The sequence below is a fragment of the Streptomyces sp. NPDC058864 genome, from assembly GCF_042742985.1.
GTDB lineage: Bacteria > Actinomycetota > Actinomycetes > Streptomycetales > Streptomycetaceae > Actinacidiphila.
Window position 1 is genome coordinate 81,758 of record NZ_JBHYMQ010000015.1, and the last position, 82,822, is coordinate 164,579.

Genomic DNA, 82,822 nt, shown 5'->3' on the forward strand with positions numbered 1-82,822 from the left:
TACCAAGGTTGCCCACACGCCGCCCCCCCCGACTCACACGGCCCCCACCCACCGCAGCCGCCCCACCGCGTCACACCCCCCGTGCCGGGTTTCCGGCCCCCCCGGGGCGCGGGGGGACACCGCTGTCCGGGGCCGGGGCTCACGTACCTGCGTGCGGGGCAAGGGCCGTGCGGGGGTGGTTTTCCACAGGCGTCCGCCCGGTGCGCGGGGAGGGGCCGGGCACCGCCATACTGGACACATGGCCGTGCAGATCAACCCCAGTATCCTCTCCGCCGACTTCGCGCGCCTCGCCGACGAGGCGCGGGCCGTCGAGGGCGCGGACTGGCTCCACGTCGACGTGATGGACAATCACTTCGTCCCCAACCTGACGCTCGGCGTGCCGGTCGTGGAGTCGCTCCACAAGGCGACGGAGACCCCGCTCGACTGCCACCTGATGATCGCCGACCCGGATCGCTGGGCCCCGGCCTACGTCGAGGCGGGCGCGGGCTCGGTCACCTTCCACGTGGAGGCGGCCGCCGCTCCCGTGCGCCTCGCCCGGGAGATCCGCGCCAAGGGCGCGCGGGCCTCGATGGCGCTCCGGCCGGCCACGCCCGTCGAGCCCTACGAGGACCTGCTGCCCGAGCTCGACATGCTGCTGATCATGACCGTGGAGCCGGGCTTCGGCGGTCAGGCCTTCCTCGACATCATGCTGCCCAAGATCCGCCGCGCCCGGAAGCTGATCGACAAGCACGGGCTGGACCTGTGGCTGCAGGTCGACGGGGGTGTCTCGGCCTCCACCATCGAGCGCTGCGCCGAGGCCGGCGCGGACGTCTTCGTGGCCGGTTCCGCCGTCTACGGAGCCGAGGACCCGGCCGAGGCGGTACGGGGGCTGCGCAAGCAGGCGGCGGCCGCCTGCGCGCACTGACCGCGCACTGCCCACTCCGTGGGCACCGTACCCCGGTACTCCGGAGTACGTGCGAGGATGAGCGCGGAGCCGATCAGATGGGCAACTGGGGAGAGAACGTGACCACAGGCCGCACCGGGGTGCGCATGGGCCCCGGCGAGATGGTCCAGGCGGCGGCGATGGCTCGCCGCTTCTACTTGGAGGGAAAGTCCAAGATCCAGATCGCCGAGGAGTTCGGCGTGAGCCGCTTCAAGGTGGCCCGGGTCCTGGAGACCGCCCTCGAACGTGACCTCGTGCGCATCGAGATCAGGGTCCCGGCGGAACTCGACGCCGAACGCTCCGACGCCCTGCGGGCCCGCTACGGCCTGCGGCACGCCGTCGTCGTCGAGTCGCCCGCCGACGAGACCGACGGCCCCGACCCGGAGAACCTGGGCGCGGTCGCCGCGCAGCTGCTCGGCGAGCTGGTCAACGAGGGCGACGTGCTCGGCCTCGCCTGGGGACGCTCCATCATCACCATGGCCAACGCCCTCGACCGGCTGCCGCCGTGCACGGTCGTCCAGCTCACCGGCGTGTACGACGCGGGCACCGCCGACCGCGGCTCGGTCGAGGCGGTCCGCACCGCCGCGGCCGTCTCCGGCGGCGAGGCCCACCCCATGTACGCCCCGATGGTGCTGCCCGACCCGGCGACGGCGGCGGCACTGCGCGCCCAGAGCGGCATCGCGGCGGCCATGAGCTACTTCGACAAGGTCACCGTGGCCGTGGTGTCCATCGGTTCCTGGGCGGCCGGCATCTCCACCGTCCACGACGCCCTGACCGAGGCCGAGCGCGAGCACTACGCCTCCCTCGGCGTCGCCGCGGAGATGTCCTCGCACCTCTTCGACGCCGAGGGGCGGCTGGTCGGCCGCGACCTGGGCGAGCGCTGCATCACCATCGAGGCGGACCGGCTGCGCCGCATCCCCGAGGTCCTCGCCATCGCGGGCGGCCTGCGCAAGGCCGCCGCGGTCGACGCCGTGCTCCGCTCCGGTCTGGTCACCAGCATCGTCACGGACACCGCCGCCGCCGACTACCTGCTGGAATCCACCGCGCCCATGCCGCGTCCCGCCCTCGACCGCGCCGACCCCGAGGCGGCCCCGGGCGCGTAAGGCCCCGGCGCCGTCGCCGCGCGTGCCGTGCGCGGCCGGTGCCCCCGGCTGTGACAGCATCACCGCATGCCGACCGGGCCCGCCCGCCGCCTCCTCGCGATCACCGTCGCTCTCCTGGGCGCTCTGGCGCTGCTGCTCACCGGCTGTTCGCTGCCGTCGGCCGGTACATCGCCGGCGGAACCGGTGCCCACGGTGGCCGCCGGCACCCTGCCCGCCGAGGCCCGGGAGACGCTCCGCCTGATCGACGCGGGCGGCCCCTTCCCGTACGCGAAGGACGGCACCGTCTTCCACAACTTCGAGGGCAACCTGCCGTCACGCCCGAGCGACTACTACCACGAGTACACCGTGCCGACCCCGGGTGCGCCGGACCGCGGCGCCCGCCGCATCGTCACGGGAGCGGGCGGCGAGATCTACTACACCGACGACCACTACAAGACCTTCAGGGCGGTCCGCAGATGACGGCAACGGCGGTGCTGGACCTCCACGGGGTCACCACCAAGAGCGCGTTCATGGACCGCAGCGCCGAGCAGTTGAGGCTGCCCCACTGGTTCGGCCGCAACTGGGACGCGCTCTACGACTGCCTCACCGACCTGCCGGACCCCGCGCAGGGCGGCCTGCGCCTGGTCGTCCGCGGGTGGCAGGAGTACGCGCACGCCGAGCCGGGGGAGTGGGAGACCGCCCGCCGGGTCCTCGCGGACGCCGCCGCCTTCCACGATCCCGCCGGGCTCCGCTTCGAGGTCGTCTTGGAGGAAGCTACGAGCAACCCTTCGTGAGCACCGGAGTTTCCTCCGTGTTCCTTCCGGCTCCGACCGTGCAAAAATGAAGTACGTGCGTTTCCTCAATGATGCAAAGCCTCCGTACGACCTGACGTACGACGACGTGTTCATGGTCCCCAGCCGCTCGGCGGTGGGTTCCCGCCAAGCGGTCGACCTCTCCGCCCCCGACGGCACCGGCACCACCATCCCGCTCGTGGTCGCCAACATGACCGCCATCGCCGGCCGCCGCATGGCCGAGACCGTCGCCCGGCGCGGAGGGCTGGTCGTCATCCCCCAGGACATCCCGATCGAGGTGGTCACCGACGTGATCACCTGGGTGAAGCAGCGGCACCTCGTGCTCGACACCCCGATCGTGCTCGGCCCGCACGCCACCGTCGCCGACGCCCTCGCGCTGCTGCCCAAGCGGGCGCACGGCGCCGCCGTCGTCGTCGAGGACGGCCGACCGGTCGGCATCGTCACCGAGCACGACCTCACCGGGGTCGACCGCTTCACCCAGGTCTCCGTGGTGATGTCCAAGGACCTCCTGCTGCTGCCCGCGGACATCGACCCGCGCGAGGCCTTCAACCGCCTGGAGGACGCCAACCGCAAGCTGGCCCCCGCCGTGGACGCGGACGGCAGGCTGGTGGGCATCCTCACCCGCAAGGCGGCGCTGCGCGCCACCCTGTACACCCCGGCCACCGACGCCGGCGGGCAGCTGCGCATCGCGGCCGCCGTCGGCATCAACGGCGACGTCGCGGGCAAGGCCAAGCAGCTGCTCGACGCGGGTGTGGACACCCTCGTCGTCGACACCGCCCACGGCCATCAGGAGAGCATGATCCAGGCCGTGAAGGCCGTCCGTGCCCTGGACCCGCAGGTGCCGGTCGTGGCCGGCAACGTCGTCTCCGCCGAGGGCGTCCGCGACCTGATCGAGGCCGGTGCCGACATCGTCAAGGTCGGCGTGGGCCCCGGCGCGATGTGCACCACCCGCATGATGACCGGCGTGGGCCGGCCCCAGTTCTCCGCCGTCCTGGAGTGCGCCGCCGAGGCCGCCCGGCACGGCAAGCACGTCTGGGCCGACGGCGGCGTCCGGCACCCGCGCGACGTCGCCATGGCGCTCGCCGCCGGCGCGTCCAACGTCATGATCGGCTCCTGGTTCGCGGGCACCTTCGAGTCGCCCGGCGACCTGCAGCAGACCGCCGACGGCCGGCCGTACAAGGAGAGCTTCGGCATGGCCTCCGCCCGCGCCGTGGCCAACCGCACCAGCGAGGAGTCCGCGTACGACCGCGCCCGCAAGGGGCTGTTCGAGGAGGGCATCTCCACCTCGCGGATGTTCCTCGACCCGGACCGCCCGGGTGTGGAGGACCTGATCGACTCGATCATCGCGGGCGTCCGCAGCTCCTGCACCTACGCCGGGGCGGCCAACCTCGCCGAGTTCGCCGACAAGGCCGTCGTCGGCATCCAGAGCGCGGCCGGGTACGCCGAGGGCAAGCCGCTGCACGCCAGCTGGCAGTAGCCGGCCACCCCGCCCGGGCGCCCCCTCCGCGGCAGCGGGCGGGGCGCCCGGGCGCGAGGACGGCGCCGCGCGGGAACGGACTGCCGCCCCGACACGATCACCCGGGAGTGCTCGGCGGGAGGGACGGCGATCGGCCTCGTAGTCTGTTGCGCGTACGGAGCGAACGGCATGCGCCGTTCCCAGCTCGCTCGCGAAGAGAAGTGACCCACCCCCAGTGCGACTGAACGAACTCGACGAACGCATCGTCCACGCCCTCGCCGAGGACGCCCGCCGCTCCTTCGCCGACATCGGCGCCCTCGTCGGGCTCTCCGCCCCCGCCGTCAAGCGCCGGGTCGACCGGCTGCTGGCGGAGGGCGCCATCACGGGCTTCACCGTCCGCGTCGAACCCTCCGCGCTGGGCTGGGAGACCGAGGCGTTCGTCGAGCTGTACTGCCGGCACAACACCTCGCCCGAGGACATCAGGCGCGGCCTGTCGCGCTACCCGGAGGTGGCGTCCGCCTCGACCGTCACCGGTGAGGCGGACGCCGTCGTCCAGATCTACGCCGCCGACGTGCGCCACTTCGAACGTGTCCTGGAGCGGATCGCCGGGGAGCCCTTCGTCGAGCGCACCAAGTCCGTCCTGGTGCTGTCGCCGCTGCTGCGCCGCTACTCGGGAGCGCCGGACCAGCCGGAGGGGTGACCGGGGGTACGCCCACCGGGCAAGGGCCGGCCGAGCGCCCCCGCGCAACGAATCTCCGCCGCCGGGCCCCCTCGCGCAACGAATCGGCGGTCGGTGCGCAACAGACGCGTCTTGTCGCCGCGAGGCCCGGAATCGTACCGTCGAGGCAGACCCGGAACACGCTTCCCACCAGGCGAAAGAGGCTCCATGGCGCCGCTGCGCACCGCGCTGTACCAAGGCCCGAGCGGCGTCCCCTCCTCGGTGGACGACAGCCTGGCCGCGCTCGACGCCGCCGCACGCCGCGCGTCCGCCGCGGGAGCCCGCCTGCTCGTCACGTCCGAGATGTACCTCACCGGCTACGCCCTCGGCGACGCGGTCCCGGGCCTCGCCGAGACGGCCGACGGTCCCGCCGCTGCCCGGGTCGCCCGGATCGCCGCCGAGCACGGCCTCGGCATCGTCTACGGCTACCCCGAGCGCGACGGCCGCGGCGTCTTCAACTCCGCCCAGCTGATCGGCCCGGCCGGCGAGCGCCTGGCCAACTACCGCAAGACCCACCTCTTCGGCGACTTCGAGCGCACCTGGTTCACCCCCGGCGACGACGCCGTCGTCCAGGCCGAGCTCGACGGCGTCCGGATCGGCCTCCTCATCTGCTACGACGTCGAGTTCCCGGAGACCGTGCGGGCCCATGCCCTCGCCGGCACCGAACTGCTCGCCGTGCCCACGGCGCTGATGCGCCCCTACGAGTTCGTCCCGCAGACCCTGGTGCCGGCCCGCGCGTACGAGAGCCAGCTGCACATCGCCTACGCCAACCGCTGCGGCCCCGAGGGCGCCTTCGACTTCGCGGGACAGAGCTGCCTCGCCGGACCCGACGGCGCCGTGCGCGCCCGGGCCGGAGCCACCGAGGAGCTGGTCGTCGCCGACGCCGACCCGGAGCTCCTGCGCGCCGTCCGCGAGGACACCCCCTACCTCGAGGACCGCCGCCCCGAGCTCTACCGCTCGCTGGGCTGATCCCGATCCCTCCCCCCGTCACCGCCCCGCATCACCGCTTCACAGCCAGGAGAACCACGCCATGACGTCCACGGTGCCCACCGCGGTCCACGACGAGCAGCACCCCGAGGTGCGGTCGGCGCCGCCGATCACCATGTTCGGCCCGGACTTCCCGTACGCGTACGACGACTTCCTGGCGAGTCCCGCGGGCCTCGGCTCCATACCGGCGACCGACCACGGCGCCGAGGTCGCCGTCATCGGCGGCGGCCTGTCGGGCGTCGTCGCCGCGTACGAGCTGATGAAGATGGGCCTCCGGCCCGTCGTGTACGAGGCCGACCGGATCGGCGGCCGGCTGCGCACCGTCGGCTTCGAGGGCTGCGACGAGAACCTGACCGCGGAGATGGGCGCGATGCGCTTCCCGCCGTCCTCCACCGCCCTGCAGCACTACATCGACCTGGTGGGCCTGGAGACCAGGCCGTTCCCCAACCCGCTCGCCCCCGAGACCCCGTCGACCGTCGTCGACCTCAAGGGCGAGTCCCACTACGCCGAGACCATCGACGACCTGCCCCAGGTCTACCGCGACGTCGCGCACGCCTGGAACGCCTGCCTGGAGGAGGGCGCGGACTTCTCCGACATGAACCGCGCCATGCGCGAGCGCGACGTCCCGCGCATCCGCGAGATCTGGGCGAAGCTCGTCGAGAAGCTCGACAACCAGACCTTCTACGGCTTCCTCTGCGACTCCGAGGCGTTCAAGTCCTTCCGGCACCGCGAGATCTTCGGACAGGTCGGCTTCGGCACCGGCGGATGGGACACCGACTTCCCCAACTCCATCCTGGAGATCCTGCGCGTCGTCTACACCGAGGCCGACGACCACCACCGCGGTATCGTCGGCGGCAGCCAGCAGCTCCCGCTGCGGCTGTGGGAGCGCGAGCCGGGCAAGATCGTCCACTGGCCGCACGGCACCTCGCTGAAGTCCCTGCACGGCGGCGACCCCCGCCCGGCCGTGACCCGGCTGCACCGCACGGCGGGCAACCGGATCACCGTCACCGACGCCGACGGCGACATCCGCACCTACCGCGCCGCGATCTTCACCGCGCAGAGCTGGATGCTGCTCAGCAAGATCGACTGCGACGACTCGCTCTTCCCGATCGACCACTGGACGGCGATCGAGCGCACCCACTACATGGAGTCCAGCAAGCTCTTCGTCCCGGTCGACCGTCCGTTCTGGCTGGACAAGGACGAGCAGACCGGCCGTGACGTGATGAGCATGACGCTCACCGACCGCATGACCCGCGGCACCTACCTGCTGGACAACGGCCCCGACGAGCCGGCCGTGATCTGCCTGTCGTACACGTGGTGCGACGACAGCCTCAAGTGGCTGCCGCTGAGCGCGTCCGAGCGCATGGAGGTCATGCTCAAGTCGCTCGGCGAGATCTACCCGAAGGTCGACATCCGCCGGCACATCATCGGCAACCCGGTGACCGTGTCCTGGGAGAACGAGCCCTACTTCATGGGCGCGTTCAAGGCGAACCTGCCCGGCCACTACCGCTACCAGCGGCGCCTGTTCACCCACTTCATGCAGGACACCCTCCCCGAGGACAAGCGCGGCATCTACCTCGCGGGCGACGACATCTCCTGGACCGCGGGCTGGGCCGAAGGCGCCGTCCAGACCGCGCTCAACGCCGTGTGGGGCGTCATGCACCAGTTCGGCGGCGCCACCGACCCGACCAACCCGGGCCCGGGCGACCTCTACGACGAGATCGCGCCGGTCGCGCTCGACGAGGACTGACCCGCCGCCCCTCAGCGGCCCAGCGGGGTCAGCAGGAAGCGCCCGACCAGCCCGACGCCCGCGTCGAGCTTCTCCGCGAACTCCTCGTACACCTCGGGCAGTCCGCGCAGGGACCACAGCACGCGGGACGCGGCCCACGCCGCGTCCCGTGCGCGTTCCAGGCTCCACGAACCGGCGAGATGGGTCAGCGGGTCGGCGAGGTCCAGCAGGTCGGGGCCCGGCATCAGCTCCTCCCTGACGCGTTCCTCCACCGACGTCAGCAGATCCCCCACGTGGTCGAAGTCCCGCTCCAGGGACGGCGGTTCGCACTCCAACGCCGCGCAGGTGTCCACCACCGCGAGCGCCAGGTCGTGCCCCACGTGCGCGTTGATCCCGGCCAGCGCGAACTGCAGTGGGCGGATGCCGCGGTGCCCGCGCAACTGCAGCAGCGGACGCCAGCAGGCCGGGACGGCACGGTCGTCGGGCGCGCCGTCGACCGCCCGCAGGTAACGGGCGGCGAAGCGGGCGGCCAGCACGGCGGCGGCGGTGGGATCACCGAAGCCGCCCGCCGCCAGACGTCCGTCCAGTTCCTCCGTCACCGACAGGTAGACGCGGTTGAACACGGCCACCCCGTCCCGCGGCGGGAGTGCCGAGCCGAGCGCGCGCATGCGCGCCACCACCTGGCCCACGCCCACCGGGGCCGGCCGCCGTGCCGTCGTCATGCGCACAGCGTCCCAGCAGGTCGGGCGGTGTGTGCGGCACGGCGGCCGTGCCGTCCCCGGATCGGGTGAGTCAGAGCGCGCCCGCGTCGCGGGCCGTCCACACCGACGGATACTGCGGGCGGAACCCCAACTCCTCCCGGATGCGCAGGTTCGACACCACGCCGTCCCAAGGATCGGCCGACGCGCGCTCCGCCATGCCGCCGGGGACCTCCACGCCGTTCAACCAGTGCAGCTCCACCGCCGACACCGGCGCGTCGTCGGCGATGTTGTAGATCCGGCCCCCGATACCGGGTGCCCGCAGCAGCCGCAGCAGGCCCTGGGCCACATCCGCGTGGTGCACCATCTGCAGCCGCTGGTGCGCAGCCCAGCCGCCCGCCCAGCGCAGGGACTGCGCCAGGTGCGGATCGCCGTCGCCGTACACGAAGGCCAGCCGGCCGATGCGGACGTCCAGGCCCAGCTCGCAGTGGAGCTCCAGCAGCCCCCGCTCGGCCTCCGCCTTCGACGCGGGGTAAGCGCCCCACATCGGGCCGCCCGGCACGCTCGGATCGTCCTCCACCAGCGGACGGCCCCGGCCCGCGCCGTACACCAGGTTCGTGCTCGCCTGCACGAAACGGGCGGCCCCGGCCCCCGCGGCGGCCCGTGCCAGGGTGAGCGTCGCATCGCGGTTCACCGACCGGGTGCCCTCGGCGGCGGTGTCCCGGAACGCCGCCGCCAGGTGGACGACCGCGTCCACGCCCGCCAGGGCCTTGCGCACGTCCTCCTCGTCCCGCAGGTCCCCGGTCGCGACCCGCGCCCCCAGCCGGGCGAACCCCTCGCCCCGCTCCGCGTCCCGCACGAGCACCCGCACCTCCTCACCCGGGCGGAGCCACTGCAGCAGCCTCGGCACGAAGCGGCTGCCGACCCGACCGGTCGCCCCCGTCACCAGCGTCAGCATCCCTCGGTCCCCTCTCCTCGTCTTCAGGCGACCAGGTTGCGGCCGGCCCCTGCAGCGCGGGAGAGACCTCCGCATCCGGGGACCGACACTCCCTGGATAAGGTCCGGGACCGGCGAGATGCTTGAAACATGGACATCAACCGCGCGCAGCTCGCCGACTTCCTGCGCCGCAGCCGTGCCCGCCTCGCCCCCTCCGACGTGGGCCTGGCCGTGGGCACCCGGCGGCGCACCCCCGGGCTGCGCCGCGAGGAGGTCGCCCAGCTCGCGGGGATGTCCGCGGACTACTACACCCGGCTCGAGCAGGCACGCGGCCCCCGGCCCTCCCGGCAGATCCTCGGATCGCTCGCACGGGCGCTGCGCCTTTCCGAGGACGAACGGGACCACCTCTTCCACCTGGCCGGCGAGGAACCGCCCCGTGACGTCCGTGACACCGGTGGCCCGGGCGGCTCCCCGGGCCACGTACGGCCCGGACTGCTGCTGGTCCTCGACCGGCTCGACGACACCCCGGCCCAGGTCGTCAGCGACACGGGCGACGTCCTCGCGCAGAACGCGATGGCCGCCGCGCTCGTCGGCGACGCCGCCTCCCGGCCGCCGGGGGAGCGCAACCTCGTCCGCCGCTTCTTCCTCGACCCGGCGGCGCGCGAGCTGTTCCCTCCGGGGGACCGGGCGGAGCACGCCCGGCGGCACGTCGCCCACCTGCGCGCGGTGCTGGCCGCCCGGCCGGAGGACGCGCGTGCGGCGGCGCTGGTGGGGGAGCTGCGGGGCAGGAGCGCGGAGTTCGCGTCGCTCTGGGACGAGCACGTGGTCGCCGTGCGGCGCGCGGACGTGAAGCGGTTCCAGCATCCGGTGGTGGGGCTGATGGAGCTGGAGTGCGAGGTGTTGCTCAGTGCGGAGCATGGGCAGGGGTTGATCGTTTACACGGCGCGGCCGGGGAGCGAGTCGTACGAGCGGTTGAGGCTGCTTCGGGTTGTGGGCCTGCAGGATCTTGCGGTGCGGGGTTGAGTGCGGGTGGGTTGTGGTTGCGGGTGGGGTTCTTTTTCCCGCCCGCCCTCCCGTTGCCCCGGTCGGTCAGTGCGGGTCTGCGCTCTGTCCGGCTGTGGGTCGGTGGCGCGCCGGCGCACGTCCTCAGCGCTCGCGGATTCGCCGGAACATTCCGTCCCGGGTCCGCCGCTCGTCGCTTCCGGGCGCACCCCGCCACACCCCCTCCTGTTGAGTGGGCGCATGACGGCCGGAGGGGGGTGAAGAGGCAATCCGGGGTCACCCCGGACCGCTTCATCCCCCCACCGGCCGTTAGCCGACCGCCTGCCCTCCCCCGTCCTTGGGCCGGGTCGGTGAGGAGGCAATCCGGGGTCACCCGGACTGCTTCATCACCCCCCACCGGGCGTTGGTCGCCGACGATGCGGAGGGGGTGGGGTCGGAGGGGTGGGCGTTCTGGACGCTGACGTGTATTTGTTGTGCGGCAGAGCGGCGCCCATTCGGATTGCCCGCCATGCACATAAATATGCGGTACAGAATGCCCACCCCGGAGGCCCCGCCCCCGGCCCACTAAGGAAACCGGGCGCCGACCCGCACCAACCGTCCCGGGGCCACGGGAGGGCGGGCGGGGAAAAAACCGCACCGAAACCACAACGCACCCGCACACACGCAGGCGGCCCCGGGAATCGCTAGTGGGTCCACTCGTCGCGGGTCAGGGCGTATTCGACCTCCCCGTGTTCCGCCCCCGGCAACGCCTCGTCCCACTCCTCGTGGAAGACCCGCACGAACGAGAGCCCCGCCTTCTCCATGACCCGCCGCGAGCGCGCGTTGACGGACATCGTCTCCGCGTAGACGCGCCGCGCACCGAGGTCGGTGAAGGCCTTGCGGACCAGGGCGCGGGAGCCCTCCGTGGCGTAGCCGCGGCCCCAGGCGGCGCGTCGCAGGCGGTACCCGAGTTCGAGGTCGTCGGCGGGGCCGCCGGGGCGGGGGGTGAGGGCGAACCAGCCGACGAAGTGCCCGGTGGAGAGTTCCTCCGCGGCCCAGACCTGGGAGCGCGCGAAGCGGGGCAGCACGTCGTGCCGGATGACGTCCGACGGCGTCGGGCGGCCGTTGCCGAGGTAGCGCATGACCTCGGGGTCGCTGTCGAGCGCGACGAGCAGTCCGGCGTCCGCGTCGGAGTCGGTGAAGTGCCGCAACCGCAGCCGCCCGGTCTCCAGGAAGATCCGCATGGGCGGCACGCTAGGCCTGCGGGGTCGCCGCCGCCACGGGTTTGCGGTCGTGCTCCACGGAGACCGTGCCCGCGCTGCGGAGCACGCCCGCGCCGACGGCGAGGGCCGCGGCCAGCACCGTGACGAGGCCGAAGGAGATCTGCAGGGAACTGGCCTGCGCGATGGAGCCGATGGCGGCGGGTGCCACCAGCCCGGAGGTGTAGGTGACCGTCGCGACGCCCGCGATGGCCTGGCTCGGGTTGGGTCCGCTGCGCCCGGCCGCCGCGAAGCACAGCGGGACGACGACGGCGATGCCCACGCCGATGAGGGCGAAGCCCGCGATGGCGGTGATCTGGTTGGCCGCCGTGGCGACGAGGACACCGCCCACCGTGGCGAGCAGGCCGCCGAAGCGTACGGTGCGGACCGGGCCGAAGCGGCGCACGACGAGGTCGCCCAGGAGGCGGGACACGGCCATGGTGCAGGCGAAGGCGGTGTAGGAGGCGGCCGCGACGCCGGGGGAGGCGCCGGCGATGTCGCGGAGGTAGACCGCGCTCCAGTCCATGCTGGCGCCCTCGGCGAAGACGGCGCAGAAGCCGATGGCGCCGATGACCAGGGCGGCGCGCGGCGGCAGGGCGAAGCGCGCGGGGGCTTCCTCCGTCGCGGACGGCCGCAGGTCGAGCACGCCGGCGCAGGCCACCAGGCCCAGCACGACGAGCAGGGCGGCACCGATGGCGAGGTGGACGCGCGCGTCGAGTTCGGCGTGGGCGGCGAGGACGCCGAAGAGGGAGCCGAGCAGCGTGCCGGCGCTCCACATGCCGTGCAGCCCGGACATGATCGAGCGGCCGAGGCGCTCCTCGACCTCGACGCCCTGGGCGTTCATGACGACGTCGGCCATGCCGGCCGAGGCCCCGTAGACGAACATCGCCCCGCACAGCCAGCCCAGTCCCGGTGCGAGGGCGGGCAGCGCGAGTGAGGCGCACCACAGGCCCAGCAGGAGGCGCAGCGCGTTGCGCATGCCCATGCGGTGGGCGACGCGGGCGGCGAGCGGCATGGCGACGGAGGCGCCGAGGGCCGCGAAGACCAGGGCGAAGCCGAGTTGGCCGGCGCTGAGTCCGGCGTGCTCCTGGATCCAGGGCACTCGGGTGGCGAAGCTGCCGGTCACCGCGCCGTGCACGGCGAACACCGCTGCGACGGCGAGGTGGGCGCGCCGCAGTCTCGGATCGGTCTTCCCCGTCGGGGTCGTCGGCATCGTCGGCATGTTCCCTCCCAGTCTGGTCCCGCCCCGGCTCTCGGCATAAATTATCAGGCAGGTTTCCTGAAAGATAGACTGCCTTCGGCCACGGTCCACGGCCGGCCCCGCTCCCGCCCGCTCTCGCACCCGCGCGACGGCTTCTGGAAGGATCCGTCCATGACCGCCATCCGATCCCACGCCGGGCGCACCGCGTCACCCCGCACGGCCCGGGCGATCAACGACCGGCTGGCGCTGGAACTGCTGCAGCGCGAGGGGCCGTTGACGGCGGCCCAGCTCAAGTCCCTGACCGGGCTGTCCCGTCCGAGCGTCGCCGACCTTGTCGAGCGGCTGCAGGAGTCCGGGCTGATCGCGGTGGTCGGCGAGACGGGAGCGGACCGCCGCGGCCCCAACGCGCGGGTGTACGGGATCGTCGCCGACCGGGCGCAGCTGGCCGCCTTCGACGTCCGCACCCACAGCGTGGCCATCGAGGTGGCCGACCTGCTGGGGAACGCCATCGGCAGCGCCGTCCTGCCCGTCGACCCGTTCGGCGATCCGCAGCGCACGGTGCGGCGCTCGGTGGCGCTGCTGGAGCGGACCGCGCGCACCGCCGGTGCCGGGGCGCTGCACACCATCGCGGTTGGCGCGCCCGGTCTGGTCGACCCGGCCACCGGCGAACTGCGTGCCACGGGGCAGCTGCCGGCCTGGCACTCGGCGCTCGTCGCCGAACTGCGCAGGCGGCTGTCCCTGCCGGTGCTGCTGGAGAACGAGGTGAACCTCGCGGCCGTCGCCGAGCGGCGCCTGGGCTCGGTGCGCGACCGCGAGGACTTCGTCCTGCTGTGGCTGGGCCACGGGGTGGGCGCCGCTGTGGTGCTGGGCGGGGTGCTGCGGCGCGGCGCCTCGGGCGGCACGGGGGAGATCGGCTTCCTGCCGGTGCCGGGGACCTTCCAACTGCCGACGGCGAGCGGGTGCGAGGGCGGTTTCCACTCGCTGGCGGGCAGCGCGGCGGTGTGCGCGCTGGCGCGCTCGCACGGGATGCCGGTGTCCGGCGAGGACGACGCCGAGGCGGCGGAGGCGGTGGTGACGACCGCCCGGGCGGGCGGCAAGCAGGGCGAACTCTTCCTCGACGCGCTGGCCGACCGGGTGGTGATCGGGGTGGCCGCCGTCACTGCCGTCCTCGACCCCGGCTGCGTCGTCCTGGGTGGCGAGGTGGGGCGGGCGGGCGGCGCGGACCTGGCCGCCCGGGTCGAGGAACGGCTCGCGCGGATGTCCCCGCTGCCGACCCAGGTGCGGGCGGGCACCGTCGTGGGCAGCGCGGTGCTGCGCGGCGCGGTGCTCTCTGCGATGGACGCCGCGCAGGACGCCCTGTTCACCCCCGAGGTGTGACGCGCGGCACGTCCGGACAACCGCCCTTTCACCGCCGGACGTTCACGGGTCCCGGCACGCGGCCCGACCGTCCGCGTGACGCCGCATCGCGCACGCGGTCCGCTCGGGCGTCAACGGCAGCTCACCTGGGCGCTGTTGGCCGGAATTCGCGATGACGGCGCGCGGGGCCCGCACCGGCGGACCGAACCCGTGTGAGCCAATCCACAGCAATCCCTTGCGTCCGCAAGGAACGTTCATGGCAGACTGGTGGGGCAGTACCAGTGACGTTCAGCGCACTCCGGGGTCGGTGAAAATCCGAACCGGCGGTTACAGTCCGCGACCCGTCCGCATCCAGCGGCCGGTTGACCAGGTGAAATTCCTGGACCGACGGTTAAAGTCCGGATGGGAGGCAGTGCGCGGCGGACGGGCATCGGTACACCGCCGTCGGCGGCAGCGCGGGTGCGTGTCCCCCCGGACAACGGGTGACACGGACGGGTGCCGCCCCAACCGGCCGCGGTGGTCCCCGAGCCTGATGTCCGCTCTGTGTTCCGCACAGCCCCGGAGTCCGTGCCCTATGAGGCAGGAGGACCCGGTGGCAACACCCGGTGAAGCCGACGCGATGCGCCGGGCCATTGAGCTCGCCGCGCGCGGCCTGGGCTCGACGAGCCCCAACCCCGTCGTCGGCGCCGTGATCCTCGACGCGGACGGCGAGATCGCCGGCGAGGGCTGGCACCAGCAGGCCGGCGGCCCCCACGCGGAGGTCCACGCCCTGCGCGCGGCCGGCGACGCCGCCCGCGGCGGCACCGCCGTGGTCACCCTCGAGCCCTGCAACCACACCGGTCGCACCGGTCCCTGCGCCCAGGCCCTCATCGCCGCCGGCGTCTCCCGCGTCGTCTACGCGGTCGCGGACCCGACCCCCGCGGCGACCGGCGGCGGCGCCACGCTGGCGGCGGCCGGGACCGACGTGGAGAGCGGGCTCCTGGAGGCCGAGGCCGCGCGCGGCAACGAAGTGTGGCTCACCGCCTCCCGCGAGCAGCGGCCCTTCGTGCTGTGGAAGTACGCGAGCACCCTCGACGGGCGCATCGCCGCCGCCGACGGCACCAGCCGCTGGATCAGCTCAGCCGCCTCCCGAGCCGACGTGCACCGGCTGCGCGCCGAGTCCGACGCCGTCGTCGTCGGCTCCGGCACCCTGCGCGCCGACGACCCCCACCTCGCCGTGCGCGGCGTGGAGGGCACCTTCACGCAGCCCCTGCGGGTCGTCGTCGACACCAACGCCAAGATCACCCCCGGCGCCCGGGTGCTGGACGGCACCGCCCCGACCCTGGTCGCGGTCGCCGAGGACACCGACACCGCGCATCTGCCGGGCGTCGACGTGGCCCGCCTGCCCCGCACCGGCAGCGGTGTCTCGGTCCCCGGTCTGCTCGCCGAGCTGTACGGCCGCGGCGTCCGCTCCGTGCTGCTGGAGGGCGGCCCGACCCTCGCCGGCGCCTTCGTCGCCGCCGGGGCCGTCGACAAGGTCGTCGGCTACCTCGCACCGGCCCTCCTGGGGGCCGGACCCGCGGCCCTGGGGGACGCGGGAATCACCACCATCGCCCACGCGTTGCGGCTCGACGTCGCCGAGATCGAACGCATCGGCCCCGACCTGCGTATTACTGCCTACCCGAGCCGCACTGAGGAGAACTGACGTGTTCACCGGAATCGTCGAAGAGCTGGGCGACCTCGTCGCCGTCGAGGACCTGGGCGACGCCTCCCGCTTTCGTCTGCGTGGTCCGGTCGTCACCGAGGGCGCCAAGCACGGCGACTCGATCGCGGTCAACGGGGTGTGCCTCACCGTCGTCGACACCGCGGACGGCGAGTTCACCGCCGACGTGATGGCCGAGACCCTCAAGCGCTCCAGCCTCGGAGCGCTGCAGCCCGGCAGCCGGGTCAACCTGGAGCGTCCCATGGCGCTCGGCGGCCGCCTCGGCGGCCACCTCGTCCAGGGCCACGTGGACGGCACCGGCGCGGTCATCTCCCGCACCCCCGCCGAGCACTGGGAGATCGTGAAGGTCTCGCTCCCGGCGGAGCTGTCCCGCTACGTCGTCGAGAAGGGCTCGATCACCGTCGACGGCATCAGCCTCACCGTCGTCGAGGCCGGCCCCGACTTCTTCTCCGTCAGCCTGATCCCGACCACCCTCGCCCTCACCACGCTCGGCTTCAAGCAGCCCGGCGACCCGGTGAACCTGGAGGTCGACGTGATCGCCAAGTACGTCGAGCGGCTGTACGGGGAGCGGGCCGGCGCGCCGAAGGGGGCTCCGGCGGAATGAGCGCCCTCGACACCCTGAACAGTGTCGCCTTCTCCGCCTTCGGTGAGCACTTCAAGTGGACCGACGTGGTCGGCAACGGCCTCGGTCTCGCCGGGCTCGCGCTCGGCTGGCGCCGCTCGGTGTGGGCCTGGCCGGTCCAGCTGCTGTCCGGCGCGGTGCTGGTCGCCGCGTACTGGTCGGCGCAGCTCACCGGCGGCGTCGGCAAGCAGCTGCTGGTGATCGGCGTCGCCGTGTGGGGCTGGTTCCAGTGGCGCCGCGGCGTCCGGGACGGCGGCGAGATCCGGGTCCGCTTCGCCACCTGGCGTGAGCGGGGCGTGCTGGTCGCCGGTACGGCTGCCGGACTGTTCGGGGTCGTCGGCCTCTTCACCCTCTACCCGTCGCTGTCCTGGAACCCCTGGCCGGACGCCTACATCTTCGTCGGCACCGTCGCCGCGATGGTGGCCATGGCCAGGGGCTGGGTCGAGTTCTGGTTCGCCTGGCTCGCCGTCGACGCGGTCGGCGTCCCGCTCGCCTGGAACAGCGACCTGAAGTTCTCCGCGCTCGTGTACGTCATCTACTTCGTTCTCGTGATCGCCGGCTTGTACGCCTGGTGGCAGCAGACCCGGGTCCCGCGGCACGGCGGGCCCGTCCCGGAAGGAGCGGCCGCATGACCACCGCACTGCACTCCCTCTACGTGGCGGAGGACGCCCCGATCGTCCTCGACCCCGTCGAGCGGGCGATCGCCGACATAGCGGCCGGCCGGCCCGTCGTCGTCGTGGACGACGAGAACCGCGAGAACGAGGGCGACCTCATCATCGCGGCGGAGAAGGCCACCCCGGAGATCGTCGCCTTCATGATGACCGAGTGCCGTGGTCTGATCTGCGTGCCCATGGAGGAGCACGACCTGGACCGGCTCGACCTGCCGCAGATGGTGGACTCCAACACCGAGTCCATGCAGACCGCGTTCACCGTCTCCGTCGACGCGAGCGGCGCCCACGGCGTCACCACCGGAATCTCCGCCGCCGACCGGGCGACCACCATCCGGCTGCTGGCCTCGGGCGGTTCCACCGCCGGCGACTTCGTCCGGCCCGGCCACGTCTTCCCGCTGCGCGCCAAGTCCGGCGGTGTGCTGACCCGCAATGGCCACACCGAGGCGGGCGTCGACCTGGCCCGGCTCGCCGGGCTGCGCCCGGCCGCGGCCATCGTGGAGATCGCCAACGAGGACGGCACGATGGCCCGCCTCCCGGAACTCGTCCACTTCGCCCGCAAGCACGGCCTCGCCATCATCTCCATCGAGGACCTGGTCGCCCACCGCCGCACCTCGGAGCCGACCGTGCGCCGGGAGGCCGAGACCCGGCTGCCCACCGCCTTCGGCGACTTCCGCGCCTACGGCTACCGCAGCACCGTCGACGGCGTCGAGCACATCGCGCTCGCGGCCGGCGAGATCGGTGACGGCGAGGACGTACTCGTCCGCGTCCACTCCGAGTGCCTCACCGGGGACGTCTTCCACTCGCTGCGCTGCGACTGCGGACCGCAGCTGCAGGCCTCACTCGAAAAGGTGGCGGCCGAGGGCCGGGGCGTCGTGGTCTACCTGCGCGGCCACGAGGGCCGCGGCATCGGCCTGATGTCCAAGCTGCGCGCGTACGAACTGCAGGAGCGCGGCCGTGACACGCTCGACGCCAACCTGGAACTGGGACTGCCCGCCGACGCCCGCGACTACGGCGCCGCCGCGCAGATGCTCGACGACCTCGGCGTGCGCTCCCTGCGCCTGATGACCAACAACCCCGACAAGACCGACGCCCTGGAGCGGCACGGCCTCAAGGTCGTCGAACGCGTCGCCATGCCGATGGCGGCCGGCGAGCACAACCTGCGGTACCTGCGCACCAAGCGGGACCGCATGGGCCACGACCTGCCCTGGCTGGACCCGGCCCCCACCGGCGCCTGCGCCGGCCAGTAGGTCCCCCGAAGAAGCACCACGACACCCCGCACCATCCGAACCACCAGAACAAGAACGAGCAAGGAGAAGACCGACGTGAGCGGTAAGGGCGCCCCCGAGCTGACCGTGAAGAACTGCGGTGACCTGCGTGTGGCCGTGATCGCGGCCCAGTGGCACGAGCAGGTGATGGGCGGGCTGGTCGACGGCGCGCTGCGCGCGCTGAGCGACCTGGGCATCGACGAGCCCACCCTGCTGCGCGTGCCGGGCAGCTTCGAACTGCCGGTCGCCGCCAAGGTGCTGGCCAGCCGCGGCTACGACGCGGTCGTCGCCCTCGGCGTCGTCATCCGCGGCGGCACACCGCACTTTGAGTACGTCTGCCAGGGCGTCACCCAGGGCCTGACCCAGGTGTCGGTCGACACCGGCGTGCCGATCGGCTTCGGCGTGCTCACCTGCGACACCGAGGAGCAGGCCCTGGACCGCGCCGGACTGCCCGGCTCGAACGAGGACAAGGGGCACGAGGCCGTCACCGCCGCGATCGCCACCGCGACCGTCCTGCGTTCAGTATCCGAGCCGTGGCGCTGAGGTAGGGGCACTTCCGCGTAGGGTGGGGACCATCATGGCCAAGAAGACATTCGAGGAGCTCTTCGCCGAGCTCCAGCACAAGGCCGCCACCGGCGACCCCAGCACTTCCCGCACCGCCGAACTGGTCGGCAAGGGAGTGCACGCGATCGGCAAGAAGGTGGTCGAGGAGGCCGCCGAGGTGTGGATGGCAGCCGAGTACGAGGGCGCCGACCGCACCGCGGAGGAGATCTCCCAGCTGCTCTACCACCTGCAGGTGATGATGGTCGCCCGGGGCATCGCCCTCGACGACGTATACGCTCATCTCTGAGCGGATCATCACCGGCCGGCCCCACCCCGCGCGCCGCCCCACGCCCCCTCCCACCCACATCCCGAGATACGAAGGAACGTCTCCATGCTGCGCATCGCCGTCCCCAACAAGGGTTCACTGTCCGGACCTGCGTCGGCGATGCTGCATGAGGCCGGCTACCGCCAGCGCAAGGACTCCAAGGAACTCGTCCTCGTCGACGGCGAGAACGACGTCGAGTTCTTCTACCTGCGCCCGCGGGACATCGCCATCTACGTCGGCTCGGGCCGTCTCGACATCGGCATCACCGGCCGCGACCTGCTGCTGGACTCCGGTGCCAACGCCGAGGAGATCCTGCAGCTCGGCTTCGCCCGCTCCACCTTCCGCTACGCCACCACCCCCGGCGGCGTGAGCGACGTGAAGGAGTTCGGCGGGAAGACGGTCGCCACCTCCTACCCGGAGATCGTCAGGAAGCACCTCGCGGACAACGCGGTGGAGGCCTCCGTCGTCCGCCTCGACGGCGCCGTCGAGACCTCGATCCACCTCGGCGTGGCGGACGTCATCGCCGACGTCGTCGAGACGGGCACCTCGCTGCGCAACGCCGGCCTGGAGGTCATCGGGGAGTCGATCCTCGACTCCGAGGCCGTGGTCATCCGCCGGGCCGGCACCGGCGGCGAGGACGCGGCGGCCGAGCCGAAGGTGCAGCAGTTCCTGCGCCGTCTGCAGGGCGTCCTGGTGGCCCGCCGCTACGTGATGATGGACTACGACATCCGCGTCGAGCACGTCGAGCGGGCCATCGCCCTCACCCCCGGCCTCGAGTCGCCCACGGTCTCCCCCCTGCACCACGAGGGCTGGGTCGCCGTCCGCGCCATGGTGCCCAGCCGCGAGGCCCAGCGGATCATGGACGAGCTGTACGACCTCGGCGCCCGGGCGATCCTCACCACCGGGATCCACGCGTGCCGTCTGTGACCTCGCGCACCCCGTCCACCGTGCCCGCCGAGCTCCCCGGGCTGCCCGTCACCTTCCGGCCCGCCCGCACCCGCGCGGTGCTGCTCGGCCTGGGTGCCGGGCTGCTCACGGCCTTCGTCGTGATCGCCGTCCTGCTTCCCGCGGACGGCGCACGGCCCTGGCACACCTCGGACCGGATCTGGATCGTGCTCACCGGACTGCTGGTCGCCGGGGTGCTCGCGCTGCTCAGCCGCCCCCGGGTGACCGCCGACCGCGACGGTGTGACCGTCGTCAACCTGACGACCCGGCGCCGGCTGGAATGGGCGCAGGTCCTCCGGGTGAACCTGCGCGTCGGCGACCCGTGGGTCCACCTCGACCTGGCGGACGGCACCAGCCTGGCGGCCATGGGGATCCAGCCCGGGATCGGACGCGCCCGCGCGTTGCGCGACGCGCGGGCCCTGCGGGCCCTCGCGGAGGCGTACGGTACCGGCAAGCCGACGGCGCACTAGACCTGCCGCCCCGGCCCGTTTCTTCATTACCCTGGAACCTTCGCAACGACCCGAGGAGTGACACCCAATCCCCGATGGACGGATCGTCCGGTAGTACCTGCGCCGCCTCTCCCCCCCGACATATGGGAGCGGCGGCATGAGCGCCCCGTTGCTGCTGCTCGCGGCAGCCTTCGTCCTGATCCTCGCGAACGGCTTCTTCGTCGCCGCCGAGTTCGGCCTGGTGACCGTCGAACGCCCGGCCGCTGAGCGCGCCGCCGCCGAGGGTGACCGCAGGGCCCGCAGCGTCGTGGAGGCGCTGCGCAAGCTGTCCTTCCAGCTCTCCGGCACCCAGCTCGGCATCACGATCACCTCGCTGGTGGTCGGCATGCTGGCCGAGCCCGCCCTCGCCGACCTGTTCGCCGGACCGCTCACCTCGGTGGGCGTACCCGAGGGCGCGGCGCCCGCGGTCGCCGTCGTGATCGGCATGATCCTCGCCTCGGCCGTCCAGATGGTCATCGGCGAGCTCGTACCGAAGAACTGGGCGGTGTCCCGTCCGCTGGAGGTGGCCCGGTTCGTGGCCGGTCCTCAGCGGGCCTTCTCCGCCGTGTTCCGGCCCGTCATCGAGGCCCTCAACGCCGCCGCGAACCGCCTGGTGCGGACGCTGGGCGTGGAGCCCGCCGAGGAGCTGGCCTCCGCGCGGACCCCCACCGAGCTGGTCTCGCTGGCCCGTCATTCCGCCCGTGCCGGGGCCCTGGAGCAGGACACCGCGGACCTCTTCGTCCGCACCATCTCCCTGGGCGACCTCACCGCGGAGAACGTGATGACCCCCCGGGTGCGCGTCAGCGCCCTGCAGGACACCGCCACCGCCGCCGACGTCCTCAACCTGACCCGGGCCACCGGGCTGTCCCGCTTCCCGGTCTACCGGGAGCGGCTGGACGACATCGTCGGCATGGCGAGCCTGAAGGACGCCCTCGCCGTCCCGGCCCACCTGCGCGACCGCACACCGGTCGGCAGGGTCACGGTCGCCCCGCTGCTCGTCCCGGAGACGCTGCCGGTGCAGCCGCTCCTGGAGCAGCTGCGCCGCGAGCAGCCGATCGCCGTGGTCGTCGACGAGTACGGCGGCACCGCAGGCGTCGTGACCCTGGAGGACATCGTCGAGGAACTCGTCGGCGAGGTGCGCGACGAGCACGACAGCGCCGACCTGCCCGAGCTGGCGGCCGTCCCCGCGGAGAACGGCAACCCGGCCTGGGACGCCGACGGCGGCTGCCGTGTCGACCTGCTGGAGCGCATAGGGCTCGAGGCCCCCGAGGGGCCGTACGAGACGGTGGCCGGCCTCGTCGCCGACCTCCTCGAACGCATTCCCGAGCCCGGGGACACCGCGGTGCTTCCCGGCTGGGAGCTGCGGGTGCGCGAGGTCGCGCACCACCGTGCCGAAAGGGTTCGCCTGGTACGCGTCGGGTTCGAGGAACCCGAGGACGGGCAGGAGGGCGAGCGATGAGCTTCCTGCAGCTGTTCTTCGCCGGCCTGCTGGTGCTGGGCAACGGCTTCTTCGTCGGCGCCGAGTTCGCCCTGGTCTCCGTACGGCGCAGCCAGATCGAGCCGCTCGCCGGCACGCAGCGCAGGGCCCGTACGGTCCTGCACGGACTGGAGAACCTGCCGCAGATGATGGCGGCGGCCCAGTTCGGCATCACCGTCTGCTCCCTGACGCTGGGTGCGGTCGCCGAGCCGACCGTCGCCCACCTGCTGGAGCCGGCCTTCGAGGCGATCCACCTGCCCGAGGGGCTGATCCACCCCCTCGGCTACGTCATCGCCCTTGCCGTCGTGGTCTTCCTGCACCTGGTCATCGGCGAGATGGTCCCCAAGAACCTGGCGATGGCCGCGCCCGAGAAGACCGCGCTGTGGCTCAGCCCCGGACTGGTCGGCTTCGCACGTCTGTTCCGGCCGGTCATCGCGGTGCTCGGCTGGTGCGCCAAGCTCGTGCTCCGGCTGTTCCGGGTCGAGCCCAAGGACGAGATCGACGCGGTCTTCACCAGCGAGGAGCTGACCGTGCTCGTCGAGGACGCCCGGCAGGCCGGACTCCTCGACGACGACGCCCAGGAGCGGCTGGAGGACGCGCTGGAACTGGGGACCCGCCCGGTCACGGACGTCCTGCTGTCCCCGGAGGAGCTGGTGACGGTCGACGCGTCCGTCACCCCCGCCGAGGTCGAGGAGCTGACCGTGCGCACCGGTTACTCGCGCTTCCCGGTGGCCGGACCGGAGGGCGCCTACCTCGGCTACCTCCACGTCAAGGACGTCCTCGACCTGGAGGACACCGGCCGGCCCGTCCCGGCGCGGCTGTGGCGGCCGATGGCCACCCTCCGTGCGGAGCTGCCGCTGGACGACGCGCTCACCCAGATGCGGCGGGCCGCGTCGCACCTGGCGGCGGTCGCGGACTCCGCCGGTCGCGTGCTGGGGCTGGTCGCGCTGGAGGACGTGCTGGAGATGCTGGTCGGCGAGGTCCGCGATCCGGCGCACCGGGAGGTCCCGGAGCCCGCGGCGACGGTCGCCGCCCCGGCCGGCGAGGAGGCCGGCGAGGTCGCCCGGTCGCCGCGCGTGATGGCGAGCTGACACGGCGAACCCGTGCGAGTGGGGTCCGGGCCGCAGGTGCCCGGGCCCCTCTCGCGTCGTTCACTCCAGGGGCTCGGGCGGCGGCAGTCCGGGGCCGCGGCCCGACAGCACCTCGCCGTAGGCCTGCATGAGGTCGGGCAGCCGCAGCGTGCACAGGTCGTCCCGGGAAGGCTGTCCCGCGTAGCCGGACAGCCGCAGGTCGCGGTAGGCGCAGCTCTTCTCGTACAGGGTGCGCAGGAAGCGGCCGTTGCCCAGCTCGTCGATCCAGCCCTGGTCGACGACGTGGCCGCTGATGGCGAGCAGCTCCTCCAGGGCCTCGTCGTCCCAGCGGTCCCCGTTGTCTGCCGCCAGGACCTCGCCGATGCTGGTCAGCTCGTGCGGCCGGTAGCTGGGGAAGTCGACCCGGGTGGTGAAGCGCGAGCCGAGGCCGGGGTTGGCCGCCAGCAGGCGGTCCATGCCCTCGGGGTAGCCGGCGAGGATGACGACCAGGCGGTCGCGGTTGTCCTCGGCGCGCTTGAGCAGGACCTGAAGTGCCTCGTCGCCGTAGGCGTCGCCCTTGCTGTAGCCGGAGTTGGACAGCGCGTACGCCTCGTCGACGAAGAGCACCCCGCCGAGTGCGGAGTCGATCAGCTCGTTGGCCTTGACGGCCGTCTGGCCCAGGAACTCGCCCACGAGGTCCGCGCGTTGCGCCTCGACCAGATGGTCGCCGCCCAGCAGGCCGAGGGCGTAGAAGACCCGGCCGAGGATGCGCGCCACCGTCGTCTTGCCGGTGCCCGACGGCCCCGAGAAGACGAAGTGCCGCTTGGGCGGCTGCACCGGCAGGCCCTGCCCCGACCGCAGCCGTGCCATCCGCAACTGTGCGGACAGCGCCCGCACCTGGCGCTTGACGGGCTCCAGGCCCACCATGCGGTCGAGTTCGGCCAGCGCCTGGGAGAGCAGCACCGGGTCCGGTGCCGTGACCGGGACCTGCGGCAGGACGGCGGAGACCGGCGGGATCGCCTTCTCCCGGATGTCGTCGTCGATCGGGCCGACCGCGCCCAGCGGGTCGTCCAGGATGGAACCCGCGCCGAGGCCGCCCGGCATGGCGGCCGCCCCGGCCCTGGCGTCCAGCGGATCGGGGTCGGGCGGCAGCGTCTCGGGCCCGGTCTGGCCGTAGCCCAGCAGGGTGACCGGGGCGAGGTCGGCCGTCCCGTCGGTGAGGCCGTCGGACTCGTCGATGGCGGCGAGCCGCGCGGCGGTGTCCATGAACGCCGGGTCGATGCGGTGTACCGCCTGGTACAGGGGGAGCGCGGCGGCGGTGCGGCCGGTGCCCTCGTAGGCGCGGGCCAGCCAGTAGCGGAGCTCCTTGCGCTGCGGCTGCTCGCTGCGGCAGCGCATCAGCGCCGTCGACAGCAGGGGCTCGGCCTGCCCGTACAGCTCCAGCCGGACCCGGGCCATGCCGCCGAACAGCCCGGCCTCGATGCCCAGTACCTGGTCGCCGAGGAGCGGTTCGGTGTTCCGCACCAACTGGTCCCAGTCCTTGACCAGATAGGCCCGGCAGGCGTGCAGGAAGCGGACGTGCGGATCGGTGTCGATCGGCGGGCACTCGGCAAGGGCCCGGTCCAGCTCCGCGATGTGGCGGCCGTCGAGCCAGTGCGAGGCGTGCGCGAGCAGCAGGTCGCGGCGGGTCTCCAGCACCGGCTGGACCCACCAGCCCAGCCAGTACCAGGAGTTCATCGAGCGGCGGTGCGCGCTGCGCTGCTCGCCGAAGCGATCGCGGTGCCGGTGCATCTGCAGCAGCGCGGTGGAGGTGTCGGCCCGCAGCGCGTGCAGCCCGAGCCAGGCGTCCGCCATGCCGGGGTCGAGGCGGACCGCGGCGCGGAACTCCTCCTCGGCCTGGGTGTAGGCGCCCATGGTGTAGGCCTCCACGGCCCGTACCCAGGCGAGATCGGCGGGGGCGCCCGAATGCTCTGTGCCGAAGTCCATCAGGTCCCCACCAGCCGTTCCCCCCGGTGCCGCCCGCCTTACGCCGCTCCAACCAGGTTACGTGAAGCGGGAGTTGGTGCCAGGTAGGCGCAGCCTTCCCAGGGCGGCGCACCCGTTGGCATGGTACCCGCGCAGGCCCGGTGCGCCGTAGAGCGACGCGGACGGTGACGTTGGGTGAGCAATTCACTGCCGTACGGGGCCGGTTCACCCGTCGTGGGCAGAACGAAGCCCCCGGTCACGGGGGAACAACCGGGGGCTTCGCGTCTGAGGCGCGGTCGACGATGACCGCGCATTGAGAACGTAAGTCCTGTACGGCCCCCCGGTCAAGCCGCCTTGACGCACCTCTCGGGCGGCCTCCGGGCGCCCGCGGCGCACCGGCTTCGAGTGGTCACGGTCAGTGACGGAGAGTGCCGGTGAGCGGAGTCCCGGCGGGCTGTGCGCTCAGCTCGTAGCCGTCCGGACGCTGGTGGACCAGCAGGTCCGCGAAGGGCCTGGAGGGGTCGGCGGCGAAGTGCGCGTCCTGCGCCCGCATCCAGCCGGCCCAGAACCCGGCCAGCGCGGGGCCGTCCCGGAGCTCGCCGCGCTCCCGTGCGGTCTCCCGCGACACCTCCACCCAGAGCAGGCTCGCCAGCCAGGGGCGCAGCTCGCGACGGCCCACGCCCACACCCTCCAGCAGGACCACGGGGGACGGCGGCACCTCCAGGATCGTCGCGAACCGCCGCGCCACCCAGTCGTACTTCGCGGGCCGGGCCGTGTCGCCGCGGCGCAGCGGCTCCAGCACCTGCTCGCGCAGCCGTCCGGTCCACTCGAACAGTTCCTCGTGGGTGGCCAGGTCGTCGAGGTGGAGGACCGGAGCGCCGTCCAGCGCGGCGGCCAGTGCGGCGGCGAAGGTCGTCTTGCCGGCTCCGGCGTGGCCGTCCACGGCGACCAGGCGCACGGGCCCGCAGGAGGGCGGCAGGGCGAGCAGCCGGGAGGCGAGCGCGCGAAGCGCCCCGGGGGTGGTGTGGTGGTCCATCGGGGCCAGCCTACGACCTGGGCCGACGCAAGCGACTGCGGCGGGTGCCAGGGGCGTCTACGGTAAGAGTCGTGACCGACTCCGCAGCATCCCTGTACCCGCCGGAGCGACTCGAGCTCGCCCGCAAGGCCGCCGCCGACGCGGGACTCGACGCGCTCCTCGTCTCGCCGGGCCCCGACCTGCGCTACCTCACCGGCTACCACGCCCATCTCACCGAGCGCCTGGTGTGCCTGGCGCTGCCCGTGCTCGGCGACCCCTTCCTCGTCGTGCCCCACCTGGAGCGGCCCGGGGCAGAGGCCTCGCCGCTGGGCGCGCTCGGCGTCGAGGTCGTCGGCTGGGGCGAGACCGAGGACCCGTACGCCCTGGTCGCCGGACGGCTGCCGCGGGGGGCCTCGCGGGTGGCCGTCGACAACCACATGTGGGCCGAGAAGGTGCTCGCCTTCCGCGCCGCCCTCCCGGGTGCCGAGCAGAGCCTGGCCGGCGACGTGCTGCGCGAACTGCGGATGCGCAAGTCGCCCGCGGAGACCGAGGCGCTGCGCCGGGCCGCCGGAGCCATCGACCGGGTGCACCGCCGCATGGGGGAGTGGCTGAGGGCCGGGCGCACCGAGCGCGAGGTCGCCCGGGACGTCGCCGACGCCGTCATCGAGGCCGGGCACGTCACCGTCGACTTCGTCATCGTCGCCTCCGGCCCGAACGGCGCCAGCCCCCACCACGAGGTCTCCGACCGGGTGATCCGGGACGGCGACCCGGTCGTCGTCGACATCGGCGGCACCACGGAGGAGGGCTACTGCTCCGACTCCACCCGCACCTACGCGGTGGGTGAACCGCCCGCCGAGTTCCGCGAGATGTACGAGGTGCTGCGGAGCGCCCAGCACGCCCAGACCGAGGCCGTCCGCCCCGGGATCACCGCCGAGGAACTCGACGCCGTCGGGCGGGACGTCATCGCCGCGGCCGGATACGGCGAGCACTTCATCCACCGCACCGGGCACGGCATCGGGCTGGAGACGCACGAGGAGCCGTACATCGTCGCGGGCAGCTCCCGTCCGCTGGAGCCGGGCATGGCCTTCTCCGTCGAACCCGGGATCTACCTCCCGGACCGCTTCGGCGCCCGCATCGAGGACATCGCCGTCTGCACGCAAGAGGGCGGGGAACGGCTCAACCAGACCTCCCGGGACCTGGTCGTCCTGTCTGTTTAGTCCGATGTGTTGACGCCCGGTACGGCAGGGGGGTATTCCGTACACGCGACGGTGTGCGCGGCGCGTACGCCGCGCGCGGCGCACACGGCGCGTCAGGGGCCCAGCAGGAAGCGGCAGTCGGGGGGCCGGGCATGTTCGACGACGGGCATGACTTCGGGGTGCGGCAGTGGACGGTCGGCGGCACGACCGTGGTGGAACTGACGGGGGAACTCGACCTGTGCGCCGGCGTGCGCGCGGTCGCGCGTCTGGACGAGGTCACCGCCGGGCCGCGGCCTGACGTCGTGGTGGACCTGCGAGGGGTGAGCTTCATCGACTGCAGCGGTCTGTCGGCGCTGATCCGGGCGCGGAAGCGGGCCCTCGACCGCGGCGGCCGGTTCGGCATCGTGGGCGGCAGCCCCTGCGTGCTGCGGCTGTTGCGGCTCACCCGGACGATCCGGGTCTTCACCGTCCACGACGACCTGGCCTCCGCGCTGGTCGCGGCGGGTGCCCCCGATCCCCCCGCGACGGACGGCGCCATAGCGTGAGCTCAGCGGGGCAGCGGCGCCAGCACGATCCAGACCTGGCCGCGGGCGAAGTTCACCGGCTGTCCGTCGGGCGTGGTGAAGTGCGTGCCCCCGGCCGCGTCGGGCCGTGACCACCTGGCGTCGTACGCCTTGCCGTCGCGCAGCACCTCCGCACGCCCGGTGCCGACCGTCTCGCTGTAGGGGGAGGTGTTCCCCCAGCGGTCGTGGAAGCCGGAGGGGCGGACGGCGACGTACTGGACGACCACCGTCGGCGCGCCGAGCCTGCCGCCGTCGCTCGTGGTGGCCGGGTCGCCGTCGAACGAGACCAGCCAGCGGTCGTCCCCGGCCGACCAGTGCAGGCCCACCGAACCGTTCGGGTAGCGCACGGTGCGGTCGCGCTCCGGGGTGCCGCCGGCCGGCGTGGCACCGAAGCGGAAGCCTATGTCGCGGGCGGCGGAGGCGTCCGGGGCCGAGGCGAGCAGGCGTTCCGGGGTGGCGTACAGGTTGTGCGGGGCGGGACGCGAGCCGTCGCGCGTGTAGGCGCCGGGAGCGTGGGCGGGGGAGACGTCGTGCACCGGCGCCGCCGCGACCACCGGCAGCAGTCTGGACTGCGCCCCGGAGAAGGCCAGGGCCGGGCGGCCGAACTGGCGCAGCAGTTCAAGGTCCGACTCGCGGGCGCTCCGTACCGGGCCCACCCGGTCGGGCAGTTGGGAGGAGAAGACGGCGAGCAGACGGGTGAGACCGGACTCCACCTGCTCCACGTACACCAGGTCGGCCCGGTCCAGGCCGGTGTGCGGCCGGGCGGGCCCCACGTTGTCTATCTTCACCGCGAGCACGGGCCCTCCGGTACCCCCCGTCAGCCCGGTGAAGGGCGACCGCGCGACCGCGCTGCTGCCGGGAGCCGAACCCGTCGTCGTGGGGGAGGGCCTGCTCGGCGTCCGCTCCGGGCCGCCACAGCCCCGGCCGACCAGGACGACGGCGAACACCGCCAGCACGACCAGGAGCGCCGCTCTCGCGGGACGTCCGGGTGCTCGGGCCACGACGGCCACCCCCGTGCTGCATGGATATGCTGCCTACGGAAAAGTCAATTGCCGAACCGCTGTGCGTATTCCTAGTATCCGCCACATGGAGCCGGTACCCCAGACGGCGGACGCGACCGCCTTCCTCGCGGCGGACGAGGTGATCGACCACGACCACCCGCTGGTCCGGGCGACCGCCGCCCGGCTGCGGGCGGAGGCCCCCGATCCGTATGGCTATGCTGAAGCGGCCTACACCTTCGTCCGGGACGACATCCCGCACTCCGCCGACTCCGGCGACCCGCGCGTCACCTGGCGTGCCTCCGACGTCCTGGAGCAGCGCACCGGCATCTGCCATGCCAAGGCCCACGCCCTGACCGCCCTGCTGCGGGCCGAGGGCATCCCGGCGGGGCTGTGCTACCAGCGGCTCACCGAGGACGACGGCACGGATCCCGTCGTCCACGGGCTCGTCGCCCTGAAGCCGCCCGGCCACGACCACTGGGCCCGGCAGGACCCGCGCGGCAACAGACCGGGTCTCGACGCCCGGTTCTCCCTCCGGGAGGAACGACTGGCCTGGGTGCCGCGGCCCGCACTCGGCGAACGCGACTACCCCGGCCTGTACGCCACGCCGCCGTCCGTCGTCCTCACCGCCCTGCGGCGGGCCGTCGACCGGCGGCACCTGTGGCGGCTGCTGCCCACCGCCCTGACGGACCAGGACGGCCGATGACCTCACCCATGCCCCCGTCGGCCGCCGAACGGGCCCTCGCCGAGGGCGCACTGCCCCGGAGGAACGCGCAGCCCACCTGCGGGAGTTCAGCCGCGGCGCCCGGTCACTCCGCCGCCGCGGCGCGCTCCTGGGCTGCGACGTCCTCGGCCGTGGGTGCGGTGCCGCCCAGGTGCGCGGGCAGCCACCAGTGGTCGTTGGGGCCCGAAGGGCGCCCGGTGTACACCCGCTGCGCGTCCTCCAGCAGCTCCTGGACCCGCAGCCGCAGCCGCCGGGTCAGGGCGCCCGGCTTCTCGTCCGCGTGGGGCGTCATCTGCTCGCCCACCCGGATGGAGATGGGGAAGCCGTTGCGGCCCAGCTGCCGCGGCTGGCCCTTGGTCCACAGCCGCTGCGTGCCCCACAGGGCGACCGGCAGCAGCGGCACGCCCGCCTCCATCGCCAGGCGCGCGGCACCGGACTTGAAGGACTTGAGGGTGAAGGACTGCGAGATGGTCGCCTCGGGGAAGACCCCGATGATCTCGCCCGAGCGCAGCGCCGTCAGCGCGTGCTTGTACGCGTGCATGCCCTCGGAGCGGTCCACCGGGATGTGCTTCATGGCCCGCATCAGCGGACCCGACACCTTGTGCCGGAACACCGACTCCTTCGCCATGAAACGCACCAGTCGCTTGGCCGGGAGCGCCGTCAGCCCGGCGAACACGAAGTCCAGGTATCCGATGTGGTTGCTCACGAGCAGCGCGCCGCCCTTGCGTGGCACGTGCTCGGTGCCGGAGATGTCGAAACGCAGCCCCTGCACCTTGAACATGGTGCGGGCGAAGCCGATGACGGGCGGGTAGACGAGTTCGGCCATGGCTGGGGCCCCTTCTTCGTAGGGGGTGGCCCCCGGCGGAAGTTACGCGGCCGTAGGTTTCCGGCCGCGGGCTGATCGTGCCCGGTAAACGGGTGCCGTGTCATCCCGCGTGCCCGTCGTGTGGCGAGATTCTCGTCACGTCACCCGGTCGTACGACGCAGCAACAGGTACATCTCGCATCCGAGGCAGTAGCCGAACACCGCGTTGAGGAAGGCCGCCGCGAGCGCGCAGGCCGTCGCCGCCAGACCCAGCCAGGCGAAACCCGCGGCGTGGCCGGCGAGCCCGACGACCGCGAACGCCAGCCCCACCGCCTGCGCGAAGCGCGGCGGCGCCGGGTCCTCGGTCTCGGCCGGCGGTCCCAGCCGGGGCCGTACCGCCACCCGGTACAGCAGGCCGTACGGTGAGTTCTGCACACCCGCGGCGGCGCCCACCGCGAACACCAGCGCCTGGACGGCCAGCAGCCAGGCACTGCCGGTGACGAGGACGACGGCCAGGACCACGGCGGTCAGGCTTGCGCCGAAGCGCGGTCCACGGGCATCAATGGCGTGAGAACTCATGGGGGCCATGATTCCGGAACGGACAGCGTCCGGACCCCCGGGAATCATGGCGGTCCTGTGAACGCTGCACAGCAGGGAGGACGGAATTGACCGGGTTGGTGGTGTGCGTCGCCGTGCTCGTGGCGGCGGGGATCTTCGGCATCCTCCACAAGCGCAGGGACGGAAGGGTACGGGTGCGGGACAAGGACGCGGAACATCAGCTGACGGCGGGTGAGATCGGCGCGGAACTCGGCGAGCGGGCAACGCTCCTCCAGTTCTCGACCGCATTCTGCGCGCCCTGCCGGGCCACCCGACGCACCCTGGACGAGGTGGCCGGCATGGTCGACGGGGTGCGGCACGTGGAAGTCGACGCCGAGGCCCACCTCGACCTGGTCCGCCGGCTGGGGATCGTCAGGACGCCGACCGTGCTCGTGCTCGACGCCCGGGGCAACGTCGTGCGGCGGGCGTCGGGCCAGCCGCGCAAGGCCGACGTCATCGCGGCGCTCGGCGCGGCGGTGTGACCCGCGCGCGGTGTATGACCCCGGTCCCACCTGACGGGGCGCCCTTGACGCGGCGCCGCCCTGATCGTCAGTCTGACGCCATGTCGCGAGACCTCCTTCTGTACTCCCGCTTCGACGTCGACCTCGGTCGGCACGCGAGCGCCCGCTGTCACGCCCGTTGAGTGCCCAGGACCCCGCACCCCTCCGGCTCGACAGCACGACGAAGGACAACTCCATGACCGCCTCTCCCGACCTCGGCACGCCCGCCGCCGGCTCCCTGGGCGCCGTGCCCTCCTCGATCCCCGCACCCGCGCCGGTTCCCCCGCCCTCGCCGCCCGCCGTGACCGACGCGTTCGACTCGACCGCCTTCCGCGCCGTTTTCCGCCGGCACGCCGCCGGGGTCGCGGTGATCACCGCGGCCGGCGGCCGCCCCGCGGGCTTCACCGCCACCTCCCTCACCTCGGTCTCCGCCGAGCCGCCCCTGCTGTCCTTCGGGATCAGCAGCACGGGTTCGGCCTGGCGGACCATCGCGGACGCCACCCATGTGGGCGTGCACATCCTCGGAGAGCACCAGGAGGAGGTGGCCGCCACCTTCGCCCGCAGCGGCGCCGACCGCTTCGCGCCGCCCACCGCGTGGGGACCGGGCCCGTACGGAGTACCGCTCCTGGAGGACGTTCAGGCCTGGCTGGTCGCCCGCGTGCTGGCCCGGATACCCGCCGGTGACCATCGCATCGTCGTCGCCCAGGCCGTGGCGGGCGCCCCCCAGGGCGAGGCGGCGCGCCCGCTGCTCTACCACCACGGGCGCTACAACGCGCTGCGCCACTGAACCCCTGCGCCGGATCCTCCGCGGGGCTCCCCGCGTCGGCAAGGTCACAGTGCGCCGCCCTTGCCCGCCGGGACCCCGAGGGCTGTACTGGTGAGTAATATTTCTGCCGGAGCGCCGTGCGTCCCGGCGGGGAGCCGCCGTCGAAGGCGCCTATGCTGCCTTCACAAGGGCAGTTGACGTACCCATGCAGCAGTAGGAGAGCAGCGTGAGCTTGAGGATCGTTGTCGCGGTGAAGTACGTGCCGGATGCCACGGGGGATCGTCATTTCGCGGGGGATCTGACGACGGATCGGGATGCGGTGGATGGTCTGCTGTCCGAGTTGGATGAGTATGCGGTGGAGCAGGCGCTGCAGATCGCGGAGGCGTCGGATGACGCCGAGGTGACGGTGGTGACGGTGGGTCCGGAGGATGCGAAGGACGCGTTGCGCAAGGCGTTGTCGATGGGTGCGGACAAGGCGGTGCATGTCGAGGACGGGGGTCTGCACGGCAGTGATGTGATGGGGACGTCGCTGGTGCTGGCGAAGGCGGTCGAGCATGTGGGGTTCGATCTGGTGGTGACGGGGATGGCGTCCACCGATGGGACGGCGGGTGTGGTGCCGGCGTTGCTGGCGGAGCGGTTGGGTGTGCCGCAGGTGACGTTGCTGTCGGAGGTGGGGGTCGAGGGCGGCGTGGTGTCGGGTCGCCGTGATGGTGACTCCGCGAGCGAGCTGCTGGAGGCGTCGTTGCCGGCGGTGGTGTCGGTGACGGACCAGTCGGGTGAGGCGCGGTATCCGTCGTTCAAGGGGATCATGGCGGCGAAGAAGAAGCCGGTGGAGTCCCTGGACCTGTCCGACCTGGGTGTCGATGCGGGGCAGGTGGGTCTGGCGGGGGCGTGGTCGACGGTGGATGAGGCGTCGGCGCGTCCGCCGCGGTCGGCGGGTGTGATCGTGAAGGACGAGGGCGAGGGCGGCAAGCAGCTCGCGGAGTTCCTCGCGAGCCAGAAGTTCATCTGATCCGCTTGTCCGTCTGTTTTCCGAGGAGTTTGAGTTTCCATGGGTGAAGTCCTGGTCTACGTGGACCATGTGGATGGTGCGGTTCGCAAGCCGACCCTCGAGCTGCTGACGATCGCGCGTCGGTTGGGTGAGCCGGTGGCGGTGGCGCTGGGTGCGGGCGCGGAGGCGACCGCGGGTGTGCTGGGTGAGCATGGTGCGACCCGGGTGCTGGTCAATGACGCGGCGGAGTTCGCGCAGTATCTGGTGGTGCCGAAGGTGGACGCGCTGCAGGCGGCTGCCGCGGTGGTGAGTCCGGTGGCGGTGCTGGTGCCGTCGTCGGGTGAGGGCAAGGAGATCGCGGCGCGGCTGGCGTTGCGGCTGGGTTCGGGCATCATCACGGACGCGGTGGATGTGGTGGCGGGTCCTGAGGGTCCGGTGGCGACGCAGTCGGCGTTCGCGGCGTCGTTCACGACGAGGTCGCGGGTGACGACGGGCACGCCGGTGATCACGGTGAAGCCGAATGCGGCGCCGGTGGAGGCTGTTTCTGCCGCGGGTGCGGTGGAGGCGCTGGCGGTGTCCTTCGGTGCGCTGGCCTCCGGCACGAAGGTGGTGTCGCGTACGGCGCGGGAGGCGACGGGGCGTCCGGAGCTGACGGAGGCGGCGATCGTGGTGTCCGGTGGGCGGGGTGTGGGTGGTGCGGAGAGTTTCTCGGTGATCGAGGAGCTGGCCGATTCGCTGGGTGCGGCGGTCGGTGCCTCCCGCGCCGCGGTGGACGCGGGTTGGTATCCGCACACCAATCAGGTGGGTCAGACGGGTAAGTCGGTGTCGCCGCAGTTGTATGTGGCGGCGGGGATCTCGGGTGCGATTCAGCACCGGGCGGGTATGCAGACCTCGAAGACGATCGTGGCGGTCAACAAGGACCCGGAGGCGCCGATCTTCGAGTTGGTCGACTACGGCGTGGTCGGTGATCTGTTCCAGGTCGTGCCGCAGCTGACCGAGGAGGTCGTGGCCCGCAAGGGCTGACCCCCGGCCCCCGTCCGGCAGCACACGCACCGGAGCCCCGTGACGCCCCCACCGGCACCACGGGGCTCCCGGCGTTCCACGGGTCGTTGACGGTGCGAAGGGGAGGGCGTTAGCTTCCCTTCAACGATTTGTTGAAGACCGGGAGGTGCCCGATGGCGCAGAACGAGACGGTCCGCACATCGCTCGGCGACGGGGTACGGCGGGACATCGGCGCCTCGCTCGCCGCCGTCGACGCCGAACTCGCCCGCCGCTACCCCGGCGACCCCGGCACGCGGCAGCCCGTGCACACCGTCTACGTCCCCGCCGACGCCTTCGCCGCCGACACCGTGCGCACCTGGGGCGACCGCGCCCTCGCCGCCCTGGACGAGCACGCCCCCGACGCGGAGCGGTTCGCAGCCGTGCTGGGCCTGTCGCCGGAACTCGCCGCGCCCGTCCACGACCGCGTGCGGGCCAAGCTGCTGCGCGAACCGGTCGAGGACCTGCGGATCGACTTCGAGGACGGCTACGGACCCCGGCCCGACGCCGAGGAGGACGCCGCGGCCGCCCGCGCCGCCCGGATCGTGGCCGGCGCCGTCGCGGACGGGACCGCGCCCCCGTACGTCGGCATCCGTATGAAGTGCATGGAGGCCGCCGTGCGCGACCGGGGCATCCGCACCCTGGACGTCTTCCTCACCGGCCTGATGGAGGCCGGCGGACTACCCGGCGGCCTGGTCCTCACCCTGCCCAAGGTCACCTTCCCCCAGCAGGTGGCGGCGTTCGTCCGGCTCGCCGGGGAGCTCGAGAAGGCGTACGGACTCCGGGCCGGACGTCTGGGGTTCGAGATCCAGATCGAGACCACCCAGTCCATCCTCGGGCCCGACGGGACGGCCACGGTGGCCCGGCTGATCGACGCCGCCGAGGGCCGGGTCACGGGCCTGCACTACGGGACCTTCGACTACAGCGCCGCCTGCGGGGTCAGCGCGGCGTACCAGTCCATGGACCACCCGGTCGCGGACCACGCCAAGGCCGTCATGCAGGTCGCGGCCGCCGGTACGGGCGTGCGGCTCTCCGACGGCTCCACCAATGTGCTGCCCGTCGGCCCCGGCCCCCGCGTCCACGAGGCCTGGCGGCTCCACTACGGCCTGGTCCGCCGCTCCCTGGTCCGTGCGTACTACCAGGGCTGGGACATGCATCCCGCCCATCTGCCCACACGGTACGCCGCGGTCTACGCCTTCTACCGCGAGGGCCTGGACGCGGCGGCGGCCCGGCTCGCGGCGTACGTCGCCAAGGCCGGCGGCGACGTCATGGACGAACCCGCCACCGCCCGGGCCCTGAGCGGCTACCTGCTGCGCGGACTCGACTGCGGCGCCCTGGACTTCGCGGAGGTAGCCGCGGCCACCGGGCTGACCCGCGCCGACCTCGACGCCCTCGCGGGCCGGACCCCCGGCGTCTGAGGACCTCGCGCGAAGACGTCCGGGCCGGCCCCCGCGGGGGCCGGCCCGGACGTCCTGCCGAGACGGACGGTCAGACGAGGTCGAACCGGTCGAGGTCCATGACCTTCGCCCACGCCGCGACGAAGTCGGTCACGAACTTCGCCTTCGCGTCGTCGCTCGCGTAGACCTCCGCGAGCGCGCGCAGCTCGGAGTTGGAGCCGAAGACGAGGTCGGCACGGGTGCCGGTCCACTTGACCTCGCCCGTGACGTTGTCACGGCCCTCGAAGGTGGACTGGTCCTCGGAGGTCGCCTTCCAGGACGTGCCCAGGTCCAGCAGGTTGACGAAGAAGTCGTTCGTCAGCGAGCCGGGGGTCGCGGTGAAGGCGCCGTGGGAGGACTGCCTGTGGTTCGCGCCCAGGACGCGCAGACCGCCGACGAGGACCGTCATCTCGGGGGCGCTGAGGGTGAGCAGGTTCGCGCGGTCGAGCAGCAGGTACTCGGCCGGCAGGCGGTGGCCCTTGCCCAGGTAGTTGCGGAACCCGTCGGCGGCCGGCTCGAGCGCGGCGAAGGACTCCACGTCCGTCTGGTCCTGCGCGGCGTCCACACGGCCCGGCGTGAAGGGCACCTCGACCGGGTGACCGGCGTCCGCGGCGGCCTTCTCGACGGCGGCGGAACCGGCCAGCACGATCAGGTCGGCCAGCGAGATCCGCTTGTCGCCGGACTGCGCCGCGTTGAAGGACTCCTGGATGCCCTCCAGGGTGCGCAGCACCACGGCGAGCTCGTCGGGGTCGTTGGCCTCCCAGCCGCGCTGCGGCTCCAGACGCACGCGGGCGCCGTTGGCGCCGCCGCGCTTGTCGCTGCCGCGGAAGGAAGAGGCCGACGCCCACGCGGCGGACACCAGCTGCGACACGGTCAGGCCCGAGGCGAGGACCTGCTCCTTCAGGGCGGCGGCGTCTGCGGCGTCGACCACCTCGTGCGTGCGGGCGGGCAGCGGGTCCTGCCACAGCAGGGTCTCGGACGGGACCTCGGAACCGAGGTAACGCACGACCGGGCCCATGTCGCGGTGGGTCAGCTTGAACCACGCGCGGGCGAAGGCGTCCGCGAACTCGTCCGGGTTCTCCAGGAAGCGCCGCGAGATCTGCTCGTAGACCGGGTCGAACCGGAGCGAGAGGTCCGTGGTCAGCATCGTCGGGGCGTGGCTCTTGGCGGAGTCGTGCGCGTCGGGGATGGTGCCCGCGCCGGCACCGTCCTTCGCCACCCACTGGTTGGCGCCGGCCGGGCTGGTCGTCAGCTCCCACTCGTAGCGGAAGAGGTTCTCGAAGAAGCCCATGCCCCAGCGGGTCGGGGTGCTGGTCCAGGTGACCTCGAGACCGCTGGTGATCGCGTCGGCGCCCTTGCCGGTGCGGTAGGTGCTCCGCCAGCCGAGGCCCTGCTCCTCCATCGAGGCGGCCTCGGGGTCGGCGCCGACGTTGTCCGCCGGGCCCGCGCCGTGGGTCTTGCCGAAGGTGTGGCCGCCGGCGATGAGGGCGACGGTCTCCTCGTCGTTCATCGCCATCCGGCGGAAGGTCTCACGGATGTCGCGGGCCGCGGCGATCGGGTCCGGGTTGCCGTTGGGGCCCTCGGGGTTGACGTAGATCAGGCCCATCTGGACGGCGCCGAGCGGGCTCTCCAGCTCGCGGTCGCCCGTGTAGCGCTGGTCGCCGAGCCAGGTGGACTCGGGGCCCCAGTAGACGTCCTCCTCCGGCTCCCAGACGTCCTCGCGGCCACCGGCGAAGCCGAAGGTCTCGAAGCCCATCGACTCCAGCGCGACGTTGCCGGTGAGGATCATCAGGTCGGCCCAGGAGATGCTCTGGCCGTACTTCTTCTTCACCGGCCACAGCAGGCGGCGGGCCTTGTCGAGGTTGCCGTTGTCCGGCCAGCTGTTGAGCGGGGCGAAGCGCTGCTGGCCGGCGCCGGCGCCGCCGCGGCCGTCGCTGATGCGGTAGGTGCCCGCGCTGTGCCAGGCCATGCGGATCATGAACGGGCCGTAGTGGCCGAAGTCCGCCGGCCACCAGTCCTGCGAGGTCGTCAGGACCTCGAGGATGTCCTGCTTCACGGCCGCGAGGTCGAGGGCCTTGAACGCCTCGGCGTAGTCGAAGTCCTCACCGAGCGGGTTCGCCACCGCGGGGTTCTTGGCGAGGATCTTCAGGTTCAGCCGCTCCGGCCACCACTGCCGGTTTCCCCCGCCCTGGGTCGGGTGCGGGGCGCGCCCGTGCGCGACGGGGCAACCGTTCACACCCTCCGTCTTGGGGTCTGTGACGATCGCTTCGTGGTTCTCAGACATGGGAATCCTTCCGGACCTGGCGGATCATGGTGCTCAGGACTGCGGGCCGTCGGACGCGTTCGGGTGGGGGCCGACGCGGTGAGCGCGCGGGGGCCTCACCGGCGGCACGACAGGGGGAGAGGGGTGCCGGACCGGCTGCGGCAGTGCGACGCGGGTGCCCGTAACTTCCAGGCGGCACCGCGCGGCTGCTCGGCGGTGGTCCCGTCACGTCTCTCTCTTCTGCCGTACTGGAGTCTTCCTGTCCCTTGGCTGGCGCCGGAACCGATCCTACGATGGACACAGTCCAAGTCAAGAAGAGCGTCAATTCCATATGCAATCAGAACCCGGACGCGTCCACGGGGTGAATTCCGGACGTCCACCGAGCTGAATGGGTGAGCAGACATGAGCGACCTGCTGGAGCGACTGCGCGGGCGCGGCTGGCGCATGACGTCCCAGCGGCGTGTCGTCGCGGAGGTCCTCGACGGCGACCACGTGCACCTCACGGCCGACGAGGTGCACGCCCGCGCCGCCCGGCTGCTGCCCGAGATCTCCCGGGCGACCGTCTACAACACCCTGGGCGAACTGGTCTCCCTCGGCGAGGTCATGGAGGTCTCCACCGACGGCCGCGCCAAGCGCTACGACCCCAACGCCCACCGTCCGCACCAGCACCTGGTGTGCTCGGGCTGCGGCACCGTCCGCGACGTCCACCCGACCGGTGACCCGCTGGCCGACCTGCCGGACGCGGAACGCTTCGGCTTCACGCTCTCCGGGGCCGAGGTCACCTACCGCGGCCTGTGCCCGTCCTGCGCCTGAGCGCGTCACCCGGAGGAGCGGCGGCTACCGGTCCGCGGCGGGGTCGAGTCCGAGACCGCGCAGCCACAGCATCTGCTCGTACGGCTGCGAGTCGCGTCCGCCGCCGTGGTCCCCGAACCGCCACACCGTGATGTCCTTGGGCCCCGCGTAGCGGTTGTACGCGGCGAACACCGTCGACGGCGGGCACACGGGGTCCATCAGGCCCACGCTGAACAGCGCGGGCGCAGTGGCGCGCGGCGCGAAGTGGACGCCGTCGAAGTAGTCCAGGGTGCCGAAGAGCCGTTCGGGGTCGATGCGCCGGTGTACGCCGAGGTACTGGGCGAGCTCCGGGTACGGGCCCTCGGCGGCGGTCTCGGCGCCCCGCCGGAAGTGGCAGAGGAACGGCACGTCGACCAGGGCCGCCGCGACGGCCTCGCGGGCCAGCCCGGCCACCGCGAGGGCGAGCCCGCCGCCCTGGCTGCCGCCGGAGACGACGACCCGGCTCGCGTCGACGGCCGGGTGCGCGCCCAGCGCGTCCACGGCGCGCACGCAGTCCGTCATCAGGCGGCGGTAGTAGTAGTGCTCGGGGTCCTCCGCGCCGCGGGTCATGAACCCGCCGACGTACTGCGGACCGGGCGTGGGGTCTGGGTCGGGTGTGTCGTGGCCCTGGCCGCGGGAGTCGACCACCAGGTGGGCGTAGCCGGCGGCGCTCCACAGCAGGTTCTCGTGGTGCAGTCCGCGCCCGCCGCCGTAGCCGATGTACGTGACGACCCCGGGCAGCGGCCCGGCCGCACCGCGCGGCAGCAGCAGCCAGGCCGCGACCGGCTGGCCTCCCCAGCCGGGGAAGCGCACGTCGAACACCTCGACCGTGGCCAGCGGCGAGTCGACCCTGCGGTACTCCGCCGGTTCGGTGCCCGCTTCGCGGGCGGCGGTCAGCGTCTTGGCCCAGAAGGCGTCGAAGTCCCCCGGCTCGGGGATCTGCGGGGCATAGCGGCGCAGTTCGTCCAGCGGCAGGTCGGTGAGCGGCATGACCGGTATCGAATCGTTTCACGGGACGGGCTGTCAACGGTCGTCCGGGGTCTGCGCGTTGTCGGTCCCGCATGGGATGGTGTCGTCGTGGAGGAGATCGGCCGGGAACCGGCGCCCCGCTCGCCGGTGACGCGCGCCATGCTCAGGGCGGGTGCCGTCACCGTGCTCGCCGCTCTCGCGGCCGGACCGGGAAGTGCCGTGCCCGTCACGGCGGTTCCGCTGAGCCGCAGCGCGGTCGAGGCGGAGCTCGACGCGGCGGCGGAGCAGGCCGGCGTGCACAGGTCGCAGTACACCGTGATGGGCTTGACCGTGACCACCGACAAGGAGTCCGACCGGCCCAGCGAGCAGTGCATGCTTGCCTGGGCGGCCGCCGAGGGAGCGGGCGAGAGGGAGTACGCCGCCGTGACGGCGGTCCTGCGCGAGCACGGGTGGACGGAGTGGCGCCGGGAGAACAGCCCCGGCGGTGGTACGTACGTCAACCTCGGAAAGGGCGGATGGACGGTGACGGCCGCGTACGACGGCGGGCCGGGGTCCTTCACCTCGCTGACCTTCACCGCCATGGCACATGCCTGCTGACGGGCCGGGCACGGCCAGCCCGCGCCACCCGGCCGGCCACGGCGCCCCGGCGACGGACACCGACCCGCTCGTGCCCGTACTCGCCGGCATCGTCGTGGACGTCGTCCACTCCCTCGACACCTGCGGGGACGACGAGGTCGCCCCTGACGTCGCCGTGCGGACGGCGGAGCACGCCGGGTGGGTGCTCGGCGCACTGCCGCCCCGGGAGCGCGCCCGGTTCCTGCGGGTGCTCGACGACCTGGCCGCGGCCGAGCCGGACCCCGCGCGGCGCCGCGCCCTGGAGTCCTTCGGCTTCGCCTGCGGGCTCGTCGTGGAGGAGCCGTCCTGATCCCCTGCCGCGCCGCTACGGCACGGGCGGAAGCTCGCCCGAGCCGCGCGGGATCAGCCGGCAGGGGAGCTCGACCCGCTTGGGGGCGCCCGCGACGCCGTCGAGCCGCTGGAAGAGCAGGCCGGCCGCGGTGCGTCCGAGCTGCCCGGGGTCCTGGGCGACGACGGTGACCGCGGGACGCAGCAGGTCAGCGAGCTCGAAGTCGTCGAAACCGACGAGGGCGACCACGCTGGGCAGGTCGGCGAGGACCCGCACCGCGGTCACGGTGATCCGGTTGTTGCCGGCGAACAGGGCGGTGACCGGCTCGGGACCGCTGAGCATGGACTCCACGGCGGCGCGGACCCGGCCGGGGGCCGTCGGCCCGCAGGAGACCCAGCCCTCGTGCACGGCGAGCCCGGCGGCGTCCATCGCCTCCCGGTAGCCCCGCAGTCGCTCGGCGGCGGTGTGGATGCGGGGGAGGTCGCCGATGAAGCCGATCCGCCGGTGCCCGTGGGCGATGAGGTGGGCGACCCCCTCGCGGGTGCCTCCGGCGTTGTCGCTGAGTACCACGTCCGCGTCGATGCCGCCCGCCGGGCGGTCGACGAAGACGGTCGCGACGCCGGCCGCGATCTCCGGTTCGAGGTAGCGGTGGTCCTCGCTGGCGGGCACGATGACCAGCCCGTCGACACGCCGGGCGCAGAAGGCGAGCGCCAGTTCCTGCTCGCGGTCGGCGTCCTCGGCGCTCGATCCGGTGAACAGCAGCGTCGAGTGCGCCCGTGCCAGGTCCTCGACGGCCCGGCTGAGCGGGGAGTAGAAGGGGTCGGCGAGGTCCTCGAGGACCAGCCCGATGCTGGCCGTACGGCCCTTGCGGAGCAGCCGCGCGCTGTCGTTGCGGCGGAATCCGAGGGCGTCGATGGCCGCCTGGACACGCGAGATCGTGTCCTCGGTGACGCCCGGTTCCTCGTTGACGACACGCGACACCGTCTTCAGGCCGACACCGGCCCGGGCCGCGACATCCTTCATGGTGGGGCGGGCGGTGCGCGGAATATCGGTCACGCCGTGATCCTATGGGCTGGACAACGTTGTCAACAAAGGGCGACACTACGCCCATGCCGTTCGAGAGCTCTGCCGAGTCCATCGTCCCGCCGTCGGGTGCCGCCGGTGCGGGTCCGCTGATCGCCGCCGTGGACATCGGCGGCACCAAGATCGCGGGTGCCCTGGTGGACGCCCGCGGCGAGTTGCTCGTACGTGTGCAGCGCCCGACACCGGCCGACCGGGACGCGGCGACGGTGATGGGATCGCTCGCGGAGGTGCTGGCCGGGCTGCGGGAGTCCGCGGGCTGGCCGCGAGTGGTCGCGGTGGGCATCGGCAGCGCGGGGCCGATCGACGCCTCGCGCGGCACGGTGAGCCCGGTCAACATCGCCGGCTGGCGGGACTTCCCGGTGGTCGCCCAGGTCGGCGAGCGGGTCGGCGGGCTGCCGGTCGTGCTCACCGGCGACGGCATCGCGATCACCGCGGCCGAGCACTGGCAGGGCGCGGCCCGCGGGCACGACAACGCGCTGTGCATGGTCGTGTCGACCGGCGTCGGCGGCGGTCTCGTCCTCGGCGGCAAGCTCCACCCCGGCCCGACCGGCAACGCCGGGCACATCGGCCACATCAGCGTGGACCTGGACGGGGACGTGTGCCCCTGCGGGAGCCGCGGCTGCGTCGAGCGTCTGGCCAGCGGGCCGAACATCGTCCGGCGCGCCCTGGAGTCCGGCTGGCGTCCGGCCCACGGCGAGGAGTCCGACGCCGCCGCCGTCGCCAGGGCCGCCCGCGAGGGCGACCCCCTCGCCCTCGCCTCGTACGACCGCGCGGCTCAGGCACTGGCCGCGGGCATCGCCGCGACGGCCACCCTGGTGGAGATCGACCTGGCCGTGATCGGCGGGGGTGTCGCGGGCGCGGGCCCGCTGCTCTTGGAGCCCCTCCGCGCGCACATGCGCCGCTACGCCACGCTGTCGTTCGCGTCCGGGGTGAAGGTCGTCCCCGCGGTGCTCGGCACCGACGCGGGCCTGGTCGGCGCGGCGGCCGCCGCGGCGCAGGCGCTGCGGCTGGAGGCCTTCGCGACCGGCGCCTAGCCAGGAGCCTGCGGAGGGGAGCCTGCGGAGGGGGCCCTCCGTTCGCCCGCTCTCCGACGGGCCCCGTCAGGGCCCGGTGGGCGGGGCCCGTTTGCCGGCCTGCTCGGCCCCCGGGGCCGAGCGTGGGGCCCGGTCCGGGCGTCCGCGCCACGGCGGTGTCGCGGGTGGCCGTGAAGCCGGTCTCCCTGCACCCCGGTGTCACCCGGATGGGCGTCGTCATGCCGGACAGTGCGACGGGACCGTCGTCGCGCTGCAGGTGCGCTTTCCGCGGGACCGGGAGCGGGTCGGGTCCATGTCCCTGGTGGGTCGTACGGGCTCGACGGGGACCTGGCCCATCCGCCGGCCGCACGCCGCCCGCCGCTCGTCAGGTGCCCGGTCGGTGCCCTCTCGCCGCCTCGGCGAGTGCCGCGTGGTCGTGGTGGTCGCGGGAGGCGTCGACGAGGCCGTCGCGGACCGGACGACCTGCACGGTGGCGCCGAGGTGGGTCCCTGTCGCCCCCAGCGGCGCGGATCTCGTGGTCGAACTCGGCGATCACGACCTCGGGGTCGCCGGTGTCGTGGACGACCGGGCCCGGTCACGCGCAGCCGCAGCCGCAGCCGCAGCCGCAGCCCCGTGCCTGCCGCGGCGGCGAAGCGGCGGCCGATCGCCTCGCGGCCCTCGACCGCCCGCACCGACCGGGCGCGCTCCTCGGACGGCACCGACGCACGGTTACGGCCAGGTCCGCCCCGCGCGCACGATGGCGCCTGGGTGGCCGACGTACCGAACCGGCTGACCCGCCGCGTCGTGGGGTGAGGGACCGTCATGTGCTCAACGGTGCGGGCGTTCACGTTGGGTGCTGTTGGGGATTGTTGGAAGGCCCATAACAATTGTTCGATATCTCGTCAGCACCCTTGACATGCCCGGGTCATGGGAGTGGGATCGCAACGCTCGCGTTCGGATGTGTTCAGTTGCACCCTCTGAGGAGCAGCACATGGCGCAGACATCGACCAGCGGCACCGCCGCCCGCAACGACGCAGAGACAGCAGCGCACCGCATCTCCCGCCGCACCCTGCTGCGCGGCGCCGCCCTCGGGGCCGGAGCGGTCACCCTCCCCTCCCTGCTCGCCGCGTGCGGCGGCGGACCGGGGGGCGGCGGTGCGATCACGCTCGGCTCCAACGCCTCGGACGCGGTGCCCCGCAAGGCGTACGCGGACGTCTTCGCCGCCTACGAGAAGAAGTCCAAGAAGAAGGTCAAGGTCAACACCGTCGACCACAACACCTTCCAGGAGAACATCAACCGCTACCTGCAGGGCCACCCGGACGACGTGTTCATGTGGTTCGCCGGGTACCGCATGCAGTTCTTCGCGCAGAAGGGCCTGCTGTCCGACATCAGTGACCTGTGGAAGGGCTTCGACGGGTTCTCGGACGCGCTGAAGGCCCAGTCCACGGGCCAGGACGGCAAGCAGTACTTCGTCCCGCTGTACTACTACCCCTGGGCCGTCTTCCACCGGAAGAGCGTCTTCCAGGAGCACGGCTACGAGGTCCCGAAGACCTTCGACGAGTACCGCGCGCTGGCCGGGCGGATGCAGAAGGACGGCATCGTCCCCTTCGCCTTCGGCGACAAGGACGGCTGGCCCGCGATGGGCACCTTCGACTACCTGAACGTACGGGCGAACGGCTACGAGTTCCACGTCTCCCTGATGGCGGGCGAGGAGTCCTGGACCGACCCCAAGGTCAAGCAGGTCTTCGACCTTTGGCGCGGACTGATGCCCTTCCACGACAAGGGGGCCAACGGCCGCACCTGGCAGGAGGCGGCGCAGAGCCTGGCGCAGAAGAAGACCGGCATGGCGGTCTTCGGGCTGCCCCACCCGGGCCAGCAGTTCCCCGAGGCCGACCGGGACGACCTCGACTTCTTCCCGTTCCCGGAGATCGACCCGCAGTTCGGGCAGGACACCGTCGAGGCGCCGATCGACGGATTCCTGATGTCGCGCAAGGCGCGCGACGAGGAGGGGGCCGAGGACCTGCTCACCTTCCTCGCCACCCCGGCCGCCGAAGAGGCGTACCTGGCAAGCGACCCGAACAACGTCGCGGTCAACGACGGTGCCGACACCTCCTCGTACACACCGTTGCAGAAGAAGGCCGTCGAACTCGTCTCGGGCGCCAGGAACATCTCCCAGTTCCTGGACCGCGACACGCGGCCGGACTTCGCCTCCACCGTCATGATCCAGGCGATCCAGAGCTTCATCAGCGAGCCGGACGACATCGACGGACTGCTGCGCCGGATCGAGTCGCAGAAGAAGGACATCTTCGCCTCGGAGTAGAGCCGGGCGCGGGGAAGGACCGGGCGCGGGGAAGGACCGGGCCGGCACGACACCGACCGAAGGCGAGGAGGGCACCTGTGCCGCAGAACGACGCGCGGCGCGCCCGGCGGCGGGGACCGCGGAGGCTGACCTCCCGTGACCTCGCCGTCGTCGGCGTGCTGCTGGGGATTCCCGTCCTGCTCGACGTGGTCCTGATCTGGGGACCGACGCTGGCCTCCGTGGGCCTGTCCCTCACCTCGTGGGACGGCATCGGGGACGTCAGGTGGGTGGGGCTGAAGAACTACGACTCGCTCTTCACCGACTACCCGCCGTTCTGGCCCGCCGTGCGGCACAACCTGCTCTGGCTGGCCTTCCTGGGCCTGGTCGCCACGCCCTTCGGGCTCTTCCTGGCCGTCCTGCTCGACAGACGGATCCGCTTCGGCCGCTTCTACCAGAGCACGCTCTACCTGCCGGTCGTGCTCTCGCTGGCGATCGTCGGCTTCATCGCGCAACTGGTCTTCTCACGCGACCAGGGCGCCCTCAACGCCGTCCTGGGCGGCACCGACGACCCCACCGACTGGCTGGGCGACCCGTCCCTGAACATCTGGATGGTCCTGCTGGCGGCGGGCTGGCGGCACACCGGCTACGTCATGATCCTCTACCTGGCCGGGCTGAAGTCCGTGGACACCTCGCTGAAGGAGGCCGCGGCGATCGACGGCGCCGGCGAGGTGCAGACCTTCTTCCGGGTCGTGCTGCCGACCCTGCGGCCGGTGAACGTCATCGTCGGCGTCATCACCGTCATCGAGGCGCTGCGGGCCTTCGACATCGTCTACGCCGTCAACAAGGGCCGCAATGGGCTGGAACTGCTGAGCGTGCTGGTCACGGACAACATCATCGGCGAGGCGAGCCGGATCGGCTACGGCTCGGCCATCGCGGTCGTCCTGCTCACCGTCTCCCTGGGCTTCATCGTCACGTACCTGGTGCAGGAGCTGCGCGAGGAGAGGAAGTCATGACCGTCGCCGCCACCGCACGACCCGCCGGGGAGCGGCCCGAGCGGTCCCGGCCGCCGGCTCCCGCGGGCCGGGCGCCGCGCCGGGTGCGTCCCGCCCGGCTGGGTCTGCACGCCTTCCTGGCCGTCGTGTCGCTCGCCTTCCTGGCGCCGCTGCTGCTGGCCGTCTACGCCTCCCTCCGGCCGTACGAGGAGACGGCCCGGGACGGCTACTTCTCGCTGCCGCACCATCTGTCCCTGGACTACTACCGGCAGGCCTTCTCCGACTCGGGGATGAGCAGGTACTTCCTCAACTCCCTGGTCATCGCCGTGCCGGGGGTGCTGCTCACGCTGTTCCTCGCGTCCTTCACGGCCTTCGCGATCGCCAGGCTGCGGCTGCGAGGACGGGTCTTCCTGCTGATCATGTTCACCGCGGGCAACCTGCTGCCGCAGCAGGTGATCGTGACGCCGCTGTACGTGCTGTTCAACCGGATCCCGCTGCCGTACTGGATGTCCGACTCGATGTCGGCGTACGACTCCTACTGGGCCGTCATCTCCGTCCAGGTCGCCTTCCAGATCGGCTTCTGCGTCTTCGTGCTGGCCAACTACATGCGGACGCTGCCGCTGGAGATCCTGGAGGCCGCGGTCGTGGACGGCGCCGGGGTGTGGACGCAGTACTGGCGGATCACCCTCCCGCTGTGCCGGCCTGCCCTCGCGGCGCTGGCCACGCTGCAGTTCACCTGGATGTACAACGACTTCCTGTGGGCCCTGGTCTTCATCTCCGACGGTGACAAACTGCCGGTCACCTCGGCGCTGAACAACCTGCGGGGCCAGTTCTTCACCGACTACAACCTGCTGGCGGCCGGTTCGGTGCTCGTGGCGCTGCCGACCGTGCTGGTGTTCATGCTGCTGCAGCGGCAGTTCATCGCCGGACTGACCCTGGGGGCCAACAAGGGCTGACCACCGTGTTCCCGGGTGCCGAAGCCACCGGTATGCGCCGATGGCCGGGTCTGCGCGTTTGCCGACGCCGATGATCCGGGCAATTCGTAGGGGGCTACCGGGCTACGGAAGAGGGGGCACCGTGATCGTCTGGCTCAACGGCACGTTCGGCGCGGGGAAGACCACTGCGGCACGCGAACTGCTCGACCTGCTGCCGGGCAGCGTGCTCTACGATCCGGAACTCATCGGCAGCGGGCTGCGGCTGATGCTCCCGGAGAAGCGGCTGGGCGAGGTCTCCGACTACCAGGAACTGCCCGCGTGGCGGCGGCTGGTCGTCGACACCGCCGCCGCGCTGCTCGCCGAGGTGGGCGGGGGACCGCTGGTCGTGCCGATGACCCTGCTCCGGCAGGAGTACCGGGACGAGATCTTCGGCGGGCTGGCGGCCCGCCGGATCACCGTGCGGCATGTGCTGCTGCACGCTGAGGAAACGGTTCTGCGCGAGCGGATCGACCAGCGCGCCGAGATCCCGGGCGACGCCGAGGCCAGTGCGGGCATCCGCACCTGGTGCCTGGACCACCTGCCGGCCTACCAGGAGGCACTGCCCTGGCTCACGGCGGACGCCCACGTCGTCGACACCGCGGGGATCGCCCCCCGTACGGCGGCAGAGCGGATCGCCGAGGCGATACGGGAGGGCGCGGGTTCCTGCGACATCGTGCAGACCCCGGAGCCCACCGCCGAGACCCTGGCGGCGGGCGTGCTGCTCTTCGACGAGGACGACCGGGTGCTGCTGGTCGACCCGACCTACAAACCCGGCTGGGAGTTCCCCGGAGGGGTCGTCGAGCCCGGTGAACCGCCCGCCCGGGCCGGCATGCGGGAGGTCGCCGAGGAACTGGGCCTGCGGCTCCCCGCGGTGCCCCGGCTCCTGGTCGTCGACTGGGAGCCGCCGCTGCCGCCCGGGTACGGCGGTCTGCGGCTGCTGTTCGACGGCGGGCGGCTGCCCGCGGCCGACGCCGAGCGCCTGCTGCTGCCCGGCGCCGAACTGCGGGGCTGGCGCTTCGCCACGGAGGACGAGGCCGCCTCCATGCTGCCGCCCGTCCGGCACACCCGGCTGTGCTGGGCGCTGCGCGCGCGCGAGCGGGCCACCGTGCTCAACCTGGAGGCCGGGGTGCCGGTGGGCGGCTGAGCGGGGGCGGGCGCCTCCGGGCGGCCGCCCACCGGGCTCAGAGCGCCTTGGCGGCGTACTTCTGCAGGAAGAGGGCCTCGGTGAGCGAGAGCTTCTCCAGCTCCTCGGGGGAGACGCTCTCGTTCACCGCGTGGATCTGGGCCTCGGGCTCGCTCAGGCCGATCAGCAGGATCTCGGACTCGGGGTAGAGCGTCGCCAGGGTGTTGCAGAGCGGGATGGACCCGCCCATGCCGGCGATCTCCATCTCCGTGCCGTACGCGGCGTGCATGGCCTCCGCCATGGAGGCGTACGCCGGGCTGGAGGTGTCCGCGCGGAACGGCTGGCCGCTGCCGACCTGGGTGACCTCGACGCGGGCCCCCCAGGGGGCGGCCGCCTCCAGGTGGGCGATGAGCAGCTTGGCCGCCTGCTGGGCGTCCACGCCCGGCGGGACCCGCAGGCTGACCTTCGCGCCCGCGGTGGCCTGCACGGACGGCGTGGCGCCGACCACCGGAGGGGCGTCGATGCCGATGACGGTGACCGACGGGCGCGCCCAGAGGCGGTCGGCGACCGTGCCGGTGCCCATCAGCTCCACGCCGTCGAGCACCTTGGCGTCGGCGCGGAAGTTCCCCTCGTCGTACTGCAGCCCGTCCCAGGCCGCGTCAGCGGTGAGACCGGTCACCGTGGAGGCGCCGGAGTCGTCGTGGAGGGTGTGCAGGACGCGGACCAGGGCGGCCAGCGCGTCCGGCGCGGCGCCGCCGAACTGGCCGGAGTGCAGATTGCCCTCCAGGGTGGTCACCTTGACGTCGACCAGCGCCATGCCGCGCAGGGTCGCCGTGACCGTCGGCAGGCCGACGCGGAAGTTGCCGGAGTCGCCGATGACGATGGCGTCCGCGGCGAGCAGCTCGGGGTGCTCCTCCGCGTAGCGCTCCAGGCCGCCGGTGCCCTGTTCCTCCGACCCCTCGGCGATGATCTTCACGCTGACCGGGACCCCACCGTTCTCGCGCAGTGCGCGCAGCGCGGTGAGGTGCATGATCAGGCCGCCCTTGCAGTCGGCCGCGCCGCGCCCGTACCAGCGGCCGTCGCGCTCGGTGAGCTCGAACGGCGGCGACAGCCAGCCGGCCTCGTCCAGCGGCGGCTGCACGTCGTAGTGCGCGTACAGCAGCACGGTGGGCGCCCCCTCCGGGCCGGGCAGGTAGCCGTACACCGACTGGGTGCCGTCCGGGGTGTCCAGCAGGGCGACGTCCTCGAAGCCCTCCGCCTGCAGCGCGTCGGCGATCCAGGAGGCGGCCCGCTCGCACTCGCTCTTGGGGAACTGCCGCGGGTCCGCCACCGAGCGGTACGACACCAGCTCGGCCAGCTCGGTCCGGGCCCGCGGCATCAGTGCGGCGACGGTTGCGGCGAGTGGTGCGGCAGACATGGGCGCTCCTGATGGGTGGGACAGGTCGAACGCGATGTTCGTGGACTGGTGGTCGTGATCGATGGTGCCACAGGCAGCCTCGCTCACCCCGCGGATTAGTATGCGGCTGAGCAGGGGCGACGGCAGTCGGCGGGTCGAACGGGAGCGGAAGCACACGTGAGCAGCGAGTACCAGGCGCAGGACGGCGGTTCGGCGGACGGCGTCGACGGCACAGCGGTATGGGACGTCGTCGTGGTGGGTGCCGGACCGGCCGGGGCCTCCGCGGCCTACGCCGCGGCGAGTGCGGGACGCCGCGTGCTCCTGCTGGAGAAGGCCGAACTGCCGCGCTACAAGACCTGCGGCGGGGGCATCATCGGGCCCTCCCGCGACGCGCTGCCGCCGGGCTTCGAGCTCCCGCTGCGCGACCGGGTGCACGCGGTGACCTTCAGCCTCAACGGCCGGCTCAGCCGGACCCGCCGTTCGCGGCAGATGCTCTTCGGGCTGATCAACCGGCCCGAGTTCGACGCCCGGCTGGTGGACGCGGCCGTCGACGCGGGCGCGCAGCTGCGGACCGGGGCCTCGGTCTCCCGGGTCGAGCAGCACGGCACCTCCGTCCCGGACCGGCGGACCGTCGCGGTGGTCCTGAACGACGGCGAGACGATCCTCGCCCGCGCGGTGGTCGGCGCCGACGGCTCGGCCAGCCGGATAGGCGCGCACGTCGGCGTCAAGATGGCCCAGGTGGACCTGGGGCTCGAGGCCGAGATCCCCGTCCCCGCGGAGGTCGCCGAGGACTGGGCGGGGCGGGTGCTCATCGACTGGGGCCCGCTGCCCGGCAGTTACGGCTGGGTCTTCCCCAAGGGCGACACCCTGACCGTGGGCGTCATCTCGGCGCGCGGCGACGGCGCCGCCACCAAGCGCTATCTGGAGGACTTCGTCGGCCGGCTCGGTCTGGCCGGCTTCGAGCCGAGCATCTCCTCCGGCCACCTCACCCGCTGCCGCGCCGATGACTCCCCGCTTTCCCGCGGCCGCGTGCTGGTGTGCGGCGACGCGGCGGGCCTGCTGGAGCCGTGGACCCGCGAGGGCATCTCCTTCGCGCTGCGGTCCGGCCGCCTGGCGGGGGAGTGGGCGGTGCGGATCGCCGAGGCGCACGACGCGGTGGACGCACGTCGCCAGGCCCTGAACTACGCCTTCGCCGTCAAGGCCGGCCTCGGCGTCGAGATGGGCGTCGGCCGCCGCATGCTCGGCGTCTTCGAGAAGCGCCCCGGTCTGCTGCACGCCGCACTCACCACCCTCCCTCCGGCGTGGAACGCCTTCGCCAAGATCACCCGTGGTTCCACCTCGCTCGCAGAGCTCGTCCGCAGCCATCCGCTGGCCCGTCGCGCGCTGGAGTCCTTCGACCGCGGCTGATCTTGCGATGGGACCCTCCGACACGCCATAAAGGGGGAGTTGAGGGGCAGACAACTTTGTGGGAGGTGTCCTCGTCATGCCCTTGAGGAACGAAGACGGAAGGCTGCCGTGGTGGGTGCGTACGCTCACCGGGCTCGTTGTGCTCGGCGGACTTCTGTTTCTGGTCGCACGCGCCGACCTGATACCGGGTCTGCCCAACCCCTTCGCCGAGGAGACCAAGGACCGCACCGGTCCCGTGGTGCTCAAGGCGATCCAGGACATGAACCGCTTCGAGGGGGCGAGCGGTGATTTCCAGGTCGTGGTGGACCTGGAGAAGGACGCCAAGTTCCTTCCCGATGCCGTGCGTGGCAGGCGCACGCTCTACGTGGGGGCCGGCAGCGTCGACGCCTACGTGGACCTCGGTGACGTGGGCCCGAAGGGCGTCACCGTCTCCGAGGACCGGACCTCCGCGGTCCTCGTCCTGCCCCATGCCCGCCTGGAGCGGACCTCGTTGGACCCCGACCGTTCCTACGTGGTCGCGCAGGAGCGCGGCTTCTTCGACCGGCTCGGGGACTTCTTCTCCTCTCACCCCGGGGACGAACAGCAGGTCCAGCAACTCGCGGCGAAGAAGATCCAGAAGGCGGCCGAGTCCACCGAACTGGCCAAGCGCGCGGAGACCAACACCCGGGCCATGCTGGAACGGCTCCTGATCTCGCTGGGGTTCGAGAAGGTGGAGGTCCGCTTCAGCTGACGGGCCGCAGGCCGGTGATGCGGAAGACCGGGTGCTTGTGGGCTATGGCGCGCAGTTCTTCGTCGGTGGAGTCCGCCCCCACACCGCCGAAGAACACGCCGACCTCGGCCTTCCAGCGCTTGAGGTAGGCCCGCAGCACCTCGGGCTTGGCGTCGTCCGCGACCTCGGTCGCGCTGAACTCCTCGGTCCGCTTGCCCAGTAGCAGCCGACCGCCGCCGGCGGCCCGCATGTTGTGCGTCCACTGGACGTGCCCGCGGGGCGCCACGAGGTAGCGCTCCCCGTTCACCACCAGCAGGTTGACCGGGGTGCGCCGCCACTCCCCGCTCTTGCGGCCCCGCACGGCCAGCACGCGCGAGCCCCACACGCTGAGACCGCGACGGGTCAGCCACGCCACCGCGCGGTTGAAGACGTTGATCGTGAACCAGCCGGGCTTGATGACGTGCTCGGACATGAGGACTCCTCCGTGATGCGCTGGCCGTTGGGCGGGAGCGTTCGTGAGCGGTGCTCTCGCTTGAGAACAGTGTGCACGTCTTTGTGCTCCCTGGCAAGAGCACCGCTCTCGTTGTTGGTCGTCGCTCCATCCGCGCCTACACTGATCCCATGAGCGTCATCCGAACCGCCAGGGAACGGGCCCGCGACGAAGTGACCGCGGCCATCAAGGAAGAGGCGCGCCGGCAGCTCGCCGACGAGGGCGCCTCGAGGCTCTCGCTGCGCGCCGTCGCGCGGGAGCTGGGCATGGTCTCCTCCGCGCTCTACCGCTACTTCCCGAGCCGGGACGAGCTGCTCACCGCCCTGATCGTCGACGCCTACGACGCCGTCGGCGCCGCCGCCGAGGAGGCCCTGGCCCGTGCCGGCGGCACCGACCCCGTGGAACGCTGGACCGAGGTCTGCCGGGCGGTGCGCCGCTGGGCCCTCGGCCATCCGCACGAGTACGCCCTCATCTACGGCTCTCCCGTGCCCGGATACTCCGCCCCGCTCGACACGATCGGACCCGCGTCCCGGGTCGGGCTCGCACTCCTCGCCGTGGCCGAGGAGGCCCACACCGCCGGAGCCCTCGCCGTGCACCCGGCCGGCGCCCCGCTGTCCGAGGCCGTCCACGCCGACGCCTGGCGGCTCAGCAAGGACCTGGACGGCGACCTGCCGCCACCGGTGATCCCGGCCTTCGTGGCCGCCTGGGCACAGCTCTTCGGACTCGTGAGCTTCGAGGTGTTCGGCCAGTTCAACAACGTGGTCGAGGCGCGCGACGACTTCTTCGACCACGCCGTCGCGGGCCTCGCGCACCAGACGGGGCTGCGCCGCGGGCACGTACTCCAGGGGGAGTAGACACGATCACCCCGCCGACCGGACGCCGGCCCGCCGCGCCCCGGTCTAGCGTGGCCGCATGACCGACGACGTGACACCGGGGGGCCGCCCGACGTGGAGCCCGCCGTGGCGCCGCACCGGCCCCGACCGCGGCCACGGCGCCGAGCGCCCGCGCCACCCGTGGGTCTCGTCACTGGTCATCGCCGTCATCCAGCTGGTCGGCAGCACGGCCGCCGCGCACAACGCGGCCGGCCGGGTCCCCCTCGGCCACTTCGGGTACGCGCTCCTGCTCGCCGGACCCGTCCTGCTCCTGTGGCGCAACCGCGCGCCCGTCGCCGTGGCGGCCGCGGTCTCGGCCGTGACGCTCGCGTATGTCGCCGCCGGATACCCGTACGGGCCGGTCTTCCTGAGCATCGTCGCCGCCTTCTTCACAGCCGTCGCCGCAGGACGCCGCAGAGCCGTCCTGATCATCGCGGGCGCCCTGTACACGGCCTACCTGCTCATCACCATGTGGCTGTACCGCCGGCTGCCGCCCGCGGGGGACGAGGCCGCCTCGTGGGGCCAGGTGTCGGCGGCCGCCGCCTGGCTGCTGGCGATCCTCGCCGTCGCGGAGCTGTGGCGGTTGCGCAGGGAGCAGTTCGTCAGAGAGCGGCGGGAGCGGGCCGAGGCCGAGCGGCGCCGCGCCGACGAGGAACGGCTGCGCATCGCCCGCGAGCTGCACGACGTGCTGGCCCACAGCATCTCCGTCATCAACGTGCAGGCGGGCGTGGCCCTCGCCCTCATGGACGAGCGCCCCGAACAGGCCAGGCAGGCCCTGACCACCATCAAGGCGGCCAGCAAGGAGGCGCTCGGCGAGGTCCGTCAGGTGCTCGGCACGCTGCGCGGCCCCGGGGAGGCGCCCCGTTCGCCCGCCCCGGGCCTGGACCGGCTGCCCGAACTGCTCGAACAGGCCGCAGGCGCGGGCCTGGCCGTCGACATCACTCGCGAGGGGCGTGCCGGCGGCCTGCCGCCCGGCGTGGACCTCGCGGCCTTCCGTATCGTCCAGGAGGCGCTGACCAACGTCATCCGCCACTCCGGCTCCCGCACCGCCCGCGTCCGCATCACCCGCCGCAGAGACGCGGTCGAGTTGCAGGTCGACGACGACGGTCCCGCCACCATCGGCACCGGCCACGCGCATGACTCCGGTGGCAGTGGCAACGGGCTGCTCGGCATGCGCGAACGGGCGGCGGCGCTCGGCGGCACCGTCGAGGCAGGACCGCGCGCCGACGGCGGATTCCGCGTCCTGGCGCTCCTGCCGCTCACCGCCGGCGCCGCGGCGGCGCCCGTCCCCGACAAGGAGAGCCCATGACCCGGGTACTGCTCGCCGACGACCAGCTCCTGGTGCGCGCGGGCTTCGCCGCCCTGCTGGACGCCCAGCCCGACATCGAGGTCGTGGGGGAGGCGTCCGACGGCGCCCAGGCGCTGCGCCTGGTCCGCGAACTCGCACCGGACGCGGTGCTGATGGACATCCGCATGCCGGTCATGGACGGTCTCGAGGCCACCCGGCGGATCACCGAGGACGCCGCGCTGAGCGGGGTCAAGGTCGTCATCCTCACCACGTTCGAGCTCGACGAGTACGTCTTCGAGGCCATCCGGGCGGGCGCTTCGGGCTTCCTGGTCAAGGACACCGAGCCGGAGGAACTGGTGCGTGCCGTACGGGCGGTGGTGGACGGCGACGCGCTGCTGTCGCCCGGCGTGACCCGGCGGCTCATCGCCGAGTTCGCCGCCCGGTCCAAGGAACCCTCGGCCGCGGCCGAACTGGAACGGCTCACCGAGCGCGAGCGCGAGGTGATGGCCTTGGTCGGGATCGGCCTGTCCAACGAGGAGATCGCGCGCCGCCTCGTGGTGAGTCCGCTCACCGCCAAGACGCACGTCAGCCGCACGATGGTGAAGCTCGGTGCCCGGGACCGGGCCCAACTCGTCGTCCTCGCCTACGAGTCCGGCCTGGTGCGGCCCGGTTGGCTCGGCTGAGCGGAAAGGGCCCGCGCGGACCGTGGTCCGCGCGGGCCCCGGACCGCGGGCCGGTCAGTCCCGCACCGTGACCCTGCGCTCCTCGTCCGCCGGCGTGAGGCCGTCGGAGGAGGCGACCACGATTCCGTACGACACCCTGCGCCGCAGCCCCGTGAGGGTGATCAGCAGCCCGGCGAGGGCGATCGCGCTGACCACGACCAGGCCGGGCCGGTAGCTGTCGAGCACGGCCTGCGGGGAGGCCGGGGCCCCGTCGCCGGACCCGGCGGTGATCGCCGCGGTGACGACCGCGAGGAAGATGGCGCCGCCCACCTGGAAGGAGGTGTTGAGCAGGCCGGAGACCATGCCCTGCTCCTCGTCGCGCACCCCGTTGGTGGCCTGGATGTTGAGCGACGGGAAGACCAGCGCGCACGCGGCGCCGAGCAGCAGCATGGACGGCAGGATCACCGCGGCGAAGCTCGGGGTGAGGTCGACGCGCAGGAAGAGCACGTAGCCCAGGAACAGCAGGGTGAACCCGGTGGCGATCACCCGCGGCGTTCCGAAGCGGTCCACCAGTGGACCGATACGTGTGGAGGCGATCGCCACCAGCGCGCCCGCGGGCAGGAAGGCCAGCGCGGTCTGCAGTGCCGACCAGCCCAGCAGTGACTGCATGTACTGGGTCACGAGGAACTGGAAACCCACGTAGGAGCCGAAGAAGGCGGCGCCGCCCAGGTTGGCGCGGATCTGGTGCGACGAGCGCAGGACGCCCAGCCGGATGAGGGGGTGGCTGCTGCGGTGTTCGATCACGGCGAAGGCGGCCAGCAGGACGGCGACGGCGGCGAAGGAGAGCAGGGTTCGGGCCGAGCTCCAGCCCGCTTCGGGGGCCTGTACGACGGTGAAGACCAGTAGCAGCATCGCACCGGTACCGGTGAGGGCGCCGGGCAGGTCGTAGCCGCGGCCGGAGTGCCGCTCGCGGGGGCTCGTCGGGATCAGCCGGATGCCGGCCACGAGGGCCAGGACGGCGACGGGCGCGGGCAGCAGCATCGTCCAGCGCCAGCCCACCTCGGTGAGCAGTCCGGACAGGACCAGGCCCATGGAGAAGCCGGTCGCGCCGCAGGTGGTGTAGATGCTGAGGGCACGGTTGCGGACCGGTCCCTCGGCGAAGGTCGTGGTGATGATGGACAGGCCCGCCGGGGCGGTGAACGCGGCGCTCAGGCCCTTGATGAAGCGGCTGGCGATGAGGAGTTCACCGGAGTCGACGAGTCCGCCGAGCAGGGAGGCGGCGGCGAACACGGCGAGCGCGACGAGGAAGACCCGGCGCCGGCCGAGCAGGTCGGCGGCGCGGCCGCCGAGCAGCAGCAGGCCGCCGTAACCGAGGATGTAGCCGCTGACGACCCACTGCAGCGACGAGGTGGACAGGTCGAGGTCGTCCGCGATGGACGGGAGGGCCACGCCGACCATCGAGACGTCCAGGGCGTCGAGGAAGAGCGCGGCGCAGAGCACCAGCAGGGTGCCCCACTGACGGGCGCTCCAGCGCCCGTCGGAGGCGGGGACGGCGGTGTGCGGAGAGGTCATGTCGACGAAGACTACATGCACGTGCATCAGATGCAAGCGCATTTAATGTGCGTACATCTAATGTTGATTTTCTGCTATCCTGCGGCCATGACCGGCGTGAAGAGTGAGCATGTGCTCGTGGAGCGGTGGCGTGAGGTCCTCTCCCTGCACGCGCGCACCGCGTGCGAACTCGACCGTGAGCTGAACCCGCACGGGCTAGGCGCGAGCGACTTCGAGGTGCTCGACCTGCTGGCCGAGGGCAACCCGGACGAGGGCGGATGCACCTACCGCGTCCAGGAGCTCGCGGACCGCGTGCACCTGAGCCAGAGCGCGCTCTCCCGGCTGGTCGGCCGGCTGGAGAAGGATGGCCTCGTCAGCCGCGGCATCTGCAGTGAGGACCGGCGCGGGGTGCGGGTCGCGCTGACCGATGCCGGCCGGGCGCGCCACGAGGAGGCCAAGCCCGTGCAGCGGGCCGTCCTGGAGCGGATCCTCGGCCAGGGCTGAGCGCCGCCCGGCGTCGGGTGCGCTGCCGCGCCGGATGTGCGGCGTCGCGGACGCCGGCATGTGAAGTTGTCGAGCGGTGGCCCGTGGCTCCGTCTCGCGGGAAGCGCCGGATCAGTGGATCGCGGAGGTGCGCCGCCACAGGTCGATCACGGAGCCGTCACCCGTCACCTGCAGCTTCTCGTACTCGCCCCGGTTCCAGAGGGTGAGGTAGAGCTCCTCGGCGGTGCCGCTCACCGTGCAGTCCGCCTCGCCGGGCGCGGCCCGCTCGACGACCGGAGGATCGGCCGACAGGCGCGCGAGCCAGTCGTCCCGCGCGGCGTCGGTGTCCGTCGTGCGCACCCGGAGCGTCCTGGGCGTCCCGCTGCGGACCCGGCTCCGCGGCCGTATGTGGAAACCCGCGAGCAACTCGTCGACGCCGTCGGCAGCGAACCCCGGTTCCACAGGGGACGGGGCCCGGCCCAGGGCGAGTTCCGCGTCGACCCGGTGGATCGCCGTCTCGTGGGCCTGGCGCCGCGCCCAGAAGGCGCGCGGGGAGGGGGCCTTGAGGAAGTGCCAGCACTCCAGGTCTGCGGGCGCCGCCTCGAGGGCCGAGACCAGCAGCCCGTGGCCCTCGCGGAACCAGGGGAGCAGCGAGGTGTCGTCCTCCGGGGCCTCGGCCTCGATGGGCTCCGGCTGCCGGCGTCCCTCCGCGACGTAACGGGTCGCCCAGCGGTGCACGGCCCCCTGATGGCGCACCAGTTCGCGCACGCGCCAGCCGGGGCAGGACGGCACCTCGGCGTCGAGCCCGGCCGCTTCCGCCGCGTCGGCGAGCAGCCCGCCGTCGCGTCGCAGCACCTCGGTGAACTCGGCTGTCTCCATGACGCGATTGTGGCAGCCGGCACCGACAGCCGGGCAGCATTGGCTCGGTGCGTGTGGCGATCCCGGTGGTGGGGCCCGGGCGACCAGCCCGAGCGGGCGGCCAACCACCCCGGCCACGGGCGGCGTCGGGGGGCCGCGCCGCACTCCGGACGGTGTCGTATCCGTGTGCGGGACGAACGCGCTCCCGGAGCACCGACCGGGCCGCGGTCCGGGAGCGCTCGGGGGATCGGCACGGCTCCTCCGGCTTCCGGGCGACCGGCAAGGCGCCGCCCGGGGAACCGGGATGTGACGGGTCAGACTCCGGCGGCCGCGGACGCATGCCGGGTCGTGTGCGCGACCACGGCGGCCACCGCCGTCAGTGCGGCGACCGTGGTCAGCGCGACCGGCAACCCGTAGGCGTCGGCGAGGAAGCCGATGGTGGGCGGCCCGAGCAGGAAACCCGCGTACCCCAGGGTGGAGGCGGTGGCCACACCACTGGGGCCACCGAGCGCACCGGCCCGGCCGATGGCGACGGGGAAGACGTTGGCCAGCCCGAGTCCGGTGAGTGCGAAGCCGGTCAGGACGAGCCAGACCGCGGGACCGAACGCCCCCAGCAGCATCCCGGCGCATGCCGTCAGCCCCCCCACCACCACCGCCCGGGTCGGGCCGAGGCGCAGCAGGAGGGCGGTGCCGGAGAGACGTCCGACGGTCATCGCGAGGGCGACGGCGGCGTATCCGGCGGCCGCGAGGGCCGGACCGGTGTGCAGGTCCTCCTGCAGATGGAGCGGACCCCATTCGGCGAGCGCTCCCTCGCCGTAGGCGGTGCACAGGGCGATCAGCCCGAAGACGGCCACCATCCGCCGGGCGCCGCCGGGACGCGCGGTGCCGGGCGCGCGCTGCCCGTCGACGGCCGGGACATCCGCAGGACCCGTGTGCTCCGCGGGAGGGGGGATCGCGCCCCGGAGCAGGAGCCGCGCGAGGAGCACGGTTGCCAGGAGCCCGAACAGGGCCACGCCCACGAGGTGCTGGGTCGGTGTCAGCCGCGCCGCCAGCGGTCCGCCGATACCTGCCCCGACCAGACCGCCCAGGCTGTACGCCGCGTGGAAACCGGGCATGATGGGGCGCCGCAGTGCGGCCACCAGGTCGACGGCGACGCTGTTCATCGCGACGTTCATGCCGCCGAAGCCCACGCCGAGCAGGAGCAGCACGAGACCCAGGGCGAGGGGGGAGTGGGTGAACGGCGGCAGCGCGACGCTCAGTGACAGGACGGCGCCGGTGGCGACGGTCACCTGCCGGGCCCCGAAGCGCCGGCACAGCCGCCCGCTGGGGATCATGGTGACGACCGCCCCCGCCGACACGCCGAGCAGTGCGAGACCGAGCGCCCCCGCGGAGGCGCCGACCTGCTCCTTGACGGCGGGGATCCGAACGACCCAGCCGGCGAAGACGAATCCGTCGAGGGCGAAGAACGCGGTGAGGGCGACACGAAGGCGCCGCAACGGGATCTGCGGACTTGCGCGATCTTGCCGGTCGAGTACGCTCCGTATTTTGTTTAGGCTCGGCACAAAGTGAGAATAGGACTGTGACCCAGACTCGGACAAGGTTGGAGCGGGGCCGTGGTGCGCTCGGTCCCGCGCTCGCGCTCGTGCACACGGGACGTGCGCCCACCCGCGCCGTGCTCACCGCCGAACTCGGCGTGACCCGGGCGACCGCGGGCGCCGTCGCCGCCGAGTTGGAGGCACTGCGCCTGATCCGTGTGGACACCCGGCCGGGCGGACCCGCCGGGGCGCAGGGCAGGCCCTCGCACCGGCTCGCCGTCAACCCCGAGGGCCCCGTCGTCCTCGCCGCGCAGATCCACGCCGACGGATTCCGCGCCGCCCTTGTCGGACTCGGCGGCCACATCCTCGCGTCCAAGCCGGTCGCCATGACCGTGCCCGCGGACCCCGCCCGGGTGCTGGGCGCGGTCGTCGAAGCCGGCGCGGAGTTGTTGCGCGCCGCCGGCCGGGAGTGCGCGGGCGCCGGCCTCGCCGTGCCGTCCGCCGTCGCCGAGCCGGAGGGCGCCGCGCTCAACCCCCTGCACCTCGCGTGGGCCGCGGGCGCGCCCGTACTGGACATCTTCCGCGAGCAGATCGAACGGTCCGGCATCATCGCCCCCAACGGGGCACCGCCGCCTTGCTTCGTCGGCAACGACGTCAACGTCGCAGCGCTCGCCGAACACCGGCACGGCGCCGGGCAGGGAGCCGAACACCTGCTGGTCGTCGCCACCGGACACCGCGGCGTGGGCGGTGCCCTCGTCCTGCGCGGCAAGCTCCACACCGGCAGCGCCGGACTCGCCCTCGAGGTCGGTCACCTCACCGTCAACCCCGAGGGACGCCCCTGCCATTGCGGCAGCCGCGGCTGCCTCGACGTCGAGGTGGACCCCCTCGCCTTCCTGGAGGCCGCCGGCCGGATCCCCGGCCCCGAGGGCTCGCTCCCGGACCAGTGCCGTGCCCTGCTCCGCGAGGAGTACGACGACCCCGCGGTGCGCAGCGCCGCCGACCGGCTCATCGACCACCTCGGCCAGGGACTCGCGGGACTGGTCAACGTCCTCAACCCGGACCGGATCCTGCTCGGCGGCCTGCACCGGTGGCTGCTCGACGCGGACCCCGAGCGACTGCGTGCCGTCGTCGCCGAACGCAGCCTGTGGGGACGCAGCGGCGGGGTGCCGCTGCTCGCCTGCGCCCTGGACCACAACAGCCTCGTCGGCGCCGCCGAACTGGCCTGGCAGCCCGTGCTGGACGACCCGCTCACGGCGCTCGGCGCCTAGCCGGCGAGTCGCCGACAGGCCGTCAGAAGAGCGGCTCCGGAGGCTCGGTGGCCGGTGGCAGCCCCTTGGCGGGTGGCGCCGGCAGGCCCTCCGCCGAAGCGGTCAGCGGCCACCCGGGCACCAGGCGCGTGTCGAGCAGGAGGACACCGCCGGACGGTCCGGCCGTGCGGAGGTAGACGTCACCTCCTGCCACGGCGGCGACGGTGCCGCCCAGGGCGGTACCCGGAGCGAGCCCGGTCACCGCGGCGGTCGCCCGCGGTGCGTCGGGCTCCAGGCCGAACACCGCCGCGTGGTCGACGGGCCGGTACCCGGTGGCGGTCAGGGTGTCCCGCCAGTCGGGGACCGCTGCCGCCGCCTCGTGCAACGCCCGCAGTTCGGCCTCCCGCACGGCCGCTGGAGGCAGCGCGGCACGGGCGGAACGCTTGGCGGAGGCCGGCACCCGGTCCGGGATGCCGAGCGCCGTCCCGAGGACCGACTCGGCCCGGCGCGCGGCCATCAGCGGGCCGCGGCCGAGGAACGTGAAGCAGATCGCGGCCTGTTCGAGCAGCCGCGCGCTGCCCCGCTCGGCCGCCGTGATGCCGACCTTGCCCAGACCCGGGCCGAACCAGGCCAGGTACACCGCGAAGGGCCGCGGGTCGTCCAGCCGGGTGTCCGCGGCCACGGAACGGGAGCGGTCCAGCGCCGCGCACTGCTCGCACTGGTCGCGACGCGCCCGCGCGGGGAGCTCCGAGGCACGCGGGCACGGGGTCCAGCGCCCCGCACGCCGCACGCCCGTGCACCGCCGCACCGCGCCCGGCTCCACGGCGAGCGCCAGCGGGTCGCCGAGCCGCACGGGACTGCTCCGGTCGCCGAGGCGGGGGTGCCACCAGGTCCACACCGGGCCCCCGGACACCCATCGCAGACCTGTGCATCGCCACATGATCCGCATGCTAGGCGCAGGCACCGACAGCGGCCGTACTCCCCGGGTGGTACCCGAGGTGCCGCTGTCCGTACGACGACCGGCGGTCCCGCGCGGACCAGTCTCGTGGTGTCGGGAAACACGGCATCACCAAGGAGACGCATCGCAATGGACGCCACCGCACTGACCTCGCTCGCCGACCACTGGGACGGGGGACCCGGCCCCTGGATCCTGTTCTTCCCCCTGATCTGGGCCGCCGTCATCGCGGGCGTCGCATTCGTGCTGCGCCGCACCGTGTGGCGCCGGGGCCTGGGCCGTGGCCCCTGGCACTCCCGGGCCGCGATCGGCGAGCACTCGCCGATCGCCGTGCTGGGCCGCCGCTTTGCCGCGGGCGAGATCGACGAGGACGAGTACTGGCGCCGGCTGTCCGTCCTGGACGAGCAGTTCGGCCGCTTCTCCAAGGGCGGGGAGCGATGACCGCCGCCCGCGTCGTCGACGCCGTCAAGACCTAAGGGACGGGCGACGCCCGGGTGCGCGCCCTGGACGGGGTCACGGTCGGCTTCCCCACCGGACGGTTCACCGCGATCATGGGCCCCTCCGGATCGGGGAAGTGCACCCTCATGCACTGCGCCGCCGGCCTGGACACCCTCACCTCCGGGACCGCCTGGATCGGCGACACCGAGCTGGGGACGCTCGGCGACCGGCAGTTGACCCTGCTGCGCCGGGAGCGGGTCGGCTTCGTCTTCCAGTCCTTCAACCTGCTGCCGACCCTGACCGTGGCGGAGAACATCACCCTGCCTCAGGACCTGGCCGGTGCCACGACGGACCGCGAGTGGGTGGACGCCCTGATCGACGTCGTGGACCTGGGCGACCGGCTGCGGCACCGACCGGGCGAGCTCTCCGGGGGCCAGCAGCAGCGCGTGGCCGTGGCGCGGGCGCTGGCCGGGCGGCCCGAGGTCGTCTTCGCCGACGAGCCCACCGGCAACCTGGACTCGCGGTCCGGCGAGGAGGCGCTGCGCCTGCTGGGGCGGGCCGTCCACGACATGGGCCGCACGGTGGTCATGGTCACCCACGACCCGGTCGTCGATTAAGTAGCAGAAATCGCCGCGTTAGACAGGAGTGTTCTCGTTAATTTCGGCGAAATCCATAGCTGCTAGCGGCTAAATAGGAATGCGGTCGGGTGTTGAGGGGTGGCATCGCACGGGTTGCGAGAGGTAGCTTTCCCGAGCTTGATCATGTCGAGATCCATTGACGGAGTGCCGTAATCCGCGTTGGATATGGCTCATGAACATGACACGCTTGAAGGCTGCTTTCAAGGCACTGGTTTTCGCCGTTGCCGCTGCTGGCATGACCGTAATCGGCACGTCGACGCCCGCGCAGGCCGCCACCAGCTATACGTTCGGCGCTGCCGAAGCCAAGTACTTCCTCCTTTGTGCCGGGCCCTATGGTGTGTATGCATCCAGGGTTTCCATTTCGGTCGGCGAATGTCCCTCCATGCCGCGCGCGACTTGGCATTGGGGATCAGAGTCGGGTACTTGGGGCGGTCACACGATGCGGCGCCTCGTGAATAATTACACGGGCGACTGCCTGACTACGGACACCGGTGACTTCGCCAACGTCTACATGGAACCGTGCGGCAGTCACTCGGGGCAGTTCTGGACCAGCGACAACCAAAAGCTGCAGAACCAGAACGGGAACTGGCTGTACTACGGCAACCCGGGCGACAACTGGAGCTGGGTGAATTCGGGCTCCTCGCTCACCCGTGGCACGGCCATGAGGTCGTGGTCCGTCACTCAGCTGTGACCTTCGACGCCGGAACGCGAGGTGAGGGCTGAGCGCAGCGCACCGTCAGGCGCGGTGACACGCTGAGACCCGTCCGTGCGCGATTCCCAGGCAGGCTACGGGTGCACCTCGCCGGACACGAAGGATGGACAGCAGAAGGCCCCTGCCAGCCCGACGGGGGCCTTCTCGCTTGGTCAGATGTACGCGGGCGGCACGGGCAGCGAGACGGGCTCCTCCTGTCCAGTCCACCGAACCTGCAGTGAGTCGGGCATCGGCATGCCCATCGCAGACGTGAGCAGGAAGCTGAAGCTCTGCCCGGCGTCCAGGGTGGCTGGCTCGCCGCCATAGCCAACAAGATTGCGTACCTGCTCCAAGACCACGCCCTCAGCAACGGCAGTTCCGCAGTTGCGCACGCGGAAGCGCTTCCGGTTCACGTGCTCCAGCACCAGATCCACGCGCGGCCGCGCCGCCTCCTCGGCTGCTGCTCGCTGCTCCTCGGCGAGGCGACGCTGTTCCGCGAGCGCCGCCTCATCGGCGGCTGCGGAGCGCTCGGCAGCATCAGCAGCCCTCACTGAAGCGGTTGCCGACGTTTCCGATTGCATCGGCTGACCGCTTGCTGTCTCGTTGTGCCTTAAGGCTGATCCCAAGAGCGCCCAACGCCACCACAAACCCCGCCCACGCCGAGGCATCTCCCCAATCCATGGCCTGACCATAACCGGCGCCGCCCACAGTATTTCGCCCCTCAGCGGTGTTCCGCTGCCCGCACCCGTACCGCCTGGGCACCGCACAGGGTGCAGGACTCCGACGGCCTCGTCGCCGTCGCCTTCAAGGACGGTGTGGCGCCCGACGACGGACGGACGGCCGTCCGTGAGGTCGCCCGCAGGTACGGCAACCCCGAGGTGCAGACCCGCGAGGAGTACGCCGAATCCGCCGCCTCGGGCGTGGACATCATGCTGACGCTCGTCTACGCCCTGCTCGCGCTGGCCGTCCTCATCGCGTTGCTCGGCATCGCCAACACGCTCACCCTCGCGGTGCACGAACGCACCCGCGAACTCGGCCTGCTGCGGGCGGTCGGGCAGACCAGGACCCAGTTGCGGGCCATGGTCCGCTGGGAGTCCGTCCTGGTGGCCGCCTTCGGCACGGCCGGCGGCCTGGGGCTCGGGGCGTTCCTCGGGTGGGCGCTGGTCAAGGCGTCGGACGCAGCGGGCACGAGCGCTTTCGCGGTGCCGCCCGGCCGGCTCGAGGTCGTCCTGCTGGTCGGGCTGGCCGCCGGGGTCCTGGCCGGATGGCGTCCGGCCCGGCGCGCCGCGCACCTGGACGTACTGAGGGCCATCGCCGCGGAATGACTCCGCCGACGACGGCCCGGGGGGCCACGGCCGCCGTGCCCCTCGAGGGGTGCGGCGGCCGCGCGTCAGACCAGAACCGGTTCGGCCGCGGCCGGGACCAGGCGATCGAGCACCGGGGGCCAGGCATCCGGCGTCTCGGGGAGGACCGGCAGCGTCCGCGGGGCGACCTTGCGGACGACGGCCGCCGACACCTGCTCGGTGATCGCCGTGGGCGAGACCGTGGCCTCGGCCCGGAGCGTGAACCATACGACCTTGCCGCCGTCGTTGAGGGTCTCGGTGCCCCAGCTGTCGCTCATCGACACGACCATGGCGAGGCCGCGGCCGCAGGTGGCCAGGGGCTCGAACTCACGGACCCGCGGCAGGCGCGGATCGTTGTCCGAGACGGCGACGGTGAGCCAGCCGGAGGCGAAGCTCAGCTCGACGGAACAGCGCTTGTCCGGCCGGGCGTGCCGGTGGACGTTGCCGAGCAGTTCGGTGATACCCAGCAGAGTGGGGTCGATCAGCGGGTCCAGACGCCAGTACCGCAACTGAGCGGCGACGATACGGCGTACCTGCTGGATCCGGGACGGCAGTGCCTCAAGTTCCAGAGCACACTGCCGCTTACTGCCTTCTGAGCTGATCACGGCTGCGACTCCCTCCGCGGTGGAGGGCGCGCCCCTGTGACCGGGGCATGCCCCGCCCGCATGGAATGGGAACACCTTTGCGGGATTGCTGTGAGTGACTGCTGCAGTGACTCCGTGACGCCACTCAAGGATCACCCCGATGGATGCTTACCGCAACTCCGTGAACGCGGAGAGTGCCGTTCCGTTCGCGTCAGTGGCGTGCGACCCGCTCCCGGGCGGTTCGCAGGGCGTCCAGGAAGCGGACCGCCGACGCCGCCCCCTGCTTGCGCAAGGTCAGCAGGTAGCCGGTGCCGTTGAGCCGCGCCAGGGTGCGGCGGCGCACCGCGAAACGCGGGGTCAGGGCGTGGACGTCTTCCACCGGAGCGCTGTCGATCTCCCGGCCGCGGCTGGTGAGCAGTACCAGGCGCCCGTCCTGGATCAGGACCTGCCCGCCCCGGGTCAGCGACCGCAGCCGCCGTCCGATCCGCACCCCTGTGGCGGTGAACTCCGCTTCGGCCACGGCACATCCCCTCCTTCGTCCGGTCGCAGTCTGCCCGCTCCGGGGGGCGCCGCACCAGCGTCGGCCTATGATCGGGACACAGGCGCGAACGGAAGGCGGCGCAGGTGAGCGGCAACGGGAAGGGTGACCGCGAAGACCGTACGAGGACGGCGCAGGCCATGCCCACCGTCGACGTGGACCGGACCGACCCGGACTACCGAGGATGGCTCAAAGAGGCCGTACGGAAGGTCCAGGCGGACGCCAACCGCTCCGCCGACACGCACCTGTTGCGCTTCCCGCTCCCCGACGCCTGGGGCATCGACCTCTACCTGAAGGACGAGTCGACCCACCCGACCGGCAGCCTCAAGCACCGCCTCGCCCGCTCGCTCTTCCTCTACGGGCTGTGCAACGGGTGGATCCGGCCGGGCAAGCCCGTCATCGAGGCCTCCAGCGGCTCGACCGCGGTGTCCGAGGCGTACTTCGCGGCCCTGATCGGCGTACCGTTCATCGCCGTCATCCCGCGCACCACCAGCTGGGAGAAGCAGCGGCTGATCGAGTTCCACGGCGGCCGGTGCCACCTGGTGGACGACCCGCGGACGGTCTACGAGGTCTCCGCCCGCCTCGCGGAGGAGAGCGGCGGCCACTACATGGACCAGTTCACCTACGCCGAGCGTGCCACCGACTGGCGCGGCAACAACAACATCGCCGAGTCGATCTACCAGCAGCTGCGCCTGGAGCGGAACCCCTGCCCGGCATGGATCGTGGCGACCGCCGGCACCGGCGGCACGTCGGCGACCATCGCCCGCTACGTGCACTACATGCAGTACGACACCCTGGTGTGCGTCGCGGACCCGGAGAACTCCGTGTTCTTCGACGGATGGGTCAGCGGCGACGACTCCGTGTGCTGCGAACGGGGTTCGCGCATCGAGGGCATCGGCCGCCCGAGGGTGGAGCCGAGTTTCGTGCCCGGTGCCATCGACCGGATGATGAAGGTGCCGGACGCCGCCTCCGTGGCGGCGGTACGCGCCCTGGAGGCGGCCATCGGGCGCAGGGCCGGGGGATCGACGGGGACCGGCCTGTGGAGCGCCTTCAAGATCGTCTCGGAGATGGTGGCGGCGGGCCGCACAGGCAGCGTCGTCACCTTGCTGTGCGACCCCGGAGACCGGTACCTGGACAAGTACTATTCCGATGCCTGGCTCGCCGAACAGGGCCTGGACATCGGGCCGTACGCCGTCACCATCGACGCCTTCCTGACGGCGGGCAACTGGCCGGGCTGACCCGGTCCGTCCGTTCCGTTCTGTTACGTCGTGGTCACCAGGGGTCCGCCGGAGTAGGGCCTTCCCTTCTCCGGGCGCTCTTAGCGTCCCGATATGACGATCTCTCAAGTGGCGCCTCCGGTGGTCGCGCCGCCGCCCCCCGCGCCCGGTGCGTCCGCACCGCCGGCGCCCCGGGCGCCGGCGCCGCCTGTCCGTGTGCGGCGCCGGCGCATGCCGCCGCCGGCGCGGCTGGTCGTCCAGGCGACCGCCGCACTCGTCGCCGTCCTCGCCCTCTGCCTCGCCGTGGTGGTCGGGGCCGTCACCGTCCGGTCGGACGCCGAGCAGCTGCGCGACACGTCCGCGCAGCGTGCCGCCGTCGCCGCCGAACTCCGCTTCGCCCTCGCCGACCTGGACGCCCAGCGCGCCAACCAGCTGGTACCCGGCCACGCGGTCGACGACCCCGGGGTTTCGGTCGGCAACCGGCTGCTCGCGCTCATCACCGCGCAGCAGCGCCGCGCCCAGGTCAGCGACCTCCTGCGGCAACTGGGCGGCGACGAGGCCCACGCCGCGCAGGTGGGCGGCATCCTCGACCTCCTGGGACGTTATGACGACGTCAGCGGTCGCGCCGCCTTCGTTGACGAGCAGCACCACGAACGGGCCGCGGGCCATCCGCCGGCGGTCGCCGTCGCCTTCTCCGCCGAGGCGGGCGACATCATGCACGGCCACCTGCTGCCCGAGGTCGCGACCCTGGCGAGCGCCTACGACGCGCAGGCCACCGCGGCCTCGCGCACCGCGCAGGACGCCGCCGTGGGCTCGGCCGTGGCCGTCGGCGTCCTCGGTCTGGTCGCCGTCGCCGTACTCCTGTGGTGGCAGCGAGATCTGACGCGCCGTTACCGTCGCCTCGTCAACCCGGCGCTGGCCGCTGCCACGGCCGCCGCGCTCGGCGTCACCCTGGCCGCGGTGGTGGCCTTCACCGGCGCCGCCGCCGACCTCGACGCGGGTACCCGGGACGGACTGCGCCCCTGGTCCCGGCTCGCGCAGGCGCGCGCTATCGCCGCGGATGCCGCGGCCACCCAGAGCCGCTGGTTGGTCAACGGCGCCGAATCGCAGCAGCGCGCCGAACTCGACGAGCTCAACCGGCGGCTGGACGGGCTGCTCTCACCCGGGGGCTGGGCCGCGGCGGACGAGCGTCCCGCGTACGCCGACGTCAACGAGCGCTACGGACACTTCCGCGAGGACGACCGCAAGCTCGTCGGGCTGATGGCCGCCGGGCGGATCGACGAGGCGGCCGTGGTGCTCACGGACGTCGGGCGCGGAGAGGTGGGGTTCGACTTCTGGGACTTCGCGACCACCCTGGAGGTCCTCGCCCGGGACCAGCAGGCCGACTTCGCCTCCCGTACGGACGCCGCGCACTCCGGGCTCGACGGCTGGCCCGTCGTTCCCGCGGGTGTCCTCGGCGTCGCCGCGGCCCTTGTCGTGGTGGGTGTGCGGCCGCGGCTCGCGGAGTACCGGTGAGGTGACCGCGGGCCCGACGGGCTTGTAGGGAACCTGTGTTCGGATATAGAAAGATCTGTCAGCCCGATCTTGCGAAAGAGCCTCCGGTGACCACGACCCCGCCGTCCCCCGACGACGTCCCCTCCGTGCCCGACGACGTCTGGGACCGGTTCGTCCAGGACAGCGAGGCGGAGATCCGCGCGTCGGCGCCCAAGGAACCCTCCGCGCGGGCCCGGATGGTCACGGAGCGGTTGCGGCAGCAGGACGCGGAGGCGGCCCGCCGCGCCAAGCGCAAGGGACGTGGCAATCCGCCGCCCGCCCGGCCCGAGGGATGGCGCACCGGCCCCGCCCTCTACGAGACCGAGGAACGCGGGCACCGGCGGCGCCGGTGGCTCGGGCTGGTCGGCGTCCTCGTCGCGGTCGGGGTGCTGCTGTTCGCCCTGAACCCGGGATGGGCGCTGGACGCGCTGCGTGACAGCGGCAGCGGAGGCAGCGCGGACCCGGACCCCTCGCCGCTCCCCGTGGAGACAGCGAAACCGACGGGCGCCCCGTCGCAGGAGGCGTTCCCCGACATGCCCACGATCGAGGACCCGTTCGCCGGCTCTCCGGCGAAGCGGTACGCCGACGGGGCCGAGGGGATCGTCCCGCCGAAGGCGCGGCCGGCCGGCTGGATGACGTCCGCGCAGGTGACGGCGGCCCTGAAGAACGTCAAGGCGTACCTGGTGGACACCAACCTCGACACCGCGACGCTGCGGGGCGGACGGCCGGACGCCGCCCTGGGGATGCTCGACCCGGGCCAGCGCGAGCTGCTTACCCGGTTCGAGACGGCCTTCCGCAAGCCGACCGAGAAGAACGACCCGCTCCGGCTCGCGGTGCGCTTCAATCCCTCCGAAGTCGCCCTGGCCGGTGACGTGGTCAAGACCCGCGGCCGGATGACCTTCGCGAAGGGCAAGGACCGTGCCGTCGTCGTCCACGCCGACTACACCTTCGTGTACCCCGTGGTGAAGGCGGAGCCGGGATCCACCGAGGTCGCCCGGACGATCGTCCGGCGCATCCTGGACGTGGAGTTCCCGGACCCGTCCCGCTACCGGGTGACCGCGGGCAGGTTCGCGATCTCCCGCTACGACGACGACATCGCCAATTCGGCCTGCTTCGTCCACGACGGCTGGCTCCACCCGCGGTTCGCCTCCGACGCCTCGTCGGGCGACGACGCCGACCGGTCGGGACCCACCGTGGACCCCTACGACCGCAGCAGGGACCTCGAGGCCGAACGGACCGAACGGACCGAACGGACAGGGTCCGAGGGCTGCGGCACCGTCTCCCGTACCTGAGGGCCCGGGCCCCGCTCAGGAGGCCAGCCGGCGGTCGAGCGAACGGACCGCGGAACGGAACGACAGGCCCAGGCCCGGGCGGGACAGCAGCAGGAAGGTGCGCAGGGCCGGCGGGCCGTCGGCGGCGAAGGTCCAGCGCACGTGGGTGCCGCCGGCCGGGGTGGGGGAGAGCGCCCATTCCTCCAGCAGGGCGCGCAGGCCCGGAGCGTTGGTGGCGTCGGCACGGTAGGCGAAGCGGCGCGGAGGCTCGTCGGCGAGGACCGTCTCCTCGAAGCGCACTCCTCCGCGCAGCCCGATCGCGCGTCCCGTGGCGGTCGGCACGGCGGCCGTGACGGCGTCGAACCAGGCCGTCCATCCCCCGGTGTCCTTGGCGAGGGCGGTGTGGACGGCGTCCGGCGGCGCCGCGGCGTCGGCGGCGAAGACGAGACGGAGCGGTGCCGAGGCGAGGAAGCCCAGGTCCACCTGGCGTGTGGGGCGCAGTCGGCGCGTCATGCGCCGTACGGTAGTTGATGCGCCGTCAGTTGTCTGCGGACTCCCCGCCGGGAGCGGCGCCGGGCCCGGTGTCCCCCGGCTCGCCCGCGACGACGAGGTCCGACAGGTGCTCCGCGATCTCCGCCCGCAGCACTTCGGGGATGCCCGCGTCGGTGACGAGGGTGTCCACGTCCTCCAGCGTGGCGAAGGAGCTCAGTCCCACGGTTCCCCACTTGGTGTGGTCGGCGATGACGACCACCCGGCGGGCGGAGCGCACGAAGCGCCGGTTGGTCTCCGCCTCGGCGAGGTTGGGAGTGGACAGGCCCGCCTCGACGGAGATCCCGTGGACGCCGAGGAAGAGCAGGTCGAAGTGGAGCGAGCCGATCGCCCGGTCCGCGACCGGGCCGACGAGGGAGTCCGAGGGGGTGCGCACCCCGCCGGTGAGGACGACGGTCGCGGAGCCCTCGCGGCCGGTCGCGGACCGGGCCGCGGAGTGGAAGACGTCGGCGACCCGCACGGAGTTGGTGACCACGGTGAGGTCGGGCACGTCGAGCAGGTGGTGGGCGAGGGCGTACGTCGTCGTGCCACCGGTGAGCGCGATGGCGCTGCCGGGGGTGACCAGGCGCGCGGCGGCTCGGGCGATGGCCTCCTTGGCCCCGGGCTCGAGGCCCGCCTTCGCCTCGAAGCCCGGCTCGTGGCTGCTGGCCGGGGCGACCGGCACCGCGCCGCCGTGGACCTTCTCGACCACGCCCTGACGGGCGAGCGCGTCGAGGTCGCGGCGGACGGTCATGTCCGAGACGTTCAGCTTCCGGGTCAGCTCGTTGACCCGGACCCCGCCGCGCCGCCGGACCTCGTCCAGGATCAGCGCACGCCGCTGTTCCGCGAGCAGGTTCTGGTTGTCGCTCACCCGAGGTCCGTCCCATCCTCTGATGTGATCCCGATGCTGCCCGGACCGGCAGTCTCGCCATCCTTCCACGACCTCCCCCGCCGGACAGCGGACGAGAGGCGCGAGGTGACCGGTCCCACACGCACCGCGCGTGACACGTTCGGGTGGCATTCCCGAACACCTCTGTCCAGTACTGGTACGTGTGCCCGATTCTGAATACGCGCGATGCCGTACGCGCGCCACGGGGAAAGTACGGGAGGCGATCGCGATGCGGTCGGACACGGTACGGACGGAGCTGTCGCTGGAGCTGCTGGTCCACGGCGTCGGCGGGACGACCCCGCAGACGATGCTCAACGACCCGCGCATCACGCGCGTCTGCGGTGACGACACCGCCGGGATCTACCGGCGTGCCGACGACGCCGACGCGGAGCGCCGTCCGCAGGAGTACGGCGAGGGCCCGGTGCCCGACGCCTATTCATGGTGCAATCTGACGTCCGGGGACGGCAGTCGCGCGTTGTGGCTGCTCCTGCTGCCCTTCATGGTGGCCAACCTGGCCCACTGGATGAGACCGCCGGTCTCCCGGCCCGGCATGGACCGGGCGTACGACGTGCTGGTGCGGCTGCTGGCCCTGTCGCTGACGGTCCTGCTGGTGGCCGCGGCCTGCGAGGTGGCGATGGACCTCGTGGCCTGGCAGTGCGCCGGCAACGCGGCCTGTGCCGGCGGGAAGACGTGGCTCTCCTTCCTCGCCGCCGGAGAGCCGGGGCGCCGCATCGCCGCCGGGGCCGCGCTGCCCGCCGGGCTGACCTTGCTGCTGTGGTGGCTCTCCCGGCACACCTGGTACGCCTACGAGTCCCAGCGGCCGCTGCCCGGTCCGCATCCGGAAGAGCAGGAAGGGCCGGACGTCACCCCGCTGGCCCGGCGCGGCTTCTGGTACGGGCGCCGGCTGGTCGCCCGGCTCCGCGCGGCGCATACGGCGGCCGGGCTGCTCACGGTCGCGGTCGCGCTGGTCGTCCCGCCGCTGGAACGGGACATGGACGCCGACGGGATGCGGATACTCGCTGCCGCCGGCTGGCTGCTGACGGGTGTCCTGGCCGGGTTGACGGCCGCGGTGGTCGCCGTGACCTGCGGTATGGGACGCAGCGAGCACGCGCCGGACGAGGCTCTGGATCCAGGCCTGGCCCGGGCGATGCTCGGCGGGACGGCCGCCGCGCTGCTCGCCGCCGCCGGTTACGCGTGCTGGCACCGGCCGGGATGGAGCGCCGGCGGTCGGCTGCCGGCCGGTGAGGCCTTCGGCTGGCTCGCGCTGGCGCAGGGGCTGTTGCTCGTGGCGCTCGCGTCCGTCGCCCATCTGATGCACCGCTCCGGCGGCGGCCGGGCGGAGCTGCGCGGTCTGGGCGGACCGGCGGTGGCCCTGCTCGCGTGCTCCCTCGGCGGGGTGCTCACCGGAGGCATCGCCCAGCGGGTCGCGGACTGGCTGGACCGCGGAGCCACACCGGGCAGCGGGGGCAGCGCCGTCGCGGGTCCGCCCGTGCTGCTGTCCTGGCAGGCCTCGGCGATCCCGGTGCTGTTGCTGGTACTGGCCGTGGTGGTCCTCGTGCGCGGCAGGAGGCTGCTGCGCCGGACCCGGGCGCTGTTGCCGAAGGTGGAGTCGGACTATCCGGGGGAGGAGCACGACCCCGCGCGCAGCCGCCAGATCGCCATGGCTCGGGCCAGGGCCGAACTCACCGACCAGGCCGCCGTGTTCATCGGGGTCATCGGGGTCGTGGCCTTCCTGCTGGGAGCGGGGGCACTCGTCGGGGCCTGGGTGAGCGGCGCCGTCCCCGGCCGGGCCGGGGCCGATGCGCCCGGGTGGCTGCGCACAGTTGCCGAGACCGCCCAGGGCCTCGGGTCCTGGCTGGTCGGCGCCGGGGTGGTCGCCCTGATCGCGCTCGGCCGCAGGGCCTACCGCGACGCCGGGGCGCGCCGCACCGTGGGCATCCTCTGGGACGTCGGCACCTTCTGGCCGCGCGCCGCGCACCCCTTCGCCCCACCCTGCTACGCCGAGCGTGCGGTGCCCGACCTCACCTGGCGCATGACCACCTGGACCCGGGTGCACCGCGGCCGGATCATCCTCTCCGGGCACTCCCAGGGGAGCGTCCTTGCCGCGGCCGCGGTCTGGCAGCTCGATCCGGCGACCCGGGCGCGGATCGCGCTGCTCACCTACGGTTCGCCACTGGGCCGGCTGTACGGACGCTGGTTCCCGGCCTACTTCGGGCCCCCCGCCCTGACCTCGCTCCACGGCGAGCTGCACGCCTGGCGCAATCTGTGGCGCCGTACGGATCCGATCGGCGGTCCGGTCCACCTCGACGAGCCCGGGCCACCGGTCGACCGTGCGCCGCTGCCCGATCCGGCGGCGTACGGAAGGACGGAGGAGCACCCGCTGCCCGCGCCCCTGCTGACCCACTTCGACTATCAGGCCGACCCGGCCTTCGCCGCCGAGCGCGCCGCGCTGCTCGGCTGGTTGCACCGGAGCACGGAGCCGGCGCTGCCCGTACAGGGTCAGGGCAGCGGGGGGAGGTCCTCGGGGTAGAGCAGCTGCAGTTCCTCGTGGCTGGGTTCGCTGATCCGGGCGAGCCGGCCCGCGTGGCGCTCGACCATGGCCTCGAAGGTCTGCCGCGCGGTACGGCCGTTGCCGAAGGCAGGGCCCTTGGGGATCGCGGTGAAGTACTTGTAGAGCGCCTCGCCGGTGTCCTCGGAGAGCTGGTACTCGTGCTCCTCGGCCTGGGCCTGCACGATCCGCAGCAGTTCGACCGGGGTGTAGTCGTCGAAGGTGATGGTCCTCGAGAAGCGGGAGGCGACACCTGGGTTGGCGGACAGGAAGTGCTCCATCTCCGCCGTGTAGCCCGCGACGATCACCACGACGGCCTCGCGGTGGTCCTCCATCAGCTTCACCAGGGTGTCGATCGCCTCCCGACCGAAGTCCCGGCCCGAGTCCTCGGGGGCGAGCGCGTACGCCTCGTCGATGAAGAGCACGCCGCCGCGGGCGCGCTCGAAGGCTTCCTGGGTGCGGATGGCGGTCGAGCCGATGTGCTCGCCCACCAGGTCGACGCGGGCCACCTCCACCAGGTGTCCGCGCTCCAGCACGCCCAGGGTGGCCAGGATCTCGCCGTAGAGCCGGGCGACGGTCGTCTTGCCCGTGCCGGGGGAGCCGGTGAAGACCAGGTGGCGGCGCGGGGAGGGGGCCTTGAGGCCGGCCTCCCGGCGTCTGCGGCCCACCGCGATCAGGTCGATCAGGGAGCGCACCTCGCGCTTGACGTTCTCCAGGCCCACCAGAGCGTCGAGTTCGGCGAGCACCTCGTCCGAAGGGCGGGTGTCCCCGGCCGGGGCCGGTGCGGGCACGGCGACCGGTTCGGCGGCGCCGGTCGGCGTCACGGGCAGTCCGCCGAGCAGCCCGAACGACGCGGCCGCGGGCTGCCGTTCGGCGGAAGCGATCACGCCCGACGACTCCGGCACCGTGCGGCGCTCACCGCTGTGGTCACCGGTGCAGTCCTCCGTCACCGGGCCCGGCTCGGCGAACTCGTAACCGCCGCGGGCACAGCGCTCCGTGCGGCAGCGGGTGAGCGTGGAGCGGCAGCCGTCGATGATGTGGAAGCCGTAGCCCCGGCTTCCCGTGACGCGGCAGCCGGTGAAGCTTCCGCGGCCGCCCGCGGAGACGTAGAACCCGGCCTCGCCCGGGTTGGTGACGACGCAGCGATCCAGCGTGGGGTCGGCGCCCTTGGTGACGATGACGCCGGTCGCCGTGTCGTCGATGGTGCAGGCGGACAGCGTGCCGCCGCTGCCGTGGTCGCGGAACCAGGCGCCGGTGGACGCCTCGCGGATGCGGCAGTCGTCGAGTTGCACGGTGGCGCCGTCGCTGACCGAGACGGCGGTGTTGCGGACCTGGGAGATGTCGCTGTCGACGACGTCGGCGCGCGAGCCCCGGTCGAGCACGAACAGGGCGTCGGGCACGTCGTGCACGCGGCAGGAGTCGAGGACGGCGGCCGCCCCGTCGCTGACCCACACCGCCGGGTAGTCGCCCTGGCTGTCGTGGATCTCGCACTGGTTGGCGTCCACCCGGGTACCCGGGTCCCACACCGACAGGCCGTTGCGGCCGAAGCGCCGCACCGTGGTGCGGGTGAGGGTGAGCACCGAACGGGAGCGCAGGTCGACGGCGTTCTCGGGGATGTCGTGGATGTCGCAGTCGGAGAGGGTCAGGACCGCGTCGGTGTCCAGGGTGATGCCGTCGCCGGTGGTGCGGTGCACCTGGCACTCGGTGAGGTGGCCGGCGGCGCGCGAGGCGACCTGTACGCCGGTGCCCTTGACCTCGTACACCTCGCAGCCCACGGCCTCGGCCACGGTGCCCTCGCCGGTGAGGGCGAGTCCCGCGCCGGAGGCGTTGTGGACCCGGCAGCGTTCCAGTCGCGGGGAGGCCCCGCCGCGCACCGAGATGCCGGTCTGGCCGGCGGCCACCACCTCGCAGTCCTCGAACAGGCCGCCCGCCGCCTCCAAAACGCTGATCCCGAGCCCGGCCGGGTTGTCGACTGTGCAGCGGCGCACGGTCGGCCGCGCCCCGTCACGGACCTCTATGCCCACCGCGGAACGGGTGCTGACCCGCAGTCCGGTCAGCTCGGGCGCGGCACCCTCGACGAGCAGGGCGGCGGCGGAGGTGTCCTGGCCCTCGACGGAGAGGTCCTGGACCGTGGCCGCGGCCCGTACGGTGAGCGCGACACCGGCCGGCGGGGCGATCCGCACGGAGCCCGGCCCGTCGGCCGCGCGGAGCGTTATGGCCTTCTCCAGGACGAGGTTCTCCCGGTAGGTCCCGGGGTTGACCGAGAGTACGTCGCCCTCGGCGGCCGCCTCCAGGGCCGCGGCGAGGCTCTCGTACTCTCCCGTGCGGCGGCGCCACCGCGAGCTGCTGGTGTGCGTCACCTGAACCACGCCTTGTGCCATGGAGATGCTCTGCCCCGTCCTCTTGCACTGCGCCGACCTGGGGGCCTCCACGGTAGCGCGCGCCGGGTGCGCGCCAGCACCCAGATGCTGATGGATCACCTGATGGATCCGGCCGGATGAGGCCGATTGCGGATGATCCGCGGCACCGGTGTACGTACCCGGTGTGGTCAGCCGCCCGCGCCGGCCCGGCCCCAGTTCTGGCCGGCGGCCGCCCACTCGCGCTCCCACTCGGCGAGCCTGCGGCGCATCAGCTGCCACATGAGCACCTGGCGCCCCATCAACCCCAGCACGCTCGCGGCGAGGAAGGTGCCGATGCCGGCGAGCATCGCATGCGTGGTGGCGGAACGGGCGTCCAGCGGCGCGGGCACGGGCACGGCACCGGACTTGTCGGTCCACATCGTGAGGTGGTCGCCCTTGTCGTGGGCGGCGCCCACCCGCACCTGGGCGGTGTGGACGTGGCCGTCCGGCGCGGTCCAGCGCACCACGGCGTCGCGGCGCTCCTCGTGGACGCGGCCGGACTCGGGGTCGGGGTCGGCGGCCTCACGCGGCCCGGCCTCGAGCACCACGGCGCCGACCCGGGTGCGGTTGGCGTGCTCGACGCTGACGGTGTGCTGGAGGGAGCGGTCGACGGCCAGCCCGGTGGTCAGCCCCGCGGCCGGCGCCCCCAGGACGATGGCGCAGCCAGCCGCAACCCCCGCGCAGGCCTCGAACACGTCGGAACGGCGGCGCAGGCTGTTCTTCCGCCATCGCCACCACCGCACGTGTGTGGCCGCCATCGGGCGCACCCCCTTCACCGTCCAAGTACCGCACATGGCACGGCACATGCGCGGCATGGACCGGGCGGGAGGGAGCCATCTCACGCCGGCACCCGTCCGGGGCCCGGACCGTGCCGCGGTCTCGGGACGCGTTCACTCCACCATCATCAACGCGTCGCCCACCCGGAGTGTTCCGGGTCGTACGGGCACGAGATTCTGTCCGAAAACCAGTCTGCCCCCGAATCGGCGGTGGCGCGCGAGGGTGCGCAGCGGCTCCCGTCCGCGGACGGCGGTGCGCTGGTCCGTGGTCGTCACCACGCAACGCCCGCAGGGCTTCACGACGCGGAATTCGACTTCCCCGATGCGGATCCCGGTCCAGGTGTCCTCGTCCCACGCACCGGTTCCCGCGATCACGGCGTTGGGACGGAAACGGTCCATCGGCAGCGGCCCCTCCCCGGGGTGGTCGCCGTCGGCGATCAGCGCGTTGAGGGCGGCGAGCGACGCCTCGGTCGTCACGAGCAGGGGGAAACCGTCGGCGAAGCTGACGGTCTCACCGGGGCGCGCGTACTCCGGGTCGACCGGGCGCCGCCGGGCGGGGTCGTCGAGGTGGACGAGGGTGACCTCCGCGCCCAGGAACGTGCCGAACCAGGCGGCGGCCGCGTCTCCCGCGGGCACGGCCTCCACCTTGTCGCCCCATATGTGCACCGGGACCGTCGACGACGGTTCCGGTACGACGATGTCCAGCACCGGCATCCCCGGAGCGGTGAGCAGCAGCCCACCGCCGGGGGACGACTCCGCGCGTGCCAGGGCCAGCCGGGGCTGCTCCCGCTGCGTGACGCATCGTCCCGCAGCGTCGGCGAGCATCCACCGGCGGTCTCCGGCGAGCCCCCACGGCTCCACCACTGCCTCGGACAACCGCTGTCCACCGAGTGACTTGACGGGGTGGACGTGCAGTGCGCTGAGGCGGGGTGTCGGCGTCGGAGTCGTCATTCCGCCATCGTGCCAGGCGGTGCGGTCACCCGTCGGCGGGGACCGGGCCGCCCGCGGGCATCAGCCGGAGTAGTAGCCCTGGCCGAGGTTGCGCCGCTGGTACGGCTGCTCGTCGTAGCCGGTCGGCGCCACGGGGCGCGGCGGCGCCGGACGCGGCGCCGCGGCCGGCCGCACCTGCTCGTAGCCGGCCGGGCCCTGGTACTGCTGCGGGGCCTGCTGCGCCGGGTATCCGCCGTTGAAGGCGGCGGGCCGGGGCGCGGTGGCCTGCTGCGGGATGTAGGGCGCCGGTGCCTGCTGCAGCTGGGGCTGCTGGTAACCGGGCGCCGAGTAGCCGGAGTACGACGGCGTGCTCGGCGCGGAGGAGTGGGAGGGGCCGGCGGGCAGCGCGGGGAGCGCGGCCGGCAGGGCCGGGAGATTGCTGCCGGTGGTCTCGTACGCGGACGGGACGCGGATCGGCGCGATCTGGGGGGTGCCCCGCTCTGCGACCAGGCTGTCGTAGATGGGGGTGTCGGGGAAGAACGGCGACGTGTAGTAGCCACCGCTGTAAGAACCGCGGGGGGAGGTCATAGCCCATAAGTTAAGCCCACGATGTGCTGGTTGGGGAGACCGATTAGCAGGTCATTTCATGTGCAGCGAGTGACGGCTGACCCCTATTGCGATCGAATCGGAGGAAATCGGTCCGCGGCCGCCGTTCGGATCGCGTAAACGCGCTGGGCCTGGGGCGTTACCGCTTGTCACGGGGGAACGGGGGTGCGGGGAATTGCCCTTCCGGGCGGTGTCGGAGGGTGACCGGACCGACACTCTGGCGCACCAACAGGTCACCCGCACGAAGGAGGAACGCGGCGTTTCCGTGACTCCGGCGAACTTCGTCCCGGGAGGCCCCCGATGTGTCACAGTGAGCCATGCGCGTCGCCATGCTCTTCGGGCAGGACCGGCCGACGCGGCCGGACGAATGGCACAAGGCCGCGGCGACCGTCGCCGACGTCGTCGACGTGGTGGCCGTCCGTGAGTTGACCCTCCCCGCCGTCCGCGGGCTCCCCTACGCCGGCCGCGACCCGGAGCGGCCGCACCACTACCAGGTCGCCGTCCCCCACGGTGGTGCCGTGGCGCGCCGGGTCACCGCGGGCCGCGTCGAGGGCGTGCTGCGCCACGAGGCCGCCGAGTGCGGCCGGTTCGACCTCCTCCACGGCCATGTGCCCGGCGCCGAGGAACTGCTCCCCCGGCTGGCGCGGACCGCGCGGCTTCCGTACGTCGTCACCGAGGACGACCCCTCCCTGTTCGGCCATCCCACGCGCCCGCTCCCCGGCCTGCCCGCGCGGCGGGCCCGCGCGCGGATCTACCGCGAGGCCGCGGCCGTCCTCGCGGTCAGCGACGCCCTGCTGCTGCGGCTCGGCGAACTGCGCCTCCCCGGCCGGCACCGCCTGGTGCCGCACCCCGTCGGCCCCGAGGCGCTGCCCCCGGTGCCCGCCCGCACCCGGATCAGCCAGGACCCGGTGCGGGTCGCGGCCGCCGGGCGCTTCGAGCGTCACGAGGGCTGGGAGGTGCTGGTGCACGCCTTCGCCGCGGCCCGGGTCAAGGACCCGCGGCTGCGGCTGGACGTCATCGCCGAGGGGTCCGCCGAACTCCCCGCCGACGTGCGCGAGCTGATACGCAAGTGCGGAGCGGCCCACTTCGTCACGGTGCGCCGGGCCCGCGGCCGCGCCGAGGCGCTGCACACCGTCGCGCACGCCGACCTCTTCCTCGTGGCGAGCCACGTGGAGAGCTTCTGCGTGCGCGCCCTGGACGCGCTGTGCTGCGGCACCCCGGTCGTCGGCACCCGCACCGGCGCGCTGCCCGAACTCGTCGGGCACGACGGCGGGGTACTCGCCGAACCCGGCGACGCGCCCGCCCTCGGCCGGGCCCTCGTGGAGGCCGCCGCCCGGCTGTCCGTGCGCCGGCCCACGGTCCTCGCCGAGCGCACCCGCCGGCGCTACGGCACGGCGGCCGTCGGCGCCCGCCTCGCCGCCGTCTACGCCGAGGCGTCGTCGGGCCGCGGCCGCGCGTAGGTACGGCCCTTCCACGCGGCTCCGCGGCCCCGGCCGTGCTGCACCGCCGAGTCGACCGTCATCAGCAGGTAGAGGACCGCCGTGAACGGCAGCAGCACCGTCGGCCAGGGCGGCTGCCGGTAGTAACGGAGCATCGGCAGGTAGGTACCGCACATCAGGGCCCACGCCGCCGCGCCCGTCGTACACAGCCACCGGTCGCCGGCGAGCGCCCCGCCGACCGCGGCGAGCGGCGGGACCACGTACACCAGCAGCAGGCCGAGCACCGTGCCGGCCAGGAGGACCGCGCTGTGCCGCAGCTGCGCGTACGCGCTCCGCGACACCATCCGCCACAGCTCGCCGAGGCCCGGGTAGGGGCGGACGCTGTCGACCTCGTCGGCCAGGCCCAGCCAGATCCGCCCGCCGGAGCGCTTGACGGCGCGGGCCAGCGCCACGTCGTCGATCACCGCGTGCCGGATCGCGTCTGGCACGCCCGCCCGCTCCACCGCGGTACGGCGGATCAGCACACAGCCCCCGGCGGCCGCGGCGGTCCCGGCGCTCGGCCGGTTCACCCGGCGGAACGGGTACAGCTGCGCGAAGAAGTAGACGAAGGCCGGGACGATCAGCCGCTCCCAGGTGGTGGCGACCCGCAGCCGGGCCATCTGGGACACCATGTCCAGGCCGCCGCCCTGCGCCGCTGCCACCAGGTGGCGCAGCGAGTCCGGTCCGTGCGCGATGTCGGCGTCCGTCAGCAGCAGGAACTCCGGGCCGCCGGACGCCGTGGCCACCTCGATGCCGTGCCGCACCGCCCACAGTTTCCCCGTCCAGCCCTCCGGGGGAGGCCCCGGCGAGACGACGCGCAGCGGCAGCCCGTCCGTGCGCCCTGCCAGCTCCCGGGCCAGCTCCCCGGTTCCGTCGGTGCTGCCGTCGTCCACCAGGACGACTCCGGCGCGACCCGGGTAGCGCTGCGCCAGGACGCTCGGCAGGCTCCGCGGGAGCACCTCCGCCTCGTCCCGCGCCGGGACGACCACCGTCACGTCCGGCCACTCCCGCGGCTCCGCCGCGACGGCCGGCAGCCGCACGTCCGTCCGCCAGAACAGGCCCTGCGCCAGCAGCAGCCACACCCACGCCAGCAACGACACCACGGTCACCCACGTCAGCCACGTCACTCCCGCAGTCTGCCGCCGTCGCCCTCCCACGGGTGTCATTTCCCCCGGTACGGCCGCAGAGCGGGCCGACGATCGCATCGCGTAGGGTTGTGCCCCGTGAAGATCGCGCTGATGGACTCCGGTATCGGCCTGCTCGCCGCGGCCGCCGCCGTCCGCCGGCTCCGGCCCGACGCGGACCTGGTGCTCTCCTCGGACCCCGACGGCATGCCCTGGGGCCCGCGCACCCCCGAGGACGTCACCGCACACGCCCTGGCCTGTGCGCTCGCCGCCGCCGAGCACCGCCCGCAAGCGCTGATAGTGGCCTGCAACACCGCCACCGTGCACGCCCTGCCCGCGTTGCGCGCCGCGCTCGAACCCGCGATCCCGGTCATCGGCACCGTCCCGGCGATCAAGCCCGCCGCCTCCGGCGCCGGGAAGGTGGCGATCTGGGCGACCCCCGCGACCACCGGCAGCCCCTACCAGCGCGGGCTGATCGAGGACTTCGGCAACGGCGCCCGGATCACCGAGGTGCCCTGCCCCGGCCTCGCCGACGCCGTGGACCGGGCCGACGGGACCGCGACCGCCGCCGCCATCGCCGCCGCTGCCGCCCTCACACCCTCCGACGTCGAGGCGGTCGTCCTCGGCTGCACCCACTACGAGCTGGTCGCCGACCGGATCGGGGACGCCCTGGCCGCCCCCGCCCGGCTGTACGGGTCGGCCGACGCCGTCGCCGCCCAGACGCTCCGCCGCATCGGCGCCGAGCCGCGCCCGGGCGCGGCACCCACCGGAGGCCTCGCGGTGATCCTCAGCGGACGGGCGGGCACCGTCACGCCCGAGGCACTGGCCTACGCCGAGGGCCGCTTCCTCGGCGCCTGCGTCGTCCCCGCCGCGGCCGAGACGCACTGATCCCGCCCCACCGCGTCCCGGTGAGCCGCCCCGCCCGGCGTATCCCCTCCGTACAACGGTGCCAACTCGCCGCCGGATGAGTAGGCTGCGCACTATGACGGACGCGCAGCGTGACGACGCGCGTACATCCCAGGTGTGGACGGGCCACGCGAGCAACCGCTTCCAGTGGCTCCTCGCGGCCGCGGGGGCGGCCTGCATGGCGCTCGGCATCGAGCTCGCCGTGGCCTCGCCGTACACCTCGGGCACGGTGCCGCTGGTCATGTCGGTGGTGGGCTGCATCGCAGCGGGGCTGCTGGTGCTGTTCGGAACCGTCGCGTTCACCCACGTCCGTGTGAACGTGGACCGCGACGGGCTCCAGGTGCGCTGCGGCCACATCGGCGTGCCGCGCCGCCGGATCCGGTGGGAGGAGATCAACGACGCGCACCTCGTCCCGCTCGTCAGCCCCCGCCACTGGGGCGGCTGGGGTTACCGCTGGCGGCCCGAGCAGGGCACCGCGGTCGTGGTCCGCCGCGGGCCGGGCGTGGTGATCGACCTCGGCAACGGCCGGCACTTCACCGTCACCGTGGACGACGCCGAGGGTGCCGTCCGGGCCATCCGCAGCCGGCTGGGCCTGCTCCCGTAGCCGTCCGGGCCCGCGACCGTGGCCCGCGGGGCCACGGTC

General features: G+C 73.0%; 80 protein-coding genes, 2 pseudogenes and 1 riboswitch. Of the genes and pseudogenes, 54 read left to right on the forward strand and 28 right to left on the reverse strand.

Translation table 11 applies throughout. From position 1 onward, the window contains the following. The first annotated feature begins 238 nt into the window (after positions 1 to 238). The 8 genes from rpe to ACFW3D_RS14540 all read left to right on the forward strand — a co-directional run bounded on the left by rpe (position 239) and on the right by ACFW3D_RS14540 (position 7,727). Positions 239 to 904, forward strand: coding sequence for a ribulose-phosphate 3-epimerase (gene rpe / locus ACFW3D_RS14505; protein WP_500504463.1), 666 nt, complete (start codon positions 239 to 241; stop codon positions 902 to 904). A gap of 77 nt (positions 905 to 981) precedes the next feature. Then, positions 982 to 2,025, forward strand: coding sequence for a sugar-binding transcriptional regulator (locus ACFW3D_RS14510; RefSeq protein ID WP_500504464.1), 1,044 nt, complete (start codon positions 982 to 984; stop codon positions 2,023 to 2,025). Positions 2,026 to 2,091: 66 nt separating this feature from the next. Continuing rightward, positions 2,092 to 2,484, forward strand: coding sequence for a guanyl-specific ribonuclease (locus ACFW3D_RS14515; RefSeq protein ID WP_500504465.1), 393 nt, complete (start codon positions 2,092 to 2,094; stop codon positions 2,482 to 2,484). After that, on the forward strand, positions 2,481 to 2,798 hold the full coding sequence (locus ACFW3D_RS14520) for a barstar family protein (protein WP_500504466.1): 318 nt from the start codon (positions 2,481 to 2,483) through the stop codon (positions 2,796 to 2,798). The genes ACFW3D_RS14515 and ACFW3D_RS14520 overlap by 4 nt, the downstream gene beginning before the upstream one ends. 46 nt (positions 2,799 to 2,844) lie before the next feature. Next, positions 2,845 to 4,293, forward strand: a complete 1,449-nt coding sequence (locus ACFW3D_RS14525; protein ID WP_500504467.1) for a GuaB1 family IMP dehydrogenase-related protein — start codon at positions 2,845 to 2,847, stop codon at positions 4,291 to 4,293. A 214-nt stretch (positions 4,294 to 4,507) separates the two neighbouring features. Next, positions 4,508 to 4,972, forward strand: coding sequence for an Lrp/AsnC family transcriptional regulator (locus ACFW3D_RS14530; protein WP_089227804.1), 465 nt, complete (start codon positions 4,508 to 4,510; stop codon positions 4,970 to 4,972). 186 nt (positions 4,973 to 5,158) lie between these two features. Next, positions 5,159 to 5,959 carry a carbon-nitrogen hydrolase family protein gene (locus ACFW3D_RS14535; protein ID WP_500504468.1) on the forward strand — a complete coding sequence of 267 codons (801 nt, stop codon included), beginning with the start codon at positions 5,159 to 5,161 and terminating at the stop codon, positions 5,957 to 5,959. 61 nt (positions 5,960 to 6,020) lie between these two features. Then, entirely contained in the window at positions 6,021 to 7,727 is a 1,707-nt protein-coding gene (locus ACFW3D_RS14540) for a flavin monoamine oxidase family protein (RefSeq protein WP_500504469.1), read from the forward strand. 11 nt (positions 7,728 to 7,738) lie between these two features. On the opposite strand, the gene ACFW3D_RS14545 is transcribed toward ACFW3D_RS14540, so the two are convergent. Both ACFW3D_RS14545 and ACFW3D_RS14550 read right to left on the reverse strand, forming a co-directional pair. Continuing rightward, a complete protein-coding gene (locus tag ACFW3D_RS14545) occupies positions 7,739 to 8,428 on the reverse strand; it encodes a DUF5995 family protein (RefSeq protein WP_500504470.1) in 690 nt (229 codons plus the stop codon). A 70-nt stretch (positions 8,429 to 8,498) separates the two neighbouring features. Continuing rightward, a complete protein-coding gene (locus tag ACFW3D_RS14550) occupies positions 8,499 to 9,362 on the reverse strand; it encodes an NAD-dependent epimerase/dehydratase family protein (RefSeq protein ID WP_500504471.1) in 864 nt (287 codons plus the stop codon). Positions 9,363 to 9,496: 134 nt separating this feature from the next. Between ACFW3D_RS14550 and ACFW3D_RS14555 the strand changes: the two genes are divergently transcribed. Then, complete coding sequence (locus ACFW3D_RS14555) at positions 9,497 to 10,363, forward strand: helix-turn-helix transcriptional regulator (protein WP_500504536.1); 867 nt, start codon at positions 9,497 to 9,499, stop codon at positions 10,361 to 10,363. Between the two features lie 662 nt (positions 10,364 to 11,025). Here the strand turns inward: ACFW3D_RS14555 and ACFW3D_RS14560 are convergent. Both ACFW3D_RS14560 and ACFW3D_RS14565 read right to left on the reverse strand, forming a co-directional pair. Beyond that, positions 11,026 to 11,565 carry a GNAT family N-acetyltransferase gene (locus tag ACFW3D_RS14560; RefSeq protein WP_500504472.1) on the reverse strand — a complete coding sequence of 180 codons (540 nt, stop codon included), beginning with the start codon at positions 11,563 to 11,565 and terminating at the stop codon, positions 11,026 to 11,028. 10 nt (positions 11,566 to 11,575) lie between these two features. Then, positions 11,576 to 12,793, reverse strand: coding sequence for an MFS transporter (locus ACFW3D_RS14565; protein ID WP_500504473.1), 1,218 nt, complete (start codon positions 12,791 to 12,793; stop codon positions 11,576 to 11,578). 159 nt (positions 12,794 to 12,952) lie between these two features. Between ACFW3D_RS14565 and ACFW3D_RS14570 the strand changes: the two genes are divergently transcribed. The 11 genes from ACFW3D_RS14570 (at position 12,953) to ACFW3D_RS14620 (ending at position 23,266) form a co-directional block, all read left to right on the forward strand. Continuing rightward, positions 12,953 to 14,158, forward strand: a complete 1,206-nt coding sequence (locus ACFW3D_RS14570; RefSeq protein ID WP_500504474.1) for an ROK family transcriptional regulator — start codon at positions 12,953 to 12,955, stop codon at positions 14,156 to 14,158. 268 nt (positions 14,159 to 14,426) lie between these two features. After that, positions 14,427 to 14,557, forward strand: a riboswitch (FMN riboswitch). A 172-nt stretch (positions 14,558 to 14,729) separates the two neighbouring features. Continuing rightward, positions 14,730 to 15,821 (forward strand): bifunctional diaminohydroxyphosphoribosylaminopyrimidine deaminase/5-amino-6-(5-phosphoribosylamino)uracil reductase RibD, encoded by a 1,092-nt coding sequence (gene ribD, locus ACFW3D_RS14575; RefSeq protein ID WP_500504475.1) that lies wholly within the window; start codon positions 14,730 to 14,732, stop codon positions 15,819 to 15,821. Position 15,822: 1 nt separating this feature from the next. Continuing rightward, the gene (locus ACFW3D_RS14580; protein ID WP_089227811.1) at positions 15,823 to 16,443 is read left to right on the forward strand and encodes a riboflavin synthase; all 621 of its coding nucleotides are present in this window, start codon (positions 15,823 to 15,825) and stop codon (positions 16,441 to 16,443) included. Then, positions 16,440 to 17,093: a nicotinamide mononucleotide transporter family protein gene (locus tag ACFW3D_RS14585; protein WP_500504476.1), complete on the forward strand. Its 654-nt coding sequence runs from the start codon at positions 16,440 to 16,442 to the stop codon at positions 17,091 to 17,093. Before ACFW3D_RS14580 ends, ACFW3D_RS14585 begins: the two co-directional genes overlap by 4 nt. Further along, positions 17,090 to 18,379 (forward strand): bifunctional 3,4-dihydroxy-2-butanone-4-phosphate synthase/GTP cyclohydrolase II, encoded by a 1,290-nt coding sequence (locus ACFW3D_RS14590; RefSeq protein ID WP_500504477.1) that lies wholly within the window; start codon positions 17,090 to 17,092, stop codon positions 18,377 to 18,379. The genes ACFW3D_RS14585 and ACFW3D_RS14590 overlap by 4 nt, the downstream gene beginning before the upstream one ends. 75 nt (positions 18,380 to 18,454) lie before the next feature. After that, complete coding sequence (gene ribH / locus ACFW3D_RS14595) at positions 18,455 to 18,940, forward strand: 6,7-dimethyl-8-ribityllumazine synthase (RefSeq protein WP_499603310.1); 486 nt, start codon at positions 18,455 to 18,457, stop codon at positions 18,938 to 18,940. Between the two features lie 34 nt (positions 18,941 to 18,974). After that, on the forward strand, positions 18,975 to 19,247 hold the full coding sequence (locus ACFW3D_RS14600; protein ID WP_089227814.1) for a phosphoribosyl-ATP diphosphatase: 273 nt from the start codon (positions 18,975 to 18,977) through the stop codon (positions 19,245 to 19,247). Between the two features lie 84 nt (positions 19,248 to 19,331). Next, entirely contained in the window at positions 19,332 to 20,192 is an 861-nt protein-coding gene (gene hisG / locus ACFW3D_RS14605) for an ATP phosphoribosyltransferase (protein ID WP_500504478.1), read from the forward strand. Then, entirely contained in the window at positions 20,189 to 20,680 is a 492-nt protein-coding gene (locus ACFW3D_RS14610; protein WP_500504537.1) for a PH domain-containing protein, read from the forward strand. Before hisG ends, ACFW3D_RS14610 begins: the two co-directional genes overlap by 4 nt. A 136-nt stretch (positions 20,681 to 20,816) precedes the next feature. Beyond that, positions 20,817 to 22,157, forward strand: a complete 1,341-nt coding sequence (locus ACFW3D_RS14615; protein WP_500504479.1) for a hemolysin family protein — start codon at positions 20,817 to 20,819, stop codon at positions 22,155 to 22,157. After that, positions 22,154 to 23,266, forward strand: a complete 1,113-nt coding sequence (locus ACFW3D_RS14620) for a hemolysin family protein (protein WP_500504480.1) — start codon at positions 22,154 to 22,156, stop codon at positions 23,264 to 23,266. Before ACFW3D_RS14615 ends, ACFW3D_RS14620 begins: the two co-directional genes overlap by 4 nt. A gap of 60 nt (positions 23,267 to 23,326) precedes the next feature. Here ACFW3D_RS14620 and ACFW3D_RS14625 read toward each other — a convergent pair whose 3' ends face one another. Both ACFW3D_RS14625 and ACFW3D_RS14630 read right to left on the reverse strand, forming a co-directional pair. Next, complete coding sequence (locus ACFW3D_RS14625; protein WP_500504481.1) at positions 23,327 to 25,231, reverse strand: AAA family ATPase; 1,905 nt, start codon at positions 25,229 to 25,231, stop codon at positions 23,327 to 23,329. 394 nt (positions 25,232 to 25,625) lie between these two features. Then, complete coding sequence (locus ACFW3D_RS14630) at positions 25,626 to 26,246, reverse strand: uridine kinase family protein (protein ID WP_500504482.1); 621 nt, start codon at positions 26,244 to 26,246, stop codon at positions 25,626 to 25,628. Between the two features lie 71 nt (positions 26,247 to 26,317). On the opposite strand from ACFW3D_RS14630, the gene ACFW3D_RS14635 reads away from it, so the two are divergent. After that, positions 26,318 to 27,442: a M24 family metallopeptidase gene (locus ACFW3D_RS14635; RefSeq protein WP_500504483.1), complete on the forward strand. Its 1,125-nt coding sequence runs from the start codon at positions 26,318 to 26,320 to the stop codon at positions 27,440 to 27,442. Positions 27,443 to 27,573: 131 nt separating this feature from the next. Next, the gene (locus tag ACFW3D_RS14640; protein ID WP_500504484.1) at positions 27,574 to 27,966 is read left to right on the forward strand and encodes an STAS domain-containing protein; all 393 of its coding nucleotides are present in this window, start codon (positions 27,574 to 27,576) and stop codon (positions 27,964 to 27,966) included. Positions 27,967 to 27,968: 2 nt separating this feature from the next. Here the strand turns inward: ACFW3D_RS14640 and ACFW3D_RS14645 are convergent, their stop codons facing one another. Continuing rightward, positions 27,969 to 28,985: a DUF3048 domain-containing protein gene (locus tag ACFW3D_RS14645; protein ID WP_500504485.1), complete on the reverse strand. Its 1,017-nt coding sequence runs from the start codon at positions 28,983 to 28,985 to the stop codon at positions 27,969 to 27,971. A gap of 85 nt (positions 28,986 to 29,070) precedes the next feature. Here ACFW3D_RS14645 and ACFW3D_RS14650 point away from each other — a divergent pair, with 85 nt between their 5' ends. Beyond that, positions 29,071 to 29,688 carry a transglutaminase-like domain-containing protein gene (locus ACFW3D_RS14650; protein WP_500504486.1) on the forward strand — a complete coding sequence of 206 codons (618 nt, stop codon included), beginning with the start codon at positions 29,071 to 29,073 and terminating at the stop codon, positions 29,686 to 29,688. Between the two features lie 103 nt (positions 29,689 to 29,791). Here ACFW3D_RS14650 and ACFW3D_RS14655 read toward each other — a convergent pair whose 3' ends face one another. Both ACFW3D_RS14655 and ACFW3D_RS14660 read right to left on the reverse strand, forming a co-directional pair. Further along, on the reverse strand, positions 29,792 to 30,532 hold the full coding sequence (locus ACFW3D_RS14655) for a lysophospholipid acyltransferase family protein (protein ID WP_500504487.1): 741 nt from the start codon (positions 30,530 to 30,532) through the stop codon (positions 29,792 to 29,794). A 140-nt stretch (positions 30,533 to 30,672) separates the two neighbouring features. Next, positions 30,673 to 31,089, reverse strand: coding sequence for a DUF4395 domain-containing protein (locus tag ACFW3D_RS14660; RefSeq protein ID WP_500504488.1), 417 nt, complete (start codon positions 31,087 to 31,089; stop codon positions 30,673 to 30,675). A gap of 86 nt (positions 31,090 to 31,175) precedes the next feature. On the opposite strand from ACFW3D_RS14660, the gene ACFW3D_RS14665 reads away from it, so the two are divergent. The 5 genes from ACFW3D_RS14665 (at position 31,176) to ACFW3D_RS14685 (ending at position 35,820) form a co-directional block, all read left to right on the forward strand. After that, entirely contained in the window at positions 31,176 to 31,589 is a 414-nt protein-coding gene (locus tag ACFW3D_RS14665; RefSeq protein WP_500504489.1) for a TlpA family protein disulfide reductase, read from the forward strand. 214 nt (positions 31,590 to 31,803) lie between these two features. Continuing rightward, entirely contained in the window at positions 31,804 to 32,394 is a 591-nt protein-coding gene (locus ACFW3D_RS14670) for a flavin reductase family protein (protein WP_500504490.1), read from the forward strand. A gap of 205 nt (positions 32,395 to 32,599) precedes the next feature. Further along, the gene (locus ACFW3D_RS14675; protein WP_500504491.1) at positions 32,600 to 33,385 is read left to right on the forward strand and encodes an electron transfer flavoprotein subunit beta/FixA family protein; all 786 of its coding nucleotides are present in this window, start codon (positions 32,600 to 32,602) and stop codon (positions 33,383 to 33,385) included. Positions 33,386 to 33,424: 39 nt separating this feature from the next. After that, a complete protein-coding gene (locus ACFW3D_RS14680; RefSeq protein ID WP_500504492.1) occupies positions 33,425 to 34,387 on the forward strand; it encodes an electron transfer flavoprotein subunit alpha/FixB family protein in 963 nt (320 codons plus the stop codon). Positions 34,388 to 34,539: 152 nt separating this feature from the next. After that, on the forward strand, positions 34,540 to 35,820 hold the full coding sequence (locus tag ACFW3D_RS14685; protein ID WP_500504493.1) for a DUF6986 family protein: 1,281 nt from the start codon (positions 34,540 to 34,542) through the stop codon (positions 35,818 to 35,820). Between the two features lie 70 nt (positions 35,821 to 35,890). Here ACFW3D_RS14685 and katG read toward each other — a convergent pair whose 3' ends face one another. Then, positions 35,891 to 38,122 carry a catalase/peroxidase HPI gene (katG, locus tag ACFW3D_RS14690; RefSeq protein WP_500504494.1) on the reverse strand — a complete coding sequence of 744 codons (2,232 nt, stop codon included), beginning with the start codon at positions 38,120 to 38,122 and terminating at the stop codon, positions 35,891 to 35,893. A gap of 381 nt (positions 38,123 to 38,503) precedes the next feature. Here katG and ACFW3D_RS14695 point away from each other — a divergent pair, with 381 nt between their 5' ends. Beyond that, complete coding sequence (locus ACFW3D_RS14695; protein ID WP_500504495.1) at positions 38,504 to 38,914, forward strand: Fur family transcriptional regulator; 411 nt, start codon at positions 38,504 to 38,506, stop codon at positions 38,912 to 38,914. A 24-nt stretch (positions 38,915 to 38,938) separates the two neighbouring features. Here ACFW3D_RS14695 and ACFW3D_RS14700 read toward each other — a convergent pair whose 3' ends face one another. Continuing rightward, the gene (locus tag ACFW3D_RS14700; RefSeq protein WP_500504496.1) at positions 38,939 to 39,922 is read right to left on the reverse strand and encodes an acetylxylan esterase; all 984 of its coding nucleotides are present in this window, start codon (positions 39,920 to 39,922) and stop codon (positions 38,939 to 38,941) included. A gap of 87 nt (positions 39,923 to 40,009) precedes the next feature. On the opposite strand from ACFW3D_RS14700, the gene ACFW3D_RS14705 reads away from it, so the two are divergent. Both ACFW3D_RS14705 and ACFW3D_RS14710 read left to right on the forward strand, forming a co-directional pair. Next, on the forward strand, positions 40,010 to 40,498 hold the full coding sequence (locus ACFW3D_RS14705) for a hypothetical protein (protein WP_500504497.1): 489 nt from the start codon (positions 40,010 to 40,012) through the stop codon (positions 40,496 to 40,498). Then, positions 40,488 to 40,826, forward strand: a complete 339-nt coding sequence (locus ACFW3D_RS14710; RefSeq protein ID WP_500504498.1) for a hypothetical protein — start codon at positions 40,488 to 40,490, stop codon at positions 40,824 to 40,826. Before ACFW3D_RS14705 ends, ACFW3D_RS14710 begins: the two co-directional genes overlap by 11 nt. Positions 40,827 to 40,841: 15 nt before the next feature. Here ACFW3D_RS14710 and ACFW3D_RS14715 read toward each other — a convergent pair whose 3' ends face one another. Further along, positions 40,842 to 41,828, reverse strand: coding sequence for a LacI family DNA-binding transcriptional regulator (locus ACFW3D_RS14715; RefSeq protein ID WP_500504538.1), 987 nt, complete (start codon positions 41,826 to 41,828; stop codon positions 40,842 to 40,844). A gap of 86 nt (positions 41,829 to 41,914) precedes the next feature. Between ACFW3D_RS14715 and ACFW3D_RS14720 the strand changes: the two genes are divergently transcribed. The 5 genes from ACFW3D_RS14720 (at position 41,915) to ACFW3D_RS14740 (ending at position 48,310) form a co-directional block, all read left to right on the forward strand. Next, positions 41,915 to 42,922, forward strand: coding sequence for an ROK family protein (locus ACFW3D_RS14720; protein ID WP_500504499.1), 1,008 nt, complete (start codon positions 41,915 to 41,917; stop codon positions 42,920 to 42,922). Positions 42,923 to 43,955: 1,033 nt separating this feature from the next. Further along, positions 43,956 to 45,221: an ABC transporter substrate-binding protein gene (locus ACFW3D_RS14725; protein WP_500504539.1), complete on the forward strand. Its 1,266-nt coding sequence runs from the start codon at positions 43,956 to 43,958 to the stop codon at positions 45,219 to 45,221. 77 nt (positions 45,222 to 45,298) lie between these two features. After that, complete coding sequence (locus ACFW3D_RS14730) at positions 45,299 to 46,213, forward strand: carbohydrate ABC transporter permease (protein WP_500504500.1); 915 nt, start codon at positions 45,299 to 45,301, stop codon at positions 46,211 to 46,213. Then, the gene (locus tag ACFW3D_RS14735; protein WP_500504501.1) at positions 46,210 to 47,148 is read left to right on the forward strand and encodes a carbohydrate ABC transporter permease; all 939 of its coding nucleotides are present in this window, start codon (positions 46,210 to 46,212) and stop codon (positions 47,146 to 47,148) included. Before ACFW3D_RS14730 ends, ACFW3D_RS14735 begins: the two co-directional genes overlap by 4 nt. Positions 47,149 to 47,269: 121 nt before the next feature. Beyond that, positions 47,270 to 48,310 carry an NUDIX hydrolase gene (locus tag ACFW3D_RS14740; protein ID WP_500504502.1) on the forward strand — a complete coding sequence of 347 codons (1,041 nt, stop codon included), beginning with the start codon at positions 47,270 to 47,272 and terminating at the stop codon, positions 48,308 to 48,310. A 37-nt stretch (positions 48,311 to 48,347) separates the two neighbouring features. Here ACFW3D_RS14740 and ACFW3D_RS14745 read toward each other — a convergent pair whose 3' ends face one another. Continuing rightward, entirely contained in the window at positions 48,348 to 49,706 is a 1,359-nt protein-coding gene (locus tag ACFW3D_RS14745) for a dipeptidase (protein ID WP_500504503.1), read from the reverse strand. 156 nt (positions 49,707 to 49,862) lie between these two features. Here ACFW3D_RS14745 and ACFW3D_RS14750 point away from each other — a divergent pair, with 156 nt between their 5' ends. Both ACFW3D_RS14750 and ACFW3D_RS14755 read left to right on the forward strand, forming a co-directional pair. Further along, positions 49,863 to 51,092, forward strand: coding sequence for a geranylgeranyl reductase family protein (locus ACFW3D_RS14750; protein ID WP_500504504.1), 1,230 nt, complete (start codon positions 49,863 to 49,865; stop codon positions 51,090 to 51,092). A 76-nt stretch (positions 51,093 to 51,168) separates the two neighbouring features. Further along, a complete protein-coding gene (locus ACFW3D_RS14755; RefSeq protein ID WP_500504505.1) occupies positions 51,169 to 51,822 on the forward strand; it encodes a DUF4230 domain-containing protein in 654 nt (217 codons plus the stop codon). Here the strand turns inward: ACFW3D_RS14755 and ACFW3D_RS14760 are convergent. Further along, positions 51,815 to 52,273 (reverse strand): nitroreductase family deazaflavin-dependent oxidoreductase, encoded by a 459-nt coding sequence (locus ACFW3D_RS14760; RefSeq protein ID WP_500504506.1) that lies wholly within the window; start codon positions 52,271 to 52,273, stop codon positions 51,815 to 51,817. The two genes, ACFW3D_RS14755 and ACFW3D_RS14760, sit on opposite strands and share 8 nt — an antisense overlap. Before the next feature lie 149 nt (positions 52,274 to 52,422). On the opposite strand from ACFW3D_RS14760, the gene ACFW3D_RS14765 reads away from it, so the two are divergent. The 3 genes from ACFW3D_RS14765 to ACFW3D_RS14775 are packed head-to-tail and all read left to right on the forward strand — an operon-like array spanning position 52,423 to position 55,134. Next, positions 52,423 to 53,145 (forward strand): TetR/AcrR family transcriptional regulator, encoded by a 723-nt coding sequence (locus ACFW3D_RS14765; protein WP_500504507.1) that lies wholly within the window; start codon positions 52,423 to 52,425, stop codon positions 53,143 to 53,145. 58 nt (positions 53,146 to 53,203) lie between these two features. Further along, positions 53,204 to 54,472, forward strand: a complete 1,269-nt coding sequence (locus tag ACFW3D_RS14770) for a sensor histidine kinase (protein ID WP_500504508.1) — start codon at positions 53,204 to 53,206, stop codon at positions 54,470 to 54,472. After that, positions 54,469 to 55,134 carry a response regulator gene (locus ACFW3D_RS14775; RefSeq protein ID WP_500504509.1) on the forward strand — a complete coding sequence of 222 codons (666 nt, stop codon included), beginning with the start codon at positions 54,469 to 54,471 and terminating at the stop codon, positions 55,132 to 55,134. Before ACFW3D_RS14770 ends, ACFW3D_RS14775 begins: the two co-directional genes overlap by 4 nt. 54 nt (positions 55,135 to 55,188) lie before the next feature. Here ACFW3D_RS14775 and ACFW3D_RS14780 read toward each other — a convergent pair whose 3' ends face one another. Then, complete coding sequence (locus ACFW3D_RS14780; protein WP_500504540.1) at positions 55,189 to 56,685, reverse strand: MFS transporter; 1,497 nt, start codon at positions 56,683 to 56,685, stop codon at positions 55,189 to 55,191. 87 nt (positions 56,686 to 56,772) lie between these two features. Here ACFW3D_RS14780 and ACFW3D_RS14785 point away from each other — a divergent pair, with 87 nt between their 5' ends. Then, positions 56,773 to 57,168 (forward strand): MarR family winged helix-turn-helix transcriptional regulator, encoded by a 396-nt coding sequence (locus ACFW3D_RS14785; RefSeq protein ID WP_500504510.1) that lies wholly within the window; start codon positions 56,773 to 56,775, stop codon positions 57,166 to 57,168. Between the two features lie 111 nt (positions 57,169 to 57,279). On the opposite strand, the gene ACFW3D_RS14790 is transcribed toward ACFW3D_RS14785, so the two are convergent. Next, positions 57,280 to 58,026, reverse strand: a complete 747-nt coding sequence (locus ACFW3D_RS14790) for a maleylpyruvate isomerase family mycothiol-dependent enzyme (RefSeq protein ID WP_500504511.1) — start codon at positions 58,024 to 58,026, stop codon at positions 57,280 to 57,282. A 293-nt stretch (positions 58,027 to 58,319) separates the two neighbouring features. After that, positions 58,320 to 59,567, reverse strand: a complete 1,248-nt coding sequence (locus ACFW3D_RS14795) for an MFS transporter (protein WP_500504512.1) — start codon at positions 59,565 to 59,567, stop codon at positions 58,320 to 58,322. 17 nt (positions 59,568 to 59,584) lie between these two features. Here ACFW3D_RS14795 and ACFW3D_RS14800 point away from each other — a divergent pair, with 17 nt between their 5' ends. Then, the gene (locus tag ACFW3D_RS14800) at positions 59,585 to 60,808 is read left to right on the forward strand and encodes an ROK family protein (RefSeq protein ID WP_500504513.1); all 1,224 of its coding nucleotides are present in this window, start codon (positions 59,585 to 59,587) and stop codon (positions 60,806 to 60,808) included. 22 nt (positions 60,809 to 60,830) lie between these two features. Here the strand turns inward: ACFW3D_RS14800 and ACFW3D_RS14805 are convergent, their stop codons facing one another. Beyond that, entirely contained in the window at positions 60,831 to 61,727 is an 897-nt protein-coding gene (locus tag ACFW3D_RS14805; RefSeq protein WP_500504514.1) for a DUF2797 domain-containing protein, read from the reverse strand. 147 nt (positions 61,728 to 61,874) lie between these two features. Here ACFW3D_RS14805 and ACFW3D_RS14810 point away from each other — a divergent pair, with 147 nt between their 5' ends. The 3 genes and pseudogenes from ACFW3D_RS14810 to ACFW3D_RS14820 all read left to right on the forward strand — a co-directional run bounded on the left by ACFW3D_RS14810 (position 61,875) and on the right by ACFW3D_RS14820 (position 63,509). Then, a complete protein-coding gene (locus ACFW3D_RS14810; protein ID WP_500504515.1) occupies positions 61,875 to 62,183 on the forward strand; it encodes an SHOCT domain-containing protein in 309 nt (102 codons plus the stop codon). Beyond that, a pseudogene (locus tag ACFW3D_RS14815) lies at positions 62,180 to 62,788 on the forward strand (ABC transporter ATP-binding protein); the annotation flags it as partial. The gene ACFW3D_RS14810 and the pseudogene ACFW3D_RS14815, both read left to right, overlap by 4 nt. A gap of 202 nt (positions 62,789 to 62,990) precedes the next feature. Further along, positions 62,991 to 63,509 carry a hypothetical protein gene (locus tag ACFW3D_RS14820; RefSeq protein WP_500504516.1) on the forward strand — a complete coding sequence of 173 codons (519 nt, stop codon included), beginning with the start codon at positions 62,991 to 62,993 and terminating at the stop codon, positions 63,507 to 63,509. A 173-nt stretch (positions 63,510 to 63,682) separates the two neighbouring features. Here the strand turns inward: ACFW3D_RS14820 and ACFW3D_RS14825 are convergent, their stop codons facing one another. Further along, positions 63,683 to 64,090 (reverse strand): hypothetical protein, encoded by a 408-nt coding sequence (locus ACFW3D_RS14825; protein WP_500504517.1) that lies wholly within the window; start codon positions 64,088 to 64,090, stop codon positions 63,683 to 63,685. Positions 64,091 to 64,252: 162 nt separating this feature from the next. On the opposite strand from ACFW3D_RS14825, the pseudogene ACFW3D_RS14830 reads away from it, so the two are divergent. Beyond that, positions 64,253 to 64,834, forward strand: a pseudogene (locus tag ACFW3D_RS14830) (ABC transporter permease); the annotation flags it as partial. A 65-nt stretch (positions 64,835 to 64,899) separates the two neighbouring features. Here the strand turns inward: ACFW3D_RS14830 and ACFW3D_RS14835 are convergent. Next, positions 64,900 to 65,457 (reverse strand): ATP-binding protein, encoded by a 558-nt coding sequence (locus ACFW3D_RS14835; RefSeq protein WP_500504518.1) that lies wholly within the window; start codon positions 65,455 to 65,457, stop codon positions 64,900 to 64,902. 190 nt (positions 65,458 to 65,647) lie between these two features. Next, entirely contained in the window at positions 65,648 to 65,956 is a 309-nt protein-coding gene (locus tag ACFW3D_RS14840) for a hypothetical protein (RefSeq protein WP_500504519.1), read from the reverse strand. Between the two features lie 158 nt (positions 65,957 to 66,114). On the opposite strand from ACFW3D_RS14840, the gene ACFW3D_RS14845 reads away from it, so the two are divergent. The 3 genes from ACFW3D_RS14845 (at position 66,115) to ACFW3D_RS14855 (ending at position 70,016) form a co-directional block, all read left to right on the forward strand. After that, positions 66,115 to 67,212, forward strand: coding sequence for a PLP-dependent cysteine synthase family protein (locus tag ACFW3D_RS14845; protein WP_500504520.1), 1,098 nt, complete (start codon positions 66,115 to 66,117; stop codon positions 67,210 to 67,212). A 210-nt stretch (positions 67,213 to 67,422) separates the two neighbouring features. Then, positions 67,423 to 68,706: a GlnX family signal transduction membrane protein gene (locus ACFW3D_RS14850; RefSeq protein ID WP_500504521.1), complete on the forward strand. Its 1,284-nt coding sequence runs from the start codon at positions 67,423 to 67,425 to the stop codon at positions 68,704 to 68,706. 86 nt (positions 68,707 to 68,792) lie between these two features. Then, positions 68,793 to 70,016, forward strand: a complete 1,224-nt coding sequence (locus ACFW3D_RS14855; protein ID WP_500504522.1) for a hypothetical protein — start codon at positions 68,793 to 68,795, stop codon at positions 70,014 to 70,016. A gap of 15 nt (positions 70,017 to 70,031) precedes the next feature. On the opposite strand, the gene ACFW3D_RS14860 is transcribed toward ACFW3D_RS14855, so the two are convergent. Together ACFW3D_RS14860 and ACFW3D_RS14865 are read right to left on the reverse strand one after the other, a co-directional pair. Then, entirely contained in the window at positions 70,032 to 70,508 is a 477-nt protein-coding gene (locus tag ACFW3D_RS14860; protein ID WP_500504523.1) for an SRPBCC family protein, read from the reverse strand. Between the two features lie 25 nt (positions 70,509 to 70,533). Beyond that, on the reverse strand, positions 70,534 to 71,394 hold the full coding sequence (locus tag ACFW3D_RS14865; RefSeq protein WP_500504524.1) for a DeoR/GlpR family DNA-binding transcription regulator: 861 nt from the start codon (positions 71,392 to 71,394) through the stop codon (positions 70,534 to 70,536). 247 nt (positions 71,395 to 71,641) lie between these two features. Between ACFW3D_RS14865 and ACFW3D_RS14870 the strand changes: the two genes are divergently transcribed. Beyond that, positions 71,642 to 73,942 (forward strand): hypothetical protein, encoded by a 2,301-nt coding sequence (locus ACFW3D_RS14870; protein WP_500504525.1) that lies wholly within the window; start codon positions 71,642 to 71,644, stop codon positions 73,940 to 73,942. On the opposite strand, the gene ACFW3D_RS14875 is transcribed toward ACFW3D_RS14870, so the two are convergent. The 4 genes from ACFW3D_RS14875 to ACFW3D_RS14890 form a co-directional block, all read right to left on the reverse strand. Beyond that, the gene (locus ACFW3D_RS14875) at positions 73,912 to 76,341 is read right to left on the reverse strand and encodes a right-handed parallel beta-helix repeat-containing protein (RefSeq protein ID WP_500504526.1); all 2,430 of its coding nucleotides are present in this window, start codon (positions 76,339 to 76,341) and stop codon (positions 73,912 to 73,914) included. The two genes, ACFW3D_RS14870 and ACFW3D_RS14875, sit on opposite strands and share 31 nt — an antisense overlap. Before the next feature lie 167 nt (positions 76,342 to 76,508). Then, positions 76,509 to 77,117 (reverse strand): Rv1733c family protein, encoded by a 609-nt coding sequence (locus tag ACFW3D_RS14880; RefSeq protein WP_500504527.1) that lies wholly within the window; start codon positions 77,115 to 77,117, stop codon positions 76,509 to 76,511. 132 nt (positions 77,118 to 77,249) lie between these two features. After that, positions 77,250 to 78,086, reverse strand: coding sequence for an MOSC domain-containing protein (locus ACFW3D_RS14885; RefSeq protein ID WP_500504528.1), 837 nt, complete (start codon positions 78,084 to 78,086; stop codon positions 77,250 to 77,252). A 60-nt stretch (positions 78,087 to 78,146) separates the two neighbouring features. Further along, positions 78,147 to 78,653: a DUF6643 family protein gene (locus tag ACFW3D_RS14890; protein ID WP_500504529.1), complete on the reverse strand. Its 507-nt coding sequence runs from the start codon at positions 78,651 to 78,653 to the stop codon at positions 78,147 to 78,149. 335 nt (positions 78,654 to 78,988) lie between these two features. On the opposite strand from ACFW3D_RS14890, the gene ACFW3D_RS14895 reads away from it, so the two are divergent. Further along, complete coding sequence (locus ACFW3D_RS14895; RefSeq protein ID WP_500504530.1) at positions 78,989 to 80,131, forward strand: glycosyltransferase family 4 protein; 1,143 nt, start codon at positions 78,989 to 78,991, stop codon at positions 80,129 to 80,131. Here the strand turns inward: ACFW3D_RS14895 and ACFW3D_RS14900 are convergent. Beyond that, on the reverse strand, positions 80,095 to 81,315 hold the full coding sequence (locus ACFW3D_RS14900) for a glycosyltransferase (RefSeq protein ID WP_500504531.1): 1,221 nt from the start codon (positions 81,313 to 81,315) through the stop codon (positions 80,095 to 80,097). The two genes, ACFW3D_RS14895 and ACFW3D_RS14900, sit on opposite strands and share 37 nt — an antisense overlap. Positions 81,316 to 81,372: 57 nt before the next feature. Here ACFW3D_RS14900 and ACFW3D_RS14905 point away from each other — a divergent pair, with 57 nt between their 5' ends. Then, the gene (locus ACFW3D_RS14905) at positions 81,373 to 82,161 is read left to right on the forward strand and encodes a glutamate racemase (RefSeq protein ID WP_500504532.1); all 789 of its coding nucleotides are present in this window, start codon (positions 81,373 to 81,375) and stop codon (positions 82,159 to 82,161) included. A gap of 94 nt (positions 82,162 to 82,255) precedes the next feature. After that, positions 82,256 to 82,783, forward strand: a complete 528-nt coding sequence (locus tag ACFW3D_RS14910) for a hypothetical protein (RefSeq protein WP_500504533.1) — start codon at positions 82,256 to 82,258, stop codon at positions 82,781 to 82,783. The last annotated feature ends 39 nt before the right edge of the window (positions 82,784 to 82,822 follow it).

What these genes read in the sequence shown, in the direction of transcription:
- ACFW3D_RS14680 (WP_500504492.1), top strand. Translation starts at nt 33,425, where the DNA reads ATGGGTGAAGTCCTGGTCTACGTGGACCATGTGGATGGTGCGGTTCGC.
- ACFW3D_RS14755 (WP_500504505.1), top strand. Translation starts at nt 51,169, where the DNA reads ATGCCCTTGAGGAACGAAGACGGAAGGCTGCCGTGGTGGGTGCGTACG.
- ACFW3D_RS14685 (WP_500504493.1), top strand. Translation starts at nt 34,540, where the DNA reads ATGGCGCAGAACGAGACGGTCCGCACATCGCTCGGCGACGGGGTACGG.
- ACFW3D_RS14860 (WP_500504523.1), bottom strand. Translation starts at nt 70,508, where the DNA reads ATGACGCGCCGACTGCGCCCCACACGCCAGGTGGACCTGGGCTTCCTC.
- ACFW3D_RS14885 (WP_500504528.1), bottom strand. Translation starts at nt 78,086, where the DNA reads ATGACGACTCCGACGCCGACACCCCGCCTCAGCGCACTGCACGTCCAC.
- ACFW3D_RS14765 (WP_500504507.1), top strand. Translation starts at nt 52,423, where the DNA reads ATGAGCGTCATCCGAACCGCCAGGGAACGGGCCCGCGACGAAGTGACC.
- ACFW3D_RS14535 (WP_500504468.1), top strand. Translation starts at nt 5,159, where the DNA reads ATGGCGCCGCTGCGCACCGCGCTGTACCAAGGCCCGAGCGGCGTCCCC.
- ACFW3D_RS14590 (WP_500504477.1), top strand. Translation starts at nt 17,090, where the DNA reads ATGACCACCGCACTGCACTCCCTCTACGTGGCGGAGGACGCCCCGATC.
- ACFW3D_RS14540 (WP_500504469.1), top strand. Translation starts at nt 6,021, where the DNA reads ATGACGTCCACGGTGCCCACCGCGGTCCACGACGAGCAGCACCCCGAG.
- ACFW3D_RS14770 (WP_500504508.1), top strand. Translation starts at nt 53,204, where the DNA reads ATGACCGACGACGTGACACCGGGGGGCCGCCCGACGTGGAGCCCGCCG.
- ACFW3D_RS14515 (WP_500504465.1), top strand. Translation starts at nt 2,092, where the DNA reads ATGCCGACCGGGCCCGCCCGCCGCCTCCTCGCGATCACCGTCGCTCTC.
- ACFW3D_RS14550 (WP_500504471.1), bottom strand. Translation starts at nt 9,362, where the DNA reads ATGCTGACGCTGGTGACGGGGGCGACCGGTCGGGTCGGCAGCCGCTTC.
- ACFW3D_RS14720 (WP_500504499.1), top strand. Translation starts at nt 41,915, where the DNA reads ATGCCGTTCGAGAGCTCTGCCGAGTCCATCGTCCCGCCGTCGGGTGCC.
- ACFW3D_RS14695 (WP_500504495.1), top strand. Translation starts at nt 38,504, where the DNA reads ATGAGCGACCTGCTGGAGCGACTGCGCGGGCGCGGCTGGCGCATGACG.
- ACFW3D_RS14790 (WP_500504511.1), bottom strand. Translation starts at nt 58,026, where the DNA reads ATGGAGACAGCCGAGTTCACCGAGGTGCTGCGACGCGACGGCGGGCTG.
- ACFW3D_RS14510 (WP_500504464.1), top strand. Translation starts at nt 982, where the DNA reads ATGGGCAACTGGGGAGAGAACGTGACCACAGGCCGCACCGGGGTGCGC.
- ACFW3D_RS14850 (WP_500504521.1), top strand. Translation starts at nt 67,423, where the DNA reads ATGCCGCCGCCGGCGCGGCTGGTCGTCCAGGCGACCGCCGCACTCGTC.
- ACFW3D_RS14525 (WP_500504467.1), top strand. Translation starts at nt 2,845, where the DNA reads ATGAAGTACGTGCGTTTCCTCAATGATGCAAAGCCTCCGTACGACCTG.
- ACFW3D_RS14810 (WP_500504515.1), top strand. Translation starts at nt 61,875, where the DNA reads ATGGACGCCACCGCACTGACCTCGCTCGCCGACCACTGGGACGGGGGA.
- ACFW3D_RS14700 (WP_500504496.1), bottom strand. Translation starts at nt 39,922, where the DNA reads ATGCCGCTCACCGACCTGCCGCTGGACGAACTGCGCCGCTATGCCCCG.
- ACFW3D_RS14890 (WP_500504529.1), bottom strand. Translation starts at nt 78,653, where the DNA reads ATGACCTCCCCCCGCGGTTCTTACAGCGGTGGCTACTACACGTCGCCG.
- ACFW3D_RS14650 (WP_500504486.1), top strand. Translation starts at nt 29,071, where the DNA reads ATGGAGCCGGTACCCCAGACGGCGGACGCGACCGCCTTCCTCGCGGCG.
- ACFW3D_RS14600 (WP_089227814.1), top strand. Translation starts at nt 18,975, where the DNA reads ATGGCCAAGAAGACATTCGAGGAGCTCTTCGCCGAGCTCCAGCACAAG.
- ACFW3D_RS14775 (WP_500504509.1), top strand. Translation starts at nt 54,469, where the DNA reads ATGACCCGGGTACTGCTCGCCGACGACCAGCTCCTGGTGCGCGCGGGC.
- ACFW3D_RS14710 (WP_500504498.1), top strand. Translation starts at nt 40,488, where the DNA reads ATGCCTGCTGACGGGCCGGGCACGGCCAGCCCGCGCCACCCGGCCGGC.
- ACFW3D_RS14735 (WP_500504501.1), top strand. Translation starts at nt 46,210, where the DNA reads ATGACCGTCGCCGCCACCGCACGACCCGCCGGGGAGCGGCCCGAGCGG.
- ACFW3D_RS14655 (WP_500504487.1), bottom strand. Translation starts at nt 30,532, where the DNA reads ATGGCCGAACTCGTCTACCCGCCCGTCATCGGCTTCGCCCGCACCATG.
- ACFW3D_RS14585 (WP_500504476.1), top strand. Translation starts at nt 16,440, where the DNA reads ATGAGCGCCCTCGACACCCTGAACAGTGTCGCCTTCTCCGCCTTCGGT.
- ACFW3D_RS14780 (WP_500504540.1), bottom strand. Translation starts at nt 56,685, where the DNA reads ATGACCTCTCCGCACACCGCCGTCCCCGCCTCCGACGGGCGCTGGAGC.
- ACFW3D_RS14820 (WP_500504516.1), top strand. Translation starts at nt 62,991, where the DNA reads ATGAACATGACACGCTTGAAGGCTGCTTTCAAGGCACTGGTTTTCGCC.
- ACFW3D_RS14630 (WP_500504482.1), bottom strand. Translation starts at nt 26,246, where the DNA reads ATGGACCACCACACCACCCCCGGGGCGCTTCGCGCGCTCGCCTCCCGG.
- ACFW3D_RS14620 (WP_500504480.1), top strand. Translation starts at nt 22,154, where the DNA reads ATGAGCTTCCTGCAGCTGTTCTTCGCCGGCCTGCTGGTGCTGGGCAAC.
- ACFW3D_RS14880 (WP_500504527.1), bottom strand. Translation starts at nt 77,117, where the DNA reads ATGGCGGCCACACACGTGCGGTGGTGGCGATGGCGGAAGAACAGCCTG.
- ACFW3D_RS14615 (WP_500504479.1), top strand. Translation starts at nt 20,817, where the DNA reads ATGAGCGCCCCGTTGCTGCTGCTCGCGGCAGCCTTCGTCCTGATCCTC.
- ACFW3D_RS14660 (WP_500504488.1), bottom strand. Translation starts at nt 31,089, where the DNA reads ATGAGTTCTCACGCCATTGATGCCCGTGGACCGCGCTTCGGCGCAAGC.
- ACFW3D_RS14715 (WP_500504538.1), bottom strand. Translation starts at nt 41,828, where the DNA reads ATGAAGGATGTCGCGGCCCGGGCCGGTGTCGGCCTGAAGACGGTGTCG.
- rpe (WP_500504463.1), top strand. Translation starts at nt 239, where the DNA reads ATGGCCGTGCAGATCAACCCCAGTATCCTCTCCGCCGACTTCGCGCGC.
- ACFW3D_RS14805 (WP_500504514.1), bottom strand. Translation starts at nt 61,727, where the DNA reads ATGTGGCGATGCACAGGTCTGCGATGGGTGTCCGGGGGCCCGGTGTGG.
- katG (WP_500504494.1), bottom strand. Translation starts at nt 38,122, where the DNA reads ATGTCTGAGAACCACGAAGCGATCGTCACAGACCCCAAGACGGAGGGT.
- ACFW3D_RS14900 (WP_500504531.1), bottom strand. Translation starts at nt 81,315, where the DNA reads ATGACACCCGTGGGAGGGCGACGGCGGCAGACTGCGGGAGTGACGTGG.
- ACFW3D_RS14875 (WP_500504526.1), bottom strand. Translation starts at nt 76,341, where the DNA reads ATGGCACAAGGCGTGGTTCAGGTGACGCACACCAGCAGCTCGCGGTGG.
- ACFW3D_RS14545 (WP_500504470.1), bottom strand. Translation starts at nt 8,428, where the DNA reads ATGACGACGGCACGGCGGCCGGCCCCGGTGGGCGTGGGCCAGGTGGTG.
- ACFW3D_RS14870 (WP_500504525.1), top strand. Translation starts at nt 71,642, where the DNA reads ATGCGGTCGGACACGGTACGGACGGAGCTGTCGCTGGAGCTGCTGGTC.
- ACFW3D_RS14895 (WP_500504530.1), top strand. Translation starts at nt 78,989, where the DNA reads ATGCGCGTCGCCATGCTCTTCGGGCAGGACCGGCCGACGCGGCCGGAC.
- ACFW3D_RS14520 (WP_500504466.1), top strand. Translation starts at nt 2,481, where the DNA reads ATGACGGCAACGGCGGTGCTGGACCTCCACGGGGTCACCACCAAGAGC.
- ACFW3D_RS14565 (WP_500504473.1), bottom strand. Translation starts at nt 12,793, where the DNA reads ATGCCGACGACCCCGACGGGGAAGACCGATCCGAGACTGCGGCGCGCC.
- ACFW3D_RS14785 (WP_500504510.1), top strand. Translation starts at nt 56,773, where the DNA reads ATGACCGGCGTGAAGAGTGAGCATGTGCTCGTGGAGCGGTGGCGTGAG.
- ACFW3D_RS14640 (WP_500504484.1), top strand. Translation starts at nt 27,574, where the DNA reads ATGTTCGACGACGGGCATGACTTCGGGGTGCGGCAGTGGACGGTCGGC.
- ACFW3D_RS14825 (WP_500504517.1), bottom strand. Translation starts at nt 64,090, where the DNA reads ATGCAATCGGAAACGTCGGCAACCGCTTCAGTGAGGGCTGCTGATGCT.
- ACFW3D_RS14745 (WP_500504503.1), bottom strand. Translation starts at nt 49,706, where the DNA reads ATGTCTGCCGCACCACTCGCCGCAACCGTCGCCGCACTGATGCCGCGG.
- ACFW3D_RS14845 (WP_500504520.1), top strand. Translation starts at nt 66,115, where the DNA reads ATGCCCACCGTCGACGTGGACCGGACCGACCCGGACTACCGAGGATGG.
- ACFW3D_RS14670 (WP_500504490.1), top strand. Translation starts at nt 31,804, where the DNA reads ATGACCGCCTCTCCCGACCTCGGCACGCCCGCCGCCGGCTCCCTGGGC.
- ACFW3D_RS14910 (WP_500504533.1), top strand. Translation starts at nt 82,256, where the DNA reads ATGACGGACGCGCAGCGTGACGACGCGCGTACATCCCAGGTGTGGACG.
- ACFW3D_RS14625 (WP_500504481.1), bottom strand. Translation starts at nt 25,231, where the DNA reads ATGGACTTCGGCACAGAGCATTCGGGCGCCCCCGCCGATCTCGCCTGG.
- hisG (WP_500504478.1), top strand. Translation starts at nt 19,332, where the DNA reads ATGCTGCGCATCGCCGTCCCCAACAAGGGTTCACTGTCCGGACCTGCG.
- ACFW3D_RS14560 (WP_500504472.1), bottom strand. Translation starts at nt 11,565, where the DNA reads ATGCGGATCTTCCTGGAGACCGGGCGGCTGCGGTTGCGGCACTTCACC.
- ACFW3D_RS14570 (WP_500504474.1), top strand. Translation starts at nt 12,953, where the DNA reads ATGACCGCCATCCGATCCCACGCCGGGCGCACCGCGTCACCCCGCACG.
- ACFW3D_RS14760 (WP_500504506.1), bottom strand. Translation starts at nt 52,273, where the DNA reads ATGTCCGAGCACGTCATCAAGCCCGGCTGGTTCACGATCAACGTCTTC.